Raw genomic sequence first — 110428 nt, 5'->3', positions numbered from 1 at the left:
TTTGTCACCAGGCAGTCGATGAACGTCCTGCTGCAGGCTCTCCAGCGCGACGGCCTCGTCAGCAGGCCGACGCATGCCTCGAGCGGCCGCGCCCTCCCCGCCGAACTCACGGTGAAAGGCCGGAAGCAACTCAAGACCGCGACGGCGGCCGTCCGAGCCATCGAGATCCAAATGCTTGCGGGAATTACTGACCGAGACAGGGAGCTCTGCTTCCGGGCCCTGCGACAGATGATCTCCTCTCTTAAACCGTCTATGCCCGTCGGGTGACAGCTGATCTTGCGGCGGCACAGGCGTCGTCAATGAGAGCTGTTGATGTCTTCTTAGGAGACGGTGGAGGAACGAGTGACCAGCGAGGGCGTCACGACATGTAGTCCCTCGACGTGCTCACCGGCCAGCCGCCGGAACAGAAGGCGAGCTGCCGTCCTGCCGAGTTCCTCGAAGTTCATGTCGACCGTCGACAGTTGCGGGCGGCTCTGCTCAGCAAGTGGCCGCCAGTTGTCGTATCCAATCACCGCGATGTCACCCGGCACACTTCGTCCCTGTTCGCGAAGGACATCGAGGGCACCGCGCGCGATCTGATCACTGCCGCACATTATTCCGTCCAGATCAGGAGCACGATCGAGCATCATCAGCGTCGCTTGCCGCCCCCATGCTTCGGTCCACGACCCGAAGGCGGGCTCCACCACAGGCGACAAGCCACGAGAGCGCAAAGCCTCGAGGGCGCCGTCTGCCCGCTGTGATGAGGCGAGATACGTGGGATCGCCGCCGATGTAGACAAGTCGCCGGCGACCGATGTCCATGAGATGCATGGCTCCGTGTCGGCCGCCTTCGACGTCGTCCGTGATGACCGAGACGTCGTCGGGGTCGGAGGAGGGCCCGTAGGCATAGACCACTGGAACAGGTATCCGCCCGGTGAGGGGAGGCCTCGGATTGGCACGATCCGCTACGACCAGGATGCCGTCGACTTGACGGTCGAGCAGGCTGCCGACGTAGTGCTGTTCACGGATCGCGTCACCACGGGCATCACAGAGGAACACCGACAATTGCTGGGCTCCGAAGGCATCCTCGGCACCCATCAGCATGGGGAGACTGAATCGTCCCTCGAGATCGTTGGTCAGGAGTCCGACCGTGTTCGTCCTGCCCGACAACAGCCCGCGCGCGAGAGAGTTCGGGCGAAACGAAAGCTTCTCCGCCGCGGCGAGGACGGCGTCACGGGTGTCTTGGCTGATGCCGTCGCGATCGTTCAAGGCTTTCGACACCGTGCCGACCGAGACCCCGGTGAGCTGGGCGACATCTGCCAGCGTCGTTCGACGCGTTTTGATGCCGAGGCGTTGATCCGTCAAGGTTCGGCTCCGTTCGCAACTGGTGCTTGACGACCTTACCTCAGGAGCCCTACAGTCACGCAAAGGTTTTCGTAAACTTTCGATCGAGATCGATCATCCTCAATGAAGAGAAAGGCAGGGCAGCATGCCCGTCACCTCACCGCACCGTCGGCGCCGTCTCGTCGTCGCCGTCGTCAGCCTCGCCGCAACCGCAGGTCTAGCCCTTAGCGGTTGCTCCGCGAGCGACACCAGTTCGAACACTTCTTCCGGGTCTGCCACCGGGAGTGACACCGGCGCCGAGCTGACGATGTGGACTCGGGCTGGGACCAAGACGCAGAGCCAGGCCCTGGTCAACGCATACAACGAGACTCACAAGAACCAGATCAGCCTGACGATCATCCCCGATGACAACTACCAGGCCAAGGTCGGCTCCTCCGCGGGTTCGGGATCACTGCCCGACCTCTTCTCGTCGGACATCGTCTACCTGCCGAACTACACCTCCAAGGGCTTGTTCGCGGACCTCACTGAGCGCATCGACGCCCTGCCCTACGCCGACCAGCTCAACAAAGCCCAAATCCAGGCGGGCACGTACGAAGGGAAGAAGTACGTCCTGCCGAGCGTCGTCGACGCTTCCGTGATGTTCTACAACAAAGACCTCTTCACCCAGGCCGGCCTGGATCCAAACACACCCCCGACGACGCTCGCCGAGTGGGTCGCCGACGCCGAGAAGATCTCCGCGCTGGAAGAGCCCGGCGTGAGTGGAACCTACTTCGGTGGAAACTGCCCGGGCTGCATGGCCTTCACGATGTGGCCTTCCATCTGGGCATCCGGCGGCTCCGTCATGAACGATGCCGGCACGAAGGCGACGTTCGACACCGACGAGGCAAAAGACGTCTTTGCCTCGTACCGCGACCTGGCAAAGGTCGCCGGCTCGGGAACCAAGGACGAGACCGGAGCGACTTGGACGGCACCGTTCCCCGACGGCAAGGTCGGTCTCATGCCCATGCCGGGCTCCACCCTGGGCACCATGCCCGAGAACACCGGTGTCTCCGGCATCCCCGGTGTCGACGGAGGAGAGTCCTCGTTCGTCGGCGGCGATGCCATCGGCATCGCGCAGAGCAGCAAGAACCAAGACGCGGCATGGAACTACCTGCAGTGGACTGAGACCGAGGCAGCGCAGGTCGACATCATCGCCAAGACCGGCGGTCTGGTCACCCGCGCCGACTTCGCCGACAACAGCTACTCCTCGGCAGACCCGCGGGTCGTGAAGATCAACGAACTCGTCGCGCAAGGCCAGACGCCGTCAGCTCTGAACTACGGCGCCGCGTTCAACGACCCCAATGGTCCGTGGCTGTCCCTGTTTCGGGACCAGGTTTTCGGCAGCGCGGCCGACCTCAGCACCGACAACGACGCCATCACCGCCAAGCTCACGAACTGAGCGCCGCCGGCCGAGGCTGACTACTGCCCAGCCCCGGCCGGCACCTCCCACCCGACCCTCGCGCCCTTCGGCGTGATCGCACCTGCACACCCGTTCGGAGTTCCCGTGCTCACAGCTACGTCCACCATCGACTCGCCACAGCGACGTCGACCCCAAGCCGTCAGGACGACCCGTTCGTTCCACACGCGACACCGCCGGGCTTTGATCGGATGGGCGTACGCGGCACCGGCAGCCGTCTTCGTCGTGCTGTTGTTCGTTGTTCCCTTGATCACCGTCGTGGTGATGTCCTTCAGTGACTGGAGCCTCATCGGTGGGAACGCCGGATCGAACTTCCCGGAAAACTACCTCAGCTTCGCCTCCGACCCGCTCTTCCTGCCCGCAGTCGGGTTCACGCTGCTGTACACAGTCGTCGCGACAGGCATCGTGCTCGTGTTGTCACTGGCCCTCGCCCTGTTCGTGCAAGAGGTGTCGCGGGCGAACACCTTCGTCCGCTTGGCGATCCTGCTGCCCTCGGCACTGGGCGTCGCCAGCGCGTCGTTGCTCTTCGTCGGCCTCTACAGCCCGAACGTCGGACCCCTCAGCGGCATCGCACAGTGGCTCGGCCTGAGTGACCAGCCGCTGTCTTTCGTCGACACCCCCACCAAAGCTTTCTGGGCGACAGTGGTTTTGGTGGTCTGGCGCTTCACCGGCTTCTACATGCTGATCCTGCTCGTCGGCCTCCAAGCGATACCTGTCGAGCTCTATGAAGCCGCACGTCTGGACGGCGCAACTGCCATGCAAGTGTTCCGCCGGATCACTCTGCCGTTGCTGCGCCCCTCGATCATGCTGTCGCTCGTCCTCGGAGTCACAGGATCGCTACTTGCTTTCGACCAGTTCTTCATCCTCACCCAAGGTGGCCCCGACAACTCCACCATCACCGTCGTGCAGCTCATCTACCGCGCCGCGTTCCAAAGCTTTGACCTCGGGCAGGCTGGCGCGCTTTCCGTCGCCACCCTCATCGCGCTTCTCGTGCTCAACGCCGCACAGATCGTCTTCCTCAGGGAAAAGGACCACTCATGACCGCCCTACCCTCTCGCACCCGCACAGGCGTGCCGACACAAACCGGAGCAGGGCCCAGATGGTCGCTGTACCGACTCGGACACGGCACCCGAATGGTGCTGACGATGCTCATCGTCCTCGCCTTCGTCTCACCACTCGCCTGGGCGGCCTACGCCTCCGTCAGCCCCCAAGGCGACAGTTCCCAGCAGAACGGTTACGGGTTCGGCAACTACGAAGCCCTCGTGCATTTCCAAGCCGGCCTCGGACGGTACTTCCTCAACAGCCTCTTCGTGGCACTGCTCACCGTCGCGCTCGTACTCTTCATCAGCACCCTCGCCGGATACGCGTTCGCCCGCTTCTCCTTCCCCGGCAAGAACGTCTTATTCATCCTCATCCTCGGCATCTTGATGGTTCCCGCGGCGTCGCTGCTCATTCCGCTCTACGTCCTCTTGAACACCCTCGGCTTGTCCAACTCCCTAATCGGTCTCGCCCTGGTCCTTGCCATGTACCAACTGCCATTCGCCGTGTTCATGATGCGGATCGCCTTCGAGGGGCTCCCCATGGAACTGGAGGAAGCAGCGGTCATGGACGGTGCGTCCAGCCCCCGCACCCTTTGGTCAGTGCTGATCCCCTCGGTCACACCCGGCATGATCACCGTCGGGCTGTTCGTGTTCCTAGCATCCTGGAACGACTTCGTGGCACCGCTGATCCTCATCAACGACCCCGACAAGGCCCCGCTCCCGCTTGCCATCGCATCGATCCGCCAGCAGACACTCGGGTCGATCGACTATGGCGCCACCGAGGCCGGTGTGGTCGTCCTCGCGATCCCCTGTGTGGTGCTCTTCCTCGTGCTCCAACGCTTCTACGTCCGCGGTTTCATGACCGGCGCCCTGAAAGGCTGACCATGACCCTCACCACATCACCCACGACTCCCATCGCACCCACGCTGCCGACGGAGACCGAACGGACACCTGCATCCCTGGACCGGTCGGCTCTGAACCCATCCGGCTACTGGGGGCACTGGCAGAACGTGAACAGCACTGTCATGATCGAGCACTCCAGGTCGTGGATGGAGCGCCTCGGCTGGGTCGACAACTTTCGCGCCGCAGCAGACGGGACGTTGCCTGAACGCCGACGCGGTCGCGAGTTCACCGACTCCGACGTCTACAAGCTCATCGAGGCCATGTCCTGGGAACTTGGCCGGAAACCGGCTGACGCCCGACTGCGAGCCGAGCGCGACGACCTCGTGCGCGTCGTCGCTGCCGCGCAGGAACCTGATGGGTACCTCAACACGATGTTCGGCCGGGCCGGGCAGTCCCCCCGCTACTCGGACCTCGAGTGGGGCCACGAACTCTACGACTACGGCCACCTACTCCAAGCAGCGGTCGCGGCCACCCGCGTGGACGGGCCTGGACTCCTTCTGGACGTCGCCCGTGCCGCCGCCGACCACATCGTCACGACCTTCGGTGACGCCGGAGACCAGCGGTACTGCGGGCATCCGAACATCGAGCCGGCGCTGGTCGAATTCGGTCGCCTGACCGAGGACGAAAAATACGTCCGCCAGGCAGAGCGTTTCGTCGAGCGCCGCGGCAGCGGACGGCTGAGCGGCGGCGAGATGGGACAGGAGTACTTCCAAGACCTCACCCCCGTCCGCGAGACGCTGGCCCTGCACGGCCATGCCGTCCGGGCCCTCTACCTCGCCGCCGGCGCTGTCGACGTCGCCGTCGAGCAAGGTGACCACGAGCTGCTCCGCACCCTCGAACGGCAGTGGGAACACACCGTACGTCGCCGAACGCACGTCACGGGGGGCATGGGGTCACGGCACACCGGAGAGGCTTTCGGTGACGACTGGGAACTCTCACCCGACCGGGCCTATTGCGAGACCTGTGCCGGCGTCGGATCAATCATGTTCAGCTGGCGCTTGTACCTGGCCACCGGAGACCAGCGCTACAACGACCTCATCGAACGCACCCTGTTCAACATCATCGCCACCTCTCCTGCGCCAGACGGTCACAGCTTCTTCTACAGCAACCCCTTGCAGCAACGCGTCGAGGGAGAGCCGATCGACATCGACACACCAAGCGTCCGGTCCGCAACAAGTGAACGTGCCCCGTGGTTCGACGTGTCCTGCTGCCCCCCGAACGTCTCCCGCACCCTCGCCGTTCTCTCCACCTACGCGGTGACGAGCTCCGCCTCGGAAGTCCAGATCGTGCAGTACGCCTCCGGCACATGGACCGTAGACGTCGACGGCGGTCCCGTCACCTTCCGGGTGGAGACCGACTATCCCCGTTCCGGCACCGTGACCGTTGTCGTCGAGGACGCCCCGGCCGCAGGAGTGACCATAAGCGTGCGAGTGCCCTCCTGGGCCGGCACGCCTCTCGTTCATGTCGAAGGATCAGCGGTGGCGATCACCGCAGAACGCAGTACGGAATTCAACGGCGTCGTGTCCGGGGACACCCTGCAGGTGACGTTCGACATGCGCCCCCGGTTCATCGGTCCGGCCCCTCAGGTGGATGCACTGCGTGGGTGCCTCGCGGTCGAGCAGGGCCCGCGCGTCTTCGCGCTGGAGGGCATCGACCTGCCCGCTGGCTACGACATCGCGGACATCGAGATCGACCCGGCTGCGGATCTCGCCACCGTCGGCCCGGACCTCATCGAGGCCCGCGGGTGGGCCAGGAGCGACGACCCGGCAGCCGGATGGCCCTACGCCACGCAGGAGCCCGCACACGACGACGCGGTCCCCGTTCGGCTGCTTCTGCGCCCCTACGCGCACTGGGGGGAGCGCGGTCGAACCACGATGCGCGTCTGGCTGCCCGTCATCGCCTGAACCATCCGACGCAACGACAAATCACCAACCCACCTGCAAGGTGCGAACAAAGGAGTTCCCATGCGCCGTCGTCTCGGCACACTCGCTGTACTGGCTGCCTTGCTCGCAACCGCCACGATCGGTGTGACCGCACCGACACCGGCGGTCGCAGCAACGAATGCCACGGTGGCCAACCTGCCACTGCTGCCCGGAACCGGCGCCGACCCGGACATCCACACCTACCAGGGCAAGTACTACATGCTCTACAACGGTGACCACACCGGCACGGAGGTGCGGATGCGCGTTGCATCGAGCCTCGCCGGTCTCGCCGACGGCTCCGAAATCAGCGTCTGGACACCTCCCGCCTCGATGCCCGACATCTCCTCACATGTCGGATGGGGCGGATACCTCTTCCCCTCCGGTGGACGCTGGTACATCTACATGCAAGGGGACGACGGCGACCAGAACCACGGCAAGTCCTTCGTCCTCGAGAGCGCCAACAGCGACCCCACGAGCACCTACACGTTCAAGGCGTACATTCCCGGAGTCGTCAACGGCCTGGGTTACGCGGCGGGACCGGCGCTAGTGGGATCGCAGCTGTACCTGTTCCAGACCTATGAGGGGGGCATCTGGGCGGCAAAAGCATCAAATCCGTACACGTTGACAACCGGATGGTCCAAGGTCGCGCAGGCAGCAACATCCGGGTGGGAGTGCGCCAACGGCAGGTGCATCGACGAGGGCTCGAACATCGTCGTGCACGGCAATAAGGTCTTCAACATCTTCTCGGCCGGTGGGTACGAGAGCCCCGACTACTGCGTCGGGATGATGACTGCGCCTCTGGGCGCCGACCTGACGCAGGCATCGTCGTGGACGAAGTCCTCGGGATGCGTCTTTAAACGCAACGACTCGGTCGGCGCGTACGGGCCCGGATCCATGACATGGTTCACCTCGCCCGACGGTTCAGAGGACTGGGTGGCCTATCACGTGAAGACGAGCACGGCCGTCGCGTTCGACGGCAGCGACCGCCGCCTGATGGCCAAGAAGGTCACGTGGAACAGTGACGGGACGCCGAACTTCAGCCAGCCCCAGCAGCCCGGAGCCAGCACCTTGCTCCCGTCCGGTGACTCCGGGGTCAACAACTCCGCCATCGCCGCCGTGTCCTCCGGAGGCAGCGTCTCGTTCTTCGCTCGCACCTCCTCCGGGGCCATCGCTCAACGCGCCGGGGGCGCCTCTAGTACGTCCGCTTGGTCGGCGTTGCCCTCGACCGGTAGCGCTGCCGTCCTTGCGGCTGCGGCAGAGTCAAGGGTTGCAGGCACCATCGACGTCTTCACCGCTCGCGCCGACGGAACTCTCGCGCACGCCTACAACACCGGTTCCGGCTGGAGCGGCTGGGAGAACTTCGGGGCCCCCACCCCAAATGGGCTCGGGTCTGCACCCTCGGCAACGTCGTGGGGTCCGAACCGGCAAAGCGTCTACGTCCGCGGAAGCGATGGCAAAATCTACGAGAAGTGGTGGTCCCCAGAGCAGCAGTGGTCGTCTTGGCAAGATCTCGGCGCTCCTGCCGGGGGTGCATTGTCCGCTCCGGTCGCAGTGTCCCGCACGACAGACCGTGTCGACCTCTTCGTCCGGACCGCGAACAACGCGATCGCAACGAAGTCCTGGAACGGGTCAAGCTGGTCAGCATGGCAAGACCTCGGGCAAGGAGCGGCCGGGCTCGTCTCCGCTCCGAGCGCAGCAAGCTGGAACGCGGGACGCATGCACATCTACGCACTGGGTCGAGACGGCAACATCTGGGAGCGTTACTGGACGAGTGCCGCCGGATGGGCCAACTGGCAGTCGATCGGCAAGCCAAGCAGTGGCGCAGCATCCGCCCCAGCCGTGACCTCCCGGGTCGACGGGACGACCGACGTGACGGTCCGTACGCCATCCGGTGATTACGCGCGAGACACCTGGAACGGATCGTCCTGGTCAGGCTGGACAGATGCCACAGCTCAGTAGACAGACGAGCGAGAGCAGGGCTCTGAGTTAGGCGCAACCACGAAGGGCACGGCCGTCTTCGCTTCGGAAGACGGCCGTGCTGTTCGGTGCGAAGTTGAGCGGAAGCAAGGAACGAGACATGCATCGACGCGAGGAAGGCACCCCGGGCGACGAACCTCAAGCCGCTGGTCGAGGTAGCGATCAGCTAGAAGCTTTCGGAGCCGTCATGTTCGTCCTGAGCGGCTTGTGCACCTGCCTCACCCTTCTTCACTCCCTATCTCCTCGCATCAGCGACGCTGTCGGCATCTGGGGGAGTGTGCTGACGCTCGGGGGGCTGTGTTTCCTCGTGTTCGGTGCAACGGATGAGAGACCGCTACGTCACGCGCCCGCGGCCGAGGTTTTCCTACTCGTCAGCGCGTGCGCCGCAGTCGCACAAAGGCTGACCGTCATGCCGCGACCGGTAATTCCTGCGCTCGGACAAGTGCTCGTTGCCTCGGCACCATTCATCGGTTTGCTTGGCGGTGCATGCGTCTCTGCCGCGACGATTCACCTCCTTGTCAGGGGTCGTCGCCAGTCAAGGGCGCCCCACATCCGCGCATCCCTGGGTCTTGGGCTTCTTGGCGTCGGCGCCATAACCGCGAATGCTTTCTGGGTATGGAACGGCGGAATCGGCAACTCACAATGGCCGACCCTCGCATACGCAGGAATAGCACTTACGGCCCTCGGTGAATTTCTGATAGCAAGCGCACTACGGCGTGGACAACTCCTCATCCCGTCTGCCCGGTAGGGGATCGCCTATTGGACACCTGGACTGGGCATGACGAGGTGCATCCCGGTTCGTCCGGGGGCGATGTCGACGAAGCCGCGTTGCTCGTAGAGGCGTCGGCCCGGTGGATCAGCCGTGAGGGTCACGTAGGCCCCCGGAGGCGCGTGCTCAGCGATGTGAGCCAGGAGGGCGTCGAGAATGGCACCTCCGGTCCCTCGGCCTTGGTGCGCGGGGAGGGTCGCTATGTCGGCGATGAGGAAGTACCAGGCGCCGTCGCCGACGACACGTCCCATCCCGACGACGTTCTCCAAGGTGTCGATGACGTGCCGGAAGGTCCAGGAGCCGGTCAGCGCGCCGGCACCCTGGGCTCCACTCTTGGGCGACAGGCTGCTCTCGACTCGCAGCCGGAGGTAGTCGGCCAAGGGTGGCGGCCCATCGAGGATGCGGTAGTCACGGTGCAGGGGCATGTCTCGAGTCTTCCCGACGAGAGGCAGCAGCCCAAGGAGCGCCGGGGTGCAGATGGGTGCCGGGGTGCAGATGGGTTCTGTGACCAGCCCAGTGTCAGCTGCTACTTGCGTGGTCTTGACGACCGATGCGGTCACATAAGTGCACTCGAGAGCGAGCGAGCAGAGAAGGACCCCGAGACCAGCTGGGTTTCCAGCTGTACGCGTTCGAGACGCCGGCCCTTGACGGCGCACTCGTAGGTCGTACCCAGCAGGTTCGTGATGGGGATGAGTGCCACCCCAGCGCGGAACGGCACGGGGTCTTGGCTTCCGTGATTTTTGGCCAGGTCGTCGACTGGTCGAGCGCGGACGGTTCTCGGTGGGTTGCCCGGCCGATAGCTCAGGCAACGTGACTAGTTGAGCAACTTCGCCAGCAGTCGCTGAAGTTCGGTCTGCTCGTCCGTGTCGAGGCGCACGAGCCATTCATCGAATTTCACGGAGAGAATCTCGAGCGCCTTGTCGAGGGTCTGTGCGCCTTCAGGGGTGAGGGCGAGGCGGTGCCGGCGAAGGTCGGCGGGATCGATCTCTCGTCGGACAAAGCCCTTGGCTTGAAGGTTTTTGAGGTACACGGTCACGCTGGGCTTGGGCAGGACGAGCCGCACGGCGAGTTCTGCAGGGTAGGGGCAGTCATCGATCTCGCCGAGGACGAAGAACTCCTTCGCCTCCAACCCGAGCGACTCGATCTCCGGAGCGCAGTCGTTCATCACCCGGGTCAGCACCTGGTGGTTCAACGACCAGATCCGGGCGGCGCTGGAGGTGTGCATCGAGGCTCCTGGTAAAAAGTGGTATAGGTCTGAACTAGTTCCAAACGAAACTTTCGTAGTCTCGGACAATCTTGCCCGACGAACAGTCTACTACGGGGCCCTCAGCCCCCGGAAGGATCGACCCCCATGTCGACCACGCAGGACATCACCTTCAGCAACGACACCTTCGACCTCGCCGGCCAGCTCCACCTGCCGGACGGTTTCGACCGAGACGGCTCCTACCCAGCGGTCGTCATCTCCACGCCCGGGAGCAGCGTCAAGGAGCAGATCGGCGCGAACTACGGACGAGGCCTCGCTGACCGCGGCTACGTCGCGCTTGCTTTCGACCCCGGATTCCAGGGCCAGAGCGGCGGCCACCCCCGCGACCTCGAGAACCCGGCCGCGCGCGTCGACGACATCCGCTTCGCCGTCGACTACCTCACGACGCTTCCGTACGTCGACAACTCTCAGATCGGTGCCCTCGGCATCTGCGCCGGTGGCGGCTACGCGGTCAGCGCCACCATGACCGACCACCGCATCAAGGCCCTCGGCACAGTCGTGCCCGTCAACGTCGGGCGAGCATTCCGCCAAGCCGACACCTCCTCCAAGGGCTCCGCGATCGCGATGATCGACGCCGTCGGCGACAAGCGCACCGCGGCCGCCGCCGGCAAGGACATCGACCGCAACATGTGGATTCCCGACACCGAGGACCAGGCAACGGCCTTCGGTATCACCGACATCGACACGCTCCAGGCGGTGCGGTTCTACCGGACCCCGCGCGGCTACAACGAGAACTCGACCAACCGCCGCTACTTCACCAGCGACGCCATGATGCTCGGCTACGACGCGTTCAACCTCGTCGACGAACTCCTCGCCCAGCCGCTGCAGGTCATCGTCGGCGGCCGCCTCGGAACGACGTTCTCCTACTCCGACGGCCTCGCCCTCTGGGAGAAAGCGCCCAACGCCAAGAACTTCCACGTCATCGACGGGGCGGGGCACTACGAGATGTACGACGAGCCCGAGTATGTCAACGAAGCCGTCGAGACCCTCGACGTCTTCTTCCGGGAGCACCTCGCCAGCTGAATCTCTCGACAGTGTGCGATGCAAACACCTGCATGCAGTGCCGCATGACCTACCGAGCGCTCGACGCCAAGGGGCTCGACTACCAGATGGTCGACGTCACCGAGAGCGCCAACGCCCTCGAATTCGTCAAGGAGCTGGGCTACCTCACGGCCCCCGTCATCGTCGTCTCCGACCACGACCACTGGGGAGGGTTCCGCCCCGACCACATCGACCGCGTGGCCGCCGGGGGAGCGACCGAGAGCGAAGCAGTCGAGGCGTAGCCATGGACGAGTTTGGGTGGGCCGAGGAAGAGGTACCGCCTCCCACCGATGCTGACGCGCCACCCCTCTACGACGACCCTTCCAGCGACGTCGAACCGTGGGAGCTGACCGCCTCGGAGAAGCGCATCTATGAGGCCGGGTTCACCACGGCGTACCTCATGCGAACCAGCGAGCTCGAGCAGCTCGCCCGGGAAGTGGATCGATTGAACCACGAAGCTGACCGCCTCTACCGAGCCGCCTACGACCACCGCAACTGCTCCTGCTGGAAAGGCCGCCACCACACAGTCACACCGCCCGCACACCCCCACCGCCAGAATTAAGGAGACCACCATGACCGACACCAGTCCCACCCAGGCCACGATCACGGTGACCCTCGAGCTGACCGCGGACGACGCCCGCCGCATCCTCGTCACGGCCCTTCAAGACGCCGCCCGTGCATCAGCCGACAACGCCCTTCGTGCCGGCGACTCCAGCGACCCCGACGTCGAATGGGCCGAGAGCCAAGAGCGTCAGGCCCGCGCCGCACGGGCCCTTGCCCAAACCGTCGAGGCACAGCTTCAGACCCAAACCGCGGGCCCCGAGGGGCAGGAGTGACCGGCACCCGCACCCTGAAGGCCACCGCCACCCGCGATGGGCGGTGGTGGCTTGTGCGGCTACCCGAACTCGACGCCGTAGGCCAAGCACGAACCGTTCGAGAAATCGCCGACGTGGCAACGGAGGTTGCAGCCCTCCACCTCGGCGTTTCACCGGACAGTGTCGACGTCGACGTCACCGTGCACGTCACCGAAGAGGCGGAACGGCTCTGGGCTGCAGCACTCGAGGCCGAAGAGCAGGCCCGGGCCTTGCAGCAGCGCGCAGCACAACTGCGCCGCGACGCCGTCCGCACCGCCCGCGCAGACGGCTACAAACTCGACGCCGCAGCAGCCGCCTTCGGCGTCAGTCCCGGCCGCATCCAACAACTCGCCAAGACCCCACTCCCCGAGGCATGACCTGGCCGCAGCCCGACAGGTGGGGGAGTGGTCTGTTCGTCGTTGCTAGCTCTTGATAGCTTCCGCTAGCTCATCCGCCACCGCCACCAAGGCATCCCAGTCATAGGAATCAGCCTCGCGCGGGCGAAGGAAGTTCACCCGGATCCGCAACGGCTCCTCCGTCCCCACGAACAAAGCGTTCCCCGAGGCTTTCGCCAGCTCGCCCTGGACGTCGAGCAACGTCCCTGGACCGTCGAGGTCGTGGGCCTTGAGCTGCTTTCGCGCTGTGGCGATCGACTTCGACAGGGTCTTCCGGGTGGCGGAGTCGAGGTTGCCCGTGCCCCATTCCCTTGCGAGGGTGTGCAGTCCGGCGAGGAACTGCGCGGCCTCGGCGTAAACCAAGTCATCCCGGGCGGAGACGCGAGTGAAGCGGTTCGCTTCGATCTCGACCAGACCGTAGGTGTGCAGCTGCGCGATCGCCTCCCGCACCGGGGTGCGAGACACCCCCAACCACTTCACCAACTGGTCATCATTCAACCGCTCGCCCGGCTCGAGAGTGCCGTCGACGATCGCGGCCAGCATCTTCTCGAAGACGACATCTCGGAGGAGACGGCGTGGGCCCGCTTCAGGGGTGGCTGTGGGAATCGGCATGCACCGATCTTAGCACATTGTGCGTTTGGTATACCGAGATGTTGTGAGCTGTGAGCTGTGAGCTGTGAGCTGTGAGCTGTGGGCTCAGCGGCCTTCGGTCTTGGTGGATTCTTGTCCGAAGTCACTGATGATCTGGGCGAGTTCCGCAATCGCGGGAGCGCTCATTCGCAGCCGAACCGTGACCTGTCGCGCAGCCCCATCCGTGAGACGCATGTTGATCACGGATTGCTGACCAGGGGCCTCGGACACAGACCATGAGGCATCACCATCGCGAGGGTGGGCGTCCGACATGCCCCAATTTTCGCAGCGGACATAGCTTTTGGCAACTAGTTGTGATGTCTATGCTAGACGCTCTAACTAGATGAATTCCTAAACGATTCCAGCAAGAGAGACGGAGCCTTGTGGGAAGCGCCGACTCGAGTCATGTCTTGTCGGGCGACGATTTATGTCGTCGGTTCAAGGGGGTCTTCGTCCGCTGGGTCGTCGAGGTAGTCCGCTATGTCCAGGCTGAGGAGGGCTATGGGAGACGTGGGGGTGGGCATGAAATTTTGACCTTCGTAGAAGATGGCCTGGTGGGTCAATCGACCACCAGTGCCTGGCGAGGTCTAGGCCCGACCCCCGGAGGCTATGCCCAAGCCAGCTTGGCGCCTAACGAATGCGCTGATCGCGCAGGGCGACGGGTGGCTGGGAGCAGCAGCTGCGCAGGAGTCGAGTCGGCTGCGCTCCTTGATGATGCGCCGCAGGCAGTTGCCAAGGCGCGAGTGTGGCCACCGGTCCGGCGTAGAAAGCGGGGCCGGATTTGCAACCCGAATGCGCCGGCCCCACCGCGGGGTGCGGAACCCGAATCCTGTACCCCGGTTTTTGGCGGCTAATCCCCGCCTACTACGCGCAGAAGGTACGCCCTTCATCGTCGTGGCGCTGCAGACCGTGTTGATGACGAGAGAAAGCACCCCCACCGGTTCGGGCCGGCAGGGGTGCTCCGTCTCTCCGCGACAGGCGTCGGGTAAGGCGCAAAGGTCGCTACGCAAGGCGTCGGGGTCGAAAGATCCAGGAGGGACAGCCGCGGACGGTACCCGTCGTACCTGCACTCCTTGTCAGACTTGATCGGTGAACACGCGATCGGTCCGGGTGGCTGAGTGTGGAACACTGACGGTCGCGCCCGCCCCCGGCGGCAGGGCCTCGCCGGGGTGGCTGGACATAAGGCGCGTTATCGGCTACTCGATGATGTTGTTACTGTCGGCTCATGCGTGTCTTTATCAGTTGGTCTGGAAATGCCGAACGGGCCGTAGCTGAGGCCCTAAAGGATTCTCTTGAGATCGTTTGCAACGGTCACGTCCAGGTTTTCGTTTCCAGTCTGGACATCGCCAAGGGAGACCGAGGCCTTACTGCCATCGCATCAAGCCTTAGCGCGACTGATTACGGCCTTGTCGTTGTCTCGAGAGCAAACCAGAACGCCCCTTGGATCAACTTTGAGGCCGGCGCTCTAGGGAGGGCTCTAGAGGCCCGGGTCGCAACTGTTCTGGTGGATCTTCTGCCCTCTGACCTGACTGGACCGGTGCAGCAATTTCAGGCGACGCAGTTGAGGCACGATGAGGACCTAAAACGGCTCTTACGAGAGATTGCGGGCCAGGCGAATGGCGCCCAGAACCCGCATGCCCTGGAGGTGCTTATCAAGTCAGTCTTTGACGGCCTCAGCTCATCTTGGCGGCCGCAGAGCCATGAACAACCTTCCGAGCCGCAACGAGATGTAGGCGAAATGGTTGCCGAGATCGTGTCAAAGGTAAGGAGCATCGACAAACGCCTGAATCGCATTCCTGACCCATCGTCTGAGGGCAGAGTCGGTGGTCGCCTACCCAAGCTTGAGCGCGATTTGCGAGACGAAGTGCGAATCGTGACGGGTGGTGCCGTCGAGGTTTTAGGAGTGTTTTCGACCTTGGGTGGGACAACGCATGTCCTGGCCAAAGCGCAATCCAGGGCAACTTCGGCTGATCGTGCTCTCGTTGAATCGGTGATCGAAGGACGAGTGCTTGGAGTTCAGGTTAGTTGGCACGACACGAGGCAGGCGGACGCTCTGGGGGAGGCCCTAGATCTCTCTGGCGAATAACAACGCCAAACAAGCTACACTCGACATAATCAACAATATCGGCCACATAGGAGCCGATGAACCATCGCTTATGCCTGATCCTCAGATGTTCGTTTCTGAGTAAATCCGGGGCGCTAGTGGTGGTGCCTGGGTCTCCAGGGCCGCGACCTCTACGAAACTCGCGATCGAGATAAATACCAACGAACCCTGGGTCTAAGCCCTTCAGGCACGCCTCGGTGAGCTGACACGACTTGTCGGGGGCTCAACACTTTGTCTGGTGTGGGGGTGTTCGAGCTCTACGCTGACCCCTTCGTCGGTGTCGACGAGGCGGTGCGTAAACGCGTAGTCAGCAACTGCGGCATCGAAGCCCACGAGGGGCGGGAACCAAACAGGCCCGACGCCGAACCGTTGGTCGGCCACGCCACAGGCCGGATGTCAGAGGCCGAGTACGTGCGTTCTGCCTTTGCCGACGTCTGAGACGCGACGCCCCCGGGCTGTCGGTACTGAAGCCGCGGCGCTCTTCGACCGGCTGAGACCAGGTCATCCGGACGTGGTCGTCGCCGCCACGGAAGGCAAGGGCGACACGGTCGCGGCCGACATACTTGTCGCGCCCTTGTCAGTCCTGACCCATGTGTCTCGCGCGATGACAAAATGTGCTGGCCCGCGACCGGACGCAGCTCGTGGCCTCCGCGTACCGGGGTGGGCTCGTCCGGTAACGAGGAGACCCCCGGGTACTCTCCGTCAGAAGCACTCGGTTCCTAAGTACCGAGTTCCCGAGCCTTCCGAACTCGCTCGATGGCAGCTGTGTCGGCGTCCGAGCCCATGTGGTGGCCGTAGGTGTCAAGGGTGAGCTGCGTCGTTGCGTGACCGAGCCAGGCAGACACCGTCTTGATGTCCACGTTGTTTTGCAGCCAGGAAGTTGCAGCGGTGTGGCGCAGGTCGTACTCGCGGTGCCCGTGGGCTGTTCCCGCCCAGTCGAGGGCTCGTTTGAAATTTCCGTTGTTTAGCTGGGCGCCGGTCGGGGTGATGAACAGCCGTTCGTTGCGTTTGCGACCATTGCCGTAGCGCGCGGCGATGGCCGGAGCGTTCCCCAGCAGAGGGACGCGTCGGATTCTCCCGCTTTTAGTCTGCTTCTCTGCGTAACCGTCGGACTGTGAGCGGCGGACGATGATGGCGTCGAAGGGTTCCGTGACCACGTCACCAACTCGGAGAGCCACGAGTTCTCCCCATCGAAGTCCCGTCTCGCGGAGGAACTCGACGTAGTCGGCGTATCTCGGGTGCATGTCTCGTTGGGCGGCGAGCATCGACTCGAACTCGTCAGGTGTAAAGGGTCGAACGGCTTTGTCGACGCGCCCGTCGCCTCGGGGCAGGCGCGCGGTCTTCACTGGGTTGTGGGGGGCGTAGCCCATAGCGACCGCGTAGTTGAAGAGCGACATGGTGCTGTCCCGGATGCGCTTCACGGTGGCGTGAGAGCGGCGCTTGGACAGGGAGGAGTAAAGGGCAAGGAGCTCAGATGACTGAACGGACCGGATGGGTCTGCGCGCAAGCTTCTCCGGGATGTGGAGCCGCAGGTTGGCCTCGTCCGTGTCGACGGTCTTCGCGGAGATGGTGCCGGCCCGCGACTCGTTGAACTCCAGAATGACGGCGGCAACGGTGATGTTCCCGGCCTTGTCGTCCTGCCAGTCGTTCGTGACCAGGGCCAGCTTCTGCTTCCCCTCCCACTTCTGGGCGTCCTCCTTCCTGTCGAAGGTCGCCATCGATATCTGCTTGCCCTTGAAGTAGATGCGGGCCCGCCACTTGTTCGACTTGTCGTCCTTCTTCAGCATCAGACGTTCGTTCCGCTGGCCGGCAAGCCGTCGAACCAGGCATCAACTGCTGCCCGGCTGAAGCGCACCGAGCGCCCGACCTTGCGGCCGACCGGCCCGTCACCCTTCTTCCGCAGGTAATGGATAGTGCGCACGGGTATCTGGATGTAGGCGCTCAACTGCTGCAGCGTCAAATACTCGTTGTACGACATGGAGTCGAGCGGTTCTTCGGTCATCGTGATGGTCATGCATGACCCATGCGCGGCACCTCGATGAACAGAACTGGCTGGCCTAGGCGACCTGTGGCCTGGTCGTAGGCGCATCAGAAGTGGAGTGGCGTCAACTCGCGCGCGTCCCATTAGGTGGGGCTCCTCACCGACATACATGCACGTCAAAAAACTGGGGACGCGCACCAATGTCGGGTCACTAGGTTGCCGTAGGGGCGGCTCTGAACGGTGCCGCCAGGCGCACTGAAATGGCCTGTCAGCTGGCCTCGACGAAGGGTCCACGGCACGCCTCCGCGCGCAGATTCACGGGACGAGATTCGCGAAAGTTCCTTGGTCACACTCAGTGAGCTGAGCGAGACGAGTATCGCCCACAGCGCCGCTCATCGCTGGCGCCGTTCCACCTGCACTTTCAACTGCTTCGCACTTGACCCTCGTTCCGGCGCCCTCTTCCGGTCCACTCCGCTCCCCGTCAGACTTCCCGCTGCGCGAGAAGCGTCTCCGCCCCGCCGAACGCTGGCGCGTCCGTCACGGCTGCGATTCCCTCAGCTCACTCGTTCGCTGCTGGAACCCACCTGCCGGTGGGCGGGGACTTCGCTGCCGTGTGCAGCTCAGGGGCTGGTTGACGCTGTGAGCGTCTGCCTCGCCTGGCACGCCACACCACTTCGTGATGCGTCGGGAACCGCCCTCCTTGTGCGCGCAGCCTGCGTGCTCGCCTTCACCCCTGCCGGGGGCCTCTCCGATGGCTGATTCATGCGCACAGGGTCAGCTTCTTCCGGGACCGGTCCGTCACCCGTCACGCTCCACCGCACCGGCAGACGACCCGCAGCCTGTCCGCACTCACCCGGCCATGAGGAAGCCCCCGGCAGGGAGCCACCTCGACACCGGATCGATACCCGCCACGCCCCACCGCCCCGGCGACCGAGACGACACGAAGCCTCGGCAGGTGCGGCACCGGAACACACAGGCCAGACGAGCCGGATGACGCACCGGGAGGCGCACCGGTGGACGCCTCAGGGAGACGAGATGCCAAACGTCCGGGTGCACGCACCGAGAGACGAACTGCGACACCCCACCCGTGTGCGGCCGCCGGCAGGCAAGGTGCGGCAGCACCTTCGATCAGGCATCCGCCCTGGGGAGACGAACGGGGTGACGAGCAGAGGACCGAGCCGCTGCCACGCGTGCCGTGCACGCGGTGGACGAGATGATGGACGAGCAGGTCATCGTGACCGTGCGGGGGTGAAGCTGATGCAAGGAGAGGGTCGCGAAGCGACCCGGACGGGACGTATGGGGAGAGCGCGCGAAGCGCGCGGTGTGCGGCGCCGGCGCGGAGCGCCAGGCGTGCCGCGTCGTTGTCGAGGTGGCTGAATCGTGCGTGCGGGTCGCGGTCTCGGGATGGCCGGGTGAGGTGGGCCGCGGTGTCGAAGTGGTGGCGTCAGGAGGTCAGACGAGAAGGGTGTCTCATCGCGGTGGACGGAGTCATGTTCGTGAAGGGGAACGGGGGAGGGAGCGCCAGCGACCGACCCTCTCTTCTAATCGGGCTGCCCTCTCATCTAATGGCCTCCACTCGTCAGATCGGTGTCGCCAGTTGGTCGTCAGGTTCGGCGACCGCCGGGCTCGCACGGGTCGTGCTCGCGGGGGTGGGGCTGGTGGTCGGCGACCGCCGTCGGGGTGGCGCGCGACATCGCACCGGGGAGAGCGATGTGCGTCAGTGGCGCATGAGCTTCTCGTGCACGTCGGGGAGCACGACGCGCAGCTGCTCGAGCTCGACGACGTCACTGCCGGTCGGCAGATCCAATCCGGTCAACTCGCGGGCTTCGGCCATGACCGCTCTCTCGTCTGACGTCGGCGACCGCAGCACGTCCATCGATCGGAGCCAGTCCCACAGCTCGGTGAAGGGCTGGCGCGAGTAGCCCTTGAAGTCGTCTCGAGCGCGGGCCCACGCTTCGTGCCGGTTGGCTCGGATCGGCAGCCTTGATCGGACGTGCTCGGGGAGGTCGCGGAGGATGCGGGGGTCGGCCGTGGAGTTGAGGAGCTCCTGCTCGAAGTAACGGAAGGCGACGTCGTCGATGCCAGCTGGCAGGGCGTGATGCTCCATGGTCATCGGCCAGAGGTGGGTGGCGAGTTGCGGTTGAGCACGGGGTGGGAATCGAAGTCCGGGTATGCCTCACGAAGCCGAAGGGTGTCAACGACATCCATCTCCCCGATCGGCGTTCGCTGCTCGTAGCCGAGTGCGCGCACCTCGAGCAAGGCCTCAACCTCCACCGCGTTGACCGGCCGGAGCACGCCTTGCTCGCGCACGTCTGCGTACAGCTCCACGAATCTCGCGCGGGGGTAGCCCTTCATCTCGTCGTTGGCGTACCGCCACGTGCTGTCGAGCGAGGAGGTGAGAGGGAGCCGGAACCGGAGCTCGTCAGGGATGATGCCCTCGAGCCAGTACCTGCTCTCGGCGTGGGCCGCGCTGAGGAGGAAGTGGGTCTCGGCGATGGAATCTCTGAGGGGCCGATCGGCTCGCTCGGTCATGGACTGGTCCTGTTCTCGCTGGAGCTCAGATGATCCGCAGCGCGCGCTTTGCTGGCGGCGGCGCGAGGACGGTGATGCCCGCGGCGGCGCAGGCGTCCGCGCCCGTCAGCTGCTCGGCGTCGACGACAGCGAGTGATGCGTCTGGGCCCTTCGGTCCGAACAGCGCCCAGGAGTTCGCGGCTGCCTCGGTCGTGAACCGTGATGCGTACCGGACGCCGTCGAAGCCCGCCTGGCGGAAGGCGTCGGCCCAGGCGTTCGTGACGTCGTAGCGGACGGTCGTCGTCAGCTCTCGGGTGACGCCGTGGCGGACGGCTGCCTTGTCGAAGACGGCGGCGTACCGCCGCGGCTCGGGAGGAACGATGGCGGAGACGGTGAACGCCGCGGCCAGGTCGGGCGTGACGGTCTGGTCAGCGGACAGGCGCGGGCCGAGGCTCTCGCGCACGGCAGTCTCGACCGCGTCGGCGAAGTAGCAGGTGCCGTCGTCGCCGGTGTCGGGCAGGTCGAAGCGGCCGGCGCCGGTAGTGCCGAAGAACCACGGCCCGAACTGGACGGAGAGCGCCCGCCACTGTCGCGCAGCGGGGCCGTCGACGGCGGGGAAGCTGGTGAGGTCCTGGCCTGGCTGCGGCGGCTGCTGCTGCGCGAGTGTGGTGCGACTCGTCACGACGCCAGCAGTGCGCCGGCCTGGCGCGCGAGTGCTATGACGTCGTCGACGTCGCCGTCCCGCAGGGCTTGCGCGGGGGAGCGGTCGCCGAGCTCAGGGCGCGGCTCCCGCACCCAGATGGCGTCGCCCCACACGTCGGCGCGACGCGGGTCGAGGACGGCGAGGACACGGGCAAGGTCCGGAAGCGGCGTGCCGTCGGGGCCGTCGAACTGGAACGACGGGTAGAGACGGTGGCCGTCGGACGTCGTCACGCAGAGCACGTCTCCGCGGCGGACCTGGCCGTCGATCGACTGACGGCGGATGCCCTTCCAGCGCCCGAGGCTGGTCGTGTCATAGAACGGGCCAAGCGCATCGTCGTAGACGTTCGCGCCGGGGACGCTGGCGAGCATCCGTGTGGCCATGGCATCGACTCCGCCGAGGACGTCCATGACGGGGCGGAGGTCCACGCCCTCGAGGTGGTCGCGGATGGCGGCGAGGAGTTCCTCCCGCTCTGCGATTCCGGCAACGGGCTCGACCTCGTGCTCGGTCTCGAGGCGGGCCTCAGGGGCTATGCCTGTCATCGTTCCTCCATCGTCAGTTGCGTCAGTCAAGCATACCGCGGCGTGCGTCAGTTGCGACAGTCTGCTCTGGCCGCGCATGGGTTCGGTCCCCCTAATGTCGAAGACCACCGCCCGCCAGCGCCGCCGGAACCGTTCGCCCTTCGCGGGTGCGACCCGCCCCGACCTCCGGATGCTCCGCACCCTCGCCACCGGCATAGAGCGGCACACCATCGGCGTGGTCTTCAAAGCCGGAAACGTCTCCTGCCGGTGCGGTCACCGCCTCGGCCCGCCGCCCCGCCCGGAGCACATCGTGCGCATCCGACCGATGACGGCGGAGTTCCTCGCCAAGCAGCCGGGGCCGGCAACCTACCGGCCGCGCCTGGCCGCGTGACACCCGCAGAGGGGCTGCCGCCACGGCACACGCACACGGTAGACAGGTCGGTGGGACGACACCTGTCGACGATCACCGACCGCCGTCCCACGCACAGCACCAGGGGGAGCACTACCGCATGACGACGACGCAACGACCGATCCGCGCTGCCCTGGCGACGCTCCTCACCACAGCTGCACTCACCGTGGGCGCCGCCGCCGTCGCGGTACCGGCTTACGCTGCCTGCCCCGAGGGTTCCTACCCGATCACCGACAGCTCCGGCGGCGTCTCATGCTCCGCACCGGTCATCACCGCGCCAGCACCCGCCCCCGCCCCAGCTCCGGCCCCGGCCCCGGCGCCAGCAGCCCCGGCGCCCGCCCCCGCCCCTGCGCCGGCAGCGCCCGCCCCCGCGGCACCCGCACCGGCAGCCCCCGCCGCACCCGCCGCACCTTCCCCCGGCGGTGGCACCGGCTCGCCCAACGCCCCGTCAACCGGCACGGCACCCACCACCGGGCAGAAGACGACCTCCGGCGGCGGCGCGGCTCCGACGGGCGGCGCCCCTGCTGGCGGTACCTCAGGCACGAGCTCGGAGACAGACCCCACGACGACGGACCAAGGCGAGGGCGCTGTCCCATCGTCATCTCCCTCCCCAACTTCGACGGATGGGCCTGACTCGGTCCTCCGGCTCGTCGACGTGTCAGACGGGGACGACGACGCCAAAGCAAACGACGGTGCAGCTGCAGCTCCCTCGCCGTGGCCAGTCGTCATCAGCTCCCTCGCCGCAGCCGTAGTCGCCGCGGGCACAGGGACGTTCGTCCTGGCTCGGAAGTACGGCTGGGCGGGCCTCGGCGCGAAGGTCCGGGCTATGCTCCCCGGCCGCCGCCCGCGCAGCTGACGTGCCACGCCCAGCTATCGCCGGCCAGACCGGCGGCCCCACCCCACGACCCGACATTCTCAGAAGGAGTTGATGACCATGGCTGACGACCTCAGTACCACCACCGCGTCGCGACGACCGAGCAAGAAGCACGTCGCCATCGGCCTCGCGGCGCTGCTCGTCGTCGCCGGCGGCATCACCATCACTTCGGTGACCGCAGCCAACGCCGCCGAGGAGACCGCGCGCCAGTGCGAGCTTGCCGTGACCGGCAGCAAGACGGCCGCCACGACGGCCGCGACGTCGGTCGAGCAGGCCGACGCTGCGCTCGAGGTCGTGAAGAGCGTCGCGCTCCCCGGCGACGAGGGCTGGACGAGCGCCGACTACGCCGCTCGCGCTGGCGCGGAGGCCGTCGAGGCCGTCCCCGCCGTCGAAGCGAGCGAGGGTGTCGAGGCGGTCGCCGCCGTCGACGCGGTCGACGCGCGTCCCAGCGGCGCGGACCTCATCAGCACCGTCACGGACGGGCGCACGGGCCTCGCGAAGGCCAAGGCCGCCAGCACGTGCGAGGAGCGCGACCAGGCCGCGACCATCGAGGCCGCGACAAAGAAGGTCACCGCCGACGCCAAGACGCTCGACGCGAACGTCGCCGCCCTGACGGACGACTTCACGGTCTTCCAGGGCGAGGAGCGCACGCGCGTCGCCGCCGAGGTCGAGGCCGCGCGCATCGCCGCGGAGGCGGAAGCTGCACGCCTGGCCGCGGAAGCCGAGGCTGCCCGCGTGGCAGCTGAAGCTGAGGCCGCTCGTGTTGCCGCGAACCAGCGTGCGGCCGCAGTCGCACCCTCCGTGCCACGCAGCTCCGGCTCAGGCCCCGCGCCGAAGAGCGCGCCGGCCCCCGCCAACCGTCCGGCTCCCGCGCCGGCCCCTGCTCCGCGTCCGGGTGGTGGCGGCGGCACCGTGGGCCCCGGTGGTGGCGGTGGCATCGGGCTCGGTGGCAACGGGGGAGCCTGTTTGACTAGCAACGGCATGGGCGGAACGATGCCCTGCTGAGGTCCGTCAGCTGTTCGCGACCCGCAGCAGGTAGCCAACCGCGGCCCGCCAGTCGTCTGTGACGCCCTCGCCGTCGCCGGCTGGTGTCCGCACGGTGAAGTGGCGCCACGGCTCGTCGAGCGACCCGGGCAGCTCCATCAGCCGGCCGATCGGCGTGGACCCGGTGGCGACCTCCCACCGGCCTTCGCCGGTCGAGAGCAGCGTCACCTCGACATCACCGACAGCGCGGATCTGCGACTGCTGCGCCAGGTCGACACCGTCACCCGGTTGTTCGCCCTCGCCCATGGCGTCATCGTAGGGGGCATGCGGTGTCCGCGGGCGGCCGTAGCTACTCCTCGGGCCAGACGATGGTTTCGCCCATTCGGGCCAGGAACGCTGAGTACTCGGGGATGGTCAGCGTGCTCCGGCGTGCGGCGTCGGCGATGAAGTCACGTGCTGACCACAGAAAAAGGGAGCCGTCGGGGCGGACCCCGGACCGGATCGACATGTCTAGCGTGCTGAGGCTTGCCGCGACGGCTTCGGCACCATCCGCTCGAGAGTCGGTGATGCGCTGGTCGACGTCTTGTTCGACGGCGTTCAGGTCCCCAGGTGTTGCCCCTCTTGCAGTCATATGGTGGGGCCGGTGCCGTGGGCTGCCGGCCGCCAGCAGAAGTTCGATGGGGCTGAGGGCACCGCCGCGTATCCGGTTCAGCATGTACACCTGGTCGCCCGCCGCTTCCACTTGTGCCTCGAGCAGATCGTGCCTGCGTCGCTTGACGGCGAAGATGCGGGTGTTGTCGAGGGCGCGGAGCTCATCGACCGGGAGGATGGAACTGTAGATGCTGCCCCACACCAGCCGGTCGAAGCTCTTCCGCCCTGACCAGTGGCTCCTGATGCGACGCCGGATGTCACTTGCGCGACCGACGTAGAACTGCTTGATGTCGTCGAAGACCATGACGTACACGCCCTCAGCTTCGTGCCAATTGGGCAAGGCGTCGACCTGTTGAAGGCTGGGCGCGGACGCCAGGACGCGTTGCAGAGCTTCCTCGAACTCCTTGGTGCGGAGAGCCTCGAAGTAGGTCATCGAGAGGTCGTAGTTCCGAAGGGCCTCATCTCGCTGGACTAGCAGGTAGAGGTCGGAGTGGCGCCGGTGCTCATCGTCTCTGTAGGCCCAGGCCACCCCTTCCCAGAACTCGTCGCTGACAGACTCGCGACGAACGCGGCTATGCGGGACACGGCTGGGGTAGCCGTACATGGCTCGGGTCATTCTGTGCCCGAATTTCGACCGGGTGAGGGTCTCGCCGAAGTGCTCCGCGAGGGGCGTTGCGTTGCGGGCCCGCCGCGCGTCCGCCGGCTTCACCGGAGCCCTTGGCGTTCGGGTGCGCACGAAAGTGACCTGACGGCCGCATCCCCAGATCCCGTTCGTACCGACGTCGACTGATGAGTCATGACCCTGACGGTACCCACCCTGCGGGGCTGGGCACGACCGCCGCGCATGGCCCGCTTGGAAGCCCGACCCCGGAGGAAGCACATGGCCAACGGCCTGGACATCACCGACATCCGCATCATCGCCCAGGCTGCCGAGGTCGCCATGGCGCCGCACCTCGAGCTCCGGCAGAAGGACCCGCACAACGTCTGCACCTGGACCAACTCGGAGCCATCACCGAGAACCTCGTCCCGGCCGGCGACGGCAAGTACGACCGCGAGACCGTCGACGGCCGCCAGGAAGTCCTCGCCATCGCCCGTCGCCGCATCGACACCTATACGGCCGAACGCGCCGAGGCACGGACCCTCCTCGACTCCGTCCGCGCTGGCATCGCCGACCTCGGCAGCTACGCCGTCGCCCGCTGGTCGACGAGGCAGGAACTGGCACTCAAGGCGGTGGCGGAGTTCGATCACCTGCGGGCCGAAGGCCGCAGCCTCTCCGTCGTGGAGGTCGACGCACGATGAAGAAGCTGCCCAGCAAGCTCGCCACGGCCGCGCCAGCCGGCCCCCGCGACGCCCTCTGTGAGCGGGTGACCGCCACCGGCACTTCCCCGCATCACGTCCGTCAGTTGACCGACCAGGGCATGTTCCGCGGTGGCGGCGCCGACGGGCCCGCCGCCTGCGGCGCCACCGTGGCCTGGGACACAAGCGAGGTCACCCTCGAGGACATCCCCGGCATGGTCGAGCGGTCCCACGCGAGCTTCCGCCTGTGCACGGCGTGCGTCGCCGCGGTGATGCCTTAGGAGTAGCTCAAGCCGCACATCGTCACTTCCCAGCTTGCTCCGGCGTCTGCGTGACGTTGAGAGCGACGAGCGAGCGCTGCCACCCCCTCTCCCATTGCACCATGGTGCCGACGAGCGCCTCGAGCGCGACCTCAGACTCGTCGACGAGCTGAGCCACATCGGGTGTGAACGGGTTCAGGGGATTGCCGAAGTCCATCTGCCAAACGGCTTCGTGCTCCTCGGTCTCTTCGCTGTACAGCACCCATGGGTTGACCTGCGGCACCCCACCGTCGATGGTCTGCGGTCGCATGCGGTGGAACTCGGTGTTCCTGCGCCCGACGACCTCACGCCAGGTCTCGTTCTGCTCGAGCGTGACGAGGAGGGCGGCGAGCTCAATGAGCTCGGGCGTGCCTGTGGCCGCCGCGTCTTTTCGCAGCTCCTTCACGCTGGCCTTGTTCATGGCCAGCCAGGCACCGTGCTCGGTGAAGGGCGGGCTCACGACTGCGGCCGCGTAGCCGTCCGACGCACGCGCGTACGGAGTCTCACCGCGGAGGTGCATGAGGCGTGCAGTCATGTTTACGAGACCGTGCCCGACGAGCAAGCAGTAGTGCGCAGTGAGGTCAGCCATCGCCCGGGCAGCCATGTGGGCGCGCTCTTCCTCCCAGCGGGCGCGCCAACGACTCGCTTCGAGGGCGGCTGTGCACGCGAGCCCGAGCTCCTCACCGGCAGCGGCCATGCGCCCGACAAGCTCAGTCATTCGCCCGCGGGTCACGCCGGCGCGCACAGCATGTATCTCCGCCATCTCCCACCGCCGGCCGGAATGCTGCCACTGACGCGATGTCTCCCAACGCAGGCGCTGACTCTCGGGAGGGGCATCGTCGCCACCGGCGAAGAACGTGGGGAGGATGAGGGCACTGGTCACGACAGGAAATCCTCCTGCGGAGGTGAGCCCGTTGCTGGGGTAGGTCACTCGTCCATCATGCCCGCGGCGACCGCCGGCCTAGACCTCCTGGATGGCCTGCAGTGCAGCGTGGTACTCGTCGGGGAACGCGATGGCGATGTCAGAGGCGAGGTCCGTGTCGGGGTGGCTGATGACCGTGATGCGGAGGCGCCCCTTCTGAGCGTCGGTCAGCGGGAGCCGGACGATCGGCCGGCCGTGCTGCATGGCCTGTTCCGCTCGGACGGTGTGCTTGATGAGGAGCTCGAGCGGGCCCTCGACACGAGCGCCATCGACGCACCAGACGGAGCGGACGACGTTGGCTGCGTCTTCGACCGCGGGCCCGTCGACGCGGTGGAGGATCGGCTTCGAGCCTTCGGGCTGCTTGTAGTAGCGGACCTCACCCGTGCCGAGGACACGGCGCACGTGGTAGTTCCCGCGCCAGTGCTCCTCCGGCTCGCCGTCGGCGTCGAACCACCGGGTCTCGGAGACGCCGGCGGCGTTGATCACGGTCGTCGCTCGGATGGCACCCCGCTGGTCGTGCCAGATGAGCCGGCCGGACTTCGTCTGTCCGGCGAAGCTGAGCGGGTCGCGGAGGTCGTGGTCCGGTGTCTCGAGCTGCACGCCGAAGAGCCAGGCCTCACGGTGGTCGTCGCGGATGACGGCGTCACCGTCGGCGCGGTGCAGTTCGCCGTCTCGCCAGTAGGAGACTCCGTCGGCGTGCACACGGCGCTCGTTCCAGCCGCCGGCAGTGTCGTACGGGCGGGTGCGGGTCAGGGTTGCGGGGGAGTTCATGCAGCCTCTCTCACCTGAGCAGCAAACTGCTCGAGGGTCTTGGTGCTTCGGACAGGGGACAGGTGCATCCACGACGCGATGTCGTCGGATGTGACGGGTCGGCCCGCTTCGAGCTCGGCCACGTAGCGGCCGTACGCCTCGTCCCGGGTCAGGGCCGGAGCGCGCTTCGCAGCCGGCGCTGTCCGGGCGCGCGGGGGAGCGGCAGCGGGGGTGACCGCCGCGGGCGCTGCCGGGGTAGGAGCTGAGGCCGCGGGCACGTCCGGGGCGGACGGAGCCTCAGGGGTGCGCTCGAGAGCGGCGGCCACTTGGGCCACCGGCGGAGCAGCCGGAGGAGCCACGGGCACGTCGACGGGGCTCGGCACCGCGACCGGCTCGACAGCAGGAGCCGGCGCCGCCACGGCCACGGCCTCCGTCACGGGCACCTCGGCCGGTTCGTCCACCGAGACGCCCTCCGCCTCGTCAGGCGGCTGCTCCTCGAGGAGCGGGACGGTCACCGGGATGGGGAGCGAGCCGGTGGTCTGGCTGGCCTTGTGCAGGATGAGGACGAGGAGGTGCGTGGACAGCAGCAGGCCGAGCGGGGGCACGGCGCCGATGAGCTGCAGCTCCCACGTCTCCGGGGTGCGCGCGGTGGCGTGCAGTGAGTTGATCCAGATGGACAGGGCCCCGAAGGACAGCAGGACCGCCCAGGGGTACCAGGAGCTGCGGGGCTCGATGGGTGCTGTGGGGATGGCGGAGCCAGTGGCGATCGCGCGGGCCTTCCGCCGGCGGTGATGAACAAGCAGCATCGGGGGACCCCGGCCGGAGCTCGTATATGTTCACCTCGAGCCGGCGCCATAAGGTGGACGGCGCGTTCATGACAGAGACGGTCGGGATGGCGAGGTCAGGCATGGCGAAGTCATGCGCGGCACAGGCCAGCACGACCTCCTGCCGGTGAACTGACCTCAGCGACGGTCGGACGACTGTCGAAGGTAGGTCACCGCGAGATAGACAGTGATGAGGCCGCCCGCGAGCGTGAACCACGTCGGCACACGCGTCAGATCTCCGATCAGCAAGACAGCCGCGGCCACGACCACCGCAGCAGCGGCGACCAGCAGGACACACAGTCCCGGCTTCGAACGACCAGCATCTCCGCGCTCAGACATGGCTCCGCCATGTCACACGCGGGTCGTCAGGCGAGGTGGTTGCCGCGGGGACGAGGAGCGAGGCGTCGGAGCGATGCTGGTAGCGAGACGCTTGCCCGGCGCGACGTGCGCCTCTAGCTTGAAGCCATGCAAGCCAGGACGCTTTTGGCCGCAGCCCTGGCAATCGTCCTTCTCGCCGGCACCGTGGGATGCGCTACCGGCGGAGGGTCAGCCCCAGGGGCTTGCGTCCCTCGTGTAGAAGTGAGCCCGAAGAGCGCTGCACCAGGGGAGACCGTCACGCTGTCGTCGGAGGACATCTGCGAGACGGCACCGCCGGCGAATGGGTGGACAGTCGAAGTGGGGCACGTCGGCGACGGTGATCCGGTCTACTCGGTGACCACAGTGGACACCTTCGACGGTCTGTTCCGGTTTGAGCTGACGTTGCCGCGGGACTTCCCAACGGGCGAGGCATACGCCGGTGTCGCCGACTGGGACACGAGCAACTGCGCCGACAGCGGCAGCTGCGCGAGCCCAGGCGCCACCTTCCAGGTTGCTGACTAGCTGGGGCGGCGGAAAGTCAGACGGTCGTCAGGCACGACGGTCACCGCGGGGACGGTGGGTGGTGCGGGTGGCGAGTCTCTACGTGCGGGCGGTCACGAGGACAATGAAGTGAGACGGCGGGTACGACTCCTGCGTGAGGACGTAGGCGGCGACCACGCGCGAGGAGTTCGGCGCCCCCGACGAGGCGTTCCCATCTCCGGGGTCAAACCTCACGGCGAAGCCAGCCTCCTCGACGAGCCGTTGAGCCTCGAACGTGTCCAGCCCGCTCAGGTCGTGGTCGCTGAGGAACGCCTGCGCTGCGTCACCCTCGAGGTCGACTTCGAGGTAGTCGCCCGAGGGCTCCGCACCCGGTTCGTCAGGCACAGGCGGCATGTAGAGGTCGTTCACGCCCGGTGTCGCGCAGGCCGACAGGGACAGGGCGGCCGCGAGGGCGACGACGGCGGTCAAGCGGTGACGTTTCACGGGCGGCTCCAAACGGTGTCGGGGCGGGCAGCGGAGAGCGGGTCGGTGAGCGGTGCGGGTAGCGAGCCGGCTAGGAGCTCGCCCAGGCGAAGGCAGCCGCACCGATCAGCAACATCGCCAAGCACACGACCGCGGAGACGAGCCCCAGGACGATGCTGCCCGCCTTGAGGTCCCGCATGTGCCTGATGCTGACGACGATCCCTACGAACGCCAGGATCATCATGACGACGGAGATGCCCACGAGCTGATCCTGACATGGTTCGGCGGGGCCCCGGCGCAGGTCTTGCCTACGACGACCTGAGGCCTTGCACGTAGGTCAAAATCTCCATCCCCAGCGTCGAGTCGTGCGGCCAGGAGTCAGAGATCTGCTGAGCCAGGGGAGCAAGCCGCTGAGCACGCACCTCATTGTCCGTTGCCTCGCGGGCCAAAAGCAGCATGCGGCGCGCCGCGACCAGGTAGGGCTCCGGGAAACGACTCGAAGCCGCTTCCGCCATTGCCGCCTCAGTACCCGCAATGAGTCGGTCCAGATTCATGGTCGTCAGCGTAGGACGAGCCCTAGGCGTGCGGCGCGAGCAGCAGGGGCGGGGGAGGATTGAGGCCCCAACCCATGGGCGGGCAGGCCCCAAGGCGGTGTCTCCTTGGTGGCCCCGCGGGAGGCCGCCATGGCGTTCAGGCAGACGGCCGCCTGGACGTGACGGCGCTTAGCGTTCTGGTACCGGGCAAAGAGGAATGCCGGGCCGGTGGCTTAGGAACGCATGAACCACGAACGACCGCTCGACCTCGCTACCGCGAAGGACGTGCGCCGGGTAAGTGCGCGGTCTGGCTAACGGACATGCGACCGTCGCCCCCGTGCGCTCCGACTATTCAAGGAGCAGCGCCACAGCTCGGTCGTCATGCATGGCACGGCTAGCGAGGCGGTAGGCGGTGTCAGACGGGGACGCCGGGGATCGTTATGAGCGCGATAGCCAGCGCGGCCGCCACGGTGCCCAGGATGACGATCACGACTCCTGGTCCAGCAGTGCCACCGTCCCGTCGCCGCACGATGATGACTCCGCCGACGATGCCGACGAGACCAAGGACGAGCAGGGTAATGGCGAACACCAAGGGAGGCCTTCCGATTGTCGGGATCAGGGGTGGCAAGTTGTGGCGGTAGGCGTGGAGTCAGACGGCCGTCTCTGGGCCTAGGCGGGGTTGGCGCGGGCCGCATCAGGGCCGTCGAACGTATCCTCAAGCGCCAGTGCTTGAGCGTAGAAGACTTGGCTCACGATGCTTTCAACTTGTTGACGTTCCTGCTCGGTCATCTCGAGCCAAGGCTTTTGGGTGGCGCCAGCTCGGACTCGAAGGGCTACCCAATGTCTGGCGGCCGGTGTGACTTGCTGCTCGATCATCGGCGGCAGGCCGCTGGCCCCTGGTGCTCGGTCCTCACGCATGAGCGTGTCCCTTCGCTTAGTGCTTTCAACTGAGATCGATCCGTTCGCCCCTCGAAGGCGGTTCATGTGAGGGCTGGGGAACTGGCGCCGGTGGGCGCCCTCTCTCCACGTTGTCGAGACAACCTGAGCGTGACGTGATTGTGGTGATAAACGGGGAAATCACCGGTAAAACGCCACGCCTTGAAGTCACGACCACGAAGTAGACACGGCCTGCGCAGCCACCGGGAAGTGGGTTGCCGTACACCCGGATGGGACTCGGGACGATTTGACCGTGGCCAGGCTTTGCGACATTGGCGCGGCCTGAAGTCGATGAACGTCGCGAACTCACTTTCTTAGGCGTCCGGTCGCACAAGGCTGAGATGGAAGAGGAGCTCGTCCCATCAGGAGGTCTTTACTTCCTGCCGATGAGGCGCTCTAACCAAGCCTCCCAGGACTCATCTCGGGCTTAGAGCTGACAAAAATGCCTCTTGAACAGGGATTTCCTTGAGTCGTAACCAAAACACCAGAAAACCACTCCAGAGCACATACCTAGGGAGGGGGACTTGGGGGAGGGAGGAGGGGAAGCAAGGCCCGAACCCCCTATCTATCTATCCATAACTAAATCTTGGTTTTTTGGTTATTAGTAGGTAAAGGGGCCTCAGATCCCCTGGAAATCAAGGGTCTTGTCTCCCAGAGGCGTCTGGGAGCGTTGGTTACCCGTGGTTCAGCCGAAGCACGTCCCAGCCGTCCTCATCGAGCCCGCACAGAGGAGGCATGACCACCTCACCCTTCATCCACTCCTGGGCCGCCGATGCCCACTCCTGGCTCACGGCCTCGACCTCCTCTATCGCAGCCCACGTAGCGCCCCTCGTCGCTCGTGCTCGCGGCTACCGGGCCGTCACCGAGCGCGAAGCGAAGAGGTTCGCCCGCGAAGAGAGGGTCGGCAACGCGAACTCTCACCGGTACCAGCAGATGAGCGCGCGGCTGCGAACCGACGACCTGCTCGTCGTTCCTGCCTTCTTCGCAGTCGCCGTCGCTGACGCCGCACGGGACGGCCGCCCACCGATGCCGTCGTGTCTGTTCGGACTGACGGATGCTGCGCGCTACGAGATGCCGCCCCTGTTCCTCGCCGGGAATGCCGTCGACCTCGACTGCCACCCTGCGCTCCCGGAGCACGCCTTGACTGGAACGCCCATCCTCGTCGTCTCCGGCATTCTGACCAGCGACGCCATCCTGACCGCCCAGCTCCTTCACGCCGGTGTCCACCGCCACGAGCTCGAAGTCACGGCCGATGAGACCGTCCACGCTGCTCGAGACCGCCTGCGCGACCTCATCACAGAGCACGTGCCTCGAGACGACCTAGTTCTCGTGCTAACGGTCCCCGCCGGGACCAACCTGTCGCAGACGCACGTCTGGGACCGCTTCGCGGAGCCCTCCCGCCCCGTCATCATCGGACTGGAGAGCGACCGCGGTGACGACTGGGCGACCTGGCACGCGCGAAACACGCTCCGGGGCACCATCGGCGCAGCCGGCATGAACCCCGAGAACCTGAACGCCGGGCCTGGCGCAGGAGTCACAGACCACACCGTTCTGGGCGACCTCTTGACGGTGGGATGGACGCAGCTTCGCAACGACACCACGGCCGCTTTCCCTCCTCAGCCGATGCGTCCCCGGACCGCGATGACCATCGGCACCCGCCTGGTCGCCGACGACGGCTACAGCGTCGAAGTGCTCGTCGAGGACCCCATCGACGCGTACGGTCGGCCTGGAGCGCGTCGATGGGAGACGGAGACCCGCATCGGCGGCAGGGTGGTCAAAACGGAGACCTATCGTGCCCCGACCTATCTCGAGCGCGAGACGGGAATCCTGGACCCGGCTAACGAGGTCGGCGACAACAGCCGCGTGACCATCGAAGCCTCCTGGCTCTCTGCCGACGGGAGCCCCCGCGTCGAGTACGTAACTGGGCCCCTGAAGGTGCTGAACTACCCGCCGAACCGATGGGATGCAGACGGTCACGCCACGTTCTCCAAGGCGCTGGGCCTCCTACAGCACCCCGAGTGGCCGCCCGTCAAGCATGGACGGGAGTGGCTCTCAGCCGTCAAAGCCAACGACGCCGCGAGCTGCACCCAAGCGACGCGATGGACCGCCATGGGCTGGGTCCCCACGCCCGGCACGGACGTCTGCTCCTACATCTCCGGCCAGACCGTCATCACGCACCGGCCCGTAGACGCCGCCCGAGTCCTCTCGGGCGTCACCGAGGACCGCCTCAACGGCGCCAGCCACTTCACCCTGCCCGAGGCCGACAGCGCCCCCTTCAGCGACACCTGGACTGCCCGCGTTCGCGAAGACATGGACTCACTCATCGAGCACTACATCGACCTCGCGCCCTGGACGGACAAAGGCACCGCCGGCACGGTCCTCGCCGCCGGGCTCCGCTCCTCGAACCCCCTCCCCACCACGGTGGTCCTCTACGCCCAGGGGCCATCCGGCACGGGGAAGAGCTGGACGGCATCCCACATCATGGGCTTCCACCAGGCACGCAAGACCTGGACCGGGAAGCACCTCCCCGGCAACCTCACCGACACCTTGACTGCGACCGAACTCGCCCTCGCACACGCTCCTATCTGGGTGCTCGATGACCTCGCCCCCTCTGCCAGCCCGCAGGAAAGCACCCGGCAGCAGGCCGCCGCAGGCGACATCATCCGCAACGTCCACAACCAAACCGCCAAGCGCCGTTCGAGTTACGACCTCAAAGCGCAGCAGACCTTCACCCCCCAGGCGCTGCTCATCGTCACAGCGGAGAACCCGGCCACGGTTGCGTCCGTGCGTGACCGGACGCTCGTTCTCAACTTCGACGTCGGCAGCCTCAACTCGCCCGCCGTCGACGCGATGGACGAGTTCCGAGACAAGAACCTGGCTGCACCCCGCCTCCTCGTGGCAGCTGTGCAGATGATGCAGCGGCGCGCGTCGGAACTCGGATGGGCCGGACTTGTCGCGGAGCTCGAAGTCGCGCGGACGGAGGCGAAGGTAGCCGTGCGGCGCCGAACGGCCACGCTCAAGCTCGGGGACAAGTCACCGGAGCGTCACGTGGAGATGACCGCGGACCTGCTCCTGGGCCTCGTGCCGCTTCGCCAGCTCGCCGAACGAGTCGGACACACCCGCATGCTGGAGCTCCTGGCCCCGGGGACCCCAGGCAGCTTCGTCGATGGTGTCATCAGCGTCGGCACCCAGTCGCTGGCAGAGATGGCCGAACAGAGCCCCGGGGCCATCGCGCTCGAGAGCATCATCTCCGTGTTCCGCCAGGGCAAGGCTCACCTCGAACTCGAGGACACCCCCGGAGACAAGCCCCTGCCCAACGGGTCCGACGCAGCCAACCGGGCCCTCGGATGGAGCGCCGACGCCAACGGCAAGCTCCGCCCCCTCGGCATCCGCATCGGCATCCTCACCCGTCGTCGGAAAGGCGGCCCGAACGACCTGGTCTACATCGACCACAACGCCGCCTTCGAAGTCCTCAAGTCCACCTTCCGCGACACCTTCCCCCACGGTTCCACCGCGAGGGGAACGCTCGGTCAGCTGGGAAGCGAGGGGTACTGGTACCCGGGCATCAACGTCACCAGCTGGAACATCAAGCTGCGCCCGGGGAAGACCGACCGCGGGATTCCGCTCACCCTCCAGACGGTCCTCGGAGAAGAGATGCAGCAGGTCGAACACTGACAGACGCAACGGCAAGAAATGCGCCGCACACGTAGGGCGCATGACAACCAACAAGCAGTCACGAGACCAAGCCGGCCGATTTGACGCGGCGATTCACAGCCGACCCGAAGTCCGCCTCGCCCTCGAAGCGTCTGAGTACCGGGGCCCGAACGACCGCCGCAGCTACGACACCTACGCACGCGCAGCGAACGCGACCGGGGGCGCCGTGTTCGCTGCCTTCGCAGATGCATCGACGCACTACGACTGGAGCCTCGCCTTCGATCCAGAGTGACCTTGCATACAACTCCGTCTGTGTCTCTCGTCGGGCCGCAGATGGTCACTTGCGAGCGAGCGGCTTGGGGCACCGCTCCCGATGCTAGCTAGCATCTGGGTGCTAGCTAGCATCCGGATGCTAGCTAGCCCGTATGCAGAGCGCTGCTGAGCCCGTCGCTGTCGGAACGGTGGCATCGGCGCTATCGGTCCGTGTTTGCAGGCGAGACGTAGCAAGCTAGGAGACTCTCGACGAGCCGTAGACGATCACTTGCGAGCGAGCGGCTTGGGGCTCCGGTCCCGATGCTGGCTAGCATCTGGGTGCTAGCTAGCATCTGGATGCTAGCTAGCATCTGGGTGCTATCCAGCATCTGGATGCTAACTAGCCCGTAAGCAGAGCGCTGCTGAGCCCGTCCGTGTCGGAACGGTGGCATCGGCGCGCTAGGTGCGCGTTTGCAGGCGAGACGTAGCTAGATAGCACCTGCCTACAAGGCTTGACGCTCGCGTGTGAGCACCGATCGGCTGTCGGAGCGGCAACCGAACTCTGCCGTAGGAGGGTGACCATATGCGCCGCAGCGCAGCGCTCCTCCCAGGGCTCTTGGCGGGCTGCTAGCCGCGGACCGACAGACGCCGGGGCCACCAGCCTGCTGTCCGACACGGCGATACATTGCACGGGGCGTCTCCATCGGCGAAGATCGCGTTTCGGGCAATCACTAGTGAAGAGAGGGAGAACATGGCGAGCGATGCTCTCCAAGAAGGACAGCATTTCGTTCGCAGCCTCGGCACGACTGGAGACAGCATGGCCGTCTGGGGTGCGGACGATATGTGGGCTGCGACAGGCTGGTCTCTGCTGACCGTGGACGTCGGCATGAAGGGCGGAACACCACTCGGCACCCTCACCTACATAGAGACGACGAGCAGTCGAACCACGGACGTGGCGGTTCGGTGGGACCATGTGCACGACCAGCTTCAATGTTTCGTCATCGACCGAGAGACAGCGCGTATGGAGCGCGAGGTCATCGAGCGAGATGCGCGGGCCCGCATCGGAGCCCTCCTTCGCATCAGCGCCGAGGTGGGATGGCGCTTCGCATCGAGCAAGATTTCAAGGGCCGACATCTTCGAGGCGGCAGGGCTCTCGACGGTCGCAGTACGAAGTTCTCCTGCCGAATGCTACGGAGACGTCTAGGTCGCATTTCCTCGTCTGGACACCGCGATGCATGTTTGTTTCGACCCCGCATCGTCCATGAACAAGGACCTTGGGCCGGTAAGCAAGTCTCAAGGCTGAAAGCTCATCTCGCATCTGTCACGACAACCGGTTCGGCAGACGGTGTGCCAGCCGGGGCGACGATCCCCACGCCCTGTCGAAGCCCACCTCGACCAGGAGCGGTGTGTGTCTGCCACCGGTGAACTGCGCCCACCGATACCCAACTCCGCCCTTGGCATAGGGCTAAACGACCAGGTAGCCGGCTCGAGCTGAACCGACCCGGTCGACGAGCCCGCGGACGCCTGGCCATGGCGTGGATGCTGGCAGAAGTTGTCGCGGCAGGGGGCGTCGCGGACCCAAGAAGACGTCCGACCGGATTCAACCCGATGAGCGGGTCGTGATTGGACCGCCTACGCTCCGAACGGATGCAACGCTCCACAAGTGGAGCGTTGCTAGTCTCCCGGCCGGATCCGCGTCTGTGTGAGCCGGTCGACCACCTGACTCGGCAGGCACCCGTTGTCACCAAGGACGGCACGGACATGCTTCCTCTGTTCGGTCTCGGACATGCGCCCGGTCGCTGCAGCCAGAAGGTGCATCCAGACAGCGGTTACGTCGCCGGCTATTCCGAACACCACCTCGGGCGGCGTCAGATAGACGTAGGGATTGGCGCCTGAGGCATGTTCAGGGTCGACCGCAAGCCGTTCCGACAGGAGTACGACCACGCTGCCCGCGGGCGCGTGGTCGGCGCCGCGGTCATGGGCAAGCTGGTCGAGCTGCGTGTTCGCCTGACGGATGTCTTTGGCGGGGAGCAGCCCGTCTTCGCGTTCCTCGGACTTCGCTTCGACGGTAACCCACAGCGCGGTGCCCCATTCCCACGCGGAGTCGCAACGCGCCTGTCCTTTCGGCTTTGACGCCGAGGCGCCCAGGTACTTGCCTAGGATCGTGAGCCCCCGCTCGTACCTTGCGGCCTCGTTCTGCGCGAGCGCAGCCTGCATCTCCGCGAGTTCAGCCGTGATGGCGCCCGGACGCATGCGGCCCCGAAGGCGCGCGACGATCTCGTTCACGGCAACCACATCCATCGGAGAGTCCTCAACCTCGCCGCCGGCTGAGAGTGGCAGCATCTCGCGCAGCCAAGTTCCGCGGTTCGCTGCGAGGCCCGCCTCGCGGACAAGTTCGCGCGCCCGCGCCCGCTCCGTTTCGTCCTTCGCTCCGAGATGCAACCAGACGCCTGCGAGATAAAGCAGAAGGCCGCGGTAGCCGCGAGTCGCTTCGGGCCCGACGTGGACCACTGCCTCTCGGATCTTTCCGCTCGCCCCGATCCAGTCGCCGCTGTACGCGAGGTTCCAGGCATCAACTTCAAGCGGCGCCGCCTTCCCGAGCGGCTCCGCTGCCGGGGGCTCGATCTTGAAGGCGTCTTCTCGGAACTCCGAGACCATCTCCTCGCCGTTCTCTCGCCATTCCTTGTCGTGCGCGAGGAACGTGGCGACGTTCTCGACGACGACGTCCGGATTTGCACCGCGGCTATTGGCCCAGCCGAACTGAACTTCTGCTTGGACTTCGGGCTCGAGAGCCGAGATGTTGTCTTGCCGGCTAAAATACTTCGTGATGTCCGCGCCGCGGACGATGACAACCGCGTAGTCGTTCGGACCCCGGGTGCTTCGTCCGGCGCCCTGCACGATACGAGTCCTGATTCGTTCTGACAGCGCCGCGTTAGCCTCCGCGCGTTCGCTGAGGAACTTCTCTTGCAAGCCGACGGCGTCCGGCTTGCCGTCGAGGACGACGATTCTGCACGCGTGGTCAGGGAGGTCCATGCCGTCGTAGCGGTTCGCGAGCCCGAGTATCCCGGTCTTCGCTTTGGCGAATTCCTCAAGGCCCTTCTGCTCCAGCTCGTCGCGGCCGAGCACGGGGACGTCTTTGCCTGCGAGCGACTCCGCGGTTGCCCGAGCGCGTGCGACGGTGTCCTGGCTGAGGACCAGCGCCTTGTCGGTGAGTCCTACGAGGCGTTTGGTGAGGGCCGTCCCGTCGCCCCCGGCGGCCAGGTCGGGGAAGACGAACAGGCGCCGGCCGGATCTCGGTGGGGTCTTGCCGGGCAGCGGCATTCGTGTGACTTCTCGGCGGCCGAAGGCACGCTCGAGCTCTCCGCCTGCACCGAGAGTCGCGGACAGGTAGACGCGCTGTCCAGCCTGCGTGAACACCTTGTTCTCGAAGGTGGGCGGAATCATCGGACGTATCTGGATGCCGCCGTAAGAGAGGTAGACGAGGCATGAGGCCAGTCCAGCGCGCACCATCGATAATTGGAACTTGTATGGTTTCGCAAGCTTGGCCAGGGCCGCATCCAGCGCGGCGAGCGCGTCCGGATCTGCCGCCGGGAGGATCAGCCTCACCTGATGATGCGCGCCGGGGTCGGGGGCGCTTTCAAGCCGTTGGAGCAACAGGCCGGAGAGGAAGGGCCTCAGGGCGGCTAGCACCGCCAGATAAGCGTCTTCATCGGCCGACCGCCGGATGTCAACGCCGTATTCGTGCCCGACGAACTGTTCACCGGCATGGGCGTCGTCAAAGATGACGAGTCGGGGGACGGGCACGTGGGGATTGCTGTTGAACATCGCGCTGTACGTCGTGACTCCGATGGCTTCGGAGCTCTCGACGGCTGTCTCGTCAGCGAGGTTCCAGCTCGTGTGGCTGCCGATGAGGAGCGCGACCGGTACGCCTTCGCGTTTCGCCGCGGCGGCCACCTGCTTCGCGAGCTGCTTCGTGGGCGTCGCGTAGAGAACGGGGCCTTCTCCTTTGCGCCGCACCCACTCTCCGATGAGCAGGCCCGGGAGCGTCTTGCCGGTGCCTGTCGGGAGCTCCAGAGCTAGGTCCGGCGTCGTCTGATGCTTCTCGGCATACGCACGGATGACGTCGCCCTGATGCAGCCAGAGGGACGGAACGGCTTGGCTAGTTCGAGGGAGCGCCCCGCGGAGGTACATCTCCTCCGGCGTCTCGAAATGCTGAGGAGCCTTCTTCGCCTTGCCAACGAACGCCATCGTGAACTCCTAGGGGCAGGCCCCGCGTCAACGCGCAGAATAACTGCGCGAGACACATTCTCACGTATGCCGTCCCTGCGCCGGGACCAGGGGCGGTCAGCGCCGCAGCTGTGTAATCCTCTCGATGATCTCCGTTGCGCGTGCACCAATCATGTGATCGTCGCTGATCACAAAACCAGTGTTCGTGAAGAACTTTTCCCGCTCCTCATGCCTAGACGATTGGTCGACAACCCCCGCCACGTACGCGCACCGGCGCGCGAGCGCCTCGTCGGCGAACGCCTCCAGCAAGTCCAACCCGACGCCACGCCGCCGCGCGGTAGGGGTGACGTAGATGCGAGTCAGGAATGCGTGCGGACCGGTAGGCAGCTCGAGGGAATCGAACGAAGGGTTGTCCCGATAATCGAACCCGAACGTGCCTGTGACGACTCCTTCGATGGCGCCGTCATTCCAAGCGACCAGGTCGAGGTGGGGAGGTTTCGCGCTCCGGTACCAGTCAGACGTTCCGGAGGGCAGGTCGCCGGCCGCCGACAGCATTGAGACGAGCTCGGGGCGATCGGCCGGGTGGATCGCACGTACAGTCACAGGACCAGCAGAACACGTGAACGCGCGCCGCCGCTACTCGAACCCTGCGCCGACGGTCCGCAATCGATGCGGTGAGAGCCCGCATCGAGTGTCACATCGATTCTCTTTTCTCAGGGTGGACCTGATTGTCGTGGAACCCGTGCGAGTCGACACGCTATGACCTGGTAAGTAAATCCTTGCCTGCGCAGTTCTTTCGCTTGTGGCACTTCGGCTCCGGACAGCGGCTGCTTGCCAAGAGCAAGGCCCAGTGTTCTCAGGTGCCGTGAAACTGTGACTCTGTGCCCTCCACACGTCGGCCCGGGTCTTGACCGAGCGCAGTTCCCCCCGACTTTCTTTCGCCGCGTGTAGCACCAGCCTGGCCTTCCCGGCGACTGCGACCCCGTTCTTAGCAGGTCCACAAATCCCGCCGGATAGCCTGTAGCTTTTAGTTTAGGCTAGGCGGCTTCCGGGGGAAGCGTCGTATCGGCCTTAGGGGGAACCATGAAACTAACGTCAGTCTCGATCTCGAACTTCAAAGCCATCAAGGAGGCGGAGCTTGAGATAGCCGACTTTAACGTCCTTGTCGGCAACAACGGCTCCGGAAAGAGTTCAGTGCTGCAGGCCCTCCACTGGGCGCTCCAGGCCGTCAGGCACCCCGAGGTGAAGCCAAGTGCGGATCCCGCTAAGGGCTCGACACTTTCCGAACGTGACGCCATCTACACACCCTCACCCGACTATTTGGATGCGGGCCAAGGTGCCAGGTACGGCAATAGCGGCAAGGTGCGGCCCCAGTTGGATCTGAACCTGGGGGCAGTCATGGACGACGGGGAGACGCTAACTGCGCATATGTGGATAGCTGCTGCTCGCAACGAGGGCATCTCGGTTAACGCCCCCTCGAAGAATCAGGTCGTTTCGACCATTCGTGATCGCAAACGTGAGATCAGCGCCTACATCCCCGGAGTCGCCGGTATCGCGGCATCGGAGGAGAAGCGCTCCAAACTCGTAGTCCATCGGTCCGCCGCAGCAGGAGATGCTAACACGATGCTTCGCAACGTGTTAGCGCTACTGGACGCGGAACACGATGGCGAAGCAAGTCTGCTCCAGAAGGTTCAGGCGTACGTCTCGCAGGTCGTCGGAGAAGTCTCGTTGCGAATTGACTTTAATGAAGATAAGGACACCAGCATCAAAGCGCAGTTCCAAACTGAGCAGATTAAATCCCTCGACCCGAAGCGTTTCACGCCTCTCGAATTCGCGGGAACGGGACTGCTGCAGGTGCTCCAGATCTTCGCCTATCTTGTCTACTTTCGTCCTCGATTGTTGCTGGTTGACGAACCCGACGCCCATTTGCACCCGTTAGCACAGGAACGATTGATGCGGGTGTTGGCGGGTGCCGCTCTCGAAGAGGGCGCCCAGGTAATCCTCACGACTCACAGCCCTTCGATAGTTCGAGCGCTACCTCCGGAAGCCAAGGTGATCTGGATGAAGGACGGCACGGTTCATCCCGAAGGCGACACAGAGGGACGTGCGTTGATGGGATGGGGTCTGCTCGATCGGCGCGTTCTGCTAATGACCGAAGATTCCAACACTGGCATGCTGCGCAACCTTCTGGCTCAGTGGCCGGACCTGGAACGAGTCACTGCCATTTGGCCCCTCGACGGAAGCTCCAATCTACCTCCCGCCTCGGCAATGAAGGGGCTTGAGAAGTTGTTCGGCAAGAGCATCCCAATCGTGCTCCACAGGGACCGCGACTTCATGATGCCGGCCGAGTCGACAGCTTTTAGCTCTCCATATGAAGAAAACGGATTAAGAATCTGGCTGACGCAATATTCCGACGTCGAAGCCTACTGGGCGCACCCTGATGTCGTTGCCGCCCATTTTAACGTATCTCGTGACGTCGCCCAGGCTGTGATCGACCGTGCTGTTGAGTCCGCGTCTCAGAATCAGAAGGGTCTGAAGGAGCGTCGGAGGAAGAGGAACGATGCCTTATCAAAGTTGAACAGAAAAGGTGACCTCGAGCACTACAGCGACGTGAGTGTTGCCGCTGAAACGGAGGCTGACGGCCCGCAATTCGGCATCTTAGGGAAAACGATAACTGCGCAGATCCGTGAGTCTGCGCAGAGCAAAGGCTTAGTTGGTAGCGGGACGTTCGGCAACACGGTGCCTGCTGCTTCGCGCGACCGAATGGCCCTTGACCTGAAAGCAATTCTAACGGAAGCGGCAAAATGACGGGAGTCTTGTCTCACTGAGCCACTGGTTACTCAGTCTGGCTCGCTAAAACCCGTCACGATTGCGCTGGGTTGTCGAGTGGTTTGTAATCGACGCAGCCCACGGTTCCCCAGAACGCGGCAGGGCCGTGGTCCGAGTCCGCAAACAGTAGATCGGGGATTTCCGCTTCTGGCTTCTCGAGGGCCGGCATCCCGAGCCAGCGACAGCGTCGATGAAGAATCTCGCGTAACTCGAGATATACAGTTTGTGTCGCGACCCGATCGGAGTGCTGGCCGCGGTATTGTCCCAAATACGGCTATTAAAGTTCGAAAGAAAGCGGGTTGTCTCCTCGCAGTCTCCCTGGACCGCGATGTGGCATTCCCGGCGCCGACTCGGTGTGCACTAGGTCCACCTAGCTCGCAACCGAGGCGTCGCGCTTGACTAGGGGAGGTCCCTCGTAAACCTGGTGAGACGCGCGAGGATCTCCGGCCACTCTGTCGCCCCGACGACGTCGGAGGCGTGGATGCCGATATTCATGGGCGAAAACCTCTCTTAGCCAGGCGGCGGGGTGACGAAGAGGGTCGCCGTTTTGGTGACTCGCCCGCCGAGGAAGCGGGCGATGCCGATCTGGTACACCGAGCCTCGGTTGGCGTTGGCGGTCTCGAAGTCGAAGCTCATGCGGGTGTCCTCACCGGGCGCGCTCGGTGCGCGCTCGCCCCGGGTCCCATGCGCGGCAGCCGCTACTTGATGTCCTCCACCGACCAGGTGATCGAATGTGCACCGCCCATGGTGCGCCGCCCGCGGTCCTTCTTGGCGTTCGTGTAGCCGACCTCGGTGACCGTGGACCCCTGCGGGGCGAGGAGGAGGGCGCACACGTCAGCTTCGTCGCCGGCGGCGAGGGCTGCCTTGATGGGGCCGCTGCTGTCCGGGCACACCTCCCACGACTCGCGAGACTGGCCACCGAGGATGTCGCGCTGCCGGGCGGGTCCCTTCACGAGGCCGTCGTCGGTGCCGATCGCCCACATCTGGTTCTTGAACATGCCGGTGCTGTCCCCGTCATCCTCTGGCTGCTCCCAGGTGCCGTCGACCACCTTGACGGTGAACCGGGCGAGATACGCGTCCTGGTCACCGGCGTCGAGCTCCCACGACGTAATCGTCTCCTTGGACACCGGCTCGAGGGACTCGGCGGTGATCGAGACGGTGCCGTCCTCGAACTCGCTGGATCCCCACAGATCCGTCTCGAGAGGCTGCCCGAGCGTGGTCTGGGGTCCGGAGCACCCCGCGAGGAGGAGCAGGGCGGTGGCGCCGGCGGTCAGGGTGGCAGCGAGTCGTCGTTTCATGGGGTCCTCGGGTCTCGAGTGGCGGCGGTCGCCGGTCTCATGCGCGGCAATCAGGCAGCGCCGACGAGCTCGCGGACGTGCTGGTACAAGGTCGCCTCCGAAGCCTGGCGACACATCGCCTGGTCCAGGCCGAAGCCCCGCGGTGGTCGCACCCGTCTGGTCCTCGGGGCTCGAGCTGTGGCGGTGCCCACATGACGCCCCCGAAGGCGGGCTTCCGCGCCACTGAGGCCGGCCGCCAGGCTGAGGGCATGTCCTGGGGGAGAAACATCACGCTGTCCGTCGTCGCGATCGCGCTCACAACCACGCTCGTCAGCTGTTCGGCGGCCGCCGACACGCTGAACGAGCTCGCGGCGGCGCCCCCGACAGCAACAGCCACTCCCGAAGCTCTCGAGGGTGACCTCAACGGCGACGGGAAGCTCACCACCTTCGAGACGGAATGGCTCGCCAAGACCAAGGCGGACGCTGCTGTTCGGAACTACGCCCTGGCGGACGGCACCGTCATCCAGGTCGACCCGTCGCAGACTCTTCCGGAGCAGGTACGCAACGACATCGTCGCGCAGTTCGCGGAAGACATCGCGGTCACCACGTCCTCAGTCGAAGGCGATGTGCGAGACGCACGCCGGCAGGTCATGATCGATCGCGTCAACCAGGTGAAGGCCGCAACCGGTCGAGACGTGATGGTCGTCTATCCGTCCCTTAGTCTCAGCAGCCCCGACGCCGGCAAGACGGACACGCAGATGGTGTGGTCGAGCGTGAACAGCGCACCTGAGGACGGCAACCCCTTCACCGGCCCCGCCTACGACGTCGATCGAGACGCCTACATCGCGAAGGCCACCGAGGTCGCCGGAGACAAGTACGACGTCATCGTCCTCGGCTGACGCCGACGTCTAAGTCAGCCGTCCGGCAGGGCGTTGCGCGCGCCGTGCCGAGCGCGACCTTCCGACCCTCTTCGCCAACGTCGAGGTCTACCGCCAGGCGGCCGCAGAAGGCCGCGAGAACGCGGACCGGCTCCACGATGTCGCCACGGCTTACACGGCTACCTACTCGGCGCACAAGGCCAGCTACGAGGGCATGAAGGCCGAGGTGGCGGAAGCGCGCGAGCGCATCGACATCCTGCGCCGCACGAGCGAGTCCGGCGACCACGCGACGTGCTTCTCCTGCCAGCAGCACCTCACCGCGGGCGACGCGCAGAAGCTCATCGAGGCTCAGGAGGCGGCCATCGTCGTCCTCCAGCAGCGCATGGACGAAGCTCGGACCGCTGCCGTCGCAGCGAAGGAGCAGGCGGCCGAGTACGACGGCTACCGCCAGCAGCAGCTCGCCGCCGTGCAGCAGAACGACGACGCGGCCTCTCAGCAGGCGCGCGCAGTGTCGGACGCCGAAGCCCTCATCGCCAGCCGCGCCGAGCGGGAGACGAGCGACGCACGCGCCGTCGAGATGATGACCGAAGCCGGGCGCGAGGAGGCGGCCGTCCTCGCGGCGGCCACCCCGGGCCCACACCGAAACCATGGCCGCGGCCGCAAGCGCCGAGGCCGCCGCCGTCCGCGAGGCCCAGGCCGAGCTCGACGCCGCAGCCCCCATCGTCGTCGCCACCGCGCAGCCGTCCGACGAGGAGACGGCGCTCGAGCACGCTGTGACCGCCGCGGAGGCCCTCGCTGCATCGGAGCTCGCGCAGGTGGATTCGGCTCGGGAGGAGCTGAGCAAGGAGCGCACAGGCCTCCGCGAGGAGGCCAGCCGCTACGCCGCTGAGACCGCACGCCGCTCCGAGGCCGTCAGCCAGCGAGCCGCGCTCGAGGAGCGCCTGACCGACATCCGCCGCGACCGGGGAGTCGCCGTCGTCGACCGTGACCTGCACGACCAGCTCCGCACCGCGTACAGCCCCGCCGGCATCCCGGCCATGGTCCTGGCCGGCATCATGGAGAGCCTGAACGAGGCGGTCAACGCCTCGCTCGAGCGGCTGTCGAGGGGGCAGCTGACGGTGTCCATCCGCACCACTCGCGGGACCGCCAAGGGCGCCGCCCAGAACCAGGTGTCCGTCTACGTCGAGACCTCCGAGGCGGGCCTGCTGGCTTACGAGTCCCTCTCCGGCGTCAGAAGTTCCGCGTCGACGTCGCCATCCGCATCGGCCTCGCTGAGGTCATCGCCCGGGGTACCGGCACCCCGATCGAGACGTTCCTACTGGACGAGGGCTGGGGCACGCTGGACGAGTCGGGCATCACCAACATGGTCTAGATGCTCTTCCGCCTCTCCGAGGAGGTCAACCTCATCACCGTGTCGCACATCGGAGATGTCCAGGACGCGTTCCCCTCCCGGGTCGAGGTCAGCATGAGCGGCGCCGTGAGCTCCGCGCAGGTGATCCGCTCCTAGCGCCGGAAGCGGCGGAGGTCTCCCAGCGAGGTCGACAGGGGCACCTGAGCCGCTTCCGGCGCACGGTATTGTTCGACGGCAAGTGGAGGATCTTCGGGGTGCTGAGATGACGAGTGGGTACGCAGGCGACCCGAACAAGGGCCCAATGTCGGCCGACCTGTTCGGGACCTTCACGAACGTCCGGCCGCGCTACGCGCGCGATTCGAGCGGGCATGTCACGGCCTACGACGTCGAGCGAGATGGAGTCGTTCTGGGGCGGCTCTGGTGGGACTCCACAGTCGACGCCGCGAGCTACGTCCCCTCGCCTTCGCAGGGCGATATCGCGATGAACGTGGGCATGGGCTGGATGCGGAGGCTGTCGGACGCGAAGGCTCGGGGCCTCCCCGTGCAGGAAGCCGTGGCTGAGTTGCTCCTGCCGGGAGCTGTCCCTAAGCATTTCGGGGCGCTCGCTCCCGGGTCGCGTCGCGAATTCACGTCCCCGGACGAGGTCCGGATCTTCTAACTTGGCAGGGCCCGGTGGTAGCGAGCCGGCCCGATGACGCCCATCGCGGGGCCGTCGTTCGGCCCCGACATGCTCGACCGTCGAGCGGCTAGACGAGCTCGAGAGCTGACAGGCGGCCCGTGTGGCGTGGTGCCCTCGACCCTGCCTCACGCCTGCAGGGCGAGCCGCAGGCCCCCAATCGTGCATCTATGCCCTAAAATCGGCCCTGCGCTAACCACGAATAACCACGGATCACCAGAGCTTGGTTACACATAAAAACCCCTTTGACCAGGGGTTCTTCGTCAGAATTACCATGAACCACGATTTCGGCGAGAAGTGGATGTATAGAGCCAGGGGATAGAGAGACGTGAAGGTATAGGACCAGCCCCTTAAGTAGTAGTAGTAGAAATCGTGGTTATTTTGGTTAGAGAGAGAGATAAGGGCCTTGGATCCCAGTGACTGGGCGGAAGTTGCTGTAACCAGAGCTCTGGTAATTCGTGGTTATTCGTGGTTAGCCGTGGTTCAGGGTTTCACCGGCCCTTCGCGCGCCGATTAGGCACCAATGTGCCGCGCATGAGCCGAGCATGACGCGCCGCACGAGCACCCTCGCCACCCGCACCGCTGCCCTGGCACTCGCGCTCGTGGCCCTCACCGGCTGCACGTCGACGGCCCTCGCCACGACCGACCCCGCCAAGCAGGAGACGGTCGCCGCTCCCGCGACCGAGGTGCTCGACCTTCTCGAGACGCTTCCGGTGAAGGGCAAGTCGCCCATGACCGGCTACACCGGCAACCGCGAGGCTCTCTTCGGCGCTGCCTGGCTCGACGTCGACAGCAACGGCTGCGACACCCGCAACGACATCCTCGCCCGGGACCTCGACGACACCCGCACCAGCAACGGCTGCGACATCGTCGACGGCATCCTCCACGACGCCTACACCGGCGAGAGCATCCCCTTCGAGCCCGGCCACGTCATCCAGATCGACCACCGCGTCAGCCTCGGCAACGCATGGGCCACTGGTGCCCAGCAGATCTCCTACGACGCCCGCGTCGCCCTCGCCAACGACCCGCTGAACCTCATCGCCGTGAAGGGCAAGGCCAACCAGCAGAAGTCCAACGGCGACTACGCCACCTGGCAGCCGAAGCAGAAGCCCTACCGCTGCGAGTACGTCGCAGCCCAGGTGCAGGTCAAGGCCAAGTACGAGCTCTGGGTCACCCCGGCCGAGCACGACGCCATGGTCACGACGCTGAACACCTGCGGCGCCTCCGGCTCGCTCCTCGCCCCGACCCCCGCCCCGTCCACCGAGGTCCCCGCGCCCGAGACTCCGGCCGCCGACGAGGCAGCTTCCGCCACCGTGCACCCCGGCGGCTACTGCGCCGAGCCGGGCGCCATTGGTGTCGCCGCCACCGGCAAGACCTACACCTGCGGCAAGGCTGGCGCCGACGCCAGCGGCCGGTTCCACTGGAACGCCTGACCGCCGCACACGTAGGTGGCATGACGAGCTTCGAGGTCCAGCACCCGCGCGCCACCGACGGCACCTTCGCCACGAAGGACCAGGGCGCCCCCGAGGTTTCCCTCAACGGCTGGCCCGTCGCAGAGGCCGCGACACGTTCCAGCATCTGGTCCGATGCCCTCGAGCGTGGAACGGCCGATCGCGCGCCCGTCGGCTCGGCGCAGACCGCCGCCGCCCTCCGGAACACCCGCGGCGAGGCCGACGGCGCCGTCCGCCGCGTCATCCTCCGCGCAGACACCCTCGGCCAGCGATCGACCACCCGCGACTTCGACGTCGTCGGCCCCAGCGACGGCCGACCCATCCTCGTCGACGTCCGCGGAGGCATGTTCCGCCTCAAGGTCACCTCCGGCCACGCGATCGTCCGCGCCGACTCTGGGCACGGCAACGTCGTGACGGTGAGCGACGGCGCCACGGCTACCGTCCTCGTCGAGAACGACCGCAAGATGAGCCTCCGCGCCGAGCACGGTTCCGTCGTCGACCTCTTCGCCGGTGTCGATGCCCGCGGCTACCAGCACGTCGAGGAGGGCGCGCTCGTCACTGCCCGCGGCCACCTCGAGCGGATGAGCGGCGACTTCACCACCGCCTGAGCGTCGCCGCACACGTACCAGGCATGACCTTCCTCGAAGCAGACCACCCGCGCGTCGACAACGGCACGTTCACCGACAAGCCGCAGACGTCCCCGGAGGTCAGCCTCGGCGGACCGGCGAAGGACTGGGGCACCGTCACCGTCAACGAAGGCTCCCGCACCCCGTGGGGTACCGCCGACAGTGTCACCGACATCGCCCCCGGCATCGTCTCCGTCGGCACGCCCGGGCACGGCGGCCTCAAGCTCAGCCGTGAGCGTCGCGCCGCCATCCCGAAGCCTCTCCGCGACGTCGCCGGTATCTGGTTCGAGGAGGACTGTGAGTGGTGGATCGTCGCCATGCACCACCCCGAGGCCTTCCCGCACATCGAGGACGGCGTGGCTGAGAAGCGTGTCCGCAACTGGTTCCCCGACGCCTACGAGGCGGCAACCGGTACGACGATCGCGCCGGGGGAGTCCGACGTCCGCGACGAGGCTGTCTGGGCCGAGGCTCACGAGAACGACTTCGTCCTCATCTCCGCCAGCATGGACGACGACCGTCCCGGCGTCGTCCGCGTCATCGGCCGCCGCGCCTCCGACGGCACCCGGCAGACCTTCTACGTCCCGAAGGATGAGCTCGATGCCCGCCGTCTCGCAGCGGAGCCTGGCCAGGGGCACCGCGTCATCCTCGACCCGGCCAGCGACGAGACCTCCGGGCCCGACGTCGAGCCGGAGAAGGTGCCCACCGTCAAGCACGCCGGCTACAGCACGCCGGCGACGCCAGGAGCACGCGCCCGGCTCGCCACCGACCTCGCCAAGCGCTGGCGTCGTGACGACGGAACCGTCGAGACGCTTGAGGACATCCGGGGTTGAGCACGACAACGTCCGCCGAGACTGCAGCACACGACCGGTCGCCAGCGCCGCGAAGCCGAGCCTCCTGTGCGAACCGAAGACGCCCCACCACCGCGGTGAAGCGCACTCGTGCGCCAACCGGCACGACATCAGCCTGCGCTACCGAGGCCCCGAGCGTGCCAACGCCCGCACCGTCCTCGGCGACGTCGTGAAGCGGGCCCGCACCACCGACCTCGCCTCGAGCGACAGCCTCGACGACCTCGACGTCGACGGGCCAGTGCTCGTCGACCACCGAAGCGCACCGTTCACGGGCGGCTTCTGGCACTAGACCTCAGCCCTCGGGCTGCAGCCCGTCGTCAGACGCCGTGACCTGGCTAGCTCAGCGGCAGAGCACCTCCCTGGTTCGGAGGAGGCGCTGGGGTCGGCACCCAGGCAAGGCTCCATGCGGGCGTGACGTAATGCAGACGTGCCGGCCTGAGTAGTCGGTGTCCTTCGGGGCGTGCGGGTTCAAGTCCCGCCGTGCGCACAGGGCCAGCTCGAGCCTCGATCGAGCATCCGGGTGTGGCGCAGCTTGGTAGCGCACCTCGTTCGGGACGAGGGGGTCGCCAGTTCGAATCTGGCCACCCGGACAAGCTCGGCCGGTCGTCGGAACTCCGACGGCAGTCCGATCCGATTCAGCCGGACGCCTGCGGTGGGCGAAACCACCGCTCCATGCCTTCGTAGCTGAGATGGATTAGCACGTGACTCGTAATCACGGGAGGTCGGCTCGATACCGGACCGGGGGCACCAGCATCACACCGCGCATCTCACGCGGGGCCGTACCGGCTCCGGCTCCTATCCGGCTCGCCGTAGCGGATGACGCGGGTTCGACTCCCGCCGGCCCCACCACCCTCGCGCCATGGACGGCGCCCGATCCCGCCCAACGAAGGAGCGATCATGACCTTCACCCCGACGACCCTCACCCCCATCAGCCAGGCCGGCATCCTCAGCGCCATCGGTCGTAAGGCCCCGGAGCAGATCCGTGAATGGTCCGCCGCGGACACCGACCGAGCGTGGGCCCTCGACGTCGCTGACAAGCTGGCGGTCTCCGGCTACGTGACCCTCGCCGACGTCACGGAGGACGAGCTGGTCGACATCACCCGGACCGTCTGACGCAGCGAGCTTCGGCCCGCCCGGCGCCTCAGCTTGCGAGTGCTCGCGCTCGCGCATCACGGAGCCACTCCCACACCGCAGGCTTCGTTCGGCCGGAGAAGCCGCTGTCGGTCACGTCCACCACAACGATGTGACCTCCTCGGGTGTGCTCCGCTAGGTCGTCGGCGAGCATGCGCGCGTCGCCACTGCTGAGCAGCAGTCGCACGGACTTCTGCACGCTGATCCACTGCCCCTCCGACTCGGGCAGGTAGCCGTGGTTGAAGAAGTGCCGGATGCCCTCATGACCTTCGCGGTCGAGGTCGTAAGTGATGAGGAAGACGCGAAGACCCATGCCAGGAACGTAGCGCCTGCATGGGGATCTACCAGCTACTGCGCGCTCGTGGCCCAACGGACACGGCATCTGCCTACGGAGCAGAGGATTGGGGGTTCGAATCCCTCCGAGCGCACCACGACAGGTCCCGTCTGTCGCCCCGCACCCCGGTGCGGTCTTGCCTGCTGGGGTAACTGGCATCCCGCGCGATTCTGGATCGTGAGACTCCTGGTTCGAGCCCAGGGCAGGCAGCTCTCCGTGCACACGGCACGGACCCCTCTGGCGACGTTCCCGATTGGTCAGGGCTCGGTCTGCAAAGCCGCTGGAAGCGGGTTCAATTCCCGTCGTCGCCTCCACCTCTTCATCCACTGCTGTCGCGCCGCACACGCATAGCCACACAGAGACAGGGAAGAGAAGGACTTGGGGCCATGACGTCCGTAGTCGTACTGAACGCGAGCTTCGAGCTGCTCGGGATAGTCCCGCTCCGCCGAGCGATGACCTACCTCGTCCGCGAACGTGCGGTGATCGTCGAGTCGGTCCCGGGCGCCTCGATCCGGTCGGCTGAGGCCGACTTCCCGCTCCCGCGCGTCGTCCAGTTCCGGGAGATGGTCCGCGTGCCGTACCGCTTCCGCGCGGCAACGTGGTCGCGCCGAGGCGTCCACGAACGTGACAACCGCACCTGCGCCTACTGCGGACGCAGCCGCGTGGGCACGACGGTCGACCACATCATGCCGGCGAGCCGGCTCACGCGAGTCGAAGCGGACACGTGGCTCAACACCGTCGCCGCCTGCCTCAAGTGCAACGGCTACAAGGCCAACCGCACCCCGGAGGAGGCCGGCATGCCGCTGCTCTTGCAGCCGCGTGAGGTCACCACGAGGGACACACTCCTCGTGGCCGTCACCGCCACCGGCGCCGACGTCGTCGCCCTGGGCCTCGTCGCGTAGCAGCGGCTGCCGGTCGCTCTAGGCTCACGTCATGGAGTGGACACGCGCAGGGCTGACGGCGGCAGGCTTCCACGGCTTCGTGCCCTTCGCGGACCTGCCGGCGTCGCCCGTCCCGCCTGGCGCCGGCACCTACGTCGTCGTCCGGCCTGATGCAGGACCACCTGTCTTCCTCGAGGCGAATGCTGGCCGTGTGGTGCCCGGCCGCCGGCACACCGAACCCATCACGACCCTCGAAGCAGCATGGGTCACGGGCGCTGAGGTCGTCTACATCGGCAAGGCCGACCTCGGCTCGAAGGGCGACCGAGGCATCGCCAAGCGCCTCGACGAGTACCGGCTCCACGGTGCAGACCTCGGCGGCAGCCACAACGGTGGCCGCTACCTGTGGCAGCTCCGAGACAGCGCCACCCTGCTCGTGGCCTGGCAAGAGAGCGCCGACGCCCGCGCCACCGAGACAGAGATGCTCGACGACTTCATCGACCAGTTCGGCAAGCTCCCCTTCGCCAACCTCACGAACGGCCGCAGATCCCGGCACAGCCGCAGCCGTCCGCCTCGCGTAGGAAAGGCGTGATCACGCGACTGGATATGGACATTCATTGGGCCGCGGGATATGGCGCGTGAGTTTACGCGACTGGCCTGGGTAGGCCGTCTCCATGTGTCATAGGTGGGCAGCTTCAAGGGAACCCGTGCGCAGGTCGCCATGGTCCACCAATCTCGACGGACCCTGTTACGGGTTAGCCTCTGCGAGAACTCGTGACGCTGAGCACGAACAGATTGACAGTCGACAACGCAAATGTGGCCTAATCGCTCACGATCGCGATCACATTTGGTCTTGCTCAAACCGAGGATATGCACGGCCCATGCTCCGCGCACAGTCCGAGCTTTGTGTTGGTGTGGTGTTGGTGACGGGCTGCGCATCACCGCCTTCTCTTGCACGCAGCTGCACTCCTTACCCCGGAAAAGCGGCAGTTCTGCGCAACTACAGGCAAGAACCTAGGCCCCACGCCACGTTTACACCGTGGATGTCATCGGTTCGAGCCCGGTAGGGCCCACCGCAAAAAATCCTGTTCAGCACACATGTGCTGGGCCCAAGGCGTTCCGCTGCACTCCAGGTCGCCGCCCCGTGTCGGTGTGGTGTTGGTGAGCCCGACTGTCGCGCTACAGGCGATGAAGGTGGACGACTGCGCGCGAGTGAGCGGTGTCGGGTTGGTCGCAGCCGCTCTCATGACACCGGGAGTAGACGTTCAGCCCGTTGTGCTCGCCCAAGTACTCGAAACCGCGGCGCTTGAGCGCTTTCGTAGAGGCGATGTTGCCCTCGGCTACACGAGCCGTCACGCACTGCTCTCCGAACAGATCGGCAACCTCTGCCGTTCCGAGGCCGAGCATTTCCCCGGCGATTCCTCGCCCCCAGTGTCGTGGCGCGACCCAGTAGCCGATTTCGACCGATTGCTCCCGCCGGGTCATCGTGAATAACCCGACAGGACGGCCGGCAGGACGACCTGCCTCGTCTACAACGAACCATCGTGCAGCACCGGCCTGAGTGACCTCGTCCTGTTGCAGTGCCGCTTGGGTCCGCTGGTCGATCTGCTCAGGGTCCAGGCATGACCGTCGCCGACGTGACGTATGACGCGCGGGTCCTGCGCCAGGGATGCAAAGAACGGCAGGTCATCCACCTGGAACGGTCGCAATGTGATGTCGGACGGCCCCTCAGAGTCGTCCGCCGGCGGCATGGGCCGCATCAGTCTGCGGCGACCCGTACCTGCACGCCGCCGGTAAGTGAGGCGAGTTCGCCCGGACTCAGCGGCACCACAGTGTGCGGGGTGCCGGCGGCAACCCAGACGGTGTCGTAAGCGGAGAGCGCGACATCGACTACGGTGCGAACCGGCGACGGGTGCCCCACAGGTGCCACCCCACCTATGGCTTGCCCTGTGACGGAACGGACCTGCTTCGCATTCGCCATCGCGATGCTGGTGGCTCCGACCTCGGTCGCGAGGATGTCCGTGTCAACGCGGTGCCGACCGCTCGTCATCACCAAGATCGGGTCGCCGTCCGCGAGGAACAAGAGGCTGCTCGCGATGGCCCCGACCTCGCATCCGAGCGTGGTCGCGGCGTCGACCGCGGTGCGGGTGGAATCCGGAAGCTCCCGGACGGATGCGGTGAGGCCCGCCTCACGCAGGTGTCGTTGAACGATCTGGCTGCGTTCGGGGAGCTGCTGCTCATCGGTCATGGTGGTCATGTCCTTCCTCGGTGCCGGTGCCAGTGCTGGTGGTCGGGTAGTGCATAACGAGGACGATCTGCGCAGGCCCGCCAAGTGCGCTGAAGCGGTGCGGGACGTCGCCGGCGTAGCGATGACTTTCGCCCGCGCCCAGCTCGAGCCCTCCGTCAGCTGGGCCGACGAGCACGCGTCCGTGGATGACGGTCACGGTCTCCTGGACGCCGGAAGCGTGCGGGACGGATTCCTGCACCTCCTCCGTGACCGTCGCTCGGTAGATCTCGACGCTTACTGGCTCGAGGTTCCACCGGTCGAGCAGGGCCGCGGTGACCGAGGTGCCGCTGACATGCGGGTCATCGGCGCTGTCGCGATCGGGCATCAGTGCCCCGAGCGGCGCATCCAGTGCCGTGGTCAGGGCGAAGAGTGTGTCAAGACGCGCTCCCCGGAGATCGTGCTCCAACTCCGAGATAGTGCCCTTGCCGACACCGCTCCGACGGGACAGTTCGGACAAGGACACGCCGTGGCTGGTGCGCAGCAGCCTCAGCCGTTCACCCATCGTCTTCGTCATGCAACCTCCGTTCTGTTTACAGAACGCTACCGCTCACTGTTCTCGATTGGCAACACCCACGTCCGGCTTGACCGTGAAACAGGGCTGTCGGCGGGCGGCCTGACGGGCAGCGAGGACACCGATCACGCAGCGCCGCGAAAGGGCCTTCCGAACTCACGGAGGCGCAGGGTGCAACCGTCGCGCGGAGGGACCACAGCGATGTTGGCTATGACTGCGCATCACCAGTCTTTGGTGGCAAGTCACCTCCATTTCTAGAGCGGAGGTCGCCGACGGCGTCGACGGTCGCCCATCATCACCCTGCGCTCGAGAATCCCGAGACGACAACAACGTCGTCTTAATAGGGCACGGGTCACCGCGAAGTCACTTGGCTGCCTGATGGACCGGTGATTCTGCTCGGGGTTTTCAAACAAGAACACCGAAGATACGGACAGCCAAGGTGGCCTGAAAGGTCGTCACCGGCGGTTCTCAGCGTCATACTTTTCGCGGGATGTGCGCCGGTCGATGAGCAGTTGGATGGCGGGGTCATGCTGCATCCAACGCGCATCGGCCCGGTATCGCGCGGCCCCTACGACGCCGACCAGGACGATTCCCGTCACGACGGCCGACGCGATCACTACGAGGCGATTCATGCGCCGACCGTTCGCTTCCCGGGGCGGCTGCCCGCAGCTCGCGATTTCTTTCTCGATCGCACGAGCATCCAGACGCCGACCATGGCGGCGAGTGAACCGAACGCAATGCCGCTCAGGGGGCCGGCGGGCCCCGGGTCCGTGACGGGATCGAGGGACATCAGTGCTGACTGGGCCAGGGTGAGCAAGACGAAGCCTGCCGCGAGGTTCGTCAATTTGACTGCCTCGGCGAGAGGGTCGCGGTTGCGCCGCGCCGAAACGACTCCGTGAACTGCCAGGCCGATCTCCGCGAAGGTCACGGCGGCGAGGATGATGGCCGGCCATTTCTCGTACCTGGTTTGTTCTGCAGAGCCCGTGACCAGTGGCATGAAGCTCACTATGAACACCACGGAGAGGGTGACCAGGACGACTCCCGTGACGCGGTAGGTGCGTTCATGCATCCGTGCGGGATCGACATCGGCCGCCTCATCGGCCGCCGCCTGGATGACGGTCCGTCGGACGACGACGTGGCAACGGATGATCTCGACCTTGAGGGCGACGACACCGATGGCGAAGACGACCGTCCCCAGCAGAGAAGTCGAGGGGGCCAGTACGAAGAGGACACCCTTGCCGACCGCCAGCACAGCTGCAGCCGGGACGGACGCCATCGTGAAGAGGACGGCGCGTCGGCTCTGATCGCGGAGGAGCGCTACAGCGTCGGCGCGGCCGATCGGGCGGAGCGCGGGCACAGTCAGTCCACCCCGGGGGAGACCGTGGACACTGCTCGGACGATCTCGCGATCGCCGAGAGGTTGCACGCCGCGCGAGTTGTGGTGGTGTGCCGCGTCGAGGGCCTCGACTTGCTCAGGAGAGAGCGTCACGGGCTGCTCGAAGACGACCCAGCGGATTCCCTCGGTGCAGGGCGGGGTGGTGAGGCTGCCCTCATAGGTCCACGTCGAGGCGGTCGCCGGGAGCAGGTCGGCGATGTCCACGATTGCATCCGCACCGTCCTCCGCCGTCGCGGTGTCGATGACGGGCTGCCATTCATCTGACCGAGCGCCCTCCTCGGCGAAGAGGGCGAGGACGAGGAGGCGGCCGGCAGAGTCGGTGTGGACCAGGTGGATCTCCGCGGCGTGCGCGACACCGTCCACCGTGTGCTCTGCGGGGGTGTGCGCGTGGATCTGCAGGAGGTCGTACGAGGCGCCCGAGAAGATGACGGTCGATCCTCGGTCCTCTGCGGTGACCTGGGAGGCGAGTCCGGTGTCCGCCTCCTCGATCTCGACTGCGCCGGTGAGGACGGTCGCCCCTGCACCGCTCGGGGCGTCCCGGGGCAGGTCGATGGGGGACTGTGGGGTACCCGTGGAGCACGCGGACCACTCGGGTGACAACGCGGCCCATTCGGCTGCGCCGCCGTCCTCGTCGTAGGACCAGTGCGTCGTCGAGCTTGACGCGGTACCGGTGGATGCCGGCGGGTCGGAGGCTGGTGCCGAAGGCGCCGTGCACGCGGCGAGGGTGAGGGCGGCCGCGCTGACGGATGCCACGGTGAGAAGGCGGTGCATCAGCGGGTCAGCGCGTCGGCGCGCTCGCACGCGTCGTACACGGTGTCGTACTGGCGGTCGAGGAGAGGAGCGATCTGCTCGGCCCGTCGTACCGCCGACATCCGGTGCGCGGGCCAGGCCAGTGCCCACAGCCCGAGACCGACGACGCCGAGACCGATCGAGACGACCGACGGACCGCTGTCCAGGAGGAACACCGAGCCGGCGAGGAAGACAGCGCCGACGAGACCGAGGACCACCGCCACCGCGGTCGCTCGCACGGAGCGCGAACGCTCGAGCGCCTCGATACGAAACAGAGCGCCCTCGGCCTCACGCTGCAGCTCACCCAGCACCTGACGACCGCGGAGGGCCCGGTCCCGGGTGAGCTTCAAGGTCGACGTCGACGTCGCGGGCACGATCGACGTGGCCGGGCCGCGCCACGCCTCGACGGCCCAGCCGAAGGCCCTGTAGGTGTCGCGGTGCAGCTGCTCGTGGCGAGCGGGGACGCGGACGGTGGCGTACTCCCGGGCCGTGAACGACGGGGTGCTCGGCTCCGCGTCGGCGGAGGCGGCGAAGGCCGCGGCGGTGATGCTGTCCATGAGGTCGTCTCCTGTCCGACGATCCGGCGGGTCCGGCTCGTCGTCTCCTCCAGGCTCCTGCCCACGCCACCCGGTCATGTCGTCCCGAGCGATCGTCCCCATCTGCTGCGATCGCTGTAGGTCCCGGCGGGCCGTCCTGCCAGGATCGGGGCGTGCCTTCTCCTGCCGGCGTCCGTCGCGCCGAACGCCTCGTCCTCGTCGTCGTGCTCCTGGCGCTGATCGTGAACCTCGTGGCGCCGTTCTTCCACGATGGACCGGTGCTCCCGGCCGTCGCCTCCGGCCTCGCGTCGGTGCTCGGCGTCGGCCTGCTCCGGCGTCGCCCCGTCGCCGCCCTCGTCGTCGTCTCGCTGGCAGGCATCGTGGCGTCGCTGGGAGGCGCGGACCCGACCGGAGCCTGGTCGATCGCCGTCTTCGCGGCGTTCCTGCAGAGCCTCCGCCGCCTCCCCGCCGTCCTGGTGGGTTCGGTCGTCGGCGTGACCAGCGCCGTGGCGGTGGCCCTCCACGAGGGGCAGGTCAGCCTCGAGAGGCCCACCGCGTCCATCGCGGCGGTGTGCGGCATCGCCGCGGCAGCGGCCGGCAGCGCCGTGCGCTCCAACCTGAGGTGGCGCGCCGAGCTCGAGGGGCGGGCGCGCGACGCCGTCGAGAACCGGCGCGCCGCCGTCGACCGAAGCGTCGCGGAGGAGCGCCTGCGCATCGCCCGCGACCTGCACGACAGCATCGGTCACCACATCGCCGTCGTGAGCGTGCACCTCGGCACCGCGCAGGTCACCGTAAGCGACGCGGACCGGGCGACCCGCGCCTCCCTGGACTCCGCGCGGGACGCCGTCAGGGCCGTGCTGGTCGAGACGCAGGAGGTGCTGCGGGTCCTGCGACTAGGCGACGCTCCGTCCGATCTCGCACCCCCGCCCGATCACGCCGGCATCCCTTCCCTCGTCGCGTCCGCACGGTCTGCCGGGCTCGTCGTGGACACCACCCTCCGGGGGCTCGATCGCCCGCTGGCCCCGGTCGTGAGCACCGCCGCGCACCGGATCGTGCAGGAGGCGCTGACGAACGCGCTGAAGCACGGCGGCGGTCAGGTGTCCCTGCGCGTCGAGATCGCGGAGGCCGTGCTGATCGAGGCGGCGAACGTGCGGGCCGACGGGGGAGGACCCGCCACCGGGCTATGCGACTCCGGTGGTCACGGGCTCGTCGGCATGACGGAGCGCGCCGCGTCGGTCGGCGGGCGGGTCGAGCACTGGGTCGAGGGTCAGGTGTTCTGGCTGCGAGCCGTCCTGCCCGCCGACGCGGCCGGCGCCGGCGCAGCGCTCGAGGAGGCGCGACGGTGATCCGGGTCATGATCGTCGACGACCAGGACATCATCCGCGCCGGTCTCGCCGCCATCGTCGGCGCGCCCGAGGACCTCGAGGTCGTCGCCCAGGCGGCCGACGGGTTCGAGGCGTTGCGGACGCTCGCGACGACCGCGGTCGACGTGCTGCTGGTCGACCTCCGGATGCCGGGCATCGACGGGGTCGAGACCGTCCGGCGGGTCCGCCTGCTCCGGCCCGCCGCCGAGCTGGGGATCCTCGTCGTGACGACCTTCGACGAGGACGAGAACGTCCTGCGCGCCCTCCGTGCCGGGGCCGACGGGTTCTTCAGCAAGAGCGCGAGCCCGTCCGAGATCGCCGACGGGGTGCGGCAGGTCGCGGCGGGGGGCCGTGCGCTCTCCGACCACGCGGTCGGGGTCGTCGTGAACCACGTGGCCGACGACCGGGCGGTCGTCGTCGATCGAGCCGTGGCGGACCTCGTCGCGACGCTCACCCCACGGGAGCGCGAGGTGGTCGAGGCCATCGTCTCGGGGCTGGACGGGGCCACCATCGCGGCGCGCCTGCACCTCTCGCCCTTCACCGTGAAGACGCATGCGAACAGGGCCATGGCCAAAGTCGGCGCGACCGACCGGGGGCAGCTCGTCTCGTTGGCCGTCCGGGCGGGGATCATGCCCACGTGACCGTCACGGAGCGCGCGGGGCCGAGAGCCTCGACGCCGCGCTGAAGGCGGTCAGTCGAGGAAGGGCGGCCGGCCGACGAGGGCGAGGACCTCGTCGGTCCTGGCGACCCGACCGAGTCCGGGCACGACCCGGGACAGCACGTGGTCGTGCGCCTCCCGGGACCTGTCGGTGACGGCATCCGAGACGACGACGACGTCGTAGCCGAGGTCGTACGAGGCACGGGCGGTCGACTCGACGCCGAAGCTCGTGGCGAGGCCCACCACGACGACCTGCTGCACCCCTCGCGCGGCGAGCTCTTCGTGCAGGCCCGTTCCGGCGAGGGCGCTCCACGAGCGGCGGACGACGCGGACGTCGTCCGGGTCGGAGCCGAGTTCGGGCCGCACCGTGGCGAACGGCTCGGGCCAGTTCTGTGCACCGTCCTGGTACGTCGTCCGACCGGGCGGGGTGCCGTCGACCGAGGCCAGGACGACCGTTCGGCCCGTACGGCGCCACGCGTCGGTCAGGCGCGCCGCCCTCGCCACGATCTCGTCGATCGGGTGCGCACTCGGAGCCGAGGTCGTGCCGTGCTGCAGGTCGACGACGAGCAGTGCGCTCGTCGCGGGGATCTCTTCGAGTGTCATCTGTCCTCCTGGGGTGTCCACGGGGCGAGCCAGAGTCCCGTGATGGCGTCCACCAGGCCGGTGGCGGCGGCGGGCCACGTGCCCCGGGGCGTGGGGAGGTCGTCGGCCAGCGCGCGCTCGCGTTCCGCGACGGTGTGCACGATGAGCTGTCGGGCCATGTCGTCCCGCTCGCTGCGTACCTCGGGCGGCAGCTCGGGTCGGCACCGCTCGAGCCCCTCGAGGACGAGCCGGAGCGAGCGGGTCTCCAGCGCCTCCTGCTGGACCACCTCGCTGAGGGCCGGATCGGTCATCAACTGCGCCACGAACCGGCCGTACCAGGTGGGCTGCTCGAGGGAATCGAGGTGGTCGATCTTGGGGCGCACCATGCAGTCCACCCAGTCGCGGACGTCGGTCGAACCCGTCACCCGGATCGCCATCTCCTCGCGTCGCCGGTCGATGTCGGCCGAGTGTCGGCGGGCGACCGCACGCACGAGATCGAGTTTCGTGCCGAAGTGGTAGCCCACCGCACTGTTGTTGCCTTGGCCTGCCGCCTCGCTGATCTGGCGGTTCGACACCGCGACGATGCCGTGCTCGGCGAAGAGCCGTTCGGCGGTCTCGAGCAGCAGCTCGCGGCTCTGGGCGGAGCGTCCGGTCGCTTCGGCCCGGGGGCGTCCGCCGTGAGGGCCCATGTCCGGTCGTGCTCGGGAAGAGAGTGAGGGCCTGGTCATGGACCCAGTCAAGCCCGGCACTTGCAGTCAGTCAAGTGACTGACTTAGATTGCTCGACACGCAACGGCGCGTCCGCACCCGACCCGGAGGACACGCATGAGCGCTCCTGCAGAAACCACCCGCACGACCACCGTCCCGTCAGGGTCGGAGGCCCCGCCTCCCGCCGCCTCGCCCACGCGCATCGTCGCGGTCCTCGCCTTCGCGGGGATCGTCGTCTCACTGATGCAGAGCCTCGTCATCCCCCTCGTCCCTCAGCTGCCGCAGCTGCTCGATGCGTCGGCCGCCGACACGACGTGGGCGATCACCGCCACCCTGCTCGCGGGGGCCGTCGCCGTCCCCACGGTCGGTCGACTCGGCGACATGTACGGCAAGCGCCGCATGCTGCTGCTGAGCATCGTGCTGCTCGTCGCCGGATCGGTCGTCGGAGCCCTGGCCACGAGCCTCGTGCCCATGATCGTGGCTCGCACCCTGCAGGGTCTCGCGGCCGGCGTGATCCCGCTCGGCATCAGCATCATGCGAGACGAACTCCCGGCCGAGCGGCTCGGCGGGGCCACCGCCCTGATGAGCGCGTCCCTCGGCGTCGGCGGGGCCCTCGGCCTGCCCGTCGCCGCCCTGATCGCCGACAACGCCGACTGGCACGTGCTCTTCTGGGCCGCGGCCGTCCTCGGCACCGTCGCGCTCCTCCTCGTGACGCCCCTCGTGCCCGAGTCCGCCGTCCGGGCCGGCGGACGCTTCGACCTCGTCGGCGCGGCCGGCATCTCGGCAGGCCTGATCATGCTGCTGCTGGCCGTCTCGAAGGGGGCCGACTGGGGTTGGACGTCGCCGCTGACGCTCGGGCTCGGCCTCGGTGCCGTGGTCGTCTTCGTCGCCTGGGGTGCGTACGAGTCGCGCACGCCGGGTCCGTTGGTCGACCTGCGCACCCTCGTCCGCCGACAGGTGCTCCTGACGAACGTCGCGTCGCTGCTGTTCGGGTTCGCCATGTTCGCGATGTCCCTGGTGTTCCCGCAGGTCATCCAGCTGCCTGTTGAGACCGGGTACGGTCTCGGGCAGTCCCTGCTCGTCGTCGGGCTCGTGATGGCCCCCTCGGGCCTCGTGATGATGGCGGTGGCTCCTCTGTCGGCGCGCATCTCCGCGACGGCAGGTCCGAAGTGGTCGCTCATGCTCGGCGCCCTGCTCGTCGCCGTGGGCTACGGCATCGGCATCGTCGTGCTCGACGAGGTCTGGCAACTCGTCGTCATCTCGATCGTGGTGGGCGCGGGCATCGGCGTCGCGTACGGCGCGATGCCGTCGCTGGTGATGGGTGCCGTGAAGGCCTCCGAGACGGCCTCGGCGAACAGCCTCAACACGCTGATGCGCTCGATCGGCACATCGCTCTCGAGCGCCGTCGCCGGTGTCGTCCTCGCCCAGCTCACCCTCGATCTCGGAGGCGTCGCCGTGCCCTCCGAGGACGCCTTCCGCCTCGTCATGGGCGTGGGTGCGGCGGCGGCGCTGGCCGCCCTGCTCGTCGCCGCGTTCCTGCCCCGCTACCGCGCCCCCGGCTCCCGGCGCTGACCGGGAGCCGCTGCCATCGGAGCTACTGCGATCGCAGCAGCCGCGATCGGTCCTCGTGGACGACGTCGAGTCCGCGACGTCGACCGAGACTCGAAGGGACGCAGGGCACGAGCCCGCGACCACCTCAGAGGAGACGCAGATGACCACGATCAGCACCCCCGTCCCGGCGACCATGCACGTCGCCACCGTCACCGGCCCTGGCATGGTCGATCTCGTGGAGGCCCCGGTGCCGACGCCGGGTCCGACCGACGTGCTGGTGAAGGTACGGGCGTGTGGCATCTGCGGGTCCGACGGCTTCTACGTCTCGCTGGGCGGCCTTCCGGGCCTCGAGGGCCGGACGCCTCTCGGCCACGAACCCGCCGGTGAGGTCGTCGTCGTCGGATCCGCCGTCGAGGGCGTCTCGGTCGGCGACCACGTGGTGGTGAACCCCATGGTCGCCCCCACGGGCATCATCGGCAGTGGCGGGACGACCGGCGGTCTCGCCGACTACCTGCTCGTGCAGGACGCCGTCCTCTGGCGCAGCCTCCTGACCGTGCCCGAGCACGTGCCGTTCGAGGTCGCCGCGCTGAACGAGCCGATGGCTGTCGCCCGCCACGCGGTGAACCGCACCGGCGCGGGTCCCGGCGACCGGGTCGTCGTGTTCGGCGCCGGCCCGGTCGGGCTCGGCGTCGCCATCAGTGCGATGGCCGCCGGTGTCGAGAGCGTGGTGGTCGTCGACGTGGTGCCCTCGCGGCTGGAGAAGGCCACCCGCATCGGCGCCGACGCCGTCATCGACTCCTCCGTCGACGACGTCCTCGAGCGACTCGTCGAGCTGCACGGCGAAGGCCCGGCACGTCGCGGCGTGCGGAAGGCCGGCAGCACCGTCTACCTCGACGCCACCGGCGCGGCCCCTGTGCTGCGCACGATCTTCTCCATCGCCCGTCACGGAGCCGTCGTCGGCATCGTCGGCGTGCACAAGGCCCCCGTCGAGGTCGACTTCGGCGAGTTGCTCGGCGCCGAGCTGACCATCGTCACCTCGATGGGCTACCCGACCGAGATCTTCGAGGTGACCGCCGACATCGTCGAGAACTGGGAGAAATACGCCGTCATCGTGAGCGACCGCTACCCGTTCCAGGACGTTCAGGAAGCGCTGGTCGCCGCTGCGACGCCAGGTGCCGCCGACAAGGTGGTCGTCACCTTCGCCTGAGCCCCACCCGTCATCCGTCAGACCCACGCGAAGGAGAAGAACATGCGAATCGCAGTCGACATGACCCGGTGCCAGAGCTACGCGCAATGCGCGTTCCTGGCCCCCGACGTGTTCCGGTTCGAGGGCGAGGAGGCCCTCGTCTACGATCCCGACCCGTCGGAGGAGTTCCGGGCACGCATCGAGCAGTCCGCGGCGGCCTGCCCCGTGCAGGCCATCCGGCTCGACGGGGAACACCGGAGGCCCGCCCCGGAAGCCTCCGCACCGACGGCCTTGACGGCCACCGATCGGGTGGTCGTGGTCGGGGCGTCCCTGGCCGGCCTCACCGCGGTCGAGACCCTCCGATCGGGAGGCTTCACCGGCCTCGTCACCGTCATCGGAGACGAGCCGGACGAGCCCTACGACCGGCCGCCCCTGTCGAAGCAGGTCCTGCTCGGGACGGCCGGCGCTCGGGGCACGCGACTTCCCCGCGCCTCCGATCTGGACGTCGAGTGGCGCCTCGGCGAGGCGGCGACCGGTCTCGACCTCCGCGCCCGCACCGTCCTGCTGGCCGACGGTGGCCGCGTGCCCTACGACCGGGTGCTCATCGCGACCGGCACGCGAGCCCGCCCCTGGCCCGTCGCTCGTGACGCAGGTCTCGACGGAGTCCACACCCTCCGGACCGCCGACGACGCGGAGCGTCTCCGCGCCCGCCTCGTCGCGCGCCCCCGTCGAGTGCTCGTCATCGGGGGAGGGTTCACGGGCTCGGAGATCGCCTCGGCGTGCCGGCGTCTCGACATCCCCGTCACCCTGGTCGACCGGGGTCGTGCGCCGCTCGCTCGAGCACTCGGTGACACCGTCGCGGACGTCCTCGCCGACGTGCAGCGCGAACACGGTGTCGACCTGCGGTCGAGCACCACCGTCACGAGCCTGCGCGCGGATGCGCGCGGGACGGTCACGGCGGCCACGTTCTCCGACGGGTCGGAGGTCGACGTCGACGTGGTGGTCGTCGCCATCGGCGCTCTGCGGAACACCGAGTGGCTCAGCGGGTCCGGAGTCGCGGTCGGGCCTCTCGGAGTCGACTGCGATGCCTCCTGCCGCGCGCTGGGACCGGACGGCACCGTGCTCGACGACGTGTTCGTCGCCGGTGACGTGGCTGCCTTCCCGCACCCGTCGGGCGACGGGCGGAGGGTCTCCGTCGAGCACTGGGGCAACGCGGTGAGCCAGGCGTCCGTCGCGGCCGACAACATCCGGACCGGCGGGCAGGCCCGGCACGACGAGGTCCCCGTGTTCTGGTCGAACCAGTTCGGCCACGTCATCAAGTCCGTGGGGATGCCCGAGGCGGCGGACAGCGTGGTGATCGCCCAGGGGTCGACCGCTCGGCGAGCGTTCGTGGCCGTGTACGGAACCGGCGACCGAGTGGTCGGCGCCACGGCCCTCGACCACGTCAAGTGGGTCGAGCACTACCGGCGACAGATCGGCGAGGGGGCCTCGTTCCCGCCCGAGGGGCGAACCGTCGACGACCCGCCCGACGCCGAGCGTACCGTGCGCCCTCGGTCCCGCATCACCCGGCCCGACACCTCCGCTCAGCACTCCGACGAAAGGACCACCCCGTGAACACCTCTCCCGATTCCCGCCCCGGCTGCCCGGTCTCAGGCGGCTCGTCCGCCGCGAGCGCGACGTGGGACCGGTTCCTCGACCACGAGAACCGGCACGATCCCTACCCCCTGTACGCGCGCCTCCGCGACGCCGCGCCGGTCCAGCGACTCGACGACGGGGCGTTCCTGATCACGGGCTACGACGAGATCCTCCAGGTGGTCCACGACCCTCGCATCAGCTCGGATCCGCTCGCCGGCCGCGACGAGGTCGGCGACGCCGGCCCCGGGCTCACCGCCGCGTTCGTGATGCAGGACCCGCCCGCCCACGACCGTCTCCGACGCCAGACGATGCGGCACTTCGGGCCCCCGCATCACGCCGGCTACATCGACTACCTCCGCGCCGACATCAGCCGGACGGCATCCGCCCTCGTCGACGCCTTCCCTGCATCCGGTGCCGTCGATCTCGTCGAGGCCTTCGCTTACCCATTGCCGGTGATGATGATCTGCGACGTCCTCGGCGTTCCGCACGAGGACGAACCGCGCTTCCACGCCTGGAGCATGGCGATCATCGCGCCTCCCGAGGCGACCACCCCCGAGGAGGCCGAGGCCCTCCGGGAGGAGGCGTCGACGGCGACCCGTGAGCTCGGTGCCTATCTGGCCCACCTCGCCGAGGTCCGTCGAGGAACACCGCAGGGCGACCTGCTCTCCGGGCTGGTCAACGACCACGGCACCGAGGGGCCGATGTCGACGAGCGAGATCATCAGCACCACCATCATGCTGCTGATCGGAGGGCACGAGACGACGGTGAACATGATCGCCAACGGTGCCCTGACGCTCCTGCGGCACCCGGAGGAGCTCGACCGACTCCGCGCCGACCCGAGCACCATGCCTCGTGTCTTCGAGGAGCTGCTCCGGCTCGAGCCACCCGCTCAGGTCACCCCGAAGTACGTGGCCCTGGAGGACGTGCGCGTCGCCGACGTGACGATCACGAAGGGGTCTCCCGTCTGGATCGCCTGGGCGGCGGCGAATCGCGATCCGCGGCACTTCGCCGACCCCGACCGGTTCGACCCCCTACGCGAGAACCGGGACCACCTCGGTTTCGGAGCCGGAATCCACGCGTGCTTCGGTGCCCCGCTCGCCCGCCTCGAGACCCAGATCGCCCTGGCCGAGCTGTTCATCCGACTCGAGGACGTCCGCCTCGTCGAGGACCCTCCTCCTTACCGCCGCAACCCGCTCCTGCGGGGTCCCAGCCGGCTGGACATCACGTTCGGCCGGGTGCTGCCGGCCACGACGGTGTCCTGACGACGTGTCTCGACCACCACACCGGACGGCGGGCCGACGAGCAAGGGCAGCGGCCGGCCGAGGCGGGGCGGGGCGTGCTCGTCCACCTGACCGTGCTCGCGGACGGTGGCACGGCGCGCGTCCGCCCGTCGGCGGACGCGCGTGCCCCTCGGGGACGAGTAGCTACGGGGAGGCGATGTACGCGAGAAGGACTGCCCCGAAGAGGATCGGCACGAGCGACAGCAGGGCGATGACGATGCCGCCGATGACACTCGGCTGGCCCCGGGCCTGGCACTCTGTCGATGTGACGGGGCATTCGACGAAGGTGACGACCAGGCGGTGGGTCGCCGTCGGGGTCGGGCTCGGCGCCGCTGCGCTGCTGGCGATCACCGTCGTCCTGCTCCTCGGACGCTACTCGTTGCAGGCGCTGGGGGCGACCGAGGGCGATGCGCCGACCGAGGCGCAGATGGGCTTCCCGGCGACCGCCGTGGTCACGTCGACGGGCAAGGAGTGCGGGTCAGGTGGCTGCTGGACCGTCTTCGACGTCGAACCAGCCGACGGCGTGACGCAGGCACGACTGAGGGCCGAGCTCGACGCGCAGCTCGGCGACCGCCTCCCGGGCACATTCCTCGACCCCCGCAGCATCAACGTCTACACGGAGGACTCGGGGAACGGGTTCGAGGTGCGGGGTGACTTCTGGAGCCGGCCGGCTGCCCCGTGATCGGGTCGATGCGCGGTGGCGGTGGCGGTCCTGTGGCGGTGGCGCGGCACGGGCAGCAAGCCGGACGGCCACCTGGACATCGCGACCCGTCCGTTCCGACGGCGACCGGTGTCGTGACCGCGGGGGCAGACCTGTCGGTAGCCATTTGAGTAGCGTCGAGGCATGACCGACCACACAGACGAGGCGCGCGGCATCGTCCCCGAGGACGACCTCCCGCCGCACCAGGCCGGCGACTACGGCGACGCCCCCGTCGGCCCACGAACGCCTCGTCCGTCGCCCGGTTTCACCCCGCGGGCCCGCGCCGCGGTCCTCGTCGCGCTGATGATCGTCGCGCTGCCCGCCGGCGGAATCATCGACATCGCAGTCCAGCTGCGGGAGTCGTTCCCGACCGGGGGCCCGAACCTGGACCGGACGGGCGTCCTGATCGGCTTCCTGGTCGGGGCCGCGGTCGGCGTCGGATTCCCCGTCGTCGTCGCGGTGAGGGAGGTGCGGGCGCGGCGGCGGGACCGCACCCGTTCGCGTGTGGTGCTGATCGCCTCCCTCGCGATCCTGGTGATCGCGTTGCCGACCCACGGTATGGTCCTGACCTACCAGACGAGGAAGACCGTCGAGCTCGCCCTGCAGAAGGGACAGCCGCCCACGGAGCTCGAACGGAGGACAGAAGAGCGCGACGTCCAGGCGGAGCTCGCAGAGCTGGGTGACGAGACCGTGCGCGCCCTCGGGGCCGACCCCGATCTGAAGTCGGTCTCGGGCGAGCGGGCCGGCGGCGTCCGACGTGACAGCTGCCACCTGGACAACCTCAGCAGCGGTGTGGAATGGACCTACAGCTACGACTGGCGGAGCACCACCGGCCCGGACGGGACCCAGCCGGCACCGGGAGCCGAGGCGGCGCCGACGGCGACGGGCGACGTCGCTGCCGTCGTCGAGCTCTGGGAGTCCCGCGAGGTCAGGGCCGTGACCGAGGGCGAGGAGCCCGGGCGGTTCCGGGCCGAGGCCGACTGGCTACGGGACTACCCGACCGTCTACGCGGGGCCCATCGTCCTCATGGTCACCACGTGCTTCGTCGAGGCGTGACGGGTCAGGCGCGACGATCGGCGCTCGCTCGGGCAGCCGCCGGGGTATCGTCGCGGCCGTGACCACGCGCCTCCCTCGGATGCCCTCCCGCGCCTCCCTCGACACCGTCCGGGTGCCCCTCGCCGCCAGGCTCGTCCTGCCCCGAGCGGCGGTCCCGATGTTCCTCCGGGTGACCGGGGCGAACCGCACCTTCGTGATCGAGGCCGGTGCGCGACGGCGCATCCGTCGGGCGTCCCTCCGGCCGGCACCCTACGGCCCGCCTGCCGTCCTCCGGGACGACGTCCGGGTCGACGTCGAGCAGCGCGGCGGCTGGCGGGTCTACACGATCACGCGGCGGGACGGCGCGTCGCGCGGCACCGTCGTCTACGCCCACGGCGGCGGCTGGGTGGGCGAGATCGTGTCGCAGCACTGGCACCTCGCCGCCCAGCTCGCCGCCGAGGCCCGCACGACGGTCGTCCTGCCGATCTACCCCCTGGTCCCGTACGGGACGGCCGAGGAGGCGCGGGTCGGCATCCTCGACCTGGTCGCCTCGGCAGACGGCCCGGTCGCCCTCGCCGGGGACTCGGCCGGCGGTCAGATCGTGCTGTCGGCCGCCCTGTCGCTGCGGGACGCGGGCGTCGTCGTCGCCCGCACGGTGCTGATCGCCCCCGCGCTCGACCTGACCTGGGGCAACCCCCGCATCCCCGAGGTGCAGCCGTCCGACCCGTGGCTCGGGACACCCGGCGGACGCGTGCTGGCCGAGCACTGGCGGGGCGAGCTCGACCTGCGCGACCCCGTCGTCAGCCCCCTGTTCGGCGACCTCGCAGGGCTCGGACCGGTGACGGTGTTCACGGGGACGCGGGACGTCCTGAACCCCGACGCGCACCTCCTGCGCGACCAAGCCGCCGCGGCCGGCGTCGAGCTCGAGTGGCACGAAGGCGAGGGCGACGTGCACGCGTACCCGCTGCTGCCCACCCGATCGGGTCGTGCCGCCCGCGCGCAGATCGTCCGCACGCTGCACCGCTCGCTCGCGACCTGAGCCCGGGGGCGGCACCGAACGCGGTGGCCCGACGGGGCCGGGCGCGTGCTCCTGCCTCGGCGCGACCAGGGGCGGCTGTGGGACAGCCACCCCGGCGGCGACCAGCGATCAGCGGCGAGCGGTGCTGCGGCGACCCGAGACGGCGACCCAGACGACCAGGACGACGATCGCGCCGATGATCGAACCGATGATGCCGGCGGGCTGGAAGAAGCCGTCCGTCGGGTCGTGCTGGAACAGCAGGAAGCCGAGGAACCCGCCGACGAACGAGCCGATGATGCCGAGCAGGATCGTCATGGCGATGGAGAGGCTCTGGCGGCCCGGGACGACCGCGCGGGCGATGAACCCTGCGATGAGGCCGACGACGAGCAAGCTGATGATGAGACCGATCATGGTGTTCTCCTTCCGGGAGAGATGAGCGACCGGCACCGTCGGTGCCGTGGCGTCGCATGACTCAGCAGACCACCCCTGCAGGTGTGGCGGCACACCCCTCGGGGTGGGATGGTGTCCTCATGCCCCTCGCTCCGACCCGGTCGATTACCGTCGCACTCGTCGACGATTACGACGTCGTCCTCGCCGGCCTCGCCCACATGTTCGACCGCTACCGCGACCGCGTGGTCGTCGCCGAGGTCGACGCCACGACGTCGTTGTCCGACCGGGTCGACGTCGTCCTCTACGACTCGTTCGCCCAGCCCGAGTCCGACCACCACGAGCTCGCCGAGCTGGTCGCCAACCCCGCGGCCGGCAAGGTGGTCGTCTACACCTGGAACTTCCACCCCGAGCTCGTCGAGGCGGCGCTCGCGCAAGGCGTGCACGGGTACCTGTCGAAGACCCTCGCCGCCCGCGAGCTCGTCGAGGCACTCGAGGCGGTCCATCGTGGCGAGCAGGTCGTCAGCGACGTGCGGGGGCGCGCGCCGAGCGCGCCGGGCCTCGACTGGCCCGGCCGCCGCGAGGGCATCACCGATCGTGAGTCCGAGATCCTGGCCCTGATCACCCAGGGCAAGAGCAACGCCGAGGTCGCGGCGTTGACCTACCTCAGCCCGAACACCGTCAAGTCCTACATCCGGTCGGTCTACCGGCGGATCGGCGCGACGAGCCGGACGCAGGCCGTGCTGTGGGGCGTGCAGAACGGCTTCCGCCCGGACCACCACCGCATCGACCACTGGCTCGGCGGCCCGTAGGAGGCGCGCTGCGGCCTGGTCGTCGGACGCGCGGCTCAGTGCGCCAAGGTTTCGCCGTCCCACGACACGGCGGTCCAGCCGCCCTCGGTCGAGCCCTCGAGGACGACCGAGCCGGTGTTGCGCAGCCCGTGGGTGCGGCTGAACTCGGCGTCGAGGTTGCGGGCGGTGTCGGCCGCCCAGACGCAGATGGCGGCTTCGTGCGAGACGAGCACCGCGGTCGAGTCCGCCGGTGTCGAATCGACGACCCGATCGACCGCCGCGTGGAACCGGGCCGTGAACTCGGTGCCGCTCTCGCCTCCGGGGATGCGCGCCTCCGGATCGGTCCACCACTGCTGCATGGTGCCGGCGTACCGGGGCAGGGCCTCGGCGTAGGGCAGCCCCTCCAGGTCGCCGGCGTCGATCTCGTGGGCACCGTCCACCTCATGGTGAGGGAGACCGAGGCCTACGGCGACGATCGCGGCGGTCTCGCCGGCCCGGCGCAGGCGCGACGAGTGCACGGCGACGAGCGGTTCGTGAACCAGGGTCGTCGCGAGGTCGGCGGCCTGTTTGCGGCCGAGCGGAGAGAGCGGCGGGCCCGGGGGTCGCGAGCCGATGGTGCGGGCGACGTTGTCGGCGGTCTCGCCGTGGCGGATGAGGAGGAGGCGCATCGTGGCTTTCTGTCGGGGCGGCACGTCCATCGTGCCACGGTGCCCGCCGGCTCCTAGCGCGCGGTGCGATCCGCCAGCACGGCCCGGGCCGCCATGCCGATCACGGCGCTGTAGGTGGGGTAGGCGAAGCGCACCTCGGCCAGGGTGGCGACGTCGACACCGCCGGCCATGGCGGTGGTGACCGCCTGGACCACCTCGACGGCGTTCTCGCCGACGGCGTGGGCGCCGAGCACGAGTTCGCGCCGACGGTCGGCGATCAGCTTGAGGAACCCCGTCTCGCGGTCGTCGATCACGGCCCGGTCCACGGTCGAGTAGGGGATCGTGACGACCACGCACGATTCGTCCGCCTCACGGGCCTGTTCTTCGGTGAGGCCGACGCCGGCGTAGTCCGGGTCGGTGAACCCACCGGCCGGCAGGAGGTGGTGCGGCGTGCGACGGTTGGCGCCGAGGACGGCGTTCTCGGCGGCGGCCTCGCCCTCGAACTGGGCGGCCTGGACGAGCATGTCGCGGCCGTTAGCGTCGCCCACGGCGAACACGTGCGGCACGACGGTCCGGAAGTACCGGTCGACGGGGATCGACGAGCGCTCCACGTCGATGCCGGCCTTCTCGAGACCGAGGTCTTCCACGTCCGCCGGCCACCCCGTGGCCATGATCACGACGTCGAACTCGGCAGAGGACGAGGCGTCGTCCTGCCGCCAGGTCAGGACGATCGACCCGTCGTCGGACCGGGCGAGGCCCTCGACGCCGTCGATCCCGGTGCGCACGTCGATGCCCTGCTCGACGAACGCCGCGGAGACCGCCTCCGAGATCGACGCATCCGATGCCATCAGCACCCGCGGGGCGACGTCGAGGAGCGTGACCGCGCTGCCGAACGCATCGAAGACGGTGACGAGCTGCGCGCCCGTGTTGCCCGCGCCGATCACGGCCACCCGACGGGGGAGGGTCGGCAGGTCGAGGACGTGCTCGGGCACCGTTGCGAGTTCGCTCCCCGGGATCGGCAGTCGGCGCGAATGTCCGCCGACGCAGACGAGGATCGACTCCGCCGAGAGGGTGCGGCCGCTGTCGAGGACGAGGGTCGAGTCGTCCACGAACCGGGCCCGGCCCTCGTGGACCAGTTCGACGCCCGCGGCTTCGAACCGCTCGGCCTCCCGCTTGATCGACCGCACCTTGTCGACGCGCTCCCGGACGCGTGCGACGGTCGACGCCCAGTCGATCGTCGGGGGAGCGACGTCGACGCCGTAGACGTCCGCATGTCGGGTCTCGCGGATGAGCCGGGCCGTCTTGGCCAGCACCCGCGTGGGCACGCACCCGGTGTTCACGCAGGTGCCACCGACGCGCCCCGCCTCGACGACGACGACACGAGCCCCGAGCTCGGCCGCCCGCAGGGCTGCCGCGGTGCCTGCCGGACCGGCGCCGATGACGGCCACGTCGTAGTCCTTCTCCGAGATGCCCATGTGCTGCCTGTCCCTTCGTCGCGTCGGTCGTCTGGGCGAACTCAACCAGGTGCGGATGGGCGGAAGCCGTCGACAACAGCGGAGGCTAGGGAGCGTCCTGGGCCGGGGGCGCCGGACGGGGATGCCGGATGGTCGACACCGTGCCCGTCACGCACACCGCGCTCGCCAGCCCGAGGGCGACGAGGAAGAGGACGCCGAGCACACCGGGAGATCCCTCGCGCATCATGCCGAGACCCGAGCCCACGAAGCAGGACAGCCACACCACGGCCGAGATGCCCCACCCGACCGCCGATCCCCGGAACGTCGGCCGGTGCAGCCTCAGCCGGCCTCGGTCCTGTGTCGTCTCGTCGTCCATGGAGCCCCCTAGTCGTCGTCGACCTCTCCACCGTACGTCCACGTCTCGGCGCGCTCAAGACGTCGGCGCAAGTCCCGGGGGCGCGTGTGACGGTTTGAGACGACGGGTGTCGCGTGGCGTCACGCGACTGGTCGGGGGGTCGACACGTCCGTAGGTTCGGGCCTCGACGAAAGGTTCGCCCATGCTCCGACCTCCTTCCCGACGCCTCCCCGTGGTCGCCACGACCGCCGCCGCGCTCGTCGCGCTGCTCGCCGGCTGCTCGGGCGCGGACTCCGCCGAGGTCGTCGACCGTGGCCCCGTCCGCGGCGGCACCCTGGTCTACGCCACCGACCGCGAGCCCACCTGCCTCGACCCGCACAACTCGGGGGACATGCCCCAGACCTACGTCGCCCGGCAGTACCTCGACTCCCTCGTCTCGCTGCAGGAGGACGGCAGCGTCGTGCCCTGGCTCGCCACCTCGTGGACGATCTCGGACGACGGCACGCAGTACGACTTCACCCTGAAGGAGGGCGTCGAGTTCCACGACGGCACACCGCTCGACGCGCAGGCCGTCGTCGACAACTTCACCCAGATCCTCGACCCGGCCACCCAGTCGTCGACCGACCTGCTGTACCTGACCGGGTACTTCGAGAGCGCGACCGCCTTGTCCGAGCACGTCGTCCGCATCGACCTGTCCCGCCCGTACTCGCCGCTGCTCGCCGCCCTGTCGCAGGCGTTCTTCGGCATCGAGTCGCCCACGGCGATGGCGCGCGGCCTCGAGGAGAACTGCGAGTCGCCGGTCGGCACCGGACCGTTCGAGGTCGTCGCGTGGAACCACGGCCGCGACGTGCAGCTGGTGCGCAACGACGACTACGACTCCGCTCCCGCCGACGCGAAGCACCAGGGCCCCGCCTACCTCGACGGCATCACCTGGCGGTTCCTCAAGGACAACACCACCCGGTACGGCGCGCTCGGCTCGGGCGAGGCCGACGTCATCTTCAACGTGCCGCCCGAGAGCCAGCAGCTCGCCGAGGCCGACCCGACGATCAGCCTGCAGGAGTTCGTCCACTCGGGCTCGCCGTTCAGCCTCGACCTCAACACGACCAGCCCGGTGTTCGACGACATCCGCGTGCGGAAGGCCTTCGTCCACGCCTCGAACGCCCGCGCCGCCGTCGAGAGCGCCTACGCCGGCGTCTTCCCGTACGAAGGCGACGCCGTCTCGTCCGGCACGCCGCACTACGACGAGACCTACCACGAGCCGTTCCCGTACGACCCCGACGAGGCGAACCGCCTGCTCGACGACGCCGGGTGGACCGGCCGCGACGCCGACGGATACCGCACCAAGGACGGAGAGACCCTGACCGTGCGCCTGCCCTACAACGCGGACGGTGCCGAGACGCCGCCCGCCGACCTGACGATCCTGCAGAACATCCAGGCGATGGAGAAGGAGGTCGGCATCGAGGTCGACCTCGAGGCGTTGGACTCCGCCAGCATGAACGCCGTCTGGGGCGACCCCGACGCGTACGACCTCATCGGCAACTACTGGAACAGCCCCACGCCGCACGTGATGTACATCAAGTACTCGAAGGCGACCCTCGACGTCGGCAACGGTCAGAACTCGGCCTTCGCCTCCGACGACGAGCTCGACCGCGTCCTGATCGCGGGCACGGCCACCACCGATCCGACCGAACAGGCGGCGCTCTACTCCGAGGCCCAGCGCATCCTCACCTCGAAGGCCTGGAGCCTGCCGCTCTACCCGATCCAGACCCGGCTGGGCATCTCGAACCGGGTGAAGGACGTGTGGATCGAGCCCTCCGAGGGCGAGCCGGTGCTGTCGGACGCCTACTTCGTGGACGGCGGCGACCGATGAACCCCTGGGTCCTCCGCATCGCTCGTCGCGTCGCCGAGTCGGTCGTCCTGCTGCTGGCCGTCGGCACCATCGTGTTCTTCCTCGAGCACGCCGTGCCCGGCGACCCCGCCGTCGCCATCCTCGGGGGCGCGGCCGCCCACCCGACACCCGAGGCCGTCGCCGCCGTGACGGCCCAGTACGGGTTCGACCGTCCCCTGCTCGCGCAGTACGGGTCGTTCCTGCTCGGCCTCGTCCGGCTCGACTTCGGGGAGTCGTACACGCTCAAGCAGTCGGTCGTCAGCGTGATCGGCGGCCAGCTCGGCTCGACCCTGGCCCTCACGGCCACCGCGCTCGGTCTCGCCTGGCTGCTGTCGATCACGTCGACGCTGCTCACCGCCGGGAGGCGCGGCCTCCTGGGCCGGATCGGCTCGGTCGTCGAGACGGTCGCGGCCGGTCTGCCGCAGTTCTGGCTCGGCCTCGTCCTGTTGCTCGTCTTCGCGGTGCGCCTCGGCTGGTTCCCGGTGATCGGCACGGGACTGCCCGGACTCGTCCTGCCGGCCCTGACCCTCGCCATCCCGCTGGCCGGGTTCCTCGGGCAGGTCACGCGCGACGAGTTCGAGGACGCCCAGGACCAGCCGTTCGCGCTCTCGGCTCGGGCTCGTGGCCTGTCCGAGGCCGCCGTCCGGGCGCGACACCTCCTCCGCCACGCCGCCCTGCCGGGCATCACTCTCTCGGGCTGGGGACTCGGCTCCTTGATCTCGGGCGCGGTCGTCGTCGAGGTCGTCTTCGCCCGCCAGGGAGTCGGCCAGGTGCTCGTCACCGCGGTGAACGCGCAGGACCTCCCTCTCGTCATCGGCATCACCTTCGTCGTGGCCCTCGTCTACGTCGTCGCGAACGTCCTCACCGACGTCGCGTACGTCGCCGTCGATCCCCGGCTGTGCACCACGATCGGAGCACCCGCATGAGCACCACGTCCACCGCCACCGCGGCGCCCCCTGTCCCCACCGCGACCGACCGACCGACCGGTCCGCACGAGGCCGGTCCGCACGACGCCGACCCGGTAGCCACCGCGCCCGGCCCGCGTCGCGTGCGCCGCGCCTCCCACCCCCTCCGCCGGGTCTCGACCTGGGTCGCCGCGGCCTTCATCGCGGCCGTGCTCCTCGCGGCGGTCCGGCCGAGTCTGCTCGCACCGGCCGACCCCCTCGCGATCGACCTCGCGAAGAGCTTCGCGGCACCGAGCGCCGAGCACGTGTTCGGCACGGACCAGTCCGGGCGCGACGTCTACTCGCGCGTCGTGCACGGGGCCGGGCAGTCGGTGCTGATCGGCGTGGGGGCGACCGCCCTCGGGCTGGCCGGCGCCACGCTGCTGGGCCTGCTCGGGGGACTCGGCGGTCGGGCCGTCGACGCGGTCGTCACCCGCGTGATCGAGGTGCTCTACGCGTTCCCCGGCATCCTGCTCGCCCTCATCCTCGTCGCGATCGCCGGCAACTCGGCCGGGACGCAGATCCTCGCCGTCGGCGTCGCCACGATCCCCGGCTACGCCCGGATGGTCCGGGGCCAGGTGCTCGCCGTGCGGGACTCGTCGTACGTCCAGGCGGAGCGAGCCCTGGGCCACGGGCCGGCCCACGTGCTCGTCCACACCCTGCTGCCCAACGCGTTCCGGCCGTTGACCGTGTTGGTCACCCTGGGCATCGGCCAGGCGATCGTCTGGGCGTCGGCGCTGGGCTTCCTCGGCATGGGCGTCCAACCCCCGGCCCCGGAGTGGGGCGCGATGCTCAACGCCGGCCGCAACTACCTGCAACAGGCCTGGTGGCTCGACTTCTTCCCCGGCGTCGTCATCGTGTTGCTCGCGTTGTCGCTGACGGCCGTCGGCCGCAGCATCCAGACCCTCACCACCCCGGGAGGCGCGCGATGAGCCCCGAACCCGTCCTCGACCCCGAGGCCGTGCGACTCGACACGGCCGGCCCGCTCGTCGACGTGCGGGGCCTGTCGGTCGCGTTCGGCGGCCACCCGGTCGTCCGCGACGTCTCGTTCACCGTGCAGGCCGGGCGCTGCACGGCCATCGTGGGGGAGTCCGGTTCGGGGAAGAGCGTCACCGCCAAGGCGCTGCTCGGGCTCAACGGCCACACCGCCGCGACGACCGCCTCGACCCTCCGGCTCGCGGGTCGCGACCTCACCGACCTCGGCGACCGCGACTGGCAGCGCCTGCGCGGGCGTGAGATCGGTTACGTCCTGCAGGACGCCCTCGTCTCGCTCGACCCGCTGCGCCGCGTCGGGGCCGAGATCGCGGAGCCCCTCCGCGTCCACCGGTACGGCGATCGACGGGCCCGCGAGGCCCGGGTGATCGAGCTGCTCGAACGGGTCGGCGTCCCCGAACCGCGCCTCCGGGCCCGCCAGCTGCCCTCGCAACTGTCCGGAGGTCTCCGGCAGCGCGCACTGATCGCCGCGGCCGTGGCCCTCGAGCCCGCGGTCCTGATCGCCGACGAGCCGACCACCGCGCTCGACACGACCGTCCAGGCGCAGATCCTCGCCCTGCTCGACGAGTTGCGCACCGGCGGGGCAGGACTCGTCCTGATCAGCCACGACCTCGGCGTGGTCGAACGTCTCGCCGACGAGGTCGTGGTGATGCAGCACGGCGTCGTGGTCGAGCAGGGGCCGACCGACCAGGTGCTCGGGGCGCCGAGCCATCCCTACACGAAGCGTCTGCTGGCGGCGATCCCCACGGCGCACGCCCGCGGCAGCCGCCTCTCGTCGGCGGCACCGGCGACCCTCGCGGCGCGTCCCGCGGATCGGCCCGTCCCCGCCCCGGGCACCCCCGTGCTCGAGGTACGTCACGTCACCAAGCGCTACCGGGGGCCGGATCGCGTCACTCGCACGGTCGTCGACGACGTCTCGTTCACCCTGCACGCCGGCGAGACCCTCGGCATCGTTGGCGAGTCGGGTTCGGGCAAGTCGACCACCGCCGCGATCGCCCTGGCCCTGACCGCCCCGGACGAGGGCGAGGTGCTGTTCGAGGGCCGGCCCTGGTCGGCCCTCCTCGAGCGGGAGCGGCGACCCGATCGACCGCGCATCGCGACGGTCTCGCAGGACCCCCTGAGCTCCTTCGACCCCCGTCGGTCGGTCGGCCAGCTCGTCACGGGAGCCCTGCGCGCTGCGGCGAGCGCGCGGGGAGGTCAGGGTGCCGCGGCGACGGACGCCCGTGCCCGCGTCGACGACCTGCTCGCGGGGGTCGGGCTCGACCCCGGCCTGGCCGGCCGCCACCCGTCGACCCTCTCGGGCGGCCAGCGCCAGCGGGTGGCCATCGCCCGCGCATTGGCCACCGACCCGGACGTGCTCGTCCTCGACGAGGCCGTGAGTGCCCTCGACGTGTCGGTGCAGGCGCAGGTGCTCGACCTGTTGGCCGACATCCGCGCCCGCTACGGGACCTCGGCCCTGTTCATCTCGCACGACCTCGGCGTCATCCGGCACGTGAGCGACCGCGTGCTCGTCCTGAAGGACGGACGGGTCGTCGAGGAGGGGCGGGTCGAGCAGGTGCTCGAGCGTCCCGTCGCCGAATACACGCGCCGTCTGCTCGCCGCCGTCCCCGGGGGTGGCCTGTCCGCCGCCACCACCACCCACACCACCACGACCACCACCGATCCCACCGGAGACCCCCGATGACCGACACGACCACCATCGCACCGACGGCCACGCCGACCCGCGAGGACCTGCTCGCCCGGTTCGAGCCCGTGTTCGAGCGCATCGCCGAGGGCGCCGTCGACCGCGAGCTGAAGCGCGAGCTGCCGTTCGAACAGGTGCGGCAGCTGGCGGAGTCCGGCTTCACGGCCGTCACCGTGCCGGTCGGGCTCGGCGGCTCCGGCGCCCGGCCCTCCGACCTGTTCGCCCTGCTCGTGCGGCTGGCGCGGGCCGACTCGAACCTGCCGCAGCTGCTGCGGGCGCACTTCGCCTTCGTCGAGGAGCTGTTGCTCGACACCTCGGACGACCTCGTGCGGCGCGGTCTCTGGTTCGAGCAGGTCGCGGCGGGCGAGGTGTTCGGCAACGCGAGCCACGAGCGCAGTGCCGCCCGCGTGGGATCGCTCGTGACGCACCTCGTGCCGGACGGTGACGGCTGGCGGCTCCACGGCGAGAAGCACTACAGCACGGGCACGCTCTTCGCCGACTGGACGACCGTGACCGCGACGACGCCGGCCGGCCGGGTCGTCGGGGTCACCGTGCGGGTCGACGACGACGGGGTCGACGTCCGCGACGACTGGAACGGGTTCGGCCAGCGGCTCACCGGGAGTGGGACGACCCGGTTCGACGGCGTGCGGGTCGAGCCGTCCCAGATCCGGCCCGAGCGCGACGAGCGGCGGACGCCCCTGCCGGCCTTCCTGCAGACCGTCTTGCTGGCCTCGCTGGCCGGCGTCGCGTCGGCGGCGGAACGTGATGCCGTCGAGTTCGTGCGCACCCGCACCCGCGCCTACAGCCAGGGCGTCGCGGCGACGGCCGCCGCCGACCCGTTGGTCCAGTCGGTCGTGGGGCGGGTCTCGGCGGACGCCCTCGCGGCCGAGTCCCTGGTGCTGAGCGCGGCCGCGGCAATCGACCGTGCCCACGACGCCGTGGTGGCCGGAGATCCGGACGCGTTCGACCGCATCGAGGCGTCCGAGCTCGTCACCATCCGGGCGCAGGTGACGGTGGTCGAGGTGGCCCTCCGGGCGACGACCACCCTGTTCGAGGTCGGCGGAGCCAGTGCCACCGACCGCGACCGGGCACTCGACCGGCACTGGCGGAACGCGAGGACGCTCTCGTCGCACAACCCGGTCGTGCTGCAGCAGCGGGTGATCGGCGACCGTCTCGTCAACGACGCCCCGTTGACCTACTTCTGGTCCACCGGGCAGGCCTGAGGGAGCGGCCCGCGCGGGGCGCAGGTGGGGCAGCGACCGGTCATCGGCCCGCGACGATCTCGTCGGCGTTGTCGAGGATCCAGTCCATCAGGGGCACGAGGCGCGCGGCGAGGTCGGTGCCGCGCTCTGTCAGCGAGTAGTCGACCCGCGGCGGGATCGTCGCCTGGGCGGCCCGATGGACGATGCCGTCGGCCTCGAGGGTCTTCAAGGTCGAGGCGAGCATCTTCTCGCTGACGCCCTCGATCTCCCGTCTCAACTGGCCCCACCGCATCGGCCCGCGTTCGAGCGCCAGCAGGATCAGCACGCCCCACCGACTCGTCACGTGGGTCAGCACCACGCGGCTCGGGCACTCCGCCGGGAAACGGCCGGAGGGGGCAGGGCGGGCAGGGTTCACGATTCCGACGTCCACGTCAGTAGCTTACGAAAAGGTGCGTACCTGCACATGGGAAGTCCCGGTGGATCGTCGTCGTTGTCCCCGGCACGCAACCGAAAGGAACACCATGTCCACGATCGTCACCGCCGCCTCCGGTCAGCTCGGCCGCCTCGTCGTCGAGGCCCTCCTCGCCCGCGGCGCAGCCCCCGAGAGCGTCGTCGCCACGTCGCGCGACGTCTCGAAGCTGGCCGACCTCGCCGAGCGGGGCGTCCGCACCGCCGAGCTCGATTACACCCGACCCGACACGATCGCCGCGGTCATCGACGCGGGCGACGTCGTCGTCCTGATCTCGAGCGACGCGGTGGGCCAGCGGGTCCCGCAGCACGCCGCCGTGATCGACGCCGCGAAGGCCGCCGGTGCCGCCCGCATCGTCTACACGAGCGTCCTCGCGGCATCGACCTCGCCCCTGATCCTCGCGCCCGAGCACAAGGCGACCGAGGAGCACCTCGCCGCCTCCGGCGTCCCCGCCACGCTGCTGCGGAACGGCTGGTACACCGAGAACTACGTCGGCGAGATCCCCACCGCCCGCGACTCCGGCGTGGTCGCCGCGAGCGTGGGTGACGGCCGTCTCGCCAGCGCCAGCCGTCGGGACTACGCCGAGGCCGCCGCGGTCGCGGCCCTCGACGAGTCGACCGCCGGTCGCACCTTCGAGCTGTCCGGCGACCACGCCTGGGACTTCGACGAGTTCGCAGAGGCGCTCTCGGTCGTCACGGGCCGGCCCGTCCGCTACGAGTCGCTCACGCCCGAGCAGCACGCCGAGCGCCTGCGCGGCTTCGGCCTGGACGAGGGCACGGTCGGCTTCGTCGTCGCGCTCGACGGGAACATCCGCGACGGGCTGCTCGCCGACACGAGCGGCCACCTCTCCGGTCTGATCGGCCGCCCGACGACCCCGCTCGTCGAGGCCCTCACCGCCGCCTCGGCGTAGTCACGCCGACCGCCGGACGGGAGACCGCAGGAGGCGCGGTGCCGGGACGACCGGCACCGCGCCTCCTCGTCGGATCGGTTCCCGACGCGGGTGGGCCGGTCCCGGCGTCGCCGGTCGGGTCCCGGTGTCTAGGCTCGGGGCATGGCCACACTCGTCCTCGTCCGACACGGACGCACCACCGCCAACGCGAGCGGCGTGCTCGCCGGACGGACGGCGGGCGTCCGGCTCGACGACGTCGGACGCGAGCAGGCGCGGCGCACGGCCGAGCGGCTCGCCGTCGTGCCGCTCGTCGGCGTCGTGTCGAGCCCCCTCGAGCGCTGCCGTCAGACGGCGAGGGCGATCCTCGACCGCCAGTCCGGTACGCCGGTGACACCGATCGACCGCGGCATCACCGAGTGCGACTACGGCGACTGGCAGGGTCGGCCCCTCAAGGAGCTCGCGAGCGAGTCGCTCTGGTCGGTCGTGCAGAACCAGCCGTCGGCCGCGGTGTTCCCCGGTGGCGAGTCCCTGCAGACCATGCAGGCCCGGGCGGTCGCCGCGGTCCGTCGTCACGACGCCGCGTTCGAGGCCGAACACGGTCCGGGCGCCGTGTGGGTCGCCGTCAGCCACGGCGACATCATCAAGTCGATCCTCGCCGACGCGTACGGCATGCACCTCGACCTCTTCCAGCGCATCAGCGTCGGCCCCGCTTCGGTGTCGATCGTCCGCTACGGGCCGAACCGGCCCGACGTCGTCGCCACGAACACCGACTCGGGCGACCTCTCGTGGCTGCGGCAGGCGGCTCCCGCGGCCGACGCCGCCGTCGGAGGAGGCGCGGGTCCGGCGAGCGGCTCGTCCGCCGGCGACGAGCCTCCCGCGACCTGAGCGTCGGCGGCGGGGCGCTCGTAGACTCACGGCATGCCCTCCATCGTCCACACCTTCGACTGGCCGGACCGAGTCGTCGTCGGGACCGTCGGTCGCCCCGGTTCCCGTGCGTTCTACCTCCAGGCCCGTGACGGCGCGCGCGTCACGAGCGTCGGCCTCGAGAAGATGCAGTCGGCCGCCCTCGCCGAGAAGATCGACGAAATCCTCGACCAGGTGATGGCCGCCGACGGCAACCCGGTCAGCGTGCCCACCGGCATCCCGGTCGAGCTCGTCGACAACGAGCCGCTCGACCAACCCGTCGAACCCGAGTTCCGGGCCGGGGCGCTCAGCCTCGGCTGGGACCCGTCGACCGCCCAGGTCGTCATCGAGGCGTTCCCGCTGATCGAGGTCGACGACGAGGCCGAGATCGACGACGACACCGTGCTCGAGCCCGACGAGGTCATGGTCGTGCGCATCCCCGTCGGCACGGCGCGGGCGTTCGCCGCTCGCACCCTCGAGATCGTCGGGGCCGGGCGGCCGCTCTGCCCCTTCTGCGGTCAACCCATCGACCCCGAGGGACACGTCTGCGTCCTGCCCGGCGACGTCTGATGTCGTCGGCGTCGGCTGAGGACGCGCCGACCGAGGTGACCGGCACCGTGCCCTCGGACGACGTCGAGCTCGAACTCACCGGGCGCATCCGCACGGCCTCGAACGCGTCCTTCCTGGCCCGCCTCGGCGACGTGTCGGTCATCTACAAGCCCGTGGCCGGCGAACGGCCGCTCTGGGACTTCCCGGACGGACGGCTCGCCGACCGCGAGGTCGCGGCCTACCTCGTCTCCGAGGCCCTGGGCTGGGACGTCGTGCCGCGCACCTGGCTGCGCGACGGTCCGCTCGGCGAGGGCATGGTCCAGCTTTGGCAGGACGTCGACCCGGAGCAGGACGCCGTCGACCTCGTGCCGGTCGACGACCTGCCCGACGACGGATGGCGGCTCGTGCTCGAGGGGGACGGCGACGACGGGCCGGTGGCCCTGATCCACGAGGACAGCGAGGCGCTCCGCCGCATGGCCGTCTTCGACGTCGTGGTCAACAACGCCGACCGCAAGGGCGCCCACGTGCTCGCGCTGCCCGACGGGCGGCGGCACGGCGTCGACCACGGCCTCACCTTCCACGCCGAGCACAAGCTGCGCACGGTGCTGTGGGGGTGGATCGGCGACCCGCTGACCGCGGACGAGGCCGACGGGGTCGGCCGCGTCCGATCCGCCCTCTCGGGCTCACTGGGCTCGACCCTGGCTCCGCTCCTCACCCCCGACGAACTCGAGGCGCTTGACGATCGCTGCGCGCGCCTCCTCGCGTCGCCCGTCTTCCCCGAGCCGCACGGCCCTATGCCGGCGGTTCCGTGGCCCGTGTTCTGACGTACGACCCGACGACGGCCGCCCCGAGGTCGTCCAGGTCGGGGGCGGTCACCGTGCCGTCGACGCGCCGCGCCATCCCCTCGACGAAGCGGGCGAGCCCCGGGTCGTCGCCGAGCCGGAAGAACGTCGTGTGCGCGCCGAGCCGGCGGGCCACGTCGAGCTGCTCCACCGCCCGCAGGATCGTCACGGGGTGCGGCGGGTAGTCGAAGAAGACCTCACCGCCGGGTTCGAGGTGCGAGGTCGGCTCGCCGTCGGTCACGATCAGCAGGACGGGCTGTGCCGTGGGGTGCTTGCGGAAGTGCCGATTGGCGAGCAGCAGCGCGTGGTGCAGGTTCGTGCCCTTGTCCCACTTGGCGTCGAGGGCGACGAGCTGCTCGATGGGCATGACCTCGGCGTGCCGGCCGAACCCGATCAGCTGCAGGTCGTCTCCACGGAAGCGCGACGTGATCAGGGTGTGCAGGGCGAGGGCCGTGCGCTTCATCGGCACCCAGCGGTCCTCCATCGCCATCGAGAACGACGTGTCGACGAGCAGGGCGACGCAGGCCTGCGTCCGGGCGTCCGTCTCGTGCACCTCGACGTCGCCGATCTCGATCCGCACCCCGCCGTCGGTCCGGCCGCCCGCGGCGGCGGTCCGCGTGACCGCGTTCGTGATCGTCCGGGTCACGTCCCACGGCTCGGTGTCGCCGAAGGCCCATTCGCGACTCGCGCCGGAGCGATCGCCGAGGGCTCCCGCGGACCGCAACTCGCGCCTCCCCGCTCGTCCCGACATCTTCGCGGCGACGTCGCGCAGCAGTGTCTTGCCGAGCTGTCTCATGGCCCGGGGCGTCAGGGCCAGCGTGCCGTCGGCGCGACGGCGGAGGGCACCGGAATCGCGGAGGGCCTTCTCGAGCCGCCGCAGGGCCGCGGCGTCGACGGCGGCCTGCTCGCCCAGCTGGCGGCGCAGGGCGTCGAGGTCGACGTCGTTGAGCGACGACCCGCGCGACTGCTGGGCCAGTTGTTCGGCGAGCGCGTCGAGGTCGGCGAGGTCCTGGAAGACCCCCGTGCCGTCACCGAGCCCGAGGCCTTGCTCGCCGTCGAGACCTTCCGCTCCGCTCCAGTCCTGGCCCGGCCGGAGCGATCGCAGCGTGCCGTCCAGCTGCTCGAGCGACTGCATCAGCTCGGGCGAGCCGAAGGCCTGCTGCGCCAGCGCGTCCAACTCGGCACGCTGCTCGGCCGACATCGAGTTGCGCAGCCGCTGGGCGGCCGCGGCCCGGGCGGCGAGGGCGTCGATCAGCTCGTCGACGTCGGACGGCTGCTCGGGGAACGAGTCGCCGTGCTTCGCCATGAAGTCGTCGAACTGCTCAGGGGTGTCCTCGCCGCGGGCGTGGGCGTCGAGCAAGGCGTTGAGGTCGCGCAGCATCTCGGCGACGGCCGCGCGATCGGCGTCGGTCGCGTTCTCGAGGGCACCCTTCATCCCCGCGAACCGCTGGTCGAGCATCTCGCGGCCGAGGAGGTCCTTGATCTGCTCGTACGCCTGACCGGCTTCGCCGCTCTGCCAGCGGTAGTCCGACAGCTCGGCGACGGCGCCGGCCGGGGACGGCGGCAGGCTGTCGAGCTGGAGCTGGGCCAGGGCTCGGTCGCCGTCGTCCAGGTCGACGTCGCGGGCGAGCTGGGCGCGTTCGGCTCGCAGGGCCCGGTCGAGCAGTCCGCGGACCTCCTGGAGCGTGCCGTCCAGGTGGTGGTCCCGGGTGAGGGCCCGCCGACGTTCGGCGACCTGTCGGGCGAGGTCGTCGAGGCCGGTCTGGTCGCGGCCCCCACGGCGGAGGAACTCGCGGAGCGCCGCCTCGGCGCTCGTGCCGGCCATGACGTCGCGCCCGACGGCGTCGAGCGCCTCGGACAGGTCAGCAGGAGGCGCGAGCGGGTCGGGACCGTCGGCGTACCTCTGGTAGCGCGCGGCCCGGTGCAACCGCCGGTTCGCCCTAGCCACGTCGCACCTCAGAACCCGTAGGCCGCTTCACCGTCGCCGCTCTCCTTGCTCACGCGCCGGGCCAGGAAGAGGCCCTCGAGCGCCAGCTCGATGGCCCCGGCGCGCCCGCCGTCGGACGTCGCGCCGAGCCGTTCGGCGACGCGATCGTAGAGGTCGTCCTCGCCGAGCGAGGGCAATCCGGCCAGGAAGTCCCGGGCGGTCACCTGCTCACCAGTCGTCACCATGACACCCGACTCGAGGGCGTCGACGAGGGCGTCGAAGTCGAGCCCGCGGAAGTGGGCACGGACGGTCTCAGCGGTCGCCGTCCTCAGCAGGTGTTCGAGGACCTCCTCGGCCCGGTCCTCCTCGCCCGACTCGAACTCGATCTTGCCGCCGAGCACGTCGACGGCCGTCTCGAGGTCGATCGGGCGAGCGACGGCCTCGTCCTCACCCTGTCGGGTCGCGCGGTGCAGCGCCGCGGCCGCGATGGTCTCGGCCCCGGCGATCGCGAAGCGCGCGCTGACGCCGCTGCGCTGGTCGACCGAGGGGGACTGGCGCAGGGCCCGGGTGAATCGGGCCAAGATCTCGACGAGGTGGTCGGGCACCTCGGCGACGAGGTCGGCCTCCTGGCGGACGACCGCGACCTCGTCGGCCAGCTCGGTCGGGTAGTGCGTCCGGATCTCGGCGCCGAAGCGGTCCTTCAGGGGCGTGATGATCCGACCACGGTTGGTGTAGTCCTCGGGGTTGGCGCTGGCCACGACGAGCACGTCGAGGGGCAGCCGCAGGACGTACCCGCGGATCTGGATGTCGCGCTCCTCCATCACGTTGAGCATCGCCACCTGGATGCGTTCGGCGAGGTCCGGCAACTCGTTGACCGCGACGATGCCGCGGTGGCCGCGGGGGATCAGCCCGAAGTGGATCGTCTCGGGGTCGCCCAGGCTGCGTCCCTCGGCCACGCGCATCGGGTCGACGTCGCCGATCAGGTCGGCGACGCTCGTGTCGGGCGTCGCGAGCTTCTCGACGTAGCGCTCGTCGCGTCCCCGCCAGACCACCGGCAGGTCGTCGCCGAGGTCGGCGGCTCGACGACGGCTCTCGGTCGTGATCGGCTCGAACGGGTGCTCGCCGAGTTCGGACCCCTCGATGACCGGGGACCACTCGTCGAGCAGACCCGCGAGCGTCCGCAGCAGGCGGGTCTTGCCCTGACCGCGTTCACCCAGCAGGACGATGTCGTGGCCCGCGATCAACGCCCGTTCGAGCTGGGGGATGACCGTCGACCCGAAGCCGTGGAGTCCCGGCCAGGGGTCGCGACCCTCTCTCAGCGCGTCGAGCAGGTTGTCTCGGATCTCGGTGCGGAGGGGCTTCGGGACGTGGCCCGAGCGCCTGAGTTCGCCGACGGTTCTCGCGGAGGGAGGCATCACCCCGGCGACGCTACGCTCCCGACCCGGACCTCGCGAGGGGCACCTCCTGCGAGCTTGCCGAGACGTGGGGGGTCGACGACATCCGTCGCCTGACGGTCAGCCCGTGGCGGCGCGGGCGGCCGCTTCGACGCGGTCGTGGTGTCGACGCCATCCGTCGGCGTCGCGGTCGGGCACGTTCGGGTCGGCGGGACCGTTGCCGAGGCCTCCGTCGATCAGCTCGCGGACGACGTCGGCGTGGCCCGCGTGCCGCGCGGTCTCGACGGTCAGGTGCACGAGGATCTGGTGCAGCGTGACGGCACGGCGGTCGGGTCCCCACCAGGGGACGTCGCCCGGGGCGTCCAGCGACAACGCCCGGACCGTCTCGTCGGCGTGGGCGTTCGACCGCTGCAGGAGATCCACGACGAAGGCGCGGCTCTCGTCGGGTGTCGCCCACAGGTCGGCTTCGGGCTCGCTCTCGTCGGTCAGCCACGGCGTCTCGATGCCGCTCGGTCGACCGAAGACGTCGCCGAGGTAGCCGAGCTGCACGGTGGCGACGTGCTTGACCAGCCCGAGCAGGTTGGTGCCGCTCGGCACCAGCGGGCGACGGACGTCGTACTCCGACAGCCCGTCGAGCTTGCGCACCAGGTCGTCGCGCGAACGGGTCAGGTACCGGCTGAGGTGTTCCTTCTGGTCCATGCCGACACTCTGCCCGTCGCCGCGCCCCCCGTCCACCGGCGGACCACCCCCGGGCAGGGCCGCCGGGAGGGGGCGACCTACTGCACCGCCGCCGTGAGACGCGCGACGTTGTCGAGCACCTGCAGGGGAGCGGGCCGCGTGAGCCAGCCCGCGAGCGTGATCTCGTGCGACTTCTCGCGGTAGTCCGCCTCGATCTCGCGGACCTGGTCGACGAAACCGGCTCCCCGCACCATGAGCGACACCTCGAAGTTCAGGCTGAACGATCGCATGTCCATGTTGCTCGACCCGATGACCGCCACGTCGTCGTCGACCGTGAAGTGCTTCGAGTGCAGCACGATCGGCTTCTCGTAGAGGAAGATGCGCACGCCGGCCCGCAGCAGCGTCTCGTAGTACGACCGCTGGGCGTGGTAGACGAGGAACTGGTCGGCGACCTCGCAGGCGAACAACTGCACGTCGACGCCGCGCTCGGCGGCCGTGGTGATGGCGTAGAGCATCGATTCGTCGGGCACGAAGTAGGGGCTCGCGATGATCAGCCGTTCTTGTGCGCCGTAGACCAGGGCGTTGAAGAGCCGCAGGTTGTTCTCACCGTCGAACCCGGGCCCGCTCGGCACGACCTGGCACTCGTAGGCGTCGTCGCCCGAGCGGCGTTCGACGAGCGGCTCGGCCTCGGCGTCGGTGGGCAGCTCGTCGGTCTCGCTGTACCAGTCGGTAATGAAGAGGGCGTTCAGGCCCACCGCGGCGGGCCCGTCGACGCGCACCATGAGGTCCTTCCATTGCAGGCCCCGCCGGATGTTGCCCCGCTTGTTGTAGCTGGGGTCGGTCATGTTCTGCGACCCGGTGAAGGCGACGTCGCCGTCGACGACCACGATCTTCCGGTGGTTGCGCAGGTCGGGTCGCCGCCACATGCCCTTCGTGGGGTGGAACGGCAGCATCTCCTCGAAGCGGATGCCGGCGTCCCGGAGCCAGGTGCGCGTCACGCGGCCCTGCGGGTTGCGGATCGTCGCCCAGTGGTCGTAGAGCACGCGGACCTTGACCCCGCGGTCGTGGGCCCGCTTGAGGGCGTCGAAGAAGAGGAAGGTCGACTCGTCGCGCGTGAGGATGTAGAACTCGACGTGGACGTACCGCTCGGCCGCGTCGACCGCCTCGGTCATGGCCGCGATCGACCCGGCGTAGTCCGGCAGCAGTCGGGCCGCGTTGCCGGGGATCAAGGGCATGGCGCCGAGCGTGCGGTTCAGCTGGACGACCGTGCCGAACCACGGCGGCTGGGTGTCGGTCGGCACGCGGTTGTCGAGGCCCTGCGTGTTCTCGAGGATGAGCGAGTTGATCTCGCGCTGTTTGTCCCGCCGATCCTTCGGCAGCTTCGTGCTGCCGAGCAGGCCGTAGAGGACGCTGCCCGGGATCGGCGCGACGAAGATCGCCATCAGCCAGGCCATGGCCGAGCTCGGACGCCGGTTGCGCGGCACGACCGCCACCGACACGATCCTGATGAGGATGTCGACCACCAGGATCACGGTCGGGAACGCCTTGAGGAGCTTGCGCCAGGTCATCCGCCGATCATCGCAGGTCGAGGCCCTGCGAGGCCGCCTCCGTTCGCCCCGGCGTCTCCACGGCGCCGGGGCCGGTCAGCGGCCGCTGCCCGCCAGGCTCGCCGACTCGCCCTCGGGGGCCGTCGCGAGGTAGCAGGTCACCTCGCGGTCGCCGGTGGCCCAGGTGTCCTCGGTCGGCGTGAAATAGCCGTAGTCGAGGGCCGAGTCCTCCCAGGTCGACCCGACGTAGTCGTCGAAGGCCTCGTAGCAGGCGTCGTCGCCGAGCCGCGTGACCTCGTCGTCACCGGGGAACGCGGCGTCGTCGAGGTTCGGCTCGGCGAAGACCTCGAAGTGGTGCACCTCGCCGCAGGCGGTCACGTCGACGAAGGTCTGCATGTCGTCGTCGACGCCGTTCGTCATGTCGAAGCAGTCCCCGGTGGTCAGCTCGGTCACGAGCTCGGACCCCGTCTCGACGATGCCACCCTCGCCGCCGTTGGCCTGGTAGAGGGCGAAGGACACCCCGCCGAAGGCGATGACGCCGACCGCGCCCAGCACGCCGAACAGCACGCCTCGCGACCGCTTCGGAGCCGGGACGGCCGCCACGGCACCGGGTGTGAACGCCTGCGGCGAGGGCCAGGCCGTGCCCAGGCGCGACTCGGGCGGGACCAGGGCGGCCCAGCGCCGCACCGTGGCCGAGACTGCGTCGAGCACGGCGGACGTCGCCTCACCGACGCCCACGCCGAGGGGGTCACGTCGCCGCTGGTCGAGGGACGTGGGCCCCGACGCGTCGATGCGCAGTGGCACCGCGAACCAGTGCGATCCGTCGTGCCCCAGGTCGAGGAACTCGGTCGCGCCCAGCCGGACGCGCAGCATCTCGGGTTGGCCGGCTCCCGGGACGTCGACGGCGCCGGTCGGGTAGTCGCTGGGCAGGACGCGCATCTCGAGCGGCCCGAACCGCTGCACGAGTTCCTCAGCCACGACGGACACGGGGGTCGCCCCCGAGGGTCCCGCGGTCGTCGTCTGGTCGTCTGGTCGGTCCACGAGGTCCCCCTGCTGCTGCGCGCACCGCATCCCGAGGCGGCCGTCGAGGGATGTTACCGGCACCCGGCGCGACGGCAGCAGCCCCCGTCGGCGGGCCAGGGAGGCGGGCCAGGGAGGCGGGCGTGCCTCGGGGCGCGAGCCGGCAGGGCCGGGCCGCACCGCACCTCCTATGCTCGGGGGATGTCGTCCGGTCACCCGAGTCCGCCCCGCGCCGACGTCGACCTGGTCGTGGTCGGCGGAGGAGCCATGGGCCTCGCGACGGCCTGGCAGGCCGCGTCGCGCGGACACGAGGTCGTGCTCGTCGAGCGGTTCGAGCAGGGGCACCACCGGGGTGCCTCGCACGGCGCGACCCGCAACCTCAACGTCGCCTACGACGACGCCGACTACGTCGCGCTCGTGCAGGAGGCGCGGGTGCGGTGGGACGCGCTGGCCGACGAGACCGGCACCCCGCTCCTCGACCTCGTCGGGGTCGTCAACCACGGTCGCCCGGCGATGCTCCGCCGCATGAGGGCCCTGCACGTCGATGCGGGCGTCCCCAGCGAACTGGTCGCCGCCGAGGACGCGGGGGAGCGGTGGAGGGGCATCCGCTTCGAGACCGAGGTGCTGCACGTGCCCGGCAGCGGACGCATCCGCGCCGCCGAGGCCCTGGAGGCCCTCGCCCGGGCGGCGACGGCCCACGGGGCGCGACTGCGCTGGTCGACGCCGGTCACGGCCCTGCACGTCGAAGGGCCCGAGCGCGTCCGGGTCGTCACGGCCGACGACGACATCGTCGCCCGCCGCGTGGTGGTGACGGCGGGTGCCTGGACCGAGGACGTCGTCGGCGGCCTCGTCCGTCTCCCTCGGCTCACCGTGACGCAGGAGCAACCCGCGCACTTCTCCGTGACCGACCCCGAGGCCGTGTGGCCGAGCTTCAACCACCGTCCCGATCCCGACCGGCCCGCCGAGTCGTGGTGGCCGAGCGTCGTCTACGGCATGCTCACGCCGGGTGAGGGCGTCAAGGCGGGCTGGCACGGAGCCGGCCCCGTCGTGCACCCCGACCGCCGGTCCTTCACGCCCGACCCCGAGCAGCTGGAGCAGCTGCGCCGCTACGCGCGGGAGTGGCTGCCCGGCGTCGACGCCGAGACGGCGGACCCGATCAGCTGCACGTACACGACGACCGACGACGAGGACTTCGTGCTCGACCGGGTCGGTCCCGTCGTGGTGGGGGCGGGCTTCTCCGGGCACGGCTTCAAGTTCACCCCGCTCGTGGGGTCGATCCTCGTCGACCTCGTCGAGGGCGGCGAGGCCCCGGCACGGTTCCGCCGGCTGGGTCGATCGTGACCCGCCGGGCCGCGACGATCCGTGGCACCGTGGCGGGCCAGCCCTTCGTCCGCCGGGGGAGCGGCGCGGCCACGATCCTGTTGCCCGGGGTCGGGCCGGGTCGCCACCACCCCTCGACCTGGGACCGCACCCTGCTGCGGCTCGAGACGGCGCCGCTCGTCCGCGAGGTCGACCTGTGGACGCTGGGCCGTCGCCGTGGGCTGCCCGCGGGCACCACGATGAGCGACCTCGCCGACGACGTGGCCCGGGCCGCGGCCGAGATCGGTGACGGTCCGGTCGACGTGGTCGGCACCTCGACGGGCGGCAGCATCGCCTTGCAGCTGGCCGTCGACCACCCCGAGCTGGTGCGGAGACTGGTCCTCGTGTCGGCCGCTCACCGGCTGGGCGATGGCGGGCGCGAGGCCCAGCGGCGCACCGCCGAGCGCCTCCGGGCCGGCGACGCGCCAGGTGCCTCGGCCGCCATGCTCGGTCAGACGACCACCGGCGTCCCCGCCTCGAACGCCCTGCGGCGCCTCGGACGCGTGGCGCACCACGTCGTCGTCGGCGACCGGCACGACGACCTGGTCGTGACGCTCGACGCCGAGGACTCGTTCGACGTGGGCGACCGCCTCGGCGAGGTCACCGCGCCGACGCTCGTCGTGGCCGGAGGCGCCGACGGCTTCTACCCGCTCGACCTCGTGGCACGCACCGTGGCGGGCCTGCTGGACGCGACGCTCGCCGTGCACCCTCGGTCCGGTCACCTCGGCCTGGGTTCGCGCGGGGTCGCGCGCGAGGTGCTCGCCCACCTGACCCGCGCCTCCTGACGCCCCGATCGTCACGGGCACCGGGCGATCGGCCGATCGGCTCGCAACGGGGAATGTGCCGGTCGGACCGGCGAGTCCGCCCGCCGCGAGGTCGTTCGTCACCTACCATCCGAGCATGGCCGACAACGTGCAGACCGCGAGCGTCGGGGGCATCGCACCCCTCGACGACGACGTCACGTTCCACCGGCGCCGTGTGACGTTCGTCGCACCCCTCGACGACACCGTCCCCGAGCCCTCCGCTCGCCCGGACCAGCAGGAGCACCACCCCGTGAACCAGACCCTCGCCCCCGTGGCCTCCCTCGACCAGGCGGACGTCACCCCCGAGCCCGCGACGCCCCGAGCACCCCGCCCCGTCTCGATCCCCTCGCACCGTGCCGACGTCGTCCTCGACGACGTCGTGCCCACCGACGCCTTCGAGGCCCGCCCGGCGAGCGTGGCCCGCCACTCGGTCGACACCTCGGCGATCACGCTGCCGGTGCTCGCCGTGTCGGTGCCCGACGACCTGCCCCAGCCTCCCGAGCGGATGACGCTCGACGACGAGGTCCTCGCCCGCCTGGTCGAGAAGCGCCTCGAGGACACCGCGACGATCGACCTGATGGCCGTCGTCCAGGCCCAGCTCGCCCTGCGCCAGGTCGAGGCCGCACGCTTCGCCTCGTGGGAGGACGAGATCACCCGCGTCGGCACGGACGAGGCGGCCCGCGCACTCGAGGCCACGCGCCTCCGCTTCACCGGGGTCGTCCCCGTCGTGCCCCCCGGGGCGATCCGCGAGGCCCGTCCCGTGGTCGAGGCGGGCCACGCACCGAACGCTCCGCTCGCCCCCGGCTCGGACGGCGACCGCCCCACGGCCTCCGCCCCGACCTCGTCTCCCGTCGTGGTCCCGTCGACCGGCCCTCGGGCCCTCGTCCGCGAAGCGGGCGAGACGGGGGCCGCGGCCGAAGTGGCCGAACCCGCCGACGAGCAGGCAGCAGTCGACGAGCAGGCAGCAGCCGACCAGGAGGCGCTGGTCGCGCCGACCACGACGGCCTCCGCCACCCAGGCGGTCGCCTCCGCCCCCGTCCCGCCCCTCCTGCGCCGTCCCCTCGCGCTCGTGGTCGCCGCCGCGGCCGCCCTGCTCGTCGTCGCGGCCGTCGTGCTGGCCTTCGTCCCGGCCCTCGCCGTCGCCTCGGCCGTCCTCGCGACCGTCGCCGTCCCCGTCGCGACCGGCCTCGTCGGCCTGACCGCGCTCGCGTCGGTCTCGACCCGCCCCGACGACGCGACGCGCGTCGCCCGCCGCGGTCCGATCGGCGTCGTGGCCGGTGTCGTCGTCGGCACCGTCCTGGGCTTCGGGCTGCTGCTGAGCGACCTGGGCTCGTTCGCGTGGCAGGGCTTCCTCGTGCGCGCCGTGGGCCTGACCGGCCTCTCGACGTCGGTCTCGGTCGTCGTCGCCCTGCTCGGCGCCGCGGTCGTGGCGTTCATCGTCGCGGTGATGATCACGGGGTTCCGCTCGACGGCTCGCGACTAGGCTGTCGAGGTGTCCACCCTCGCATCGGTCAACTCCGTCATCGAACGTCTCTGGCCTCTCGCGGGCGCCTCGTCGTGGGACTCACCCGGCCTGGTCGTCGGTGATCCTGACCAGCCCGTGACGCACGTGCACCTGGCCGTCGACGCCGTGCTCGACACCGTCGACGAGGCCGTCGGCATGGGCGCCGACCTGCTGCTTGTCCACCACCCCCTGTTGTTCCACGGCGTCTCGACCGTCGCCGAAGACACCACCAAGGGCGCCGTCGTCGCGCGGCTCGTCCGGGCCGGGTGCGGCCTCGTCGCCGCCCACACGAACGCCGACGTCGTCGAGACCGGCACATCGCGCGTGCTCGCCCACCAGCTCGGTCTCGTCGAGCAGCGACCGATCACCCCGGGCACGACCGAGGGCACGGGCCTCGGCATCGTCGGCCGTCTGCCGCACGCGATGACCCTCGTCGCCCTCGCCCGCCAGCTCGGCGACGTCCTGCCCCCGACCGCGTCGGGCATCCGCGTGGCCGGTGACTCCGACCGCGTCGTCGAGACGGTCGCCCTCTGCGCCGGTGCCGGCGACTCACTGCTGGCCGACCCGGCGGTGTTAGCCGCCGACGTGTACGTCACGAGCGACCTGCGCCACCACCCCGCCTCCGACGCCCGCGAGCTCATGAGGCTCGGCCGCGGCCCCGCCCTCGTCGACGTGTCGCACTGGGCGGCCGAGTGGCTCTGGCTCGACACGGCGGCCGAACAGCTCCGCCGCGAGCTGCACGACGTCGAGGTCACCCTCAGCGACCTGCGCACCGACCCGTGGGACTTCGCCGTCGTGCAGTGAGCACCCCGAGCCGTCCCCGGCGACGACGGCACGTCGTGACCCGCGAGACCTCGCGACCCGCGCCTCCTCGTCGCCCCGTCCCCGCCTCCCCCCGACCCCGAGAAGAGTCCCCATGCCCCTGATGAAAGCCAGCTACGAGCACCAGGCCCTGCTGCTCGACCTGCAGCAACTCGACACCGCGTTGCGACAGATCGCGCACAAGGGCGCCAACCTGCCCGAGATCGCCGTCCTCGCGTCGCTCGAGGGCGACGGCTCGCGCCTGCGCAGCCGCCTCGCGACCGAGCAGGGTGCGTGGGAAGACGCGCAGAGCGAACTCAAGCGCATCGAGTCCGACGTCGCCGTCGTCGAGGCGCGCGTCGCCCGGGACGAACAGCGCATCGCGTCGTCGTCGTCGACGAAGGACGTCGCCGCCCTCGAGGGCGAGCTCGCCGCACTCGCCAAGCGTCGCTCCGACCTGGAAGACCTCGAGCTCGAGGTGATGGAGCGCGTCGAGAGCCTGGGCGCCGTCGCCGCGGTGACGCAGGGCGAGCTCGACCAGCTCGACACCCGCCGCGTCGACGCCGAGACCGGGCGCGACGCCAAGCTCGCCGAGCTCGAGGCCGACCGGGCCGAGGTCGTCGCCAACCGCGAGACGATCGCGGCGACGGTGCCCGCCGACCTGCTGGCCCTCTACGAACGTCAGCGTGACCGCTACGGCGTGGGTGCGTCCCTGTTGCGCGGCGGCGTGTCGAGTGCCAGTGGCGTGGCCCTCACCGGCAGCGACCTGGCGGCCGTGCGCGCCGCGGCCGAGGACGACGTCGTGCTCTGCCCCGACAGCAACGCCGTCCTCGTCCGCACCTACGAGTCGGGCATCTGACCCCTACCGGTGCCCCGCTGGCCCCACGGCACCACGGGCGGGCGCCGCACCGCTAGGCTCGGTGTCGCGAATGGGTCGACAAGACGGTCGCGTCGGCGGGTGCGAACCCGCCGCCGAGGAACGTCCGGGCTCCACAGAGCAGGGCGGTGGGTAACACCCACCCGGGGCAACCCGCGAGAAAGTGCAACAGAGAGCAGACCGCCACGGGTCGCACCCTCGGGTGCGACACGGGGTAAGGGTGAAACGGCGGTGTAAGAGACCACCAGCGGCTCGGGTGACCGGCCGGCTATGTAAACCTCGCCCGGAGCAAGGTCAAAGAGGGGACGTCGAGGCTGCTCGCCGAGTCCCCGGGTAGACCGCTAGAGAGCTGCGGCAACGTAGTTCCGAGAGAGATGGCCGTCCATGGTGCTTCGGCACCGGGACAGAACCCGGCGTACCAGTCGGCCCATTCGCCTCACGCGAGAAGACCCCGGGTCAGGAGGCGCGCCTCCTGACCCGGGGTCTCGTCGCGTCGGTCGTGCGTCGCCTCAAAACGCCGGGTTCGATTCGGCGGCCAGGGCGGCGGCACCCATGATGCCGGCGTTGTTGCGGAGCTTGGCGGGGACGATCTCAGCCCGCAGGTCGAGCAGCGGCAGGAACTCGTCGTGGTGCTTCGAGACGCCGCCCCCGACGATGATCAGGCGCGGGTAGAGCAGGGCCTCGAGGTGCGAGAAGTACTTCTGCAGGCGCTTCGCCCAGTGCTTCCAGCTGAGGTCGTCGCGCTCCTTCGCCGCGAACGAGGCCTTGGTCTCGTAGTCCTTGCCACCGATCTCGAGGTGCCCGAGCTCGGCGTTGACGATGAGCACGCCGTCGTTGATCAGGGCGGTGCCGATGCCCGTGCCGAGCGTCGTCATGATGACGAGGCCCTTGACGTCCTTCGCGGCGCCGAAACGCGTCTCGGCGTAGCCGGCGGCGTCGGCGTCGTTCACGAAGTGGATGCCCCGGCCGAGCGTGGTCTCGAAGAGCTTCTCGGCCTCGAAGCCGATCCACTTCTTCGACACGTTGGCGGCCGAGAGGGTCTTGCCGTCCATGATGGCGGCCGGGAAGCAGACGCCGACCGGCACCGAGGCGTCGTCGAGGCCGAGTTCGTCGACGATCTGCTGGACGACCGCGACGATGGCGTCCGGCTCGCCGCCCTCGGGGGTGCTCTTCTTGATGCGGTCCGAGAGGAGCTCGCCGCTGTCGAGGTCGACGATCGCCCCCTTGATGCCTGTGCCGCCGATGTCGATTCCCACTGCGGTGCGTGCCATGGGTGGTCCTTTCTCAGGAGAGCGTGAGGATGTCGGCACCGCGTTCGGTGACGACCAAAGTGTGCTCGAACTGGGCCGTGAGGCTCTTGTCGCGGGTGGTGACGGTCCAGTCGTCGTCCCAGACGTCGGCGTCGATGCCGCCGAGGGTCAGCATGGGCTCGATGGTGAACACCATGCCGACCTCGATGACGTCGTCGTACTGCGGGGCGTCGTAGTGGGGGATGATCAGGCCCGAGTGGAAGGCGCGCCCGACGCCGTGGCCGGTGTAGTCGCGCACGACGCCGAGGCCGAAGCGTTTGGCGTAGGACTCGATGGCCCGACCGATCACGTTGACCTGACGGCCCGGGGCGACGGCCTTGATGCCGCGACGCAGTGCCTCGCGGGTGCGGTCGACCAGCTCGACGGTCTCGGGTGCGGCCTCGCCGACGACGAAGGTGCGGTTGAGGTCGCCGTGCACGCCGTTCTTGTAGGCGGTGATGTCGATGTTGATCAGGTCGCCGTCGACGAGGACGGTGTCGTCGGGGATGCCGTGGCAGATGACCTCGTTCACCGAGGTGCAGACCGACTTGGGGTAACCGCGGTACCCCAGGGTCGAGGGGTAGGCGTCGTGCGCGACGACGAACTCGTGGGCGACTCGGTCGAGTTCGTCGGTGGTCACGCCGGGGCGGAGGGCGGCCTCGACCGCGTCGATGGCCTGCGAGGCGATGCGACCGCTCTCGCGGATGAGCTCGACGGTCTCGGCGTCGTAGACGTCGCCGTCCGTGTACTCGGCGGGGGCGGCCTTGCCGACGTACTCGGGTCGGGCGATCGACGGGGGGACCGGACGCTGCGCTGAGATCCGGCCCGGGGTCAAGAATCCGTGGGAGTCCCGGGGCATACGATCAAGCTTAGGGGGAGCGCGACGGGCTCGCGTTCTCGACAGCCGCACCGAGAGGACGACACCATGGCCGAGTTCTGGTTCAACACGAAGACGCACGAGGTCGAAGAGGGCAAGGTCTCGCCGGCCGTCGACCGGGCCGGGCCCTACGCCACGCGCGACGAGGCGGCGCGGGCGATCGAGACGATCAAGGCCCGCAACGCCGCCCTCGACGCCGAAGAGACCGCGAACGACTGACCGGATCGAGCGCCCCGTCGACCGATCGCCGACGGGGCGCTCGGGCGTCAGACGGTCGTCGGCCGGTAGGTGATCGGCAGACGGCGGTCGCGACCGAAGGCCATGCCCGAGATCTTCGGACCGATCGCCCCCTGGCGGCGCTTCCACTCGGACCGGTCGACCAGCTTCGTGATCTCGGCCACCGTGTCGGCGTCGTAGCCGAGCGCGACGACGTCAGCCGCCCCGAGCGCGTTCGTGATGTATCCCTCGAGGATGCCGTCGAGCACCTCGTACGGAGGCAGTGAGTCCTCGTCCTTCTGGTCCGGACGCAGCTCGGCCGACGGCGGTTTCGTGATCGAGTTCTCGGGGATGGGCGCGGTCTCGCCGATCGACTCCGCGTAGGCGTTGCGCCACCGGGCGAGCTCCCAGACCATCGTCTTCGGGACGTCCTTGATCGGTGCGAACCCGCCGACCGAGTCGCCGTAGATCGTCGAGTAGCCCACGGCCAGCTCGGTCTTGTTGCCGGTGGTCAGCACGAGGTGGCCGTGCAGGTTCGACAAGCCCATCAACACGAGCGCCCGGGCGCGGGCCTGCACGTTCTCGGCCGCCAGGCCCGTGAGGTGCAACTGGTCCTCGAACGGCGCGACGAGGTCGGCGATCGGCTCGGTCGAGTACCGCACGCCGATCCGCTCGGCGACGTCGTCGGCGTCGCTGCGGCTGTGATCGCTCGACCACCGGCTCGGCATCGAGACGCCGTACACGGCGTCGGCCCCGATGGCGTCGGCGGCGATCGCCGCGCACACGGCCGAGTCGATGCCGCCCGAGAGCCCGAGGATCACGCTGCGGAACCCGTTCTTCCGCACGTAGTCGCGGGTGCCGAGCACGAGGGCGTTCCAGAGCTGCTGCCGATCGTCGGGCAGTTCGGCGACGTCGCGTTCGATCGTGGACGAGGAGGCGCGGCCCGCGTCGGCCCCGGAGCCACCGGCACCGTCCTCGGTCGGCTCGGTCGCCGCCTCGAGTTCGACTCGGCGGATGCCCTCGGGCAGCTCGGTGTCCGTGGCCGGTTCGGGGTCGAGGTCGACGACCAGCAGGTGCTCGTCGAACTGCGGGGCCCTGGCCAGGATCGTCCCGTCGCCGTCGACCACCACGCTGTCGCCGTCGAAGACCAGGTCGTCCTGACCGCCGACGATGTTCACGTAGGCCACCAGGGTGTCGTTCTCGACGGCCCGGCGGGTGACGAGCGGGAGGCGCACCTCGTCCTTGTCGCGGACGAACGGGCTCGCGTTGATGACGAGGAGCAGACCCGCGTCGGCGTGCAGCACGCGCTCGACCGGGCCGCCGTCGCGCCAGAGGTCCTCACAGACCACGAGGGCGACGTCGACGCCGCCCACCCGGACGACGAGCAGCTCGTCACCGGGGATGAACACGCGGTACTCGTCGAAGACCGAGTAGTTCGGCAGGTGGTACTTGGCGGTGGTCGTCACGACACGCCCGCCCTGCAGGACGCTCGCGCAGTTCTTGGCGATGGCCGTGGGGGCGTTGCTCGTGCCCAGCAGTCGGGGCTCGAACGGGCCGTCGGCGTGACCGACCACGACCGGCAGGTCGCCCAGGCCCTCGGCCTCGAGGGTCTCGGCCAGGACCTCGACGGCGTGCCGACTGGCCTGCAGGAAACTCGGCCGGCTGGCGAGGTCTTCGATCGGATAGCCCGTGACGCTCATCTCGCCCGCGGCGAGCAGGTCGGCACCGGCGGCGCGGGCCCGACGGGCCGCCTCGACGATCTGGGCGGAGTTGCCGGCGAGGTCGCCGACGACGGGGTTGGTCTGCGCGAGCGCCAAGCGGAGTCGGGGCATGTCCACTACCGTAGTGGCGGAGCAGAAAGGCCGTGGCATGGACAAACAGAGGGACTTCGTCCTCCGCACGATCGAAGAGCGCGGCATCAAGTTCATCCGCCTCTGGTTCACCGACGTGATCGGCACCCTCAAGTCCGTTGCCATCGCCCCGGCCGAGGTCGAGGGGGCGTTCGCCGAGGGCATCGGCTTCGACGGCTCGGCCATCGAGGGCCTGACCCGGTCGTACGAGGCCGACGTGCTCGCCCAGCCCGACCCGACGACCTTCCAGATCCTGCCCTGGCGAGGCGAGATCGATCCGACCGCCCGCATGTTCTGCGACATTACGACTCCCGACGGCCAGCCAGCCGTGGCCGATCCGCGCAACGTGCTGAAGCGCACCCTGGCCCGGGCCGGCGAGCGCGGCTTCACTTTCTACACGCACCCCGAGGTCGAGTTCTACCTGCTGAAGAGCGCCCAGCTCGGCGCCGACGGCCCCCAGCCGGTCGACTCGGCCGGCTACTTCGACAACGTCCCCGGCGGCACCGCCCACGACTTCCGTCGCCGCTCGGTCCGCATGCTCGAAGACCTGGGCATCTCGGTCGAGTTCAGCCACCACGAGGCGGGGCCCGGTCAGAACGAGATCGATCTGCGCTACGCCGACGCGTTGACGACGGCCGACAACATCATGACCTTCCGCACGGTCATCAAAGAGGTCGCCATCGAGCAGGGTGTCTTCGCCTCGTTCATGCCCAAGCCGTTCAGCCAGCACCCCGGCTCCGGCATGCACACGCACATGTCGCTCTTCGAGGGCGACTCCAACGCCTTCTACGAGGCGGGGGCCGAGTACCAGCTCTCGACCATCGGCCGTCAGTTCATCGCCGGCCTGCTCAAGCACGCCCCCGAGATCACGGCCGTGACGAACCAGTTCGTCAACAGCTACAAGCGCCTCTGGGGTGGCGACGAGGCACCGAGCTTCGTGACCTGGGGTCACAACAACCGCTCGGCGCTCGTGCGCGTCCCGCTCTACAAGCCCAACAAGGGCAACTCGAGCCGCGTCGAGTACCGTGCCATCGACTCCGCCGCGAACCCGTACCTGGCCTTCTCGCTGATGTTGGCGGCGGGTCTCAAGGGCATCGAAGAGGGCTACGAACTGCCGGCCGAGGCAGAGGACAACGTCTGGGGCCTGAGCGACGCCGAGCGTCGCGCCCTGGGTTACCGTCAACTGCCCGCCAGCCTCGACCACGCCCTGTCGATCATGGAGAACGGCGAACTCGTCGCCGAGACCCTGGGCGAGCAGGTGTTCAATTACGTGCTGCTCAACAAGCGTCAAGAGTGGAAAGAGTACCGGGCACAGGTCACGCCGTTCGAGCTGCGCTCGAACCTCGAGATCCTCTAGCCGACCGGCCGCCCCGCCCTCATGCCCCGATCCGCGACCGGTCTCTCCGAGCTGGCGCGGCTCGGGTTCTCCGACCTCGGTGCGGGGCGCGACCGGCTCGACCGCCTCGTCGCCGAGGTACCCCAGGTGCGCGACCTCCTCCCGTGGTTCGCCACGGTGGCCGACCCGGACGCGGCCCTCGTGCACCTCGAGCGGTCGGTCGAGCGTGATCGTGCCGGCGTGGTCGAGTTGCTCGATGGCGAGGCCGGCCCGCGCCTCCTGAGGGTCTTCGGCGCGTCCGAGGGGCTCGCCGACTTCGTCGCGCGTCGCCCCGCCGAGGCGACCGTCCTGCTCGATCCCCTGGACGAACCGCCGTCGGCGGCGACGTACCGAGACGACGTCCGCCGGGCGGCGATCGGGCTGACCGGCGACGAGGCCCGCGTCGCGTTGCGGGTCCGGTACCGACGCCACCTGCTGCAGCTGGCGTCGTACGACCTCGAGGCCGACGACCCCGTCGAGGTCCTGCCCCGGGTGGCCGCCGCCCTCGCCGACCTCGCGGGCGCCGCCCTGGACGCCGCCGTCGACGTGGCCCGACGCGAGGTCCCGTTCCCCGCCGCGGACGTCGACCGCACCCGTCTGGCCGTCATCGGCATGGGCAAGGCCGGTGCCCGCGAGCTCAACTACCTCAGCGACGTCGACGTGGTCTACGTTGCCGAAGGGGTCGACGGGCTCGAGAACGGGCGGGCCGTCGAGATCGGCAGCCGTCTCGCGATGCACGCCGCCCGCGCGATCTCCGACCTCGCCGTCGAGCCCGACCTCTGGGAGGTCGACGCGAACCTCCGCCCCGAGGGCAAAGACGGCGCCCTGGTCCGGACGCTCGAGTCGCACGTCGCCTACTACGAGCGCTGGGCGAAGGGGTGGGAGTTCCAGGCCCTGCTGAAGGCGCGGCCCCTGGCCGGCGACGTCGACCTCGGCGAGCGCTACGTCGCCGCCGTCGCCCCGTTCGTCTGGTCGGCCGCCTCGCGCGAGAACTTCGTCGAGTCGGTCCAGGCCATGCGCGAACGGGTCACGGCCCTGATCCCCGCGGGCGAGGTCGACCGGCAGCTCAAGCTCGGTCCCGGCGGGCTGCGCGACATCGAGTTCACCATCCAGCTGCTGCAGCTGGTGCACGGGCAGGCCGACGAACGGGTGCACCAGCGCTCGACGCTCGACGCGCTCGGCGCCCTGGCCGCGCGGGGGTACGTCGGACGTGCCGAGGCCGCCGAGTTCGACCGCGACTACCGCGTGCTGCGGTTGCTCGAGCACCGCATCCAGCTGACGCGACTGCGGCGCACGCACCTCATGCCGACCGACGAGAACGCGCTCCGGGTCCTCGCCCGCGGTACCGGCCTCGCGCCGGGTGCGGCCCAGCTCGTCGACCTGTGGCAGGGGGTCAAGCGTCGGGTCCGCACGTTGCACGTGCGCCTGTTCTACCGCCCGCTCCTCTCGGCCGTCGCGGCCCGTCCCGAAGAGGACCTCGCCCTCAGTTCGGACCAGGCGACGGCACGGCTCGCGGCCATCGGCTTCGCCGATCCGAAGGGCGCGCTGGGTCACATCGCGGCCCTGACGGCCGGTGTCTCGCGCCGGGCGAGCATCCAACGTCACCTGCTGCCCGCGATGCTGCAGTGGTTCGCCGACGGCACCGACCCCGACCTCGGCCTGCTCGCCTTCCGGCGCCTGAGCGACGGCCTGGGCGAGTCGTACTGGTTCCTCCGCATGCTGCGCGACTCGTCGGGGGCCGCCCACCGCCTGACGACCGTCCTGTCGTCGTCGACCTTCGCGGCCGACCTCCTCGAGCGCATCCCCGAGGCCGCGGCCTGGCTCGAGAACGACGCCGAGCTCCGGGCCCGCCCCCTCTCGAGCCTCCTCGACGAGACGGCCGCCACCCTCGCGCGACATCGCTCGCCCGATGCGGCGGCCACCGTCCTGCGCCAGGCGCGGCGCCGCGAGATCCTGCGACTCGCCGTCGGCGGCATCCTGGGCATCCTCGACATCGACACCCTCGCCCGGGGCCTCACCGCGGTGACGACGGCGTCGGTGACCGGGGCGTTGGCCCTGGCCCGCCGGAACGCCGGCGATCTCGAGTTCGCCGTGATCGCCATGGGGCGGTACGGGGGAGAAGAGCTCGGATTCGGCTCGGACGCCGACGTGCTCTACGTCTACCGGGCTCCCGAGGGCGACGAGACGGCGCACCGTCGCGCCCTCACCGTGGCCGCCGAGATGAGCCGCCTCACCTCGGACGCCCTCGTGCCGTTCGACCTCGACACCGGCCTGCGTCCCGAGGGGAAGAACGGGCCGGTGGTGCGCTCGTTGTCCTCGTACCGTGCCTACTACGCGCGCTGGTCGCTCACCTGGGAGGCCCAGTCGTTGCTGCGCGCGCGACCCGTGGCCGGCGACCAGGCCCTCCTCGACGACTTCATGGTCGTCGCCGACTCGGTCCGGTACCCCGCCGAGCTGACCGAGCAGCAGGTCCGCGAGGTCAAGCGCATCAAGGCCCGGGTCGAGTCCGAGCGCCTGCCGAAGGGGGCCGAGCCCTCGCGCCACCTGAAACTCGGACGCGGGTCGCTCAGCGACGTCGAGTGGTTCGTCCAACTGCTCCAACTCCAGCACGGGGTCGACGTGCCCGGCCTCCGGACGCCGTCGACGCTCGACGCCCTCGCCGCGGCCGTGGACGCGGGCCTGGTCGCCGACGACGACGCCCGGCGGTTGCACGACGCCTGGATCATGGCGTCGAGGGCGCGGTCGGCGGTCACCCTCTGGACCTCCCGGACGCAGGACGTGCTGCCGCGGGATCGTCGTCAACTCGAGGGTGTCGCTCGCCTGATGGAGTACCCGCCGGGCTCCGCCACCACCCTCGAAGAGGACTACCTCGCCGCCACCCGCCGGTCGCGCGCCGTGTTCGAGCGTGAGTTCTACGGCGTCGACGAGGCACCCGAACCACTCGGCTGACCACCCCCGGGCCGTGCGACACGCCCGGGGCGCAGCGTGACCTCGCGATCCTCGTGGGTCGATGTCGGCCTCTTTTCGTGTACCCCGTTTCGCGCGTCTGTACCCCTCTCCACATGTCCATCACGTTTCGGGAAGATGACCCACGTGTGGGGGTGGGGCAGGGTCGAGGGCCCTGTGGAGAATTGTTGCCCATTGGGCAATGCGAATGCGATGTGCCCGATCCGAGCCTCTGATCAGGACTTTCTCTCGATCGACGATCACAGCCTCGCGAACGACGGTCATCCGTGCCGAACCGAATGGTTTGGCAGTCGCCGCGTCGCGTTCGTGTCAGCACTTCTGTCGACAGCACCTTGCCGGACTCGACGTACCCCGACCCGGCGATCCCGCCCCCCGCGGTCGGGGGGTGCTTGTGAGTGGCCCGTGAGTGACTGAGAATTCCCCTAACCCGATAGACCAATTCCCCAGCGTTGCGGAAGTCGATCCCTTCTCACACCTCAGGTGGCCATCGTGTTGACCTTCATCCTGCAGATCCGATCCATGGCGGCCGGATACCCCGAGATCTACCTCTTCGCCGCCTACAGCGCCCTCATCTGGGTGCTCTGGATCATCAAGGTCCTGCTCTCCCGCCGCTACCGACCCTTCACGGGGGAGTTCCGCGGGACCACCAGCGTCGTCGTCCCCGTCGTGGACGAACCGCTCGACCTCTTCCGGGACGTCATCGGCCGCATGGTCGAACAGGGCCCCGGCGAGATCATCGTCGTCATCAACGGAAAGCCCAACCCCGAGCTCGCGGCCGTCTGTGAGGAGTTCGGGCCGCTCGTGCGCTGGGTGCACACGCCGATCCCCGGAAAGCGCAACGCCGTCATGATCGGCACCGAGCTGAGCCGCGGCGACATCACCGTCCTCGTCGACTCCGACACGGTCTGGACGCCGGGCACCCTCTCCGAACTGCTCCGCCCGTTCGCCCAGGAGAACGTCGGGGGAGTCACCACCCGCCAGCGCATCCTCGAGCCCGAGCGCAGCTGGATCACCCGCTGGGCCGACTGGCTAGAGAACTCACGCGCCCTCTACTCGATGCCGGCGCAGAGCGTGTTGGGGCAGATCGGCTGCCTGCCGGGCAGAACGATCGCCTTCCGCCGCGAGATCCTCGTGCGGGTCATGGACAAGTTCATGACGGAGAAGTTCATGGGCGTGTTCCTCGAGGTCAGCGACGACCGCACCCTGACGAACCTCACGCTCAAAGAGGGCTACCGCACCGTCTACCAGCACACCAGCCTGGTCTACACGGACGCCCCGTTGCAGCTGAAGAAGCTCTACAAGCAGCAGCTGCGATGGGCGCGCGGCAGCCAGTACAACACCCTCCGCATGATGCCCTGGATGGTCGGGCACGCCCCGCTGCTCGCGTTCTTCTTCGCGATGGACATCGTGCTGCCCTTCATGCTCATGGGCGTCATCGGGGGCTGGATCTACCGAGGGATCACCGGTCAGGGCGTGAACCTGTACCGCGGCATCCTCGAGGAGTACGGCGTGCAGACGGGCCTCATCAGCATCGTCGTCCTCATGGTGGTCTCGTCGGTCCTCAGCATGTCGATCCGTCAGATGCGCCACCTGGCCGAGAAGCCCTCGGACTTCTTCCGCCTCCCCGTGTTCATCATCGTGTCGACGTTCTTCCTCATGCCCATCCGGGTCATCGGGTTCTTCCGCATGGGCCACGCCAGCGGCTGGGGCACCCGGGCCGGGGCGTACGCAGGAGGCGCGGCGAACGACGAGATGCAGGGCGCGCTCGACGAGGTGGCCGAGGAGGCCCCCATCGACGCCCTCGAACGGCAGTTCCGCGACGGCGTCGACCCCGGGGTCGACACGCTCTTCGACTTCGGCTCGGCGACCGACGAGACCGACGAACAAGGAGCGGTCCTCGTCAAGAGCCGCAAGGCGGCCCTGGCCGCCGAGGCCGAGGGGGCGACCGCTCCGGCACCGGTGGCCGCTGTGACCACCGCCACCGCGCCTCCTCGTCGCCGCCTCAACCCCAAAGCCGGATTCCCGTACCTGATCGGCGCCGCCATCATCGCCCTGGAGGTCTTCTTCATTGTCTGACTCGACGCAGGACTTCGTCACGCCCGTCCACATGCAGTCGGGAGCCTGGTGGGCGACCTCTCACGGCAACGCCCGGCGCACCGCGCTCGGCGCCACCGCCGTGGTGGTGTTGCTCGCCATGATCTCGTGGCTCATCTGGGTCTCACCGTCGGACAACATCGTCCGCAGCGCCGTGACCGAGGTCACGGGCGTCGACCCGTCGATCAACGTCTCGTCGCTCAAGGCCGATCGATCCGCGCTGCTCGACCAGCTGGTCTCCGCCAAGAAGCAGCTCGCCGAGAGCAAGGCGGCCCTGGCCGACGTGCAGCAGCAGGCCTGGACGTCCGAAGGGCAGCTGACCGCGGCGCAGGCGAAGCTCGCCTCCGCCGAGTCGGCCCTGTCCCAGGCGCAGTCCGCCGCGGACGCGGCCCAGGGGTCGGGCTCGGGCGCGGCAGGCACCGCGGCCGGTGGACGAGGCGGGGGGAACGGTGCGTCCGGTGGCTCCGGGTCGGGAGGCACCGGCTCGAACGGTTCGACCGGTGGGGGCACCACGGGCCCCGTCACGATCGAGACGCCCTCCCTCGCCTCGATCGTCGATCCCGAGTCGCGCTACTTCGGACTCTTCACGGATCAGGCGCCGTTCAACTGGGCGACCTACGACGCGCAGGAGGCGGCGGTCGGTTCCGAGGCCAACATGGTCGGCTACTTCCAGGGCTTCGACCAGGAGTTCCGCGCCGACGCCGTCCGGTCGTCCTGGTCGCGGGGCAAGCTGCCCGTGCTGACGTGGGAGTCGCAGCCGATCAAAGCCGGCAACAACGAACCCGAACAGCCCGACTACAGCCTGACGAAGATCATCGACGGCAGTTTCGACTCGTACCTGACGACCTACGCCGACGACATCGTCGCGAACGGCATGCCGCTGGCACTGCGGTTCGACCACGAGATGAACGGCACCTGGTACCCCTGGAGCACCGACTACGGCAACAGCAAGGGCGCCGTCAACGGCAACGGGCCCGGGGACTACGTGAAAGCCTGGCAGCACGTCCACGACCTGTTCGAGCGGCAGGGGGCGAACGACCTGGTCGCCTGGATCTGGGCGCCCACGCGCATCGACCGTCTGGCCACGGGCAAGACCGGCGGCAGCGACCACACGACGCAGGCCTTCCTCGCGAGTCTCTACCCGGGCGCCGACTACGTCGACATCGTGGGCATGTCGGGCTACTACCGGCCGCCGTACGACGACAAGTCGCAGCCGACGTTCGACAGCACCTTCGGAGCCACGCTGAAGCAGCTGCGGGCCATCGCACCGGGCAAGAACATCCTGCTCGCCGAGATCGGTGCGAGCGAGACGGGTGGCTCGTCGGATCCCACGGCCACGAGCGAGAAGGCGCAGTGGTTCAACTCGCTCTTCACCGCGCTGGCCGATCCGGCGAACGCCGACATCATCGGCTTCTCGTACTTCGACCTCGTGGCCACCACGGTCGTCGACGGAGTGCGGTCGACCAACGACTGGCGCCTCACGTCGCGGTCCGACAGCCTCGCCGCCTTCACGGCGGGGATCACCCGACGCGACGTCGGTTACGACCTCCAGCCGTCGCCGTGACGACACCCACTCCCTTCCTCGTCTCCCGCCTCTCCCTCATCCCCAGGAGCGCATCATGAAGAAAGACGCCACCACCCCCGAGTCCGCCGTCGTCGAGACGGCAGCCGACACCCCCTCCGTGAAGCCCCGCATCAGCGTCATCGGCACCGGTTACCTCGGTGCCACGCACGCCGCGGCCATGGCCGAGATGGGCTTCGACGTGATCGGGGTCGACACCGACCCCGCCAAGGTCGCCGCCCTGGCCGAGGGGCGCGTCCCGTTCTTCGAGCCCGGCCTGCCCGAGCTCATCGTGAAGCACGTCGGCTCGGGCCGGCTCACCTTCACGACCGACCTCGCCGAGGCCGTCGCCCTGTCGGACGTGCACTTCATCTGCGTCGGCACGCCGCAGCGCCGGGGGAGCCACGCCGCGAACCTCTCCTACGTCGAGGAGGCGACCCGCAACGTCGCCGCCGCCCTGAGCCACGACGGCCTCATCGTGGGCAAGTCGACCGTGCCGGTCGGAACGGCGGCGCACCTGCGCGAGATCGTGGTCGGCGTCGTGCCCGCCGGCGTCTCGGCCGACCTCGTCTGGAACCCCGAGTTCCTCCGCGAGGGTCACGCCGTCGAGGACACCCTGCGCCCCGATCGCATCGTCTTCGGCGGGACCGACGTCCGCACCGAAGCCCTGATGCGCGAGGTCTACGCGATGCCCATCGCCACGGGCACGCCGGTCATCTCGTGCGACCTGCCGACCGCCGAGCTGGTCAAGGTCAGCGCCAACGCGTTCCTCGCGACGAAGATCTCGTTCATCAACGCGATCAGCGAGTTGTGCGAGGCGGCCGGTGCCAACGTGTCGACCCTCGCCGACGCCCTCGGTTTCGACGACCGCATCGGACGCAAGTTCCTCAACGCCGGCCTCGGTTTCGGCGGCGGCTGCCTGCCGAAGGACATCCGGGCCTTGATGTTCCGGGCCAACGAGCTGTCGGCCCACCGCGTCGTCGGGCTCATGCAACAGGTCGACGAGATCAACATGGCTCAGCGCCAGCGGGTCATCGACCAGGCGATCGACGCCTGTGGCGGCTCGGTGCTCAACCGGCGCATCGCGGTGCTCGGGGCGGCGTTCAAGCCGCACACCGACGACGTCCGCGACTCGCCTGCCCTGAACGTCGCGGCGGCGCTGCACCTGCGCGGCGCCCAGGTGCTCGTGGTCGACCCCGAGGCCACGCAGACGGCCCAGCGCAGCTTCCCGACCCTGTCGTTCGCCGACTCGGCCGCCGAGGCCGTGACGGACGCCGACGCCGTGCTGCTGCTCACCGAATGGCCCGAGTTCGTCGGGGCGGACGCGGCCGGGCTCGCCGAGCTCGCCGCCAACCCCGTGGTGATCGACGCACGCAACGTGCTCGACGCCGAGGTCTGGTCGGCCGCCGGGTGGGAGGTCCGTCCGTTGGGCGGCCGTCGCACCCCGGCCCAGCGCCGCGTGCTGACGCCGACCGCCGTACCCGCCTGACCGGATCGTCGGGCACGGGCTGACGGGCCGCTTCCCCCGGGAGGCGGCCCGTCCTGCGTCTGCCACCCGCGCCTCCTGGTCGTCGACGGCTCCGAGGAGGCGCGGGTCGCCTCATCGAGGCCCCCTGCGCCGGCGACGCGAGAGGCCCGCACCCTTCTGGGGGATGCGGGCCTCTCGTGGTGCGATCGGATCAGACGCCGAAGTACAGCTCGAACTCGAAGGGGTGAGGACGCTGCGCCATGGGCAGGATCTCCTTCTCGCGCTTGTACGCGATCCAGGTCTCGATGAGGTCCTCGGTGAAGACGTTGCCCTTGGTCAGGAACTCGTGGTCGGCCTCGAGCGCATCGAGCGCACCCTCGAGCGACGCCGGCACCTGCGGGATGTTCTTCGCTTCTTCCGGGGGCAGTTCGTAGAGGTCCTTGTCGACGGGCTCGTGCGGCTCGATCCGGTTCTGGATGCCGTCGAGGCCGGCCATCAGCTGCGCGGCGAACGCCAGGTACGGGTTCGAGGCGGCGTCGGGGACGCGGAACTCGATCCGCTTGGCCTTCGGGTTCGTGCCCGTGATCGGGATGCGGATGGCCGCCGAACGGTTGCCGGCCGAGTACACGAGGTTGACGGGGGCCTCGAAGCCCGGGATCAGGCGGTGGTACGAGTTGATCGACGGGTTCGTGAAGGCGAGCACCGCGGGGGCGTGCTTGAGCAGGCCACCGATGTACCAGCGGGCCAGGTCGGAGAGCCCGCCGTAGCCGTTCTCGTCGTAGAACAGCGGCTTGCCGTCGTTCCAGAGCGACTGGTGGGTGTGCATGCCCGAGCCGTTGTCGCCGAAGAGCGGCTTGGGCATGAAGGTCGCGACCTTGCCCCACTGCTCGGCCGTGTTCTTGACGATGTACTTGAACTTGAGGATGTCGTCCGCGGCGTGGACCATCGTGTCGAACTTGTAGTTGATCTCCTGCTGGCCGCCGGTGCCCACCTCGTGGTGCGCGCGCTCGAGCTCGAGGCCCGAGTCGATCAGCTTGAGGCTGATGTCGTCCCGCAGGTCGGCCGTCTTGTCGACGGGGCTGACCGGGAAGTAGCCACCCTTGTAGGCCGTCTTGTTGGCGAGGTTGCCGCCCTCTTCGACGCGGCCGGTGTTCCAGGCGCCCTCTTCGGAGTCGACGCTGTAGGAGCTGGCGTTCTGCTTCACCTCGTAGCGGACGTCGTCGAAGATGTAGAACTCGGCCTCGGGGGCGAAGAACGCGGTGTCGGCGATGCCGGTCGAGGCGAGATACTTCTCGGCCTTCTTGGCGACCTGACGCGGGTCTCGGCTGTAGAGCTCGCCGTTGCGCGGGTTGAAGATGTCGAAGACGAGGACGAGCGTGCGCTCGACGCGGAACGGGTCGACGTACCCGGTCGTGACGTCGGGGATGAGCTGCATGTCCGACTCGTGGATGGAGGCGAAGCCCCGGATGGAGGACCCGTCGAAGAGCTGTCCGACGGAGAAGAACTCCTCGTCGACCGTGGAGGCGGGGATGTTGAAGTGCTGCTGGACACCGGGAAGATCGGTGAAGCGGATGTCAAGGAACTTGACGTCGGTGTCCTTGATGAACTTCAGCACCTCGGAAGAATCAGTGAACATCTAGATGTCTCTCCAATGGGCTTGGAACGGATCGGATGCGGGACGCAGCCTCCGACGAGGCTACGGAGGGGCCGTTTCGCTGCGGTGTCCCTCATGTTTCCGGCATGTTACGGCTCGGCCCCTCGGTAGGCTCGGGGCATGCCCGATCGCACCGCGCCTCCTTCCCGCCCCGCCTCCGTGGGTGGCCCCGACGACGGGGCACAGCGCTGGCCCGGCGAGCGGCTCGGGCTGCCCGAGAAGGGGCCGCGCTCCGTGGCCCGACTCGGGCGGCGCGTCGCCGGGCTCGCCGTCGACTGGGCGATCGCTTACGCGGTGGCCGCGCTCTTCTTCGGTGGCGAGGGCCTCGCCATCACC

The 110428-nt window shown here is 68.9% G+C and carries 111 protein-coding genes, 6 tRNA genes and 1 other RNA gene (2 of these 118 only partly in view); 70 read left to right on the top strand and 48 right to left on the bottom strand.

The genetic code is table 11. The features are described 5' to 3' along the window. Positions 1 to 267, top strand: partial view of a MarR family winged helix-turn-helix transcriptional regulator gene (locus tag BIV04_RS01900; RefSeq protein WP_071253663.1) — the 3' portion only. Its footprint begins 192 nt before the window's first position; 267 of the gene's 459 nt are visible here — the last part of the coding sequence; its start codon lies beyond the left edge, outside the window; it ends in the stop codon at positions 265 to 267. Positions 268 to 320: 53 nt separating this feature from the next. On the opposite strand, the gene BIV04_RS01895 is transcribed toward BIV04_RS01900, so the two are convergent. Next, on the bottom strand, positions 321 to 1343 hold the full coding sequence (locus BIV04_RS01895; protein WP_056261547.1) for a LacI family DNA-binding transcriptional regulator: 1023 nt from the start codon (positions 1341 to 1343) through the stop codon (positions 321 to 323). A gap of 124 nt (positions 1344 to 1467) precedes the next feature. Between BIV04_RS01895 and BIV04_RS01890 the strand changes: the two genes are divergently transcribed. The 5 genes from BIV04_RS01890 (at position 1468) to BIV04_RS16315 (ending at position 8602) form a co-directional block, all read left to right on the top strand. After that, complete coding sequence (locus BIV04_RS01890) at positions 1468 to 2760, top strand: ABC transporter substrate-binding protein (RefSeq protein WP_071253661.1); 1293 nt, start codon at positions 1468 to 1470, stop codon at positions 2758 to 2760. Between the two features lie 264 nt (positions 2761 to 3024). Beyond that, entirely contained in the window at positions 3025 to 3819 is a 795-nt protein-coding gene (locus BIV04_RS01885; RefSeq protein WP_255364109.1) for a carbohydrate ABC transporter permease, read from the top strand. A 104-nt stretch (positions 3820 to 3923) separates the two neighbouring features. Then, positions 3924 to 4700, top strand: a complete 777-nt coding sequence (locus tag BIV04_RS01880) for a carbohydrate ABC transporter permease (RefSeq protein ID WP_255364108.1) — start codon at positions 3924 to 3926, stop codon at positions 4698 to 4700. Between the two features lie 2 nt (positions 4701 to 4702). Further along, entirely contained in the window at positions 4703 to 6625 is a 1923-nt protein-coding gene (locus BIV04_RS01875; RefSeq protein WP_071253655.1) for a glycoside hydrolase family 127 protein, read from the top strand. Between the two features lie 60 nt (positions 6626 to 6685). Continuing rightward, positions 6686 to 8602 carry a family 43 glycosylhydrolase gene (locus BIV04_RS16315; protein ID WP_083396052.1) on the top strand — a complete coding sequence of 639 codons (1917 nt, stop codon included), beginning with the start codon at positions 6686 to 6688 and terminating at the stop codon, positions 8600 to 8602. Between the two features lie 774 nt (positions 8603 to 9376). On the opposite strand, the gene BIV04_RS01865 is transcribed toward BIV04_RS16315, so the two are convergent. Both BIV04_RS01865 and BIV04_RS01860 read right to left on the bottom strand, forming a co-directional pair. After that, positions 9377 to 9814 carry a GNAT family N-acetyltransferase gene (locus BIV04_RS01865; RefSeq protein ID WP_071253651.1) on the bottom strand — a complete coding sequence of 146 codons (438 nt, stop codon included), beginning with the start codon at positions 9812 to 9814 and terminating at the stop codon, positions 9377 to 9379. A 389-nt stretch (positions 9815 to 10203) separates the two neighbouring features. Next, the gene (locus BIV04_RS01860; protein WP_071253649.1) at positions 10204 to 10614 is read right to left on the bottom strand and encodes a MarR family winged helix-turn-helix transcriptional regulator; all 411 of its coding nucleotides are present in this window, start codon (positions 10612 to 10614) and stop codon (positions 10204 to 10206) included. A gap of 126 nt (positions 10615 to 10740) precedes the next feature. Between BIV04_RS01860 and BIV04_RS01855 the strand changes: the two genes are divergently transcribed. From BIV04_RS01855 to BIV04_RS16645, 5 genes are read left to right on the top strand one after another with little or no spacing between them, the layout of a single operon-like run. Further along, positions 10741 to 11676 (top strand): alpha/beta hydrolase, encoded by a 936-nt coding sequence (locus BIV04_RS01855; protein ID WP_071253647.1) that lies wholly within the window; start codon positions 10741 to 10743, stop codon positions 11674 to 11676. 11 nt (positions 11677 to 11687) lie between these two features. Further along, positions 11688 to 11936 carry a glutaredoxin-like protein NrdH gene (gene nrdH, locus BIV04_RS01850; protein ID WP_255364107.1) on the top strand — a complete coding sequence of 83 codons (249 nt, stop codon included), beginning with the start codon at positions 11688 to 11690 and terminating at the stop codon, positions 11934 to 11936. 2 nt (positions 11937 to 11938) lie between these two features. Further along, entirely contained in the window at positions 11939 to 12256 is a 318-nt protein-coding gene (locus tag BIV04_RS01845) for a hypothetical protein (protein WP_071253643.1), read from the top strand. Between the two features lie 10 nt (positions 12257 to 12266). Continuing rightward, positions 12267 to 12530 carry a hypothetical protein gene (locus BIV04_RS01840; protein WP_071253641.1) on the top strand — a complete coding sequence of 88 codons (264 nt, stop codon included), beginning with the start codon at positions 12267 to 12269 and terminating at the stop codon, positions 12528 to 12530. Beyond that, positions 12527 to 12925, top strand: coding sequence for a hypothetical protein (locus BIV04_RS16645; protein WP_143048505.1), 399 nt, complete (start codon positions 12527 to 12529; stop codon positions 12923 to 12925). Before BIV04_RS01840 ends, BIV04_RS16645 begins: the two co-directional genes overlap by 4 nt. 45 nt (positions 12926 to 12970) lie before the next feature. Here BIV04_RS16645 and BIV04_RS01830 read toward each other — a convergent pair whose 3' ends face one another. After that, on the bottom strand, positions 12971 to 13555 hold the full coding sequence (locus BIV04_RS01830) for a GntR family transcriptional regulator (RefSeq protein ID WP_083396051.1): 585 nt from the start codon (positions 13553 to 13555) through the stop codon (positions 12971 to 12973). A gap of 1243 nt (positions 13556 to 14798) precedes the next feature. Between BIV04_RS01830 and BIV04_RS16310 the strand changes: the two genes are divergently transcribed. Next, positions 14799 to 15659: a toll/interleukin-1 receptor domain-containing protein gene (locus tag BIV04_RS16310; RefSeq protein WP_083396050.1), complete on the top strand. Its 861-nt coding sequence runs from the start codon at positions 14799 to 14801 to the stop codon at positions 15657 to 15659. Positions 15660 to 15923: 264 nt separating this feature from the next. Then, complete coding sequence (locus BIV04_RS01825) at positions 15924 to 16115, top strand: hypothetical protein (protein ID WP_143048504.1); 192 nt, start codon at positions 15924 to 15926, stop codon at positions 16113 to 16115. Positions 16116 to 16396: 281 nt separating this feature from the next. Here BIV04_RS01825 and BIV04_RS01820 read toward each other — a convergent pair whose 3' ends face one another. From BIV04_RS01820 to BIV04_RS01795, 6 genes are all read right to left on the bottom strand, one after another. Then, positions 16397 to 17464 (bottom strand): site-specific integrase, encoded by a 1068-nt coding sequence (locus BIV04_RS01820; protein WP_071253633.1) that lies wholly within the window; start codon positions 17462 to 17464, stop codon positions 16397 to 16399. After that, on the bottom strand, positions 17464 to 17691 hold the full coding sequence (locus BIV04_RS16640) for an AlpA family transcriptional regulator (protein WP_071253632.1): 228 nt from the start codon (positions 17689 to 17691) through the stop codon (positions 17464 to 17466). The genes BIV04_RS01820 and BIV04_RS16640 overlap by 1 nt, the downstream gene beginning before the upstream one ends. Positions 17692 to 19375: 1684 nt before the next feature. Further along, positions 19376 to 19771: a hypothetical protein gene (locus BIV04_RS01810; RefSeq protein ID WP_143048503.1), complete on the bottom strand. Its 396-nt coding sequence runs from the start codon at positions 19769 to 19771 to the stop codon at positions 19376 to 19378. After that, entirely contained in the window at positions 19768 to 20190 is a 423-nt protein-coding gene (locus BIV04_RS01805; RefSeq protein ID WP_071253630.1) for a hypothetical protein, read from the bottom strand. The genes BIV04_RS01810 and BIV04_RS01805 overlap by 4 nt, the downstream gene beginning before the upstream one ends. Positions 20191 to 20215: 25 nt before the next feature. Beyond that, entirely contained in the window at positions 20216 to 20851 is a 636-nt protein-coding gene (locus BIV04_RS01800) for an RES family NAD+ phosphorylase (protein WP_071253629.1), read from the bottom strand. Continuing rightward, positions 20848 to 21489, bottom strand: coding sequence for a hypothetical protein (locus BIV04_RS01795; RefSeq protein ID WP_071253627.1), 642 nt, complete (start codon positions 21487 to 21489; stop codon positions 20848 to 20850). Before BIV04_RS01795 ends, BIV04_RS01800 begins: the two co-directional genes overlap by 4 nt. Positions 21490 to 21505: 16 nt before the next feature. Between BIV04_RS01795 and BIV04_RS01790 the strand changes: the two genes are divergently transcribed. Next, entirely contained in the window at positions 21506 to 21781 is a 276-nt protein-coding gene (locus BIV04_RS01790) for a hypothetical protein (RefSeq protein WP_071253625.1), read from the top strand. A 952-nt stretch (positions 21782 to 22733) separates the two neighbouring features. Then, complete coding sequence (locus tag BIV04_RS01785; RefSeq protein ID WP_143048502.1) at positions 22734 to 23678, top strand: hypothetical protein; 945 nt, start codon at positions 22734 to 22736, stop codon at positions 23676 to 23678. A 6-nt stretch (positions 23679 to 23684) separates the two neighbouring features. Here BIV04_RS01785 and BIV04_RS01780 read toward each other — a convergent pair whose 3' ends face one another. Both BIV04_RS01780 and BIV04_RS01775 read right to left on the bottom strand, forming a co-directional pair. Then, positions 23685 to 23963: a hypothetical protein gene (locus BIV04_RS01780; RefSeq protein ID WP_071253621.1), complete on the bottom strand. Its 279-nt coding sequence runs from the start codon at positions 23961 to 23963 to the stop codon at positions 23685 to 23687. A gap of 43 nt (positions 23964 to 24006) precedes the next feature. Next, complete coding sequence (locus BIV04_RS01775) at positions 24007 to 25017, bottom strand: GIY-YIG nuclease family protein (protein ID WP_071253620.1); 1011 nt, start codon at positions 25015 to 25017, stop codon at positions 24007 to 24009. A gap of 80 nt (positions 25018 to 25097) precedes the next feature. Between BIV04_RS01775 and BIV04_RS16635 the strand changes: the two genes are divergently transcribed. Both BIV04_RS16635 and BIV04_RS01765 read left to right on the top strand, forming a co-directional pair. Beyond that, complete coding sequence (locus BIV04_RS16635; protein ID WP_143048501.1) at positions 25098 to 25607, top strand: hypothetical protein; 510 nt, start codon at positions 25098 to 25100, stop codon at positions 25605 to 25607. After that, positions 25604 to 25885: a hypothetical protein gene (locus tag BIV04_RS01765; protein ID WP_071253615.1), complete on the top strand. Its 282-nt coding sequence runs from the start codon at positions 25604 to 25606 to the stop codon at positions 25883 to 25885. Before BIV04_RS16635 ends, BIV04_RS01765 begins: the two co-directional genes overlap by 4 nt. 22 nt (positions 25886 to 25907) lie before the next feature. Here BIV04_RS01765 and BIV04_RS01760 read toward each other — a convergent pair whose 3' ends face one another. The 3 genes from BIV04_RS01760 to BIV04_RS01750 form a co-directional block, all read right to left on the bottom strand. Next, positions 25908 to 26786, bottom strand: a complete 879-nt coding sequence (locus BIV04_RS01760) for a hypothetical protein (protein WP_071253613.1) — start codon at positions 26784 to 26786, stop codon at positions 25908 to 25910. Between the two features lie 78 nt (positions 26787 to 26864). Beyond that, positions 26865 to 27596, bottom strand: a complete 732-nt coding sequence (locus BIV04_RS01755; RefSeq protein WP_071253611.1) for a hypothetical protein — start codon at positions 27594 to 27596, stop codon at positions 26865 to 26867. Then, a complete protein-coding gene (locus BIV04_RS01750) occupies positions 27593 to 28381 on the bottom strand; it encodes a hypothetical protein (protein WP_071253604.1) in 789 nt (262 codons plus the stop codon). Before BIV04_RS01750 ends, BIV04_RS01755 begins: the two co-directional genes overlap by 4 nt. A gap of 597 nt (positions 28382 to 28978) precedes the next feature. Here BIV04_RS01750 and BIV04_RS01745 point away from each other — a divergent pair. Next, positions 28979 to 29278: a hypothetical protein gene (locus tag BIV04_RS01745; RefSeq protein WP_143048500.1), complete on the top strand. Its 300-nt coding sequence runs from the start codon at positions 28979 to 28981 to the stop codon at positions 29276 to 29278. 78 nt (positions 29279 to 29356) lie between these two features. On the opposite strand, the gene BIV04_RS01740 is transcribed toward BIV04_RS01745, so the two are convergent. The 4 genes from BIV04_RS01740 to BIV04_RS16965 all read right to left on the bottom strand — a co-directional run bounded on the left by BIV04_RS01740 (position 29357) and on the right by BIV04_RS16965 (position 30841). Further along, complete coding sequence (locus BIV04_RS01740; protein WP_143048499.1) at positions 29357 to 29665, bottom strand: hypothetical protein; 309 nt, start codon at positions 29663 to 29665, stop codon at positions 29357 to 29359. 145 nt (positions 29666 to 29810) lie between these two features. After that, a complete protein-coding gene (locus BIV04_RS16970) occupies positions 29811 to 29981 on the bottom strand; it encodes a hypothetical protein (RefSeq protein WP_177174740.1) in 171 nt (56 codons plus the stop codon). Positions 29982 to 30027: 46 nt separating this feature from the next. Continuing rightward, positions 30028 to 30273 (bottom strand): hypothetical protein, encoded by a 246-nt coding sequence (locus BIV04_RS01735; RefSeq protein WP_143048498.1) that lies wholly within the window; start codon positions 30271 to 30273, stop codon positions 30028 to 30030. 394 nt (positions 30274 to 30667) lie between these two features. Continuing rightward, positions 30668 to 30841 (bottom strand): hypothetical protein, encoded by a 174-nt coding sequence (locus BIV04_RS16965; protein ID WP_177174739.1) that lies wholly within the window; start codon positions 30839 to 30841, stop codon positions 30668 to 30670. 1082 nt (positions 30842 to 31923) lie between these two features. Here BIV04_RS16965 and BIV04_RS01730 point away from each other — a divergent pair. The 3 genes from BIV04_RS01730 (at position 31924) to BIV04_RS01725 (ending at position 36298) form a co-directional block, all read left to right on the top strand. After that, a complete protein-coding gene (locus tag BIV04_RS01730; RefSeq protein ID WP_071253596.1) occupies positions 31924 to 34863 on the top strand; it encodes a hypothetical protein in 2940 nt (979 codons plus the stop codon). A gap of 40 nt (positions 34864 to 34903) precedes the next feature. Continuing rightward, positions 34904 to 35134: a hypothetical protein gene (locus BIV04_RS16630; protein WP_143048497.1), complete on the top strand. Its 231-nt coding sequence runs from the start codon at positions 34904 to 34906 to the stop codon at positions 35132 to 35134. 777 nt (positions 35135 to 35911) lie between these two features. Then, positions 35912 to 36298: a hypothetical protein gene (locus BIV04_RS01725; protein ID WP_071253591.1), complete on the top strand. Its 387-nt coding sequence runs from the start codon at positions 35912 to 35914 to the stop codon at positions 36296 to 36298. A gap of 470 nt (positions 36299 to 36768) precedes the next feature. Here the strand turns inward: BIV04_RS01725 and BIV04_RS01720 are convergent, their stop codons facing one another. Both BIV04_RS01720 and BIV04_RS01715 read right to left on the bottom strand, forming a co-directional pair. After that, positions 36769 to 39342 carry a DEAD/DEAH box helicase gene (locus BIV04_RS01720; protein WP_071253590.1) on the bottom strand — a complete coding sequence of 858 codons (2574 nt, stop codon included), beginning with the start codon at positions 39340 to 39342 and terminating at the stop codon, positions 36769 to 36771. A gap of 96 nt (positions 39343 to 39438) precedes the next feature. Then, positions 39439 to 39924 (bottom strand): GNAT family N-acetyltransferase, encoded by a 486-nt coding sequence (locus BIV04_RS01715; RefSeq protein WP_071253588.1) that lies wholly within the window; start codon positions 39922 to 39924, stop codon positions 39439 to 39441. Between the two features lie 480 nt (positions 39925 to 40404). Here BIV04_RS01715 and BIV04_RS16295 point away from each other — a divergent pair, with 480 nt between their 5' ends. Beyond that, on the top strand, positions 40405 to 42129 hold the full coding sequence (locus BIV04_RS16295; protein WP_083396047.1) for an ATP-dependent endonuclease: 1725 nt from the start codon (positions 40405 to 40407) through the stop codon (positions 42127 to 42129). A gap of 531 nt (positions 42130 to 42660) precedes the next feature. Here the strand turns inward: BIV04_RS16295 and BIV04_RS17355 are convergent. Together BIV04_RS17355 and BIV04_RS01705 are read right to left on the bottom strand one after the other, a co-directional pair. Next, a complete protein-coding gene (locus BIV04_RS17355) occupies positions 42661 to 42786 on the bottom strand; it encodes a hypothetical protein (RefSeq protein ID WP_255364106.1) in 126 nt (41 codons plus the stop codon). A 62-nt stretch (positions 42787 to 42848) separates the two neighbouring features. Further along, positions 42849 to 43277, bottom strand: coding sequence for a hypothetical protein (locus BIV04_RS01705; protein ID WP_143048496.1), 429 nt, complete (start codon positions 43275 to 43277; stop codon positions 42849 to 42851). Positions 43278 to 43696: 419 nt separating this feature from the next. On the opposite strand from BIV04_RS01705, the gene BIV04_RS01700 reads away from it, so the two are divergent. Beyond that, complete coding sequence (locus BIV04_RS01700; RefSeq protein WP_143048495.1) at positions 43697 to 44326, top strand: hypothetical protein; 630 nt, start codon at positions 43697 to 43699, stop codon at positions 44324 to 44326. Here the strand turns inward: BIV04_RS01700 and BIV04_RS01695 are convergent. Then, positions 44310 to 45038 (bottom strand): Asp23/Gls24 family envelope stress response protein, encoded by a 729-nt coding sequence (locus BIV04_RS01695; RefSeq protein ID WP_071253580.1) that lies wholly within the window; start codon positions 45036 to 45038, stop codon positions 44310 to 44312. The two genes, BIV04_RS01700 and BIV04_RS01695, sit on opposite strands and share 17 nt — an antisense overlap. Positions 45039 to 45677: 639 nt before the next feature. Here BIV04_RS01695 and BIV04_RS17350 point away from each other — a divergent pair. From BIV04_RS17350 to BIV04_RS01640, 11 genes are all read left to right on the top strand, one after another. Beyond that, complete coding sequence (locus tag BIV04_RS17350) at positions 45678 to 45812, top strand: hypothetical protein (protein ID WP_255364105.1); 135 nt, start codon at positions 45678 to 45680, stop codon at positions 45810 to 45812. Between the two features lie 145 nt (positions 45813 to 45957). Continuing rightward, complete coding sequence (locus tag BIV04_RS01685) at positions 45958 to 46314, top strand: hypothetical protein (RefSeq protein WP_143048494.1); 357 nt, start codon at positions 45958 to 45960, stop codon at positions 46312 to 46314. A 563-nt stretch (positions 46315 to 46877) separates the two neighbouring features. Continuing rightward, positions 46878 to 47765: an HNH endonuclease family protein gene (locus tag BIV04_RS01680; protein ID WP_071253574.1), complete on the top strand. Its 888-nt coding sequence runs from the start codon at positions 46878 to 46880 to the stop codon at positions 47763 to 47765. Between the two features lie 20 nt (positions 47766 to 47785). Continuing rightward, the gene (locus tag BIV04_RS01675) at positions 47786 to 48391 is read left to right on the top strand and encodes a hypothetical protein (RefSeq protein ID WP_071253572.1); all 606 of its coding nucleotides are present in this window, start codon (positions 47786 to 47788) and stop codon (positions 48389 to 48391) included. 23 nt (positions 48392 to 48414) lie between these two features. After that, the gene (locus tag BIV04_RS01670; RefSeq protein ID WP_071253570.1) at positions 48415 to 49239 is read left to right on the top strand and encodes a hypothetical protein; all 825 of its coding nucleotides are present in this window, start codon (positions 48415 to 48417) and stop codon (positions 49237 to 49239) included. Next, the gene (locus BIV04_RS01665) at positions 49220 to 49546 is read left to right on the top strand and encodes a hypothetical protein (protein ID WP_071253568.1); all 327 of its coding nucleotides are present in this window, start codon (positions 49220 to 49222) and stop codon (positions 49544 to 49546) included. Before BIV04_RS01670 ends, BIV04_RS01665 begins: the two co-directional genes overlap by 20 nt. A gap of 116 nt (positions 49547 to 49662) precedes the next feature. Beyond that, positions 49663 to 49744: transfer RNA gene (locus BIV04_RS01660), tRNA-Leu, on the top strand. Between the two features lie 29 nt (positions 49745 to 49773). Next, positions 49774 to 49847 (top strand) — tRNA-Pro (locus BIV04_RS01655). 84 nt (positions 49848 to 49931) lie between these two features. Further along, positions 49932 to 50007, top strand: a tRNA-Thr gene (locus BIV04_RS01650). A 23-nt stretch (positions 50008 to 50030) separates the two neighbouring features. Beyond that, positions 50031 to 50106 (top strand) — tRNA-OTHER (locus tag BIV04_RS01645). A gap of 48 nt (positions 50107 to 50154) precedes the next feature. Then, complete coding sequence (locus BIV04_RS01640; RefSeq protein WP_071253567.1) at positions 50155 to 50370, top strand: hypothetical protein; 216 nt, start codon at positions 50155 to 50157, stop codon at positions 50368 to 50370. Positions 50371 to 50398: 28 nt separating this feature from the next. Here BIV04_RS01640 and BIV04_RS01635 read toward each other — a convergent pair whose 3' ends face one another. Next, on the bottom strand, positions 50399 to 50701 hold the full coding sequence (locus tag BIV04_RS01635; protein ID WP_071253566.1) for a hypothetical protein: 303 nt from the start codon (positions 50699 to 50701) through the stop codon (positions 50399 to 50401). A 42-nt stretch (positions 50702 to 50743) separates the two neighbouring features. On the opposite strand from BIV04_RS01635, the gene BIV04_RS01630 reads away from it, so the two are divergent. The 4 genes from BIV04_RS01630 to BIV04_RS01615 all read left to right on the top strand — a co-directional run bounded on the left by BIV04_RS01630 (position 50744) and on the right by BIV04_RS01615 (position 52192). After that, positions 50744 to 50819, top strand: a tRNA-Arg gene (locus BIV04_RS01630). Between the two features lie 142 nt (positions 50820 to 50961). Continuing rightward, positions 50962 to 51036: transfer RNA gene (locus BIV04_RS01625), tRNA-Cys, on the top strand. Between the two features lie 72 nt (positions 51037 to 51108). Next, the gene (locus BIV04_RS01620) at positions 51109 to 51624 is read left to right on the top strand and encodes an HNH endonuclease (RefSeq protein WP_071253564.1); all 516 of its coding nucleotides are present in this window, start codon (positions 51109 to 51111) and stop codon (positions 51622 to 51624) included. 31 nt (positions 51625 to 51655) lie between these two features. Continuing rightward, positions 51656 to 52192 carry a hypothetical protein gene (locus BIV04_RS01615; protein WP_071253562.1) on the top strand — a complete coding sequence of 179 codons (537 nt, stop codon included), beginning with the start codon at positions 51656 to 51658 and terminating at the stop codon, positions 52190 to 52192. Between the two features lie 587 nt (positions 52193 to 52779). Here the strand turns inward: BIV04_RS01615 and BIV04_RS17485 are convergent. The 7 genes from BIV04_RS17485 to BIV04_RS01585 all read right to left on the bottom strand — a co-directional run bounded on the left by BIV04_RS17485 (position 52780) and on the right by BIV04_RS01585 (position 57139). After that, positions 52780 to 53220, bottom strand: a complete 441-nt coding sequence (locus BIV04_RS17485) for a GNAT family N-acetyltransferase (protein WP_369825279.1) — start codon at positions 53218 to 53220, stop codon at positions 52780 to 52782. A 139-nt stretch (positions 53221 to 53359) separates the two neighbouring features. Then, positions 53360 to 53857, bottom strand: coding sequence for a YbaK/EbsC family protein (locus tag BIV04_RS01605; protein WP_369825256.1), 498 nt, complete (start codon positions 53855 to 53857; stop codon positions 53360 to 53362). Next, the gene (locus tag BIV04_RS01600) at positions 53838 to 54401 is read right to left on the bottom strand and encodes a helix-turn-helix domain-containing protein (protein WP_083396045.1); all 564 of its coding nucleotides are present in this window, start codon (positions 54399 to 54401) and stop codon (positions 53838 to 53840) included. The genes BIV04_RS01605 and BIV04_RS01600 overlap by 20 nt, the downstream gene beginning before the upstream one ends. Before the next feature lie 452 nt (positions 54402 to 54853). Further along, positions 54854 to 55030 (bottom strand): hypothetical protein, encoded by a 177-nt coding sequence (locus BIV04_RS16960; RefSeq protein ID WP_177174738.1) that lies wholly within the window; start codon positions 55028 to 55030, stop codon positions 54854 to 54856. Beyond that, the gene (locus tag BIV04_RS01595; RefSeq protein WP_071253558.1) at positions 55027 to 55755 is read right to left on the bottom strand and encodes a hypothetical protein; all 729 of its coding nucleotides are present in this window, start codon (positions 55753 to 55755) and stop codon (positions 55027 to 55029) included. Before BIV04_RS01595 ends, BIV04_RS16960 begins: the two co-directional genes overlap by 4 nt. Positions 55756 to 55757: 2 nt before the next feature. After that, entirely contained in the window at positions 55758 to 56546 is a 789-nt protein-coding gene (locus BIV04_RS01590) for a carbonic anhydrase (RefSeq protein WP_177174737.1), read from the bottom strand. 17 nt (positions 56547 to 56563) lie between these two features. Further along, a complete protein-coding gene (locus BIV04_RS01585; protein ID WP_083396044.1) occupies positions 56564 to 57139 on the bottom strand; it encodes a hypothetical protein in 576 nt (191 codons plus the stop codon). A 152-nt stretch (positions 57140 to 57291) separates the two neighbouring features. On the opposite strand from BIV04_RS01585, the gene BIV04_RS01580 reads away from it, so the two are divergent. Both BIV04_RS01580 and BIV04_RS01575 read left to right on the top strand, forming a co-directional pair. Further along, positions 57292 to 58464, top strand: coding sequence for a sensor histidine kinase (locus BIV04_RS01580; RefSeq protein WP_071253554.1), 1173 nt, complete (start codon positions 57292 to 57294; stop codon positions 58462 to 58464). Continuing rightward, positions 58461 to 59123 carry a response regulator transcription factor gene (locus BIV04_RS01575; RefSeq protein ID WP_071253552.1) on the top strand — a complete coding sequence of 221 codons (663 nt, stop codon included), beginning with the start codon at positions 58461 to 58463 and terminating at the stop codon, positions 59121 to 59123. Before BIV04_RS01580 ends, BIV04_RS01575 begins: the two co-directional genes overlap by 4 nt. 50 nt (positions 59124 to 59173) lie before the next feature. Here the strand turns inward: BIV04_RS01575 and BIV04_RS01570 are convergent, their stop codons facing one another. Both BIV04_RS01570 and BIV04_RS01565 read right to left on the bottom strand, forming a co-directional pair. Continuing rightward, on the bottom strand, positions 59174 to 59743 hold the full coding sequence (locus BIV04_RS01570) for a cysteine hydrolase family protein (RefSeq protein WP_071253550.1): 570 nt from the start codon (positions 59741 to 59743) through the stop codon (positions 59174 to 59176). Further along, entirely contained in the window at positions 59740 to 60450 is a 711-nt protein-coding gene (locus BIV04_RS01565; protein WP_218141781.1) for a TetR/AcrR family transcriptional regulator, read from the bottom strand. The genes BIV04_RS01570 and BIV04_RS01565 overlap by 4 nt, the downstream gene beginning before the upstream one ends. A 96-nt stretch (positions 60451 to 60546) precedes the next feature. Between BIV04_RS01565 and BIV04_RS01560 the strand changes: the two genes are divergently transcribed. The 7 genes from BIV04_RS01560 (at position 60547) to BIV04_RS01530 (ending at position 68855) form a co-directional block, all read left to right on the top strand. After that, a complete protein-coding gene (locus tag BIV04_RS01560; protein ID WP_083396043.1) occupies positions 60547 to 62001 on the top strand; it encodes an MFS transporter in 1455 nt (484 codons plus the stop codon). Between the two features lie 139 nt (positions 62002 to 62140). Next, positions 62141 to 63187 carry a zinc-binding dehydrogenase gene (locus tag BIV04_RS01555; RefSeq protein ID WP_218141780.1) on the top strand — a complete coding sequence of 349 codons (1047 nt, stop codon included), beginning with the start codon at positions 62141 to 62143 and terminating at the stop codon, positions 63185 to 63187. Positions 63188 to 63229: 42 nt separating this feature from the next. Beyond that, a complete protein-coding gene (locus BIV04_RS01550; RefSeq protein ID WP_071253547.1) occupies positions 63230 to 64780 on the top strand; it encodes an FAD-dependent oxidoreductase in 1551 nt (516 codons plus the stop codon). Further along, positions 64777 to 66063, top strand: a complete 1287-nt coding sequence (locus BIV04_RS01545) for a cytochrome P450 (protein WP_071253545.1) — start codon at positions 64777 to 64779, stop codon at positions 66061 to 66063. Before BIV04_RS01550 ends, BIV04_RS01545 begins: the two co-directional genes overlap by 4 nt. A gap of 304 nt (positions 66064 to 66367) precedes the next feature. Continuing rightward, positions 66368 to 66763 carry a hypothetical protein gene (locus BIV04_RS01540; RefSeq protein ID WP_071253543.1) on the top strand — a complete coding sequence of 132 codons (396 nt, stop codon included), beginning with the start codon at positions 66368 to 66370 and terminating at the stop codon, positions 66761 to 66763. Between the two features lie 162 nt (positions 66764 to 66925). Then, on the top strand, positions 66926 to 67837 hold the full coding sequence (locus BIV04_RS01535) for a hypothetical protein (protein ID WP_071253541.1): 912 nt from the start codon (positions 66926 to 66928) through the stop codon (positions 67835 to 67837). Positions 67838 to 67895: 58 nt separating this feature from the next. Continuing rightward, positions 67896 to 68855, top strand: a complete 960-nt coding sequence (locus tag BIV04_RS01530; protein ID WP_255364104.1) for an alpha/beta hydrolase fold domain-containing protein — start codon at positions 67896 to 67898, stop codon at positions 68853 to 68855. A gap of 108 nt (positions 68856 to 68963) precedes the next feature. Here the strand turns inward: BIV04_RS01530 and BIV04_RS01525 are convergent, their stop codons facing one another. Further along, entirely contained in the window at positions 68964 to 69245 is a 282-nt protein-coding gene (locus tag BIV04_RS01525) for a GlsB/YeaQ/YmgE family stress response membrane protein (protein ID WP_071253539.1), read from the bottom strand. A gap of 119 nt (positions 69246 to 69364) precedes the next feature. On the opposite strand from BIV04_RS01525, the gene BIV04_RS01520 reads away from it, so the two are divergent. Next, entirely contained in the window at positions 69365 to 70033 is a 669-nt protein-coding gene (locus BIV04_RS01520; RefSeq protein WP_071253537.1) for a response regulator transcription factor, read from the top strand. A gap of 35 nt (positions 70034 to 70068) precedes the next feature. On the opposite strand, the gene BIV04_RS01515 is transcribed toward BIV04_RS01520, so the two are convergent. The 3 genes from BIV04_RS01515 to BIV04_RS01505 form a co-directional block, all read right to left on the bottom strand. Beyond that, complete coding sequence (locus BIV04_RS01515; RefSeq protein ID WP_071254619.1) at positions 70069 to 70680, bottom strand: histidine phosphatase family protein; 612 nt, start codon at positions 70678 to 70680, stop codon at positions 70069 to 70071. Positions 70681 to 70733: 53 nt separating this feature from the next. After that, positions 70734 to 72134 carry an NAD(P)/FAD-dependent oxidoreductase gene (locus tag BIV04_RS01510; RefSeq protein WP_071253535.1) on the bottom strand — a complete coding sequence of 467 codons (1401 nt, stop codon included), beginning with the start codon at positions 72132 to 72134 and terminating at the stop codon, positions 70734 to 70736. Between the two features lie 85 nt (positions 72135 to 72219). After that, complete coding sequence (locus tag BIV04_RS01505) at positions 72220 to 72489, bottom strand: hypothetical protein (protein ID WP_071253534.1); 270 nt, start codon at positions 72487 to 72489, stop codon at positions 72220 to 72222. 181 nt (positions 72490 to 72670) lie between these two features. Between BIV04_RS01505 and BIV04_RS01500 the strand changes: the two genes are divergently transcribed. The 5 genes from BIV04_RS01500 to BIV04_RS01480 are packed head-to-tail and all read left to right on the top strand — an operon-like array spanning position 72671 to position 79200. Then, entirely contained in the window at positions 72671 to 74338 is a 1668-nt protein-coding gene (locus BIV04_RS01500; RefSeq protein WP_071253532.1) for an ABC transporter substrate-binding protein, read from the top strand. Beyond that, on the top strand, positions 74335 to 75282 hold the full coding sequence (locus BIV04_RS01495; RefSeq protein WP_071253530.1) for an ABC transporter permease: 948 nt from the start codon (positions 74335 to 74337) through the stop codon (positions 75280 to 75282). Before BIV04_RS01500 ends, BIV04_RS01495 begins: the two co-directional genes overlap by 4 nt. Then, positions 75279 to 76232, top strand: coding sequence for an ABC transporter permease (locus BIV04_RS01490; RefSeq protein ID WP_083396142.1), 954 nt, complete (start codon positions 75279 to 75281; stop codon positions 76230 to 76232). Before BIV04_RS01495 ends, BIV04_RS01490 begins: the two co-directional genes overlap by 4 nt. Further along, on the top strand, positions 76229 to 77977 hold the full coding sequence (locus BIV04_RS01485) for an ABC transporter ATP-binding protein (protein ID WP_071253529.1): 1749 nt from the start codon (positions 76229 to 76231) through the stop codon (positions 77975 to 77977). Before BIV04_RS01490 ends, BIV04_RS01485 begins: the two co-directional genes overlap by 4 nt. Continuing rightward, complete coding sequence (locus BIV04_RS01480; RefSeq protein WP_071253527.1) at positions 77974 to 79200, top strand: acyl-CoA dehydrogenase family protein; 1227 nt, start codon at positions 77974 to 77976, stop codon at positions 79198 to 79200. Before BIV04_RS01485 ends, BIV04_RS01480 begins: the two co-directional genes overlap by 4 nt. A 40-nt stretch (positions 79201 to 79240) precedes the next feature. Here the strand turns inward: BIV04_RS01480 and BIV04_RS01475 are convergent, their stop codons facing one another. Then, entirely contained in the window at positions 79241 to 79609 is a 369-nt protein-coding gene (locus tag BIV04_RS01475) for a helix-turn-helix domain-containing protein (protein WP_083396040.1), read from the bottom strand. 91 nt (positions 79610 to 79700) lie between these two features. Between BIV04_RS01475 and BIV04_RS01470 the strand changes: the two genes are divergently transcribed. The 4 genes from BIV04_RS01470 (at position 79701) to BIV04_RS01455 (ending at position 82813) form a co-directional block, all read left to right on the top strand. Further along, positions 79701 to 80558 (top strand): NAD(P)H-binding protein, encoded by an 858-nt coding sequence (locus BIV04_RS01470; protein WP_071253525.1) that lies wholly within the window; start codon positions 79701 to 79703, stop codon positions 80556 to 80558. A 141-nt stretch (positions 80559 to 80699) separates the two neighbouring features. After that, positions 80700 to 81422 (top strand): histidine phosphatase family protein, encoded by a 723-nt coding sequence (locus BIV04_RS01465; RefSeq protein ID WP_071253524.1) that lies wholly within the window; start codon positions 80700 to 80702, stop codon positions 81420 to 81422. 33 nt (positions 81423 to 81455) lie between these two features. Beyond that, positions 81456 to 82010: a DUF3090 domain-containing protein gene (locus BIV04_RS01460; protein WP_071253523.1), complete on the top strand. Its 555-nt coding sequence runs from the start codon at positions 81456 to 81458 to the stop codon at positions 82008 to 82010. A 47-nt stretch (positions 82011 to 82057) separates the two neighbouring features. Then, the gene (locus BIV04_RS01455; RefSeq protein ID WP_255364103.1) at positions 82058 to 82813 is read left to right on the top strand and encodes an SCO1664 family protein; all 756 of its coding nucleotides are present in this window, start codon (positions 82058 to 82060) and stop codon (positions 82811 to 82813) included. Here the strand turns inward: BIV04_RS01455 and BIV04_RS01450 are convergent. The 5 genes from BIV04_RS01450 to BIV04_RS01430 form a co-directional block, all read right to left on the bottom strand. Beyond that, on the bottom strand, positions 82782 to 84779 hold the full coding sequence (locus BIV04_RS01450; RefSeq protein WP_071253521.1) for a VWA domain-containing protein: 1998 nt from the start codon (positions 84777 to 84779) through the stop codon (positions 82782 to 82784). The two genes, BIV04_RS01455 and BIV04_RS01450, sit on opposite strands and share 32 nt — an antisense overlap. Before the next feature lie 8 nt (positions 84780 to 84787). Then, positions 84788 to 86173: a magnesium chelatase gene (locus BIV04_RS01445; RefSeq protein WP_071253519.1), complete on the bottom strand. Its 1386-nt coding sequence runs from the start codon at positions 86171 to 86173 to the stop codon at positions 84788 to 84790. Positions 86174 to 86272: 99 nt separating this feature from the next. Then, positions 86273 to 86851, bottom strand: a complete 579-nt coding sequence (locus tag BIV04_RS01440; RefSeq protein ID WP_071253517.1) for a DinB family protein — start codon at positions 86849 to 86851, stop codon at positions 86273 to 86275. A gap of 77 nt (positions 86852 to 86928) precedes the next feature. Then, positions 86929 to 88398: a cardiolipin synthase gene (gene cls / locus BIV04_RS01435; RefSeq protein WP_071253514.1), complete on the bottom strand. Its 1470-nt coding sequence runs from the start codon at positions 88396 to 88398 to the stop codon at positions 86929 to 86931. A gap of 75 nt (positions 88399 to 88473) precedes the next feature. Then, on the bottom strand, positions 88474 to 89355 hold the full coding sequence (locus BIV04_RS01430) for a septum formation family protein (RefSeq protein ID WP_177174734.1): 882 nt from the start codon (positions 89353 to 89355) through the stop codon (positions 88474 to 88476). A 243-nt stretch (positions 89356 to 89598) separates the two neighbouring features. On the opposite strand from BIV04_RS01430, the gene BIV04_RS01425 reads away from it, so the two are divergent. From BIV04_RS01425 to rnpB, 6 genes are all read left to right on the top strand, one after another. Beyond that, complete coding sequence (locus tag BIV04_RS01425; RefSeq protein ID WP_071253510.1) at positions 89599 to 90738, top strand: FAD-dependent oxidoreductase; 1140 nt, start codon at positions 89599 to 89601, stop codon at positions 90736 to 90738. Then, positions 90735 to 91541 carry an alpha/beta fold hydrolase gene (locus tag BIV04_RS01420; RefSeq protein WP_177174733.1) on the top strand — a complete coding sequence of 269 codons (807 nt, stop codon included), beginning with the start codon at positions 90735 to 90737 and terminating at the stop codon, positions 91539 to 91541. Before BIV04_RS01425 ends, BIV04_RS01420 begins: the two co-directional genes overlap by 4 nt. 115 nt (positions 91542 to 91656) lie before the next feature. Beyond that, the gene (locus BIV04_RS01415) at positions 91657 to 93042 is read left to right on the top strand and encodes a hypothetical protein (protein ID WP_071253508.1); all 1386 of its coding nucleotides are present in this window, start codon (positions 91657 to 91659) and stop codon (positions 93040 to 93042) included. 9 nt (positions 93043 to 93051) lie between these two features. Then, complete coding sequence (locus BIV04_RS01410; RefSeq protein WP_071253507.1) at positions 93052 to 93867, top strand: Nif3-like dinuclear metal center hexameric protein; 816 nt, start codon at positions 93052 to 93054, stop codon at positions 93865 to 93867. Positions 93868 to 93979: 112 nt separating this feature from the next. After that, on the top strand, positions 93980 to 94723 hold the full coding sequence (locus BIV04_RS01405; RefSeq protein WP_177174732.1) for a zinc ribbon domain-containing protein: 744 nt from the start codon (positions 93980 to 93982) through the stop codon (positions 94721 to 94723). A gap of 71 nt (positions 94724 to 94794) precedes the next feature. Beyond that, positions 94795 to 95175: RNase P RNA component class A (gene rnpB / locus BIV04_RS01400), an RNA gene on the top strand. A 75-nt stretch (positions 95176 to 95250) separates the two neighbouring features. On the opposite strand, the gene ppgK is transcribed toward rnpB, so the two are convergent. Both ppgK and map read right to left on the bottom strand, forming a co-directional pair. Further along, entirely contained in the window at positions 95251 to 96012 is a 762-nt protein-coding gene (ppgK, locus tag BIV04_RS01395; RefSeq protein WP_071253505.1) for a polyphosphate--glucose phosphotransferase, read from the bottom strand. A gap of 13 nt (positions 96013 to 96025) precedes the next feature. After that, on the bottom strand, positions 96026 to 96889 hold the full coding sequence (gene map / locus BIV04_RS01390) for a type I methionyl aminopeptidase (RefSeq protein ID WP_071253503.1): 864 nt from the start codon (positions 96887 to 96889) through the stop codon (positions 96026 to 96028). A 66-nt stretch (positions 96890 to 96955) separates the two neighbouring features. On the opposite strand from map, the gene BIV04_RS16625 reads away from it, so the two are divergent. Continuing rightward, positions 96956 to 97126, top strand: a complete 171-nt coding sequence (locus BIV04_RS16625) for an SPOR domain-containing protein (RefSeq protein ID WP_143048492.1) — start codon at positions 96956 to 96958, stop codon at positions 97124 to 97126. A 47-nt stretch (positions 97127 to 97173) separates the two neighbouring features. On the opposite strand, the gene BIV04_RS01385 is transcribed toward BIV04_RS16625, so the two are convergent. After that, on the bottom strand, positions 97174 to 98955 hold the full coding sequence (locus BIV04_RS01385; RefSeq protein ID WP_071254611.1) for an NAD+ synthase: 1782 nt from the start codon (positions 98953 to 98955) through the stop codon (positions 97174 to 97176). 37 nt (positions 98956 to 98992) lie between these two features. On the opposite strand from BIV04_RS01385, the gene BIV04_RS01380 reads away from it, so the two are divergent. From BIV04_RS01380 to BIV04_RS01360, 5 genes are all read left to right on the top strand, one after another. Beyond that, the gene (locus tag BIV04_RS01380) at positions 98993 to 100330 is read left to right on the top strand and encodes a glutamine synthetase family protein (RefSeq protein WP_071253501.1); all 1338 of its coding nucleotides are present in this window, start codon (positions 98993 to 98995) and stop codon (positions 100328 to 100330) included. A 21-nt stretch (positions 100331 to 100351) separates the two neighbouring features. Next, a complete protein-coding gene (locus BIV04_RS01375; RefSeq protein WP_071253499.1) occupies positions 100352 to 103297 on the top strand; it encodes a bifunctional [glutamine synthetase] adenylyltransferase/[glutamine synthetase]-adenylyl-L-tyrosine phosphorylase in 2946 nt (981 codons plus the stop codon). A gap of 507 nt (positions 103298 to 103804) precedes the next feature. Next, positions 103805 to 105391: a glycosyltransferase family 2 protein gene (locus BIV04_RS01370; protein WP_143048491.1), complete on the top strand. Its 1587-nt coding sequence runs from the start codon at positions 103805 to 103807 to the stop codon at positions 105389 to 105391. Further along, positions 105384 to 106973, top strand: a complete 1590-nt coding sequence (locus BIV04_RS01365) for a glycosyl hydrolase (RefSeq protein ID WP_143048490.1) — start codon at positions 105384 to 105386, stop codon at positions 106971 to 106973. Before BIV04_RS01370 ends, BIV04_RS01365 begins: the two co-directional genes overlap by 8 nt. A gap of 55 nt (positions 106974 to 107028) precedes the next feature. Then, the gene (locus BIV04_RS01360; protein WP_071253495.1) at positions 107029 to 108459 is read left to right on the top strand and encodes a UDP-glucose/GDP-mannose dehydrogenase family protein; all 1431 of its coding nucleotides are present in this window, start codon (positions 107029 to 107031) and stop codon (positions 108457 to 108459) included. 190 nt (positions 108460 to 108649) lie between these two features. Here BIV04_RS01360 and glnA read toward each other — a convergent pair whose 3' ends face one another. After that, positions 108650 to 110074, bottom strand: coding sequence for a type I glutamate--ammonia ligase (gene glnA, locus BIV04_RS01355; protein ID WP_071253492.1), 1425 nt, complete (start codon positions 110072 to 110074; stop codon positions 108650 to 108652). 138 nt (positions 110075 to 110212) lie between these two features. Between glnA and BIV04_RS01350 the strand changes: the two genes are divergently transcribed. After that, positions 110213 to 110428, top strand: partial view of an RDD family protein gene (locus BIV04_RS01350; RefSeq protein WP_043592664.1) — the 5' portion only. The gene runs 228 nt beyond the window's last position; only the first 216 of its 444 coding nucleotides appear in the window; its start codon is at positions 110213 to 110215; its stop codon lies beyond the right edge, outside the window.

The organism is Frigoribacterium sp. MCBA15_019 (assembly GCF_001864945.1).
Classification (GTDB): Bacteria; Actinomycetota; Actinomycetes; order Actinomycetales; family Microbacteriaceae; genus Frigoribacterium.
This window is presented reverse-complemented; position numbering and strand designations above follow the sequence as displayed.

What these genes read in the sequence shown, in the direction of transcription:
- BIV04_RS01505 (WP_071253534.1), bottom strand. Translation starts at nt 72,489, where the DNA reads ATGGACGACGAGACGACACAGGACCGAGGCCGGCTGAGGCTGCACCGG.
- cls (WP_071253514.1), bottom strand. Translation starts at nt 88,398, where the DNA reads ATGACCTGGCGCAAGCTCCTCAAGGCGTTCCCGACCGTGATCCTGGTG.
- BIV04_RS01360 (WP_071253495.1), top strand. Translation starts at nt 107,029, where the DNA reads ATGAAGAAAGACGCCACCACCCCCGAGTCCGCCGTCGTCGAGACGGCA.
- BIV04_RS01520 (WP_071253537.1), top strand. Translation starts at nt 69,365, where the DNA reads ATGCCCCTCGCTCCGACCCGGTCGATTACCGTCGCACTCGTCGACGAT.
- BIV04_RS01845 (WP_071253643.1), top strand. Translation starts at nt 11,939, where the DNA reads ATGGACGAGTTTGGGTGGGCCGAGGAAGAGGTACCGCCTCCCACCGAT.
- BIV04_RS01790 (WP_071253625.1), top strand. Translation starts at nt 21,506, where the DNA reads ATGTCGAAGACCACCGCCCGCCAGCGCCGCCGGAACCGTTCGCCCTTC.
- map (WP_071253503.1), bottom strand. Translation starts at nt 96,889, where the DNA reads ATGCCCCGGGACTCCCACGGATTCTTGACCCCGGGCCGGATCTCAGCG.
- BIV04_RS01750 (WP_071253604.1), bottom strand. Translation starts at nt 28,381, where the DNA reads ATGCTGCTTGTTCATCACCGCCGGCGGAAGGCCCGCGCGATCGCCACT.
- BIV04_RS01725 (WP_071253591.1), top strand. Translation starts at nt 35,912, where the DNA reads ATGGCCGTCTGGGGTGCGGACGATATGTGGGCTGCGACAGGCTGGTCT.
- BIV04_RS01680 (WP_071253574.1), top strand. Translation starts at nt 46,878, where the DNA reads ATGACGCGCCGCACGAGCACCCTCGCCACCCGCACCGCTGCCCTGGCA.
- BIV04_RS01730 (WP_071253596.1), top strand. Translation starts at nt 31,924, where the DNA reads ATGACCACCTCACCCTTCATCCACTCCTGGGCCGCCGATGCCCACTCC.
- BIV04_RS01555 (WP_218141780.1), top strand. Translation starts at nt 62,141, where the DNA reads ATGACCACGATCAGCACCCCCGTCCCGGCGACCATGCACGTCGCCACC.
- BIV04_RS01720 (WP_071253590.1), bottom strand. Translation starts at nt 39,342, where the DNA reads ATGGCGTTCGTTGGCAAGGCGAAGAAGGCTCCTCAGCATTTCGAGACG.
- BIV04_RS01735 (WP_143048498.1), bottom strand. Translation starts at nt 30,273, where the DNA reads ATGAATCTGGACCGACTCATTGCGGGTACTGAGGCGGCAATGGCGGAA.
- BIV04_RS01495 (WP_071253530.1), top strand. Translation starts at nt 74,335, where the DNA reads ATGAACCCCTGGGTCCTCCGCATCGCTCGTCGCGTCGCCGAGTCGGTC.
- ppgK (WP_071253505.1), bottom strand. Translation starts at nt 96,012, where the DNA reads ATGGCACGCACCGCAGTGGGAATCGACATCGGCGGCACAGGCATCAAG.
- BIV04_RS01600 (WP_083396045.1), bottom strand. Translation starts at nt 54,401, where the DNA reads ATGACGAAGACGATGGGTGAACGGCTGAGGCTGCTGCGCACCAGCCAC.
- BIV04_RS16310 (WP_083396050.1), top strand. Translation starts at nt 14,799, where the DNA reads ATGCGTGTCTTTATCAGTTGGTCTGGAAATGCCGAACGGGCCGTAGCT.
- glnA (WP_071253492.1), bottom strand. Translation starts at nt 110,074, where the DNA reads ATGTTCACTGATTCTTCCGAGGTGCTGAAGTTCATCAAGGACACCGAC.
- BIV04_RS01550 (WP_071253547.1), top strand. Translation starts at nt 63,230, where the DNA reads ATGCGAATCGCAGTCGACATGACCCGGTGCCAGAGCTACGCGCAATGC.
- BIV04_RS01460 (WP_071253523.1), top strand. Translation starts at nt 81,456, where the DNA reads ATGCCCTCCATCGTCCACACCTTCGACTGGCCGGACCGAGTCGTCGTC.
- BIV04_RS01570 (WP_071253550.1), bottom strand. Translation starts at nt 59,743, where the DNA reads ATGACACTCGAAGAGATCCCCGCGACGAGCGCACTGCTCGTCGTCGAC.
- BIV04_RS01485 (WP_071253529.1), top strand. Translation starts at nt 76,229, where the DNA reads ATGAGCCCCGAACCCGTCCTCGACCCCGAGGCCGTGCGACTCGACACG.
- BIV04_RS01445 (WP_071253519.1), bottom strand. Translation starts at nt 86,173, where the DNA reads ATGCCTCCCTCCGCGAGAACCGTCGGCGAACTCAGGCGCTCGGGCCAC.
- BIV04_RS01465 (WP_071253524.1), top strand. Translation starts at nt 80,700, where the DNA reads ATGGCCACACTCGTCCTCGTCCGACACGGACGCACCACCGCCAACGCG.
- BIV04_RS01510 (WP_071253535.1), bottom strand. Translation starts at nt 72,134, where the DNA reads ATGGGCATCTCGGAGAAGGACTACGACGTGGCCGTCATCGGCGCCGGT.
- BIV04_RS01480 (WP_071253527.1), top strand. Translation starts at nt 77,974, where the DNA reads ATGACCGACACGACCACCATCGCACCGACGGCCACGCCGACCCGCGAG.
- BIV04_RS16640 (WP_071253632.1), bottom strand. Translation starts at nt 17,691, where the DNA reads ATGACCATCACGATGACCGAAGAACCGCTCGACTCCATGTCGTACAAC.
- BIV04_RS16315 (WP_083396052.1), top strand. Translation starts at nt 6,686, where the DNA reads ATGCGCCGTCGTCTCGGCACACTCGCTGTACTGGCTGCCTTGCTCGCA.
- BIV04_RS01470 (WP_071253525.1), top strand. Translation starts at nt 79,701, where the DNA reads ATGTCCACGATCGTCACCGCCGCCTCCGGTCAGCTCGGCCGCCTCGTC.
- BIV04_RS01585 (WP_083396044.1), bottom strand. Translation starts at nt 57,139, where the DNA reads ATGGACAGCATCACCGCCGCGGCCTTCGCCGCCTCCGCCGACGCGGAG.
- BIV04_RS01865 (WP_071253651.1), bottom strand. Translation starts at nt 9,814, where the DNA reads ATGCCCCTGCACCGTGACTACCGCATCCTCGATGGGCCGCCACCCTTG.
- BIV04_RS16630 (WP_143048497.1), top strand. Translation starts at nt 34,904, where the DNA reads ATGACAACCAACAAGCAGTCACGAGACCAAGCCGGCCGATTTGACGCG.
- BIV04_RS01525 (WP_071253539.1), bottom strand. Translation starts at nt 69,245, where the DNA reads ATGATCGGTCTCATCATCAGCTTGCTCGTCGTCGGCCTCATCGCAGGG.
- BIV04_RS16635 (WP_143048501.1), top strand. Translation starts at nt 25,098, where the DNA reads ATGAGTCATGACCCTGACGGTACCCACCCTGCGGGGCTGGGCACGACC.
- BIV04_RS01380 (WP_071253501.1), top strand. Translation starts at nt 98,993, where the DNA reads ATGGACAAACAGAGGGACTTCGTCCTCCGCACGATCGAAGAGCGCGGC.
- BIV04_RS01515 (WP_071254619.1), bottom strand. Translation starts at nt 70,680, where the DNA reads ATGCGCCTCCTCCTCATCCGCCACGGCGAGACCGCCGACAACGTCGCC.
- BIV04_RS01675 (WP_071253572.1), top strand. Translation starts at nt 47,786, where the DNA reads ATGACGAGCTTCGAGGTCCAGCACCCGCGCGCCACCGACGGCACCTTC.
- BIV04_RS01385 (WP_071254611.1), bottom strand. Translation starts at nt 98,955, where the DNA reads ATGCCCCGACTCCGCTTGGCGCTCGCGCAGACCAACCCCGTCGTCGGC.
- BIV04_RS01860 (WP_071253649.1), bottom strand. Translation starts at nt 10,614, where the DNA reads ATGCACACCTCCAGCGCCGCCCGGATCTGGTCGTTGAACCACCAGGTG.
- BIV04_RS01635 (WP_071253566.1), bottom strand. Translation starts at nt 50,701, where the DNA reads ATGGGTCTTCGCGTCTTCCTCATCACTTACGACCTCGACCGCGAAGGT.
- BIV04_RS01765 (WP_071253615.1), top strand. Translation starts at nt 25,604, where the DNA reads ATGAAGAAGCTGCCCAGCAAGCTCGCCACGGCCGCGCCAGCCGGCCCC.
- BIV04_RS01840 (WP_071253641.1), top strand. Translation starts at nt 12,267, where the DNA reads ATGACCGACACCAGTCCCACCCAGGCCACGATCACGGTGACCCTCGAG.
- BIV04_RS01890 (WP_071253661.1), top strand. Translation starts at nt 1,468, where the DNA reads ATGCCCGTCACCTCACCGCACCGTCGGCGCCGTCTCGTCGTCGCCGTC.
- BIV04_RS01605 (WP_369825256.1), bottom strand. Translation starts at nt 53,857, where the DNA reads ATGACCACCATGACCGATGAGCAGCAGCTCCCCGAACGCAGCCAGATC.
- BIV04_RS01615 (WP_071253562.1), top strand. Translation starts at nt 51,656, where the DNA reads ATGGAGTGGACACGCGCAGGGCTGACGGCGGCAGGCTTCCACGGCTTC.
- BIV04_RS01805 (WP_071253630.1), bottom strand. Translation starts at nt 20,190, where the DNA reads ATGACCGAGCGAGCCGATCGGCCCCTCAGAGATTCCATCGCCGAGACC.
- BIV04_RS01880 (WP_255364108.1), top strand. Translation starts at nt 3,924, where the DNA reads ATGCTCATCGTCCTCGCCTTCGTCTCACCACTCGCCTGGGCGGCCTAC.
- BIV04_RS01640 (WP_071253567.1), top strand. Translation starts at nt 50,155, where the DNA reads ATGACCTTCACCCCGACGACCCTCACCCCCATCAGCCAGGCCGGCATC.
- BIV04_RS01830 (WP_083396051.1), bottom strand. Translation starts at nt 13,555, where the DNA reads ATGCCGATTCCCACAGCCACCCCTGAAGCGGGCCCACGCCGTCTCCTC.
- BIV04_RS17350 (WP_255364105.1), top strand. Translation starts at nt 45,678, where the DNA reads ATGCTCTTCCGCCTCTCCGAGGAGGTCAACCTCATCACCGTGTCGCAC.
- BIV04_RS01415 (WP_071253508.1), top strand. Translation starts at nt 91,657, where the DNA reads ATGGCCGACAACGTGCAGACCGCGAGCGTCGGGGGCATCGCACCCCTC.
- BIV04_RS01560 (WP_083396043.1), top strand. Translation starts at nt 60,547, where the DNA reads ATGAGCGCTCCTGCAGAAACCACCCGCACGACCACCGTCCCGTCAGGG.
- BIV04_RS16960 (WP_177174738.1), bottom strand. Translation starts at nt 55,030, where the DNA reads ATGAATCGCCTCGTAGTGATCGCGTCGGCCGTCGTGACGGGAATCGTC.
- BIV04_RS01405 (WP_177174732.1), top strand. Translation starts at nt 93,980, where the DNA reads ATGCCCCTGATGAAAGCCAGCTACGAGCACCAGGCCCTGCTGCTCGAC.
- BIV04_RS01780 (WP_071253621.1), bottom strand. Translation starts at nt 23,963, where the DNA reads ATGGGCGAGGGCGAACAACCGGGTGACGGTGTCGACCTGGCGCAGCAG.
- BIV04_RS01755 (WP_071253611.1), bottom strand. Translation starts at nt 27,596, where the DNA reads ATGAACTCCCCCGCAACCCTGACCCGCACCCGCCCGTACGACACTGCC.
- BIV04_RS16625 (WP_143048492.1), top strand. Translation starts at nt 96,956, where the DNA reads ATGGCCGAGTTCTGGTTCAACACGAAGACGCACGAGGTCGAAGAGGGC.
- BIV04_RS01565 (WP_218141781.1), bottom strand. Translation starts at nt 60,450, where the DNA reads ATGACCAGGCCCTCACTCTCTTCCCGAGCACGACCGGACATGGGCCCT.
- BIV04_RS01620 (WP_071253564.1), top strand. Translation starts at nt 51,109, where the DNA reads ATGACGTCCGTAGTCGTACTGAACGCGAGCTTCGAGCTGCTCGGGATA.
- BIV04_RS01875 (WP_071253655.1), top strand. Translation starts at nt 4,703, where the DNA reads ATGACCCTCACCACATCACCCACGACTCCCATCGCACCCACGCTGCCG.
- BIV04_RS01670 (WP_071253570.1), top strand. Translation starts at nt 48,415, where the DNA reads ATGACCTTCCTCGAAGCAGACCACCCGCGCGTCGACAACGGCACGTTC.
- BIV04_RS01375 (WP_071253499.1), top strand. Translation starts at nt 100,352, where the DNA reads ATGCCCCGATCCGCGACCGGTCTCTCCGAGCTGGCGCGGCTCGGGTTC.
- BIV04_RS01425 (WP_071253510.1), top strand. Translation starts at nt 89,599, where the DNA reads ATGTCGTCCGGTCACCCGAGTCCGCCCCGCGCCGACGTCGACCTGGTC.
- BIV04_RS01785 (WP_143048502.1), top strand. Translation starts at nt 22,734, where the DNA reads ATGGCTGACGACCTCAGTACCACCACCGCGTCGCGACGACCGAGCAAG.
- BIV04_RS01820 (WP_071253633.1), bottom strand. Translation starts at nt 17,464, where the DNA reads ATGCTGAAGAAGGACGACAAGTCGAACAAGTGGCGGGCCCGCATCTAC.
- BIV04_RS01500 (WP_071253532.1), top strand. Translation starts at nt 72,671, where the DNA reads ATGCTCCGACCTCCTTCCCGACGCCTCCCCGTGGTCGCCACGACCGCC.
- BIV04_RS01490 (WP_083396142.1), top strand. Translation starts at nt 75,279, where the DNA reads ATGAGCACCACGTCCACCGCCACCGCGGCGCCCCCTGTCCCCACCGCG.
- BIV04_RS01440 (WP_071253517.1), bottom strand. Translation starts at nt 86,851, where the DNA reads ATGGACCAGAAGGAACACCTCAGCCGGTACCTGACCCGTTCGCGCGAC.
- BIV04_RS17355 (WP_255364106.1), bottom strand. Translation starts at nt 42,786, where the DNA reads ATGAGCTTCGACTTCGAGACCGCCAACGCCAACCGAGGCTCGGTGTAC.
- BIV04_RS01810 (WP_143048503.1), bottom strand. Translation starts at nt 19,771, where the DNA reads ATGACCATGGAGCATCACGCCCTGCCAGCTGGCATCGACGACGTCGCC.
- BIV04_RS01535 (WP_071253541.1), top strand. Translation starts at nt 66,926, where the DNA reads ATGACCGACCACACAGACGAGGCGCGCGGCATCGTCCCCGAGGACGAC.
- BIV04_RS01685 (WP_143048494.1), top strand. Translation starts at nt 45,958, where the DNA reads ATGTCGGCCGACCTGTTCGGGACCTTCACGAACGTCCGGCCGCGCTAC.
- BIV04_RS01855 (WP_071253647.1), top strand. Translation starts at nt 10,741, where the DNA reads ATGTCGACCACGCAGGACATCACCTTCAGCAACGACACCTTCGACCTC.
- BIV04_RS01795 (WP_071253627.1), bottom strand. Translation starts at nt 21,489, where the DNA reads ATGCGCGGCCAGAGCAGACTGTCGCAACTGACGCACGCCGCGGTATGC.
- BIV04_RS01700 (WP_143048495.1), top strand. Translation starts at nt 43,697, where the DNA reads ATGTCCTGGGGGAGAAACATCACGCTGTCCGTCGTCGCGATCGCGCTC.
- BIV04_RS16295 (WP_083396047.1), top strand. Translation starts at nt 40,405, where the DNA reads ATGAAACTAACGTCAGTCTCGATCTCGAACTTCAAAGCCATCAAGGAG.